Source organism: Ruegeria arenilitoris, assembly GCF_013035425.1.
Classification (GTDB): Bacteria; Pseudomonadota; Alphaproteobacteria; order Rhodobacterales; family Rhodobacteraceae; genus Ruegeria; species Ruegeria arenilitoris_A.
On sequence record NZ_WQHX01000002.1, the window covers coordinates 629,780 to 715,401 of the forward strand.

The 85,622-nt window shown below is 51.4% G+C and carries 77 protein-coding genes (1 of these 77 cut by a window edge); 26 read left to right on the forward strand and 51 right to left on the reverse strand.

Annotated features, from left to right (window positions below; genetic code table 11):
* The 14 genes from GOV45_RS08665 to GOV45_RS08730 form a co-directional block, all read right to left on the reverse strand.
* Positions 1–443, reverse strand: partial view of a helix-turn-helix transcriptional regulator gene (locus GOV45_RS08665; protein ID WP_170476436.1) — the 5' portion only. The gene continues 412 nt to the left of window position 1, outside the view; 443 of the gene's 855 nt are visible here — the first part of the coding sequence; the start codon lies at positions 441–443; its stop codon lies off the left edge, out of view.
* A gap of 228 nt (positions 444–671) precedes the next feature.
* A complete protein-coding gene (locus GOV45_RS08670; RefSeq protein WP_170476438.1) occupies positions 672–1,673 on the reverse strand; it encodes a type II secretion system F family protein in 1,002 nt (333 codons plus the stop codon).
* A 10-nt stretch (positions 1,674–1,683) separates the two neighbouring features.
* On the reverse strand, positions 1,684–2,655 hold the full coding sequence (locus GOV45_RS08675; protein WP_170476439.1) for a type II secretion system F family protein: 972 nt from the start codon (positions 2,653–2,655) through the stop codon (positions 1,684–1,686).
* A 3-nt stretch (positions 2,656–2,658) separates the two neighbouring features.
* On the reverse strand, positions 2,659–4,047 hold the full coding sequence (locus GOV45_RS08680; protein ID WP_170476440.1) for a CpaF family protein: 1,389 nt from the start codon (positions 4,045–4,047) through the stop codon (positions 2,659–2,661).
* A gap of 14 nt (positions 4,048–4,061) precedes the next feature.
* The gene (locus tag GOV45_RS08685; protein ID WP_170476442.1) at positions 4,062–5,270 is read right to left on the reverse strand and encodes an AAA family ATPase; all 1,209 of its coding nucleotides are present in this window, start codon (positions 5,268–5,270) and stop codon (positions 4,062–4,064) included.
* A 25-nt stretch (positions 5,271–5,295) separates the two neighbouring features.
* The gene (locus GOV45_RS08690) at positions 5,296–5,991 is read right to left on the reverse strand and encodes a TadE/TadG family type IV pilus assembly protein (protein ID WP_170476444.1); all 696 of its coding nucleotides are present in this window, start codon (positions 5,989–5,991) and stop codon (positions 5,296–5,298) included.
* Positions 5,988–6,494 (reverse strand): TadE/TadG family type IV pilus assembly protein, encoded by a 507-nt coding sequence (locus tag GOV45_RS08695; RefSeq protein ID WP_170476446.1) that lies wholly within the window; start codon positions 6,492–6,494, stop codon positions 5,988–5,990. Before GOV45_RS08695 ends, GOV45_RS08690 begins: the two co-directional genes overlap by 4 nt.
* A 5-nt stretch (positions 6,495–6,499) precedes the next feature.
* On the reverse strand, positions 6,500–8,068 hold the full coding sequence (locus GOV45_RS08700; RefSeq protein WP_170476448.1) for a pilus assembly protein TadG-related protein: 1,569 nt from the start codon (positions 8,066–8,068) through the stop codon (positions 6,500–6,502).
* A gap of 23 nt (positions 8,069–8,091) precedes the next feature.
* Positions 8,092–8,904 carry a Flp pilus assembly protein CpaB gene (cpaB, locus tag GOV45_RS08705; protein ID WP_170476450.1) on the reverse strand — a complete coding sequence of 271 codons (813 nt, stop codon included), beginning with the start codon at positions 8,902–8,904 and terminating at the stop codon, positions 8,092–8,094.
* Between the two features lie 143 nt (positions 8,905–9,047).
* Positions 9,048–9,218 carry a Flp family type IVb pilin gene (locus GOV45_RS08710; protein ID WP_170476451.1) on the reverse strand — a complete coding sequence of 57 codons (171 nt, stop codon included), beginning with the start codon at positions 9,216–9,218 and terminating at the stop codon, positions 9,048–9,050.
* Positions 9,219–9,732: 514 nt separating this feature from the next.
* Positions 9,733–10,989, reverse strand: coding sequence for a guanitoxin biosynthesis MBL fold metallo-hydrolase GntH (gntH, locus tag GOV45_RS08715; RefSeq protein ID WP_170476453.1), 1,257 nt, complete (start codon positions 10,987–10,989; stop codon positions 9,733–9,735).
* A gap of 438 nt (positions 10,990–11,427) precedes the next feature.
* A complete protein-coding gene (locus tag GOV45_RS08720) occupies positions 11,428–12,459 on the reverse strand; it encodes a response regulator (RefSeq protein WP_170476455.1) in 1,032 nt (343 codons plus the stop codon).
* Positions 12,452–12,784 (reverse strand): Hpt domain-containing protein, encoded by a 333-nt coding sequence (locus GOV45_RS08725; RefSeq protein WP_170476457.1) that lies wholly within the window; start codon positions 12,782–12,784, stop codon positions 12,452–12,454. Before GOV45_RS08725 ends, GOV45_RS08720 begins: the two co-directional genes overlap by 8 nt.
* Positions 12,781–18,198, reverse strand: a complete 5,418-nt coding sequence (locus GOV45_RS08730; protein ID WP_170476459.1) for a GAF domain-containing protein — start codon at positions 18,196–18,198, stop codon at positions 12,781–12,783. Before GOV45_RS08730 ends, GOV45_RS08725 begins: the two co-directional genes overlap by 4 nt.
* 435 nt (positions 18,199–18,633) lie before the next feature.
* Between GOV45_RS08730 and GOV45_RS08735 the strand changes: the two genes are divergently transcribed.
* A complete protein-coding gene (locus GOV45_RS08735) occupies positions 18,634–20,547 on the forward strand; it encodes a DUF3604 domain-containing protein (RefSeq protein ID WP_217362443.1) in 1,914 nt (637 codons plus the stop codon).
* A 196-nt stretch (positions 20,548–20,743) separates the two neighbouring features.
* On the opposite strand, the gene GOV45_RS08740 is transcribed toward GOV45_RS08735, so the two are convergent.
* Positions 20,744–21,865 (reverse strand): pyridoxal phosphate-dependent aminotransferase, encoded by a 1,122-nt coding sequence (locus GOV45_RS08740; RefSeq protein ID WP_170476461.1) that lies wholly within the window; start codon positions 21,863–21,865, stop codon positions 20,744–20,746.
* 42 nt (positions 21,866–21,907) lie between these two features.
* Here GOV45_RS08740 and GOV45_RS08745 point away from each other — a divergent pair, with 42 nt between their 5' ends.
* The gene (locus tag GOV45_RS08745) at positions 21,908–22,663 is read left to right on the forward strand and encodes an N-acyl homoserine lactonase family protein (protein WP_170476462.1); all 756 of its coding nucleotides are present in this window, start codon (positions 21,908–21,910) and stop codon (positions 22,661–22,663) included.
* Positions 22,664–22,700: 37 nt separating this feature from the next.
* On the opposite strand, the gene GOV45_RS08750 is transcribed toward GOV45_RS08745, so the two are convergent.
* The 4 genes from GOV45_RS08750 to GOV45_RS08765 all read right to left on the reverse strand — a co-directional run bounded on the left by GOV45_RS08750 (position 22,701) and on the right by GOV45_RS08765 (position 26,782).
* The gene (locus GOV45_RS08750) at positions 22,701–23,429 is read right to left on the reverse strand and encodes an SDR family NAD(P)-dependent oxidoreductase (protein ID WP_170476464.1); all 729 of its coding nucleotides are present in this window, start codon (positions 23,427–23,429) and stop codon (positions 22,701–22,703) included.
* A 263-nt stretch (positions 23,430–23,692) separates the two neighbouring features.
* Complete coding sequence (locus GOV45_RS08755) at positions 23,693–24,607, reverse strand: DMT family transporter (RefSeq protein ID WP_170476466.1); 915 nt, start codon at positions 24,605–24,607, stop codon at positions 23,693–23,695.
* A 105-nt stretch (positions 24,608–24,712) separates the two neighbouring features.
* Complete coding sequence (locus GOV45_RS08760) at positions 24,713–25,894, reverse strand: adenylate/guanylate cyclase domain-containing protein (RefSeq protein ID WP_170476467.1); 1,182 nt, start codon at positions 25,892–25,894, stop codon at positions 24,713–24,715.
* A gap of 198 nt (positions 25,895–26,092) precedes the next feature.
* Positions 26,093–26,782, reverse strand: coding sequence for a DUF6629 family protein (locus GOV45_RS08765; RefSeq protein WP_170476469.1), 690 nt, complete (start codon positions 26,780–26,782; stop codon positions 26,093–26,095).
* 384 nt (positions 26,783–27,166) lie between these two features.
* On the opposite strand from GOV45_RS08765, the gene GOV45_RS08770 reads away from it, so the two are divergent.
* The 7 genes from GOV45_RS08770 to GOV45_RS08800 all read left to right on the forward strand — a co-directional run bounded on the left by GOV45_RS08770 (position 27,167) and on the right by GOV45_RS08800 (position 32,056).
* The gene (locus tag GOV45_RS08770; RefSeq protein ID WP_170476471.1) at positions 27,167–27,391 is read left to right on the forward strand and encodes a hypothetical protein; all 225 of its coding nucleotides are present in this window, start codon (positions 27,167–27,169) and stop codon (positions 27,389–27,391) included.
* Between the two features lie 90 nt (positions 27,392–27,481).
* The gene (locus tag GOV45_RS08775; protein ID WP_367648666.1) at positions 27,482–28,090 is read left to right on the forward strand and encodes a Crp/Fnr family transcriptional regulator; all 609 of its coding nucleotides are present in this window, start codon (positions 27,482–27,484) and stop codon (positions 28,088–28,090) included.
* Between the two features lie 84 nt (positions 28,091–28,174).
* Positions 28,175–28,606, forward strand: a complete 432-nt coding sequence (locus GOV45_RS08780; protein WP_170476475.1) for a YeeE/YedE family protein — start codon at positions 28,175–28,177, stop codon at positions 28,604–28,606.
* Positions 28,607–28,610: 4 nt separating this feature from the next.
* Complete coding sequence (locus GOV45_RS08785) at positions 28,611–29,039, forward strand: DUF6691 family protein (RefSeq protein ID WP_170476476.1); 429 nt, start codon at positions 28,611–28,613, stop codon at positions 29,037–29,039.
* A gap of 35 nt (positions 29,040–29,074) precedes the next feature.
* Positions 29,075–29,956: an MBL fold metallo-hydrolase gene (locus GOV45_RS08790; protein ID WP_170476477.1), complete on the forward strand. Its 882-nt coding sequence runs from the start codon at positions 29,075–29,077 to the stop codon at positions 29,954–29,956.
* A gap of 21 nt (positions 29,957–29,977) precedes the next feature.
* Positions 29,978–30,316: a TIGR01244 family sulfur transferase gene (locus GOV45_RS08795; RefSeq protein ID WP_170476479.1), complete on the forward strand. Its 339-nt coding sequence runs from the start codon at positions 29,978–29,980 to the stop codon at positions 30,314–30,316.
* Between the two features lie 6 nt (positions 30,317–30,322).
* Positions 30,323–32,056: a SulP family inorganic anion transporter gene (locus tag GOV45_RS08800; RefSeq protein WP_437436515.1), complete on the forward strand. Its 1,734-nt coding sequence runs from the start codon at positions 30,323–30,325 to the stop codon at positions 32,054–32,056.
* A gap of 205 nt (positions 32,057–32,261) precedes the next feature.
* On the opposite strand, the gene GOV45_RS08805 is transcribed toward GOV45_RS08800, so the two are convergent.
* Both GOV45_RS08805 and GOV45_RS08810 read right to left on the reverse strand, forming a co-directional pair.
* Positions 32,262–32,720: a hypothetical protein gene (locus tag GOV45_RS08805; RefSeq protein WP_170476481.1), complete on the reverse strand. Its 459-nt coding sequence runs from the start codon at positions 32,718–32,720 to the stop codon at positions 32,262–32,264.
* Between the two features lie 9 nt (positions 32,721–32,729).
* Positions 32,730–33,017: a hypothetical protein gene (locus tag GOV45_RS08810; RefSeq protein WP_170476483.1), complete on the reverse strand. Its 288-nt coding sequence runs from the start codon at positions 33,015–33,017 to the stop codon at positions 32,730–32,732.
* 992 nt (positions 33,018–34,009) lie between these two features.
* On the opposite strand from GOV45_RS08810, the gene GOV45_RS08815 reads away from it, so the two are divergent.
* On the forward strand, positions 34,010–35,551 hold the full coding sequence (locus tag GOV45_RS08815) for a phospholipase D family protein (RefSeq protein WP_170476485.1): 1,542 nt from the start codon (positions 34,010–34,012) through the stop codon (positions 35,549–35,551).
* A gap of 275 nt (positions 35,552–35,826) precedes the next feature.
* Here GOV45_RS08815 and GOV45_RS08820 read toward each other — a convergent pair whose 3' ends face one another.
* Together GOV45_RS08820 and GOV45_RS08825 are read right to left on the reverse strand one after the other, a co-directional pair.
* A complete protein-coding gene (locus tag GOV45_RS08820) occupies positions 35,827–36,714 on the reverse strand; it encodes a c-type cytochrome (protein WP_170476487.1) in 888 nt (295 codons plus the stop codon).
* 10 nt (positions 36,715–36,724) lie between these two features.
* On the reverse strand, positions 36,725–37,192 hold the full coding sequence (locus GOV45_RS08825) for a c-type cytochrome (RefSeq protein ID WP_254442453.1): 468 nt from the start codon (positions 37,190–37,192) through the stop codon (positions 36,725–36,727).
* 86 nt (positions 37,193–37,278) lie between these two features.
* Here GOV45_RS08825 and GOV45_RS08830 point away from each other — a divergent pair, with 86 nt between their 5' ends.
* On the forward strand, positions 37,279–38,127 hold the full coding sequence (locus GOV45_RS08830) for a LysR family transcriptional regulator (RefSeq protein WP_170476489.1): 849 nt from the start codon (positions 37,279–37,281) through the stop codon (positions 38,125–38,127).
* Positions 38,128–38,178: 51 nt separating this feature from the next.
* Here GOV45_RS08830 and GOV45_RS08835 read toward each other — a convergent pair whose 3' ends face one another.
* From GOV45_RS08835 to GOV45_RS08855, 5 genes are all read right to left on the reverse strand, one after another.
* Positions 38,179–38,499 carry a hypothetical protein gene (locus GOV45_RS08835; protein WP_170476490.1) on the reverse strand — a complete coding sequence of 107 codons (321 nt, stop codon included), beginning with the start codon at positions 38,497–38,499 and terminating at the stop codon, positions 38,179–38,181.
* A gap of 198 nt (positions 38,500–38,697) precedes the next feature.
* Positions 38,698–40,572 (reverse strand): DUF3604 domain-containing protein, encoded by a 1,875-nt coding sequence (locus tag GOV45_RS08840; RefSeq protein WP_254447945.1) that lies wholly within the window; start codon positions 40,570–40,572, stop codon positions 38,698–38,700.
* 237 nt (positions 40,573–40,809) lie between these two features.
* Positions 40,810–41,934 carry a cytochrome-c peroxidase gene (locus tag GOV45_RS08845; protein WP_170476492.1) on the reverse strand — a complete coding sequence of 375 codons (1,125 nt, stop codon included), beginning with the start codon at positions 41,932–41,934 and terminating at the stop codon, positions 40,810–40,812.
* Complete coding sequence (locus GOV45_RS08850; RefSeq protein WP_170476493.1) at positions 41,931–42,308, reverse strand: FixH family protein; 378 nt, start codon at positions 42,306–42,308, stop codon at positions 41,931–41,933. Before GOV45_RS08850 ends, GOV45_RS08845 begins: the two co-directional genes overlap by 4 nt.
* Positions 42,305–43,111, reverse strand: coding sequence for an amidohydrolase (locus GOV45_RS08855; protein WP_170476495.1), 807 nt, complete (start codon positions 43,109–43,111; stop codon positions 42,305–42,307). Before GOV45_RS08855 ends, GOV45_RS08850 begins: the two co-directional genes overlap by 4 nt.
* A gap of 612 nt (positions 43,112–43,723) precedes the next feature.
* On the opposite strand from GOV45_RS08855, the gene GOV45_RS08860 reads away from it, so the two are divergent.
* Positions 43,724–44,374 carry a hypothetical protein gene (locus tag GOV45_RS08860; RefSeq protein WP_170476497.1) on the forward strand — a complete coding sequence of 217 codons (651 nt, stop codon included), beginning with the start codon at positions 43,724–43,726 and terminating at the stop codon, positions 44,372–44,374.
* Positions 44,375–45,096: 722 nt separating this feature from the next.
* Here the strand turns inward: GOV45_RS08860 and GOV45_RS08865 are convergent.
* Positions 45,097–46,038, reverse strand: a complete 942-nt coding sequence (locus tag GOV45_RS08865; RefSeq protein WP_170476498.1) for a phosphotransferase enzyme family protein — start codon at positions 46,036–46,038, stop codon at positions 45,097–45,099.
* The gene (locus GOV45_RS08870) at positions 46,035–47,321 is read right to left on the reverse strand and encodes an aspartate aminotransferase family protein (protein WP_170476630.1); all 1,287 of its coding nucleotides are present in this window, start codon (positions 47,319–47,321) and stop codon (positions 46,035–46,037) included. The genes GOV45_RS08865 and GOV45_RS08870 overlap by 4 nt, the downstream gene beginning before the upstream one ends.
* Before the next feature lie 249 nt (positions 47,322–47,570).
* Between GOV45_RS08870 and GOV45_RS08875 the strand changes: the two genes are divergently transcribed.
* A complete protein-coding gene (locus tag GOV45_RS08875) occupies positions 47,571–49,481 on the forward strand; it encodes a DUF3604 domain-containing protein (protein WP_254447946.1) in 1,911 nt (636 codons plus the stop codon).
* 128 nt (positions 49,482–49,609) lie between these two features.
* On the opposite strand, the gene GOV45_RS08880 is transcribed toward GOV45_RS08875, so the two are convergent.
* The gene (locus GOV45_RS08880) at positions 49,610–51,499 is read right to left on the reverse strand and encodes an SLC13 family permease (RefSeq protein WP_170476500.1); all 1,890 of its coding nucleotides are present in this window, start codon (positions 51,497–51,499) and stop codon (positions 49,610–49,612) included.
* Between the two features lie 547 nt (positions 51,500–52,046).
* On the opposite strand from GOV45_RS08880, the gene GOV45_RS08885 reads away from it, so the two are divergent.
* From GOV45_RS08885 to GOV45_RS08905, 5 genes are all read left to right on the forward strand, one after another.
* Positions 52,047–52,538, forward strand: a complete 492-nt coding sequence (locus tag GOV45_RS08885; protein WP_170476502.1) for a hypothetical protein — start codon at positions 52,047–52,049, stop codon at positions 52,536–52,538.
* 293 nt (positions 52,539–52,831) lie between these two features.
* The gene (locus GOV45_RS08890; RefSeq protein ID WP_170476504.1) at positions 52,832–53,299 is read left to right on the forward strand and encodes a lytic transglycosylase domain-containing protein; all 468 of its coding nucleotides are present in this window, start codon (positions 52,832–52,834) and stop codon (positions 53,297–53,299) included.
* A 369-nt stretch (positions 53,300–53,668) separates the two neighbouring features.
* The gene (locus GOV45_RS08895; protein WP_170476505.1) at positions 53,669–55,045 is read left to right on the forward strand and encodes an ammonium transporter; all 1,377 of its coding nucleotides are present in this window, start codon (positions 53,669–53,671) and stop codon (positions 55,043–55,045) included.
* 24 nt (positions 55,046–55,069) lie between these two features.
* Positions 55,070–55,237 carry a hypothetical protein gene (locus tag GOV45_RS08900; RefSeq protein WP_170476507.1) on the forward strand — a complete coding sequence of 56 codons (168 nt, stop codon included), beginning with the start codon at positions 55,070–55,072 and terminating at the stop codon, positions 55,235–55,237.
* 60 nt (positions 55,238–55,297) lie between these two features.
* Entirely contained in the window at positions 55,298–56,464 is a 1,167-nt protein-coding gene (locus tag GOV45_RS08905; protein WP_170476509.1) for a cytochrome P450, read from the forward strand.
* On the opposite strand, the gene GOV45_RS08910 is transcribed toward GOV45_RS08905, so the two are convergent.
* From GOV45_RS08910 to GOV45_RS08980, 15 genes are all read right to left on the reverse strand, one after another.
* Positions 56,461–57,774 carry an NAD(P)/FAD-dependent oxidoreductase gene (locus tag GOV45_RS08910; protein WP_170476511.1) on the reverse strand — a complete coding sequence of 438 codons (1,314 nt, stop codon included), beginning with the start codon at positions 57,772–57,774 and terminating at the stop codon, positions 56,461–56,463. The genes GOV45_RS08905 and GOV45_RS08910 overlap by 4 nt on opposite strands.
* Complete coding sequence (locus tag GOV45_RS08915) at positions 57,771–60,143, reverse strand: DUF1989 domain-containing protein (RefSeq protein WP_170476513.1); 2,373 nt, start codon at positions 60,141–60,143, stop codon at positions 57,771–57,773. Before GOV45_RS08915 ends, GOV45_RS08910 begins: the two co-directional genes overlap by 4 nt.
* 4 nt (positions 60,144–60,147) lie before the next feature.
* Positions 60,148–62,133 (reverse strand): ABC transporter permease, encoded by a 1,986-nt coding sequence (locus GOV45_RS08920; protein WP_170476515.1) that lies wholly within the window; start codon positions 62,131–62,133, stop codon positions 60,148–60,150.
* The gene (locus GOV45_RS08925) at positions 62,133–63,152 is read right to left on the reverse strand and encodes a quaternary amine ABC transporter ATP-binding protein (protein ID WP_170476517.1); all 1,020 of its coding nucleotides are present in this window, start codon (positions 63,150–63,152) and stop codon (positions 62,133–62,135) included. The genes GOV45_RS08920 and GOV45_RS08925 overlap by 1 nt, the downstream gene beginning before the upstream one ends.
* Positions 63,153–63,227: 75 nt before the next feature.
* A complete protein-coding gene (locus GOV45_RS08930; RefSeq protein WP_170476519.1) occupies positions 63,228–64,181 on the reverse strand; it encodes an ABC transporter substrate-binding protein in 954 nt (317 codons plus the stop codon).
* A 67-nt stretch (positions 64,182–64,248) separates the two neighbouring features.
* Positions 64,249–65,583, reverse strand: coding sequence for an NAD(P)-binding domain-containing protein (locus tag GOV45_RS08935; protein ID WP_170476521.1), 1,335 nt, complete (start codon positions 65,581–65,583; stop codon positions 64,249–64,251).
* Complete coding sequence (locus tag GOV45_RS08940) at positions 65,580–65,873, reverse strand: DUF1330 domain-containing protein (protein WP_170476523.1); 294 nt, start codon at positions 65,871–65,873, stop codon at positions 65,580–65,582. Before GOV45_RS08940 ends, GOV45_RS08935 begins: the two co-directional genes overlap by 4 nt.
* 1 nt (position 65,874) lies before the next feature.
* Positions 65,875–66,369 carry a hypothetical protein gene (locus tag GOV45_RS08945; RefSeq protein ID WP_254447947.1) on the reverse strand — a complete coding sequence of 165 codons (495 nt, stop codon included), beginning with the start codon at positions 66,367–66,369 and terminating at the stop codon, positions 65,875–65,877.
* A gap of 92 nt (positions 66,370–66,461) precedes the next feature.
* On the reverse strand, positions 66,462–67,310 hold the full coding sequence (locus GOV45_RS08950) for a carbon-nitrogen hydrolase family protein (protein ID WP_170476526.1): 849 nt from the start codon (positions 67,308–67,310) through the stop codon (positions 66,462–66,464).
* A gap of 3 nt (positions 67,311–67,313) precedes the next feature.
* Positions 67,314–67,727: a hypothetical protein gene (locus GOV45_RS08955; protein ID WP_170476528.1), complete on the reverse strand. Its 414-nt coding sequence runs from the start codon at positions 67,725–67,727 to the stop codon at positions 67,314–67,316.
* A 13-nt stretch (positions 67,728–67,740) separates the two neighbouring features.
* Entirely contained in the window at positions 67,741–69,105 is a 1,365-nt protein-coding gene (locus GOV45_RS08960) for an FMN-binding glutamate synthase family protein (RefSeq protein ID WP_170476530.1), read from the reverse strand.
* A gap of 53 nt (positions 69,106–69,158) precedes the next feature.
* On the reverse strand, positions 69,159–70,028 hold the full coding sequence (locus GOV45_RS08965) for a GXGXG motif-containing protein (protein ID WP_170476532.1): 870 nt from the start codon (positions 70,026–70,028) through the stop codon (positions 69,159–69,161).
* Positions 70,016–70,948 (reverse strand): glutamine amidotransferase, encoded by a 933-nt coding sequence (locus tag GOV45_RS08970; protein ID WP_170476534.1) that lies wholly within the window; start codon positions 70,946–70,948, stop codon positions 70,016–70,018. Before GOV45_RS08970 ends, GOV45_RS08965 begins: the two co-directional genes overlap by 13 nt.
* An 89-nt stretch (positions 70,949–71,037) precedes the next feature.
* Complete coding sequence (locus GOV45_RS08975) at positions 71,038–72,513, reverse strand: glutamine synthetase family protein (protein WP_170476536.1); 1,476 nt, start codon at positions 72,511–72,513, stop codon at positions 71,038–71,040.
* A 69-nt stretch (positions 72,514–72,582) separates the two neighbouring features.
* Positions 72,583–73,926, reverse strand: coding sequence for an NAD(P)/FAD-dependent oxidoreductase (locus GOV45_RS08980; protein ID WP_170476538.1), 1,344 nt, complete (start codon positions 73,924–73,926; stop codon positions 72,583–72,585).
* 138 nt (positions 73,927–74,064) lie between these two features.
* On the opposite strand from GOV45_RS08980, the gene GOV45_RS08985 reads away from it, so the two are divergent.
* Positions 74,065–74,739, forward strand: coding sequence for a FadR/GntR family transcriptional regulator (locus GOV45_RS08985; protein ID WP_170476540.1), 675 nt, complete (start codon positions 74,065–74,067; stop codon positions 74,737–74,739).
* Entirely contained in the window at positions 74,739–75,188 is a 450-nt protein-coding gene (locus GOV45_RS08990) for a hypothetical protein (protein WP_170476542.1), read from the forward strand. The genes GOV45_RS08985 and GOV45_RS08990 overlap by 1 nt, the downstream gene beginning before the upstream one ends.
* Here the strand turns inward: GOV45_RS08990 and GOV45_RS08995 are convergent, their stop codons facing one another.
* Positions 75,189–75,911: a type 1 glutamine amidotransferase gene (locus GOV45_RS08995; RefSeq protein ID WP_170476544.1), complete on the reverse strand. Its 723-nt coding sequence runs from the start codon at positions 75,909–75,911 to the stop codon at positions 75,189–75,191. It abuts the gene before it with no gap.
* A 221-nt stretch (positions 75,912–76,132) separates the two neighbouring features.
* On the opposite strand from GOV45_RS08995, the gene GOV45_RS09000 reads away from it, so the two are divergent.
* Together GOV45_RS09000 and GOV45_RS09005 are read left to right on the forward strand one after the other, a co-directional pair.
* On the forward strand, positions 76,133–76,855 hold the full coding sequence (locus GOV45_RS09000; RefSeq protein ID WP_170476547.1) for a DUF1194 domain-containing protein: 723 nt from the start codon (positions 76,133–76,135) through the stop codon (positions 76,853–76,855).
* 62 nt (positions 76,856–76,917) lie between these two features.
* Positions 76,918–77,292 carry a cupin domain-containing protein gene (locus tag GOV45_RS09005; protein ID WP_170476549.1) on the forward strand — a complete coding sequence of 125 codons (375 nt, stop codon included), beginning with the start codon at positions 76,918–76,920 and terminating at the stop codon, positions 77,290–77,292.
* Between the two features lie 194 nt (positions 77,293–77,486).
* On the opposite strand, the gene GOV45_RS23570 is transcribed toward GOV45_RS09005, so the two are convergent.
* Positions 77,487–77,762 (reverse strand): LysE family translocator, encoded by a 276-nt coding sequence (locus GOV45_RS23570; RefSeq protein WP_367648667.1) that lies wholly within the window; start codon positions 77,760–77,762, stop codon positions 77,487–77,489.
* Positions 77,763–78,443: 681 nt separating this feature from the next.
* On the opposite strand from GOV45_RS23570, the gene GOV45_RS09015 reads away from it, so the two are divergent.
* Positions 78,444–79,400 (forward strand): SMP-30/gluconolactonase/LRE family protein, encoded by a 957-nt coding sequence (locus tag GOV45_RS09015; RefSeq protein ID WP_170476553.1) that lies wholly within the window; start codon positions 78,444–78,446, stop codon positions 79,398–79,400.
* Between the two features lie 61 nt (positions 79,401–79,461).
* Positions 79,462–80,058 carry a TetR/AcrR family transcriptional regulator gene (locus tag GOV45_RS09020; protein WP_170476555.1) on the forward strand — a complete coding sequence of 199 codons (597 nt, stop codon included), beginning with the start codon at positions 79,462–79,464 and terminating at the stop codon, positions 80,056–80,058.
* A 131-nt stretch (positions 80,059–80,189) separates the two neighbouring features.
* Here GOV45_RS09020 and GOV45_RS09025 read toward each other — a convergent pair whose 3' ends face one another.
* From GOV45_RS09025 to GOV45_RS23265, 3 genes are read right to left on the reverse strand one after another with little or no spacing between them, the layout of a single operon-like run.
* A complete protein-coding gene (locus GOV45_RS09025) occupies positions 80,190–81,152 on the reverse strand; it encodes an ion transporter (RefSeq protein WP_170476557.1) in 963 nt (320 codons plus the stop codon).
* Entirely contained in the window at positions 81,145–81,654 is a 510-nt protein-coding gene (locus GOV45_RS23260; RefSeq protein ID WP_254447966.1) for a low temperature requirement protein A, read from the reverse strand. The genes GOV45_RS09025 and GOV45_RS23260 overlap by 8 nt, the downstream gene beginning before the upstream one ends.
* Positions 81,557–82,336 (reverse strand): low temperature requirement protein A, encoded by a 780-nt coding sequence (locus GOV45_RS23265; RefSeq protein WP_254447949.1) that lies wholly within the window; start codon positions 82,334–82,336, stop codon positions 81,557–81,559. The genes GOV45_RS23260 and GOV45_RS23265 overlap by 98 nt, the downstream gene beginning before the upstream one ends.
* Positions 82,337–82,435: 99 nt before the next feature.
* Between GOV45_RS23265 and GOV45_RS09035 the strand changes: the two genes are divergently transcribed.
* Together GOV45_RS09035 and GOV45_RS09040 are read left to right on the forward strand one after the other, a co-directional pair.
* The gene (locus tag GOV45_RS09035) at positions 82,436–82,606 is read left to right on the forward strand and encodes a hypothetical protein (protein WP_170476559.1); all 171 of its coding nucleotides are present in this window, start codon (positions 82,436–82,438) and stop codon (positions 82,604–82,606) included.
* Between the two features lie 386 nt (positions 82,607–82,992).
* On the forward strand, positions 82,993–85,622 hold a 2,630-nt coding region (locus GOV45_RS09040; RefSeq protein ID WP_170476561.1), incomplete at its 3' end, for a hypothetical protein.

An 85,622-nucleotide genomic window follows, 5' to 3' on the forward strand; every position in this document is an offset into this window, starting at 1 on the left:
AAAAAGTCCGATACTCCATTCTGCCTTTCGAGCAATATGGACACTGACTCTGACAATCGGCGGTTTTTATAAAGTTCGGACAGACGAGCGTGATCAGCAAAATCGTTCATTGATCCGAACCACGCCGATCCCGACTTGGCGCGTTTCATATTCACCCCGCAGACGGCTGGCGCTACGCAGAAATCAAAACTTCCCGAGGAGCTGGGCCGCTGATGTCTGACATCGGCGCTGAGCACCTTTGCAGAACCTTTTTCGCAGGACAGATCAACGCGACTAATTGAGATAACATCTGCCCCAATCGCCAGGGCTGTTTCACGCAGTGCGTTTAACAGTGGAACTTTCCCTTGCGAAGCCTGACACAGGACAGCGACAACCTTTAGCAATTCTGGTGTAGGAGCCACCGCAGCTGACGCAGAATTATGCGCCGAAAACATAACACTCATACCATTTACCATCGGTCAAACTTTGACCAACACCTTTCGACAGACGCCCCCACCCGTCGATATGTCTCGGTTTTTTTTGTGTGGCCGGACTCCACATATTCACAAAATTAACTTTGAACTAATCTCCGTACCTGCGCAAAAAGTGGAAGAAGAAGACCTTCTTTTGTTCACAAAATTGGCAACATAGGTGCACTGAAGGGCCTATTGTAGCGCGGTTGGGGTCGAATACTACGCCCCAAAGCCGCGGAAGTATCGAATCATAGAAGGCGCCGCCGTGATAATTATCAACGTGGGCAGCATCAGCGCCGCCAATACAGCCGACATTTTCACGGGCAGCTGGTTAGCCAATTCCTGCGCTCTGGTCTCACGCCAGTCTCTCATTTCCGAGGCATAAGTAGTCAAAGCCTCTGACATACTGGTTCCGTAACGCATGGATTGCTGCACAACGGTCGCAAATGACCGGATCTCGTCGATGCCAGTGCGTTTTGCCATGTCAGACAGCGCTTCTGCGCGTGGTCGCCCAGCCTGGATTTCGTGTTGTGTGTTCAAAAACTCAAAGGCGAGGTCCGGTGAGGCAACGGCCAACTCATTTCCTACACGTGTCATCGCAGCATCAAAACCAAGTCCGGCTTGCAGCGATATCTGCAGCAGATCGAGCGCATTTGGAAAAGCGTCACGAATCTTTTGTTGGCGTTCTTTTTGACGTCGGTTCAACCAGAAAGCCGGAAGAAAATAACCGACTGCCGTCAGCAACCCGATAAGCTGGATCGCATTCGCTTTGCTAATGGATTCAAATGTTCCTGCAATCGACCTTGGGAAAGGAATTCCCGGTGTTTTTGACGCGACTATCAGCAAGGCTACGATCATAGGAACGAAAATACCCAGCCAAACACGTGTCAGCGTGTAGATACGTAGTGTATTTGGACCAGTCAGGCCCGCCTGGAGCAGCTTTTCTTCGATCTTGCGCCGCTCGGACTGTCTGCTTGGAAGCGCCGCTTTGAAAAGGCCCTTGGGGGTGGCAACTGTTTCGCGCAACAGACCGCGATCATTGCGTGAATCGAACCTTTGGGCACGCAGGTTAGCAATGCGGACTGCTGCAGGGTGGCGTCGGCTCAGGGCCGAACTCACCGCAAAGAAAACCAGCAACACGCCCAGCCCAAAAATTGTAAGCAATATAGTTTCGGTAGGAAGTCCGAAACGCAGCGATATCATTTCCAAAATACGATCCATGGAACTGTCCTCAAATCCGAAAGTTAACGAGTCTGTAAAGGATGATGACGTTAGAGATCATCAAAACGACGACCAAAATGGCGAGTTTGATGAACGCCGGGTCGTCGCTGACGTCGGTGTAGTATCCCGGCGCATTGATTGACATCAGTCCCATGATCACCAACGGGATGATCGAAAGAAGAACTCCGGACAAACGTCCTTCGGCCGAGATTGCTTTGATCCGGGCGCGCAATGCGATCCGTCTTCTGATCACGTTGGCCAAGACGGAAACGATCCGTTCAAGATCACCACCGGTTCCATGCTGGATTGCCATACTGGCGGCCAGATATTGCGCGTCTTCGGAACCTACACGGTCTGCAAAATCTTGAACGGCATCGGTCAATTCGTCACCGAAACTGATCTGATCGAAGATGATCCCAAATTCTGACCCGATGGGATCTTGCATCTCATCCGCGACGGCCTTGATCGACGTATTAACCGGATGACCGATCCTAAGACCCCGCGCCATCAGTTCCAATGCATCGGGCAACTGACCCGTCAGCAACTTTTGGCGCTCTGCCTGACGCGATTTGACAATCAACGCGGGCACGACTGCACCCAAGAGGAACGCAATCGGAACAGCCTGCCAAGCAGGAAGGAAAAAGACGCCGGCAACGGCCGCCGCTGCTGTTCCCATTGCTGACAGCAGCAGAAAGTTCTGCGGGGATATATTCACTCCCGCTTGCAAAAGCGTTTCTGGCAGCTTTCCAAAAAACGGAACCCGTGCCCAAATGCCCGTCTGGTTATCTGGAAGCAAGATTGAAAGGCGCTCTTCATCTGAAACGCCCTGCTGAACCATGCGCAGACGGCGATTTCTGGCCTCAGCTCGGTTTTCTCCACGCTTGGCAAAGTGGGTCAACCCGGTTACCAGCATGAATATTCCGACGAAGACGCATGCCAGCGTCAGATAATTCAGCAATTCGGCGGTATATACGCTGTCCATGGCTTACCCTCTCGATACACGGAAAGTTTCTGGCGCAAGATCGACACCGGCGGATGTAAGGAAATCAAAGCACTTTGGACGAATTCCCGTAGGAACAAATTGTCCGATGACCTCTCCACTTTCCGAACGGCCCTTTTTCTGGAAAACGAAAATGTCTTGCATAGTGACAATCTCGCCTTCCATTCCCGTAATTTCCGAGATGCTGGTAACGCGACGTGATCCATCCGCCAGTCGCGACAGGTGCACGATAAAGTGCAAACCCGATGCGATTTGTGATCGAATGGCCGAAGCAGGGAATTCTATTCCGGTCATGGTAACCATTTGCTCCAAGCGACCCAAAGAATCTCGCGCTGAGTTTGCATGCACGGTCGTCATGGAACCATCGTGGCCAGTGTTCATTGCCTGGAGCATGTCAAAGGTTTCAGCGCCGCGAACCTCACCCACGATAATTCTGTCTGGACGCATACGCAGTGCGTTGCGCACTAAGTCACGCTGAATGACTTGGCCGTCGCCATTCGGCGATGGCGGGCGCGTCTCCAAACGCACGACATGGTCTTGCTGGAGTTGCAGTTCTGCCGCGTCTTCAATCGTGACGACACGTTCACCGTGGTCAATATATGAAGACAGCGCGTTCAGCATGGTCGTTTTCCCCGACCCTGTACCGCCCGCAATCAAAACGTTCAGTCGTGCATATACCAGGGATTGAAGGAAACGCGCCGCCGCTTCGTTCAGCGCTCCACTTTCCACAAGTTTTTCCATCGTCAGTTTCGACTTGGCAAACTTTCGAATGGATACGCTTGGACCGTCGATCGAACAAGGGCGGATGATAGCGTTGACACGGCTGCCATCTTCCAGACGAGCGTCCACCCAAGGCTGGCGTTCGTCGACGCGGCGGCCGATCTTGCTGACAATCTTGTCGATCACACGCAACAAATGTTTTTCGTCGCGGAAACGGACAGGTACTCTTTCAAGCAAACCAGAACGCTCGACGTACACGGTTTGATATCCATTTACGAGAATATCGTTGATCGTCGGATCAGCCAAAAGCGGTTCAAGGGGACCGAAGCCCAGAATTTCATCCAAAAGCTCATCAACGATTCGATTGAAATCGTCGGTGTTAAGCGGACGGCCGGTCTGAGAAAGGGCACTACTGACAACACCGGCAACTTCGCGGCGCAACACATCATTTTCAACTTTTTCAATGACCGAAAGGTTCAACCTTTCAAGCAATGCCTCGTGCAGAGTGCTTTTTAGTTCCAGCCATTCAGCCAATTCTTTTTCTTCAACGGCCATCTCTTCCAACATCTCCTGAGATTTTTGCTCAGCGTGTTGATTCAGATGAATAACTTCGGCCTCATCGGTGCGTCCGGCGCGTGTAAACTTTTCAAACATCTCATAGACTCCAATCAGGCAGCTTTGTTTCTCTGGTCGTTACTTCCGACCTCTGTTTCACTCATTATTTTGTGACCCATCGTGCGGATCGATTTGGACAGGGCGCAGCTTTTGGCTGTCTGCGACAGCAGTTCGCCCCGGTCCAATGATTGCTTTGCGTGGCGCTCGTCGTTCGGCAGCCAGAATTTCAGATCGCGGCCCAATGCTTTTTGGGCTTCGATGTGGTGACTGGACCGAAAGGTCGGCTTCCTTTCCCGGCTGAACACGATCTCGACCGGAGGCTCCAAGCGTTCCTTGGCAAAAAAGTCAATCAGACGGCAGGCTTGGCGAACCGAAGAAACCGAGCTGTCACTGACCATCAACATCCGATCAGAAGCGTTGACTACAGCACCAACCCAATCAACCAAAACACGCGGCAGATCGACGACGACATAATCAAATTCCATGCGCAAAGTCTCGATCAGTGCAGCGATTTGCTCACGGGTCAGAACGTCCAAAGGCATGAAGCTTTCGGGTGCGCTAAGCACTTCCAAACCGGATGAATGTTGCACCATCGATTGTTGAATAAATGTCCGATCCGGCGTCACACCTTGCTGAGCCATTGTCATAAGCCCGGAGGAGGGTTGCAGATCCAACGCCGTTGCAATTGTTCCGAATTGCAGATCCAGATCGACAACAGCAACTTTGTTTTTGGTCGTTTTTCTGAAAAAGCCTGAATGTCCCTGCAACTGATCCGCCAAGTTTATCGCGAGGGTCGAGGCACCAATACCTCCGCGCGCGGGGCAAACGCTGATGACATGCCCCAAACGATGCATCTGCGGATTATAGATCGCTGGTAGCAAGGACTTGTCCAACGTGAGGCGCTGAATCTGTTCGGTCAGCTCGTCTTGTGCTATCGGAAAGGGCAAGATTTCGTCTACGCCCAATTTGTTGAGCGCGCGGGCTTCTGACAGCGTAATGTCGCGATCGCTAAGGGCGAGAATTGTGCCGCCAGGGCCCGCGCTGCGACGCAGATCGCTGACGACGTCCACATCCAGCTCTTCTGGTAGGCTGAAAACCAACAGATCATTGTCACACAGCAACTGGCTTGCGTGTCCGTTGACCGACGACAACGTACCGGAAAGCGTCTCCAGCGAATGATCATCTAATCGGTCAACCGCGCGGGCGACAGAACTTTGTATCGCCTCGTTGTCTGAAATCAGGGCTAATGATTTGTGGGTCATTGTACAGCTCCTATGGCTAGAACATTCAACCGCTGGTTCCCGAGGCGAGGTCTTCGCCTGGAAGCGTTGCGCTGAAATCGGAAAAGATCTTGAAGCCCGTGGTGGCATTCGTCAGATCATCGGTTTGCGGCGTTGCCCCACCAATCGCCAAAGCAGCAAGCGCTCCTAGTGGGGATACAAAACGGAACGGAAGCTCTTCGATGGTCACGGTGACCATCGGCACATAGGGGCCGCCAAGAAAATTCATTTGCGGGTCGAATTCGTATGCAAACGTAATGTTGCTTTCATCAAAGGTTGCAGTTGGATCGTTGGGAACGGCAAACTGCAGCATGTTCCAAATACCGTCGACTGTGTCTTGCGCCGCGGCATTTGGCGGATTCGCGCCGGTACAAATTGTTGCAGCCGGTTCCACACAAACGCCGGATGCAAAGTCGCAATTCGTCCCAAAACGCGGACCAGTTATGTCTGTGTAACCACCCCTGCTGTTGGTTATTGGAACGCCTCCGCAGGCCGCGGGCAACACCGCGGCCATGCGGGCAGCGACCTGCGCTGTTTTTTCCGCGGCCACGTAATGAAATGCCAATCGGCCAAAATCTATCAGACCCAAGAAGATAAGAAGGAAAATCGGCATGACAAACGCCATTTCGACAATGGTCGAACCATCTTCTTTACGGAAAAATCGTGACAATTCACGGGTTATGCTGTGAATGCGGCGGTTCATGGTCCAAACACCCGGCTGCGGTCAGTTACAGTGGTCTGGATCTGAGTCATCCCCGCACCGCCTACAAGTTGGAACAACGGCGCAAAGGGCAGATCCGAAATTGTTAGTGATGCGGAAAGTACTGCCACCGGAGTTGGAGAAACCCGATATTCTCCAGCGGCTCCTACACATTCCAGGGACAGATCGTCTAACCCAATGGTGATATTTGTGGTTGAAAGAGACGTTAGCGTGGTCGCTACGGATGCCTGAAAGTCTCCGATCGAGGCACTTGGTGAAGCAGAGCACAAGTCCGCCGGAGCAATCCGCCCAACGTAACGTGCAGTGTCGCGAACACCAGTGATCGCGTTCTGATACGACCAGAACAACCGGCCACCTTCGGCTATCAGGGCGAAGGTCGCCAACATGATCGGAAGCAGGATCGCGAATTCTACTAAGGCAGCGCCTGCCTCATCTCTGCGAAAGCGGCGGATCACTCTTTGAATATGTTGAGACAAACCAGACATGACCCTCACTCGTAAAGCTGAACCAGATCGTGAACGATGCCCCCAACACCCAACCCGCCAATACCTTCAGAGACGTTTTGAATAACCTCTCCGTAGATTACGGCGTTGGCACCGGTGTTGCCGGATTCCGAAGGTCTGATCAGGAACATCTCGATGAAGCTTGTTACCGGAATGGTGCCCGATCCGCCGTTGAGTTCGGACTCGTATGTGATGCAATCGATACCAGCCACGGTTATGACACGACGACGTGGATCTTCACGCCCAACCGAAGGTGCCTGGCAAGAGGGCAAGCTGCTTTCGGCTTTACCGCCTGCTGCCAGGATGGCTTCCAGCGCAGCTTGGTTGGTCACCTCGGCGTTGTAGATGTCGTACCGAGTACCATTCATCGGGAACCAGGCAGGAATTCCTGTGGGAACCGGATTGCTGAAATCAGCCCCGTAATTGATGGTCAGGTAGTCTTCCAGACCATCATTGAACATTCCATTACCTATTCGGGACGTCGGACATGAACCGTCGGCAAAGCAATCGTCCAGAGGCAAACCCACCGTTGCAGTCGGGTCGATAACTCCATCGACTTCGTACGCGGGCGCCAATTCGCTGGTGCAATTGTTACCCTGCGCAGCGGTTATCCAACCATCAAGAACATGTGGCGAGGACGCAAAGTTGTCTACATCGTAGCGTGCATCATTCTGAAATTGACCAGCGCTGGATTCAAATCTGTCAAACCGTGTATTAAATCCCGCAATCATATTACCGATGCTGATACCTGGGCGGGTTTCTACCCCCCTTTGGCTAAAGCACATTGATACGGCACGAGACGCGGCTAGGGCGCAGGCGTCCTCTTGACCCGGAGGAGCAGGAGAGCACGCGCCGGCATCATCAATCGCAACAGCTTGATCTGATGAAAGAAAACCGAAGTTTCCAGGTCCCCATTGGTCATCTCCACCACCTTGGCTGACCATCTGCACAAGCTGACCTTCTGCAAGGTCAAGGCTTGGCGGCAGGCAAATGAACATGGGTGTGATGTCGCAGGCCAACAGTGTAAATCCTGCCACGGCGTCCGCGCTCACACTTGCAAAGGGACGCGCATCACCTAGCAGTGCCGCTGCGGCCGCAGCCAGGGGCGTTCCAACTTCGTGGACGTCAACGGTTACCCGGACGAAAGCCGCGATTGGTCCACTTGCCGCATCGGACGGATCAAGCAGTTGAGCCGGTTGGGCAGGCTCTACCGTATCGTTGGGTGGGTTCTCATAAAACTCCAGTTGGTAGTCTGTGTCACCAGAAAGAAGCTGATCTTTGTTGCGCACCCCAAAGGTTTGAGTGTCACTGATCATGTTGGCCGCGGCGTTTGTAGCCCGAGTGATTGAATCTGGGCGGCCGTCCAGTTCACCAGCCGCGGCAAGTGCCACGTTGTCGGCAAAACTTTGCAGTTCAGACTGCGTGGTCGTAACCCGCCCAATATCAAAGGCAATAGCGGCCATGCCGACCATCACTGAAAGTGCCACGGCGACAAATACCAAAATCGCACCGTCTTCGGACTTGCGGAACTGACTTATGATTTTTGGGCGGGACACGGTCGCTACTTTCCTTCTAGGGTTCAGTTGATAATTGCTTCGGTCACGTCGGTTCCGCGACGAACGCGGACGATCGTGCGGACAGGCTCTTCGTCCGACCCAGTTTCCTGAGGTTCATCCACCAAAAGATCGTTCAAGCGGGTCATGGTCAGCGCCTTGTCCTCGGTGTCATTGACTGACCGAAGCGTCAGGCTTAGCCGACCCGCACGTTGGGCCAACGCGAGGCGCTGAACCTGATCCGGAGTAACTGCAACTGTGACCGTCCGCGCCACTACGGGCTGGTCGGTTTGCTCATCGGATTCCTGGTCAACACCAATAACCCTGATATTTTGCAATATCGTAACGGCGTGCATGTCCCTTTTCTCGCCAGTCGTCATGACGATATCGACGCGATCACCCGGCGTGACAAATCCGCCAACTGCGGTTTCGGCATCCACTTCAATCGCCATTGCGCGGTGATCATCGCCAATTGTCTGGACGATGGTGACCTTCTCACCAAAGTCGGAAACTTTGTTGTTCAGGATCAATTCACCCTGGGCAATCGCTCTGCGCGCGCGTCGCGAGGGCATGCTGGCGGCGGCAATCAGGTCGTCATATTCCGTAAACACGCCGACTGGAACAGACCCACGAGGCCATTCGATCGTCGTCAGTGACCCCGGCTCAATCTCTTCGCCAAATGAAATGTCTCGTGAAGCAACAACTACGCTGACAGTCTCGCTCTCGACAGCAGCACTTGCAGTTCCGGTGTCGAACTGAATGTAATCGCGTGCGACGTAAACCGATCCGCCAGCTACAGCCAACCCCGTTAATGCAGTGAAAATGGCAGAAAATCTCATCTGGTTCTCCTTCGCTACTTCTTAGCTTTCAACGAATGAAATGCTTTGAACGGTTGCACTATGCCGATAGATCAAGAAGTCTTGTCTTGGTTGGAAAGTACGCGGCGCGAATTGCACCGCGTACTTTGAGTGCAAGCAGGTGATTACATCAGGCCTTCTGCCGCGGTGAACTGGCCGTTAACGTCGCCGCCCAAAGCTGTGAGGGTCGCAACTGCAATTGCCGTGACAATGGTCAGGGCAACACCGTACTCGACGATGGTCGCACCGCGCTCGTCACGTGCCAGGGTTTTCATCATTACATAAAGCTTCAACATTTTACTCTCCTAGTTAACTCACTAGATACACACTGATGCCGTACAAACTGACGGCGCTAACAACCCCCCCTTAAAGACGGAGCCTGCATTAAAACTACGCTTCATGGATCAGGGCGCGCATCATCCAAACTGTGGAAAAACACACGTATAAGGTGAAAGAATTGGCGCTTTGACTGTTGCTTTGCCCCAGATTCGCCTTTTTTGGCTATTGGTCCAGCCGACCCAGATCGCGATTCGTGCACTGTTTGAACCCGATGGAATTCGGCCTTCGAAGAAAATACCGAAGCCGCCCTGCCCGGCTAACTCTGGCCGGAACAGGCGTTTCTGCCGGTTGGAAAAGCCGATTGCCTTCGTCAATTTACATTCAATTTGTGAAAGCTGTTGACAGGGAAACCTTACACAGAACTTCGCCGATGCCTTTCAATGAACGACGTGCGAATTGTGGCAAAAGTGTGCTCTTGGATCTGTCTTTTCTGCGGGCGCCGCGGATTTTTGCGCGCCCGCAGAGCTGTTTTTACTCTTTGAACGGCAGACTAGTGTAAGCGCCAACCTCGTTGTTACCCGAACGCTCATTGAAGGCTTCGATCATGTCGTTAGTAGCCTCGGCAGCTCCTAAATCCATGCTTTCAAGATCGAACTCGGAGAATGGGAACTCTGCAGCAGAGTCTGGCGGCTGTTTGGCCATCTGCACCGGGGCCGGAAATGACTCTTCATTGGGCACTCCCTGACGGGTGCGAATGCTGTCCTTTGTTACGTTCCAAGTCATAAAATCTGCCGCCAAATCCAACGGGCCGTCGTAAGTTTCCCGTATTGCAGAATACACTGCCAATGCGATGTCATGGTCATTTTGGAAGTGATAGCAGACCGCCAGCCTCGGCTCAGTCTCGGACATGATCTTGCCAAAAGCCTGCGCCGCTGTGTGACCCTGTGAACCGACGAAAATCGCCTCTGACGGTTCAAAACCGTATTTTTCGATCATGAACTCAGGGGGGGTAAAGCATTCGTGGATGGCGAGATCAGCACCAGCTGCGTGCTCTCTCCACCATCGGGTCGGAAGAGTGTCAGAGGAAAACGCAAACTTGAGACCGTTCCATTCCAGCAGAAAACTGACTGCTTGCTCGCCATGGATAGCAGGGAGCGTTCTGACTTGAACACCGTTTTCGTCAAAAATGACATTGTTGACGGCTTTCCAATCAAATTCGTTCACCTCCAGTTGCAGTCCGCGCGGATCAACTGCCGCGCCACGGGTCGCTTCCTCCCAGGCCCACATCTTCATCATGTGATCGGCCCAGGATTTGGTACCCCATTCTGGCTTAATCCCTTCTGGTCCCCACAAGCGGACTGGAGTCAAACGGTTGTTCACTGGGCCTGTAAAATAGAACGCTGGAAAATCACCGGCGTGATCAAGATGCAAATGTCCCAGGAACACTTTGTCTAGCTGATCCAAAGGTATCCCTAGCGCCATGATCCGTTCATAAGAGCCCTCGCCCATATCGAATATAAATTTCTCACCATTTCCCAATTCAACAAGGAAACACGCTGCAGCTTGTTTCAAACGCGGCTGGGGCATCCCGGTTCCACAAGCAATTACCCGCATTTCGTCCGCCCCAAGGGCTTCTGTTCCTGGGTAATAAACTGTTTGATGGGGATATGGGTCGGTTCTCGACCACTCAGCAGGTTCTTTATCTTGCGCGATCGCAGCAGCTGCTGAACTTGCTAATATTACGGCGCCAAGCGCAATTGCCCGAGCAGTCTTGCCAACAAATATCATTGCTATTCTCCCCCACTGGGATTCCGATTAAACCCAAAGTTACTCAATGTCGTGTCACTCAAGGATCGCAGTTTTTGAATGCGTATTGCAAGTCTTTGTGTGCAGATCGGGAACAGCGCAGTTTGTATCGACAAAAGCTGGATAGGATAATATTTAGGCGTCGACAGAGATTGGACCAAGCTAACCAAATTCGATTTTATCGAATTGATTCAACTTTGCCTCTAAAACCCTTTTTTCTCGCTGGCCTAAATACTGAACACTAACTGCATTTTGATTGCCTTCGCGTTTTTGCCGATGAAGTGATCCGATGCCTTTGCGAAATTGCGCCGGGGTTTTATTTATTGGCAGTTTATGAAGCGGCTTCGGCCGAACAAATTAATCAAACTGCCGCCCAATAGAAAACCACCGCTGACTTCGATATCAACTTTTAGACTATATCTAATTCCGGATTGAGAACACTTCGGTCAGCTCCGAAAATCCTTTGAAAAGTGCTTCCTCTAATTGCTCGCAATCGGCAGAGGCTGAAAGGTTCTGTCGTGTTTCCGCATCAAATAGAATGGCCCGATCCACGATCTTGGTGTGTGCTTCTAGTCGGGCGGCAAGATTAACTGTTTTACCGATGCACGTATACGTGGCGCGCGTCTGCGTACCTGCATAACCTGCTACTACCTCGCCGGTAGCCACACCAAAGCCCACTTTCAGCCTCTTCTCGCCCAAGGCTGTTCGCTCTTCGTTTAGCATATCGATCATTCTACTCATTTCTTGCGCCGCAGAAATCGCGCTTTGCGCTGAGTTATCAACAGGTTGAGGCGCGCCAAATAAGGCCATCAAGCCATCACCAACCATCAAGTTCACTATACCACCATGACTCGTAACTGCCTCGAACATCAGGGTATAATAGGTGTTCAACAGTTCAATCGTCGCTTCGGGTGGCATGGGTTCAGACAACGCGGTGAAATCTCGAATATCACAGAACAGGACTGTCGCAGTTATCCGGCTACCGCCGATAGCAAAACCCGACGCTTGCAGATCCTGAGCGACCTCTTCGGTCGCAAATCGCCCTAGAAGCCGCTTTTGTTCGTCGTATAGCTGCTTTCTTTCGAGGCTGGAATTCAGGCGTGCCTGGAGCAGCACTTTGTTCACAGGTTTGGCGATATAATCTTCAGCCCCCAGTTCGATGCAACGAACGACGTTTTCGAGCCCCTCAACCGAAGATGTAACGATGACTGGCAAATCGCGAAGTGTCGGATCGCCTTTAAGTGCTTCAAGCACTTGAAACCCGTCCATTTCCGGCATCTCTATATCCAGTAGCAGGACATCATAATCATCCTCGGCAAGCATTTGCATTGCGACTTTGCCATTGTGTGCAACCGATGCTCGATGTCCCAACATCTCGACACTTCGAGTCATCAAAATTCGATTGACCTTGTTGTCATCGACAATCAGAAGATGCCCGGTTTTCTCAACCATTCAAAAGCCCTGTGAGCGCCGTCGCAGTTTGGTCAAATGTAGCCCTGAGGACATCCACCGCCGCACCGTCGATTTCGCCTGACAATTCGATATCACGAGCCCGTTCGGACAGAGTTATTGCACCAAAGGTTTGCGCGTTCGACTTGATGGAGTGAGCCGCACGGCGATAGGTGTCGGCGTCTTGGTTTTTGACCGAGCCTTTCAGCTCGGCAAACATGTTTTCTGCGTCATCTAAGAAAGTGGCCGCCAATTCTCTGGCGAAATCTTCACCCATCGCTGCGCAAAGCTCTTCAAAAACAGTAGGGTCAATGATGTCTTTGGTCATTTGCGTTTCCTTGGAGACCGAGCAGGAGTGCGGGAAAGTGCATCGATCAGGCGATCCACGCGGATTGGCTTTGCGATGTAGTCGTCCATTCCGGCAGCCAAACACATTTCGCGGTCTCCTTGCATTGCGTTTGCGGTCATCGCAATGATCCTAGGACGGTCATCGGGATGGGATGCGTTAATTTTTCGAGATGCTTCAAGCCCGTCCATTTCCGGCATTTGCACATCCATTAAAATGACGTCATAGGTTTGACGAGCGACACTTTCGATGGCCTCAATACCGTTGCTGGCCAGATCGGTACGATAGCCCATTTGTTCGAGCAGGCGTATCGCGAGCTTCTGGTTTACCAGATTATCTTCCGCCAAAAGAATGCGAAGTGGATGCCACTTCGCCATATCGGGATCAATTTTGGGTTTTTGGATCCTCCTGTCTTCCTTTGGGGCCTCTGACGGCGCAAAGAGAGTGACCAACGTATCGAATAGCTGAGATTGGCGTAATGGTTTAGTAATATAAGCCGAAAACAAACCTGCTTCGGCTTCGACATCGCGAATGCCGAGTGAACTGAATAGGATCATTGGGATATTTTCGTTCAGTTTGCGAATGGCACGGGCCAGCGCAAGCCCGTCCATCTGAGGCATGTGCATATCCAATATTGCGAGGTCGAATTGTGCGCCCTTCTCTAGCGCCCCTATGGCGTCTTCCGGATTTTTGTATGCGGTCGTTTCGGTTCCCCATTTCAAGGTCTGCAGGGAAAGCACCTTCAAGTTTGTCGCGTTGTCATCGACAACCAGAATTCGCTTGCCTACCAGTTCAGATTGCACACCGATCAAGTCACGAGATTTGGATTTTGGTAATTGGGCGGGTTTAGCCCGGATAGAGAAATGAAAGGTCGAACCTTTACCGACGCCTGCGCTCGTTGCCCACATGGTGCCGCCCATCAGTTCGGCAAGTCGTTTTGAGATAGCAAGTCCCAATCCTGTGCCACCATATTTTCGAGTTGTCGAGCTGTCAGCCTGGCTGAAGGATTGGAACAAACGACCCATCCCCTTCTTGCTCAAACCAATACCTGTGTCGCGAACCGCGAAGTTGATCAGAACGTGCTCGTCTTCCGTCGGCGTTGCGCTCACTTTCAAAAAGATCTCGCCCTTTTCCGTAAATTTCACTGCATTCGACAATAGGTTGAGCAGGATTTGCCGCAGCCGAGTGAGGTCGGCACTGATGCCGGGCGGAACGTCATCCTCCATCAGATATGCGATCTCAAGATGCTTTTCTGCCGCCTTGTTGCCGATCAAATCTTGTGCTGACTCAATACAATCTCGCAAGTCCAATGGATGATATTCGATATCCATCTGGCCTGCTTCGATTTTCGAAAAATCTAGAATCTCGTTGATTATTCCCAACAACGCATCGCCGCTGTCGCGAATGGTTCGGGCGTAGTCATTTTGCTCATCGTCCAACTTAGTGTCCATCAGCAGGCCGCTCATCCCAATTACCGCATTCATAGGCGTGCGAATTTCATGCGACATCGTGGCGAGAAATGCGCTCTTGGCTTCGTTGGCGGCCTCGGCCGCCTCGCGCGCCGCTTGGGCTTCGCGAAACAAACGAACATTCTCGATGGCAATTACGGACTGATCAGCAAAGGATTCCGCCATAGCAATATCGTCGTCCGAAAACGGCGTCTTTGTTTTTCTAATGAACACAAGTCCACCCAAACATTTGCCACTGCGCATCAGCGGCACACCGAGAAAAGCTTCGTAACCGTTTTCCTCCTGCAACTTTTTCGCCAAACGCGGCAGTTCATGCGACGACAAGTCGTGCATATGCATCGTTTTTCCGGACAAAAGCACAGACGAAAGGAAATTGTCTTCTGGGTCAAGCGGATGGCGCGTTTGTCCAAAATTGCGAATTAAACCTTCAGGAGAAGCCAAAGCTACTTGCCACCAATTGTTATCATCCGCCAGTGTTGCGACAGCCAAGTCACAAGAAACAAGCCTTGTCGCGGAATTAACGATGACTTCAAAAACAGGCGTTGTATCGGTCGGTGATTGGCTTATTACCCTGAGCACATCGGCGCTCGCGGTCTGTCGCGCAAGTGACGTTTGGTTATCTTTGAACATACGCGCGTTCTGGATGGCGATAACTGCTTGATCAGCGAAATTCTTTAGTATCTCAATTTCACGCCCAAGGAACGGAAGGTCGCTGCCATCTTCTGCAATTTTGCGTGCAAGAAACAGCGCTCCGACTGCCGTTCCCTTCCACACAATCGGAGCGATAAGGCAGGAGAAATTCCCGACCTTTTCTGCAACCTTCTGAATTACCAGAGATGTGTCGGGACCACGCATCGCATCCGGGCAATGCACGACTCTTCGTTCACTGATCGCAGTCGCTACAATCGTTTTCGCCACTGGCAGCGGCTCATATCCCCTTGCGCTTAACTCGCCAATTGGACCACGTACCGCGCCCAATAGAATCCGGTCTTCTTCGCCCAGTGTCAAAATTGACAGATCGTTGCACTTTATCAGCTTTTGGCAGCTGTCCAAGATCTTGTCAAAAACCGGTTTTGCGTCCTCCACAGAGTTAGAAATAACTTCCAGAACTTCGGACGTCGCTGTTTGTCGTTCCAGCGCTTCTTCGACCTCGGCAGTCCGATCCTGAACTTCTTGGAATAGCTGTGTGTTGTTAATCGCAATAACCGCCTGCGAAGCAAATGTCTCAAGCAAGCCTATTTGTTTTTCGGAAAAGGCGTCGGCCTTGCGGTGGGCCATAACAATAACACCTACCGTCACATTGTTGCTGATCAGAGGCACACCCAACGTCGTAAGGTAGTCGCCAATTTCTGCCGCTTTTTTCCAAGTATAGGTAGGATCGTTACGTGTATCGCGAATATACACGGTTTCACCATGCAAGGCCGTTCGTCCGATGCATGATCCCTCTTCCGGCTTAATCGGATTCTCCGCAAGAAAGGTCAGGAAATCGTCGCTGACGTTTTTGGACATGGCTACACGATACAGTCCATCTTCTGGGTTGATCATGGCGAAAAAGGCGTATTCAGGCTGGCAGATGCGCGAGGCAACATCCAAGATTGAATTAAGGACTGGCGGCAGGTCATTAGGTGATCGCGAAATGACGTCCAGCACCTCGGAGGTTGCGGTCTGGTATTCAAGCGCCTCTTCCACTTCGGCAGTACGACGCTGTACTTCATCGAACAGGCTTGCATTGTTCAAAGCGATTACAGCTTGCGCGGCGAAAGTTTCGAACAAGGCAATTTGTTTCTTCGAAAAAGCATTGGTTTCTGTGTGGGCGACTGTGATGACACCTACTGTGCGACCATTGTTGTTCATTGGAACGCCAACCGTCGAGGCATAGTTGCCGACCCGCGCTTTATGCGCCCAGCCATAGTCGGGGTCGTTTTCCAGATCAGGTATGTGGACCGTCTGACCTGACATCGCAACACGGCCCGTGGTGGTCGTCTCGTCCGCCGCAAAAGGAGTGCTTCGAACGATTTTGACCATTTCTGGCGACGCATGCCGAATGGCCCGTGCCTCATAAAGCCCGGTATTTTCGTTCAGCAATGCGATGTATCCACCTCTGTGCCGAATTATGCGCTCAACAACTTCTAGTATCGCATCCAGAACTGGCTGAACTTCGTTGGGCGAGCGAGAGATCACCTCCAGCACGTCTGAGGTCGCGGTCTGATACTCTAACGCCTCTTCCACTTCGGCGGTGCGCGCCTGCAACTCGCGGAATTGGCGCACATTTTCAATCGCGATAACGGCTTGGGCAGCAAAAGTTCGCACCAGATCGACGTCATCGTTGGAAAATGGTGCAACCTCGCGACGGTACAGAACGATAACCCCCAGCCCTTTTCTGTCTTTCATTAAGGGAACCGCCAGAACCGACCGAGCGCCTTCCACTTCAACCATTTGAACACGTTTGGGATCACGGTCGCGATAATACAACGGGTCATCTGCTATATCATCCTGCCGGATTATCTGCCCATCATGGATCGGCCGGATTGCCACCAGCTCTTTGCGGCTTAGGGGTTCGTCGAAACCCTTTAAGTTTTCATTGAACTCTGCGCGGGCGCCTACATTGGCCGGTATCGTGACCCGCCCCTTCGCATGATCTGCAACAGAAAGAAAAGCCAGTTGTGCATTGCACAATCGACAAGCATTTTCGAGGATCGTTTTAAAAACAGGTTGGTCATCGTCGCGCGTTTGACTGATGACTTCTAGAATGTCGCGCGAAGCCGTTTCCCGTTCAAGACGAGTTTGGATTTCCCGAAACTGGCGTACGTTTTCGATAGCGATTACAGCCTGCGCTGCGAAGGTCTCGACAAGAGAAATCTCATCTTCGGAAAAGGCCCGCACCTCTTTTCTGTAAATTCCGATGCAGCCAACGGGCGTCCCGTCCGGCTTTAAGAGTGGTACTGTCAGAAATGTGCGAACGCCTTCGTCATCGGCAAGCTGCCTTCGCCACTTGTCCCCTTGAAGATAAAGATCAGTCTCGCGTAGGTCGACCGAGTGTACAATACGCTTCTCGCGAACTGATTGAGCAATCTGAAGGTTGGAGCCCACAGACCAACGGTCGACGCCGACCTCATAGGTCGACAGCGTATCCCCGATATGGGCCGCATATTCCAGATGCGTACCCTCTGTGTTCATCAGGGAAAGAGTGGCAACATCTGTTTCGCAAAGCTGTGCCGTGTTTTCGAGAATGGTGTCGAACACAGGGCGCTCGTTATCGCGCGATGTGCTGATGACCGATAGCACCTCGCCTGTTGCACGTTCGCGAGCGCGTCGATCTTGAAGCGCCTGATATTGTCTGACGTTATCAATTGCGATCGCGGCTTGTGCGGCGAAGGTTTGTGCCGTCGCGATATCGCTGCCGGAAAACGGATTTACTTCGTCGCGATACAGCGCCAATGACCCTACTGCGGAGCCATCAAGTACAATTGGGACAAACAAAACGCTACGCAAACCGATCTCATCAGTCATTGATCGTACGATCGGGTTGCCACCATTGTAGAGTGGGCTGTCGGCAATGTTCGCCCATGTCACCAGTTCGCATCTCACTATGCACTGGGCAAGGTAAGACCCGTCTGCGTTCAAGTTCATTCGCTCAACATCGAATAATTTGATTGCATTAGGTGGAAGCCCGATCTGGGCGGCAAGCTGCATTGCGTCGCCTTTTACCGCCGCCAGAAAAAGCCCAACCATTGGTGCATCGCATATGTCCCGGCTGTGTTTCAGGATCGCGTCAAAAACCGGCCCTTCATCGTGGCGCGAAACTGACATCCGGCTCAGAATGTCTGACATAGCATCGAGCCGCACCTTCAGCTCAGATGCGACCTCTGAGGAAACATCAGGTTTGGCGACATCCGAGTCGGAGAAAGAATCTGTCGTCCGTTTCACATCAATTAATTTAGTATCAGGGCCTAAAGTTGAGTCTTATCCAACGTTAACCCTTTATCGAAAGTGAGAACACTAATTACTCGCCGCCAATATTACCGGATTCTTTGCGGAACGTGGTTTGGAACTTATCGCGTTGTTGAATGCTTGCATTTACATCGCTCCTATCGCCGCGCCTAAGCGTTCTTTCGTATCAAATCACAACACGTCGGTTCCTAACTCATGATGCCAAGAAAGGCATCGCAGAACATTCAGGACATCGTTGCGATATTGCGTATTTTTAGCTTTGGCTTGTTTACAAGTCAGACGGCGCTGCTCTCTCTTACTAATTCAACAAACAGCGTGGTTAATTGATTTTTTGCGTAAATTAGTGCATTGTGTTGCCTAACTTTTTTTATTTTTTCTGTCTGATGCGTTGTTTAAAATTGGGGGGCGAACATGAATAGCGTGAAAACTTTCCCGAATATGGTTAGTGCTTCAATTGTCTCGGTTTTGCTAGCGGCCAACACTGCGCTTGCTTTTGAAGGCGAAGTTCCGCCAGACAATGTGGTTCCAATGCAGAACTACTCGCCGTTCGTAGACAGATCTTATCCTGATCGTGTTTTGTTCGGTGATCTGCACTTTCACACTGAAATCTCATTTGACGCTGGACTAGTTGGAACTTCGCTGAATATTCATGACGCATTTCGCGTGGCACGAGGCGAACGAATTACATCGAACACCGGGCAACCTGTTCAGCTCATTCGACCACTCGACTTCCTCGCAATTACCGAACACGCGGAAATGTTAGGTTTGGCAACAGCCGTGCGTGCAGCGGATCCGCGACTGTTAGCAGACGAATGGGGTCGCCTGACCTACGAGCGGTTCAATTCCGGTCAGGAAGGTCGCATGGCAGCTTTTGCAGACATTATCGAAATTGCATCAGTTGAGGGGCGCGACCCGACGGCTGGGCTGGATCTGGATGGTGACCTTTGGCAGCAGATTGTAGAGACCGTTGACGATTACTATGAACCCGGCGTGTTCACCTCTCTTGCCGGATATGAATGGACGTCCACACCGCTTGGCAACAATCTGCATCGCGTCATAATCTTTGGGGATGGCGCGGAAAAAACAAGCCGGACCCGACCATACACATACTTTGAAAGCGAAGATCCTGAACCTTTGTGGGATTATCTGGCAGCCTACGAAGCCGGGACGGGCGGAAGCGCAATTTCCGTTCCGCACAATGGTAACATATCAAACGGGATAATGTTTGCGCCGACAAAATTTGACGGTTCTCCTATGGATGCAGAATACGCCGCCAAACGTATCCGCTGGGAGCCAATGCACGAAGTGACACAAATTAAGGGTGATGAAGAAACGCATCCAATTTTGTCGCCTGACGATGAATTTGCGGATTTTGAAACCTGGGACGTTGCGAATATTTCTGGAACTGTCGCAAAGACGCCTGAGATGCTGCGCTATGAATATGGCCGATCTGCTTTGAAGGTCGGATTAGAGGTTCAACGACAGGTTGGCGTCAACCCGTTCAAATTCGGATTTTACGGGACGACCGACACACACACCGCACTGCCGACCACGCGGGAAGACAATTATTTTGGCAAGTATCAACACACCGAACCCTCTGCGAACCGCCATAACTTTGATGTTATTCCTGCAGAAGATCCGGCACTTCGGATCATCACAGCACAGGAATCCGCTGCCGGCCTTACGGCAGTTTGGGCGCGTGAAAATACACGAGAGGAAGTTCACGGTGCGATCAAACGCAAAGAAGCTTACGCCACAACCGGGCCGAGAATGCTGGTCCGGGTTTTTGGTGGTTGGAACTTTGATGCGGATGACCTTAGTTCATCAGATTTTGTCTCAAATGGCTATCAAAATGGCGTGCCAATGGGTGGTGAACTTGCGAACGCACCGGACGGAGCTTCACCCGGTTTCCTTATCCGCTCCCTACGCGATCCTGACGGTGCAAACCTGGACCGCGTCCAAATCATCAAAGGTTGGATTGACGAGGCGGGCGAAACTCATGAGCGCGTTTATGACGTCGCCGTTTCAGATGATCGTGAGATCGGTGCCGACGGGCGGGCTCGTGAACCGGTTGGATCAACAGTAGACATCGACGCTGCGACTTATAGTAATTCTATTGGATCTGCCTCGCTCGATGCATATTGGCAAGATCCGGAATTCGATCCGGCTCATAATGCGTTTTACTATGTCCGAGTAATCGAAATCCCAAAACCCCGTTGGACGACGATCGACGCGGCATTTTACGACATTCCCTTGCCTGAATCTGTTCCAGCTGAAGTTCAGGACCGCGCTTACACTTCACCGATTTGGTACACCTCGAACTAACAGTCTCAGGGAATTCAACGCAGCTTAGCTTGTTAGCAAATGGCTGGATGCAACCATTTGCCGAGTGTTCATTAGTGCCGGCCTTTTGAGTAAACCTGGCACGCTCTCATGGTGATGAACTTTCTAAATTCCACTTCTTGGATCAGGGTTCGTAATCTCAGACGGGAACCATGCTGCAAGTTTTTGAAAACCCTGACTAACTGAGTTCCATCAACAACTTTGACATCCGATCCAACCCTTTGTCCAGATTTGTTGCGGTGCCGCCCCCTACTCCTAAACGAATATGGTTTGGCATTTCATAGGATGATCCGGGTAACAGAAAAGTTCGGTAGGGTTCAGCCAAAAGTCGTTTTGCGAATGTGTCGCCATCAATTCCAGTCAACCTTGCCAAACCGATCAGACCTGCCTCAGGTTTAACCCAGTTAAGCTGAGGTTGATGGGCAACAAATTGATCTAAGTGATTAAGCGTCTGGCTGCCAGCAGCCCGAGCCGACTGAATTTTTGCCTTGTATCGTTCAGGACGCAGCGCGATTTCCGCAATTGTCTCTCCCAAAATATTCATGATTTCACTTGAGTTTTCCCGCAGTACAATGGCGTCCCAAATAAGATCAGGGTCGCGGCAGATCATCCAACCTGTGCGTAAACCCTGCATTCCAAGAGCCTTCGAAACACTACCTGTGGTTATCCCCCGCTCATACATGCCGGCGATCGATGGTGCGCGTTCACCTTCCCATTCTAGGCCGGCATAAACCTCATCCACAAGCAGCCATGCACCGACCCGCTCCGCTATTTTGACCAAACGCTCTAATTCGTCACGCGGCATGAGTTTGCCGGTCGGGTTATTGGGGTTTGTGAGAAAAATCATACGTGTACGATCGGTGACCGCTGCCTCTACAGCGTCGAGTGGAAGAGACCATCCCAAAGCTTCATCTCGATTAATCACCTTTAATTTGGCCCCCACAGCGTCAGCCAGCACACCGGCTTGTGGCCAGCCAGGACGCTCGGTCACGACCTCGTCGCCTCGTTGCACCAATTGCATAAAGGCAAGGTAGTTCGCTTCGGCCGTCCCTGCTGTAATCAAAACGTCATCGGGCTGGCAAGCATCTGCCAAGTCAGTGTTTTCCAGCACCCGCTCGCGCAACCTAGGAAGGCCGCGAAAACTTTTCTGGTTCCAATCCAACGGCAATTCGGGGTCAAGCGCATCCAAAAACTCACCCAAGCGGGGCGGTTCAGAAAGCGAGAAGCCAATAAACGCTTCTGGCTCAGCTTCGGTAGTATCCAGCAGATATTGAAAAAGTGTATGTATCTTGACTTTCATGCCCCACCTTCAATGCTTGCTGTGTACCAAAGGAGAGCTTGCGTGAAAGCTGAAGGTTTTGTCAAAGGGCGACCCGCGGAACTGGCCGTTTTGGATTACGGGCTTTTTAAGGTCCATGCCAATGGTCGTGTTATAGGTATCTGTGGGTTCGCGATCCGAACGGATGCGGACGAGACTATACTTATCGATACCGGTTTCCCTGAAAAATACGCAATCGATACAGATGCGGCTTCGAAAGAAGACCGGTTGTACGAGTTCGGCGAAGTGCTTGAATGTGGGCCAGGCAATCTACCGAATGCACAATTGGCTAAACTTGGATTGAGTTCAGACGACATAACACTGCATGTTTGCACTCATACTCATATTGATCACGTAGGAGGCCTGGATGCGTTTCCCAACGTACCCATCCTGATATCGGCCAAAGAACGAACGCTGCCTCGGCCACTGTATTGGGGCGGTGTTCAGCCTTTGGAATGGCCAGACCGAAACTATCTTCAGGTTGAAGGTGATGTCGCGATTGGACCAGGACTGACGGTGCTTGAAGCCTCTGGTCATGCGCCGGGACAAATCGCGTTGATGGTCGAATTACCTTCCGGCCCGGTTTTATTAACAAGCGACGCGATTTCACGGCCCGCGGAGATCGATGAAAAATTCGTGGGCTCGTGGGACGAAACTGTTGCAATTGCAAGTGCTAATCGGCTGATGGCACTGGCTGCAGAACAGGGCGCTTTTGTGATTTATGGGCATTGCCCGGAGCAGTGGCCCAAATTACGAAAAGCCCCCGAAGTTTATACCTGAGTATAATCAAAACATGGGTGATGCAGCTGTTTGTTATCTAACGAACATCTCTTCCTTGGTTGAGTATGATAACATTACCGCTGCAAATATCGCCTGCAGGCGAGATAAGAAAGCTGACCCAATCTGCGACTTGTGCAGGTTGCATCGCTTGTCCGTGTGGCATCGCTTCAATTGCACTTTGCAGTACTTGTTCTGACAAGACTCCGAATAGCGGTGTTTCGGTCATGGCAGGCGCGATGGAGTTCACACAAATTTTTTCGCGGGCGTAGCGGCGCGCGAGGTCTTTGGTCAACGTATCCATCGCCGCTTTGGACGCCCGATAATGCGGTGGGTCAAAAACATCGAAATTATAGGCTCCGTTGGAAGAGATATTGACGATCTTTTTGACTCCTTCCCGTGCCAGCATCAACGGAACCGCCTCTTGGCAGCAATAAAATGCAGAGGAGAAGTTTATTGCCATTTGCTGGTCGAATTCGCTGCTTGGGATTTCTGGAAAATCCGACATAAAACACGTGCCTGCATTGTTGACGAGCACATCCAAACCACCATGCTTATCCTTGATGTCGGAAAACGCGGCTGCAATTTCGTCTGGTTGTGTCAGGTCAAGACAAACTGGTTCGAAATACGCGCCGATTTCTGTCTCCAACTTATTCAGTGTGCCGGCATTTATGTCGATACCGACCACATGCATGCCATCAATTATTAGTTTACTACAGATGGCCTGCCCCATCCCGCCAGCAGCTCCGGTTACAATCGCTGTTTTCATTGTAAATCCTTTTTTCCGCATCAAAATAATTGGTTTGAGTTTCTGATACGAAGCTAGAGTGTTCAAGGTTCATCCGCGAAAACTTCGGTCGGCACTTGTAGAGCTGAATCTTGGCAAATTTTCAAAATGTCAGACTGAAGGCACATCCAAAAACCAGATCTCCTGAACATAAAGATTGAGCTTGCCACTGTTGTTGAGCCAAACAATTTTCCTGGATTCATGTTCGTATTTTACCCTCATAATAGCTGACGCGCCAAAGCTGTTCAGGGGCTTGAGAGTGGAGGCGGTCTTCGCACTACCCCTGTAATCGCATTTCCTATGATGGCTGCCAAAAGGACAACACCGCCCAAAAGAGTATTTGTTGTCGCAGTCTCACCGAGAAATATCCAAACCCAAACCGGGGCCAGAACGACCTCGGCTAAGGACAGTAAGGTTAACTCTGCAGCAGGCAAGCTGCGGGACCCAATGGTATAAAGGATCAGGCCCGCGCCCACTTGGAATATGCCCATTCCCACGGAAATTCCGCCGTCACGTGGTGACAGAACCAGCGGCAAGTCAGTCGCAATACATATCACGAGTGTCAGCGCGATTGCGAAAAGTCCGGAAAGAAAAACAGCTGGCAGCATTTCGCCAGACTTTCCCCACCTCAAGGAAATCGTGAAAAACGCGAAACCAAACGCAGAGCCCAAAGCTGCAAGACTGCCTTTAATCACTCCGCCAGACGATTTGTCGGCGACCATGATGGCTACCCCTGCGATTGCGACAATGCAGGCAATCCAGGTCGCCTTCCTGACGGCTTCTCCAAGAATGATCCGTCCCAGAATAGCGGCTATAAAAGGCGCAGTTGCAAACAATAACATCGCGTTTGCCACTGATGTCGTTTGAATGGCGTATATTCCGCCGGAAAAAGCTAAAACAAGTGCCATTCCAGCTAAGACAACTGGCAATCCGACTTGGCGTATTTGAACAAACGGACTTTCACCTGATCTGATGCGAATGACGACATACAAAAACAAGCTCAGACTGATGGATCGGTACAGGAGAATTTGCCAGACCGTCGCGTCTTCGATCAAGCGTACGCCCAACCCCATGGTGGACCAAAGAACACCTGCCGAAAAAACAAGGAGCAAACCTCGTTCTCGCTTGTCTGGTAACGTTGATGCTTCACTCGACAACATTGGATAACCCGCCGCGCCCATTCCGCTCGAAGTCGAAGTTAAGACAAAACCAACAGGTATTATCGCTCAATCGCGACGTCCAAACCTTTTGCCGACAAAAGTAAATCAATCAGAAAAACCCGAAATGCTTAATACGCGGTGAACTTGTACCGGGGTGGCAATCCCCTTTAATTCCACATCACCGAGCTCTTCGGTTTGCGCTGTATCTTCAATATCCATCAACGCCCTTTGGTTTATGAGTATTTGCCCATCACTCGCAACATCACAGAGCCTGGACGCAGTGTTAACCACGCCACCTATCGCGGTGTAATCGGCCCGACCATGAAACCCAATTAGCCCGAGCGTTGCGTATCCGCTACTGACTCCAATACCCAGACCCATTTTATGGCCAAGTTTCTGCCAAGGTGCGCGGATATTTTCAAAGGCAGCTCTGATGGACATCCCCAGCCTCACTGCCTCTAGTACAGGTTGATCACATGGCACAGGGTCGTTGAAAAAAACCATTAAGCCATCCCCTGCACGATAACCAATCGTCCCTTTGTGCTGGGCAACCAGATTTCCCACTTCGTCGTGGAATCGCTGCAGAACCGCGATTACTTCTTCTGGTTCAATGGCTTCTGAAACAGCTGTGAAATTTCGAATGTCGCAAAAAAGACAGGCAATGTATCTCCTATGCGTCTTGAGAAGTTCGTCACTGTCATTTTCAACAACAAGTTCTGCTACCTGCGGGGCAAGAAACTGTTTCAATCGGCCAAGCCTGTCTATTTCGGTTTCCTGACGCCGCACCCTCTCGGTTAATCTTTCGTTCAGTGCTCTTATCTCTTGGGTTTGATTGCGAACCGTGTAGTTCAAAGCATCAAGGATGAAATTCTGGTTCAGTAGGGCTGCTATGACTAATAGAACATAGGCCAACGCTTCGACGCGTTCATCATAACCAAAGTAAAGCGTTACGATGAGTGTCAGGGCAGCAATCCCGCCAATTACAAGCGGGAGTTCTTTGGAATGCCGCTTTCTGTCTCTCCACAGGAAAGCAACCGCCAACAGTGCGAGAACCCACATCAGCACCGCTTGCGCATGAGGGTTAATTGAAAATGACTGAAAGCCAAAAATATATGTCGCCAATATCCCTGAATAGCATGTCGCCAATGAGGCCAGCGCAGCCACCACAGCTCCGAACCCAATCGGCATTGAAATTCTGAACTCCTCGGTCGCCACCCCGAACCCATCTGAAACAGCACGGGTTACGGAATCTGATGTGGAGTTTTTTGCGTTTTCTGGATCAGACATTGTTCCTGTCAGCTATCGATCCACATCAGAGTACGTTTGTTATTTGAATACGTCAAAAACAGGAGCGCCCGGCGTCCTTGCGGTGGCAAAGCTGCACTAAAAACCGAGTAATGCTTGTATACCAGAGATAAATAAGTTTGGCGGCAAGCCTGTTAATTTGGCGCCCAAACTTAGTTGATACAACTTGGTTCAAACTCTTCAACCTTCGGCACGACCAACCAGTTGATGCGTATCCGGATAACGGAAATGCAAAACGCAATAAATGTACACGGACAAAATCGCCGCAACAAAACACCAGATCGATGTGAAAGCATGAGAAGCAAAAAAGAACCCCACGACAACAGATACTACGATAAGAAAACCAAACCCTCGCAGACCTTTGTCGCTTGATCCTACCAGTGGTATGCAGATCACCAACGCATAAAACAGGCGCGCGATATTTTTAGTCGCCTCTTTCGGATACAGCTGCGAATTTTCGTATTGAATTGAGTGTTTTGCGATACCAATGTTGAGGCTTTCCGGTGAAAAAAGTACCGGCAAGTACAGGAACATACCCAAGCCGACCCCTATGCCACAGATCGCTTGAAAGATTTGCTGACGCCTTCGATCCACTTCGATCAATGAAGCTGACAGGGGTACCCAGGTCGGCCAAAACAAGTAGGCGAAAAACAAGAACACCAACGCCGCCGCTGCCGAAGGACTGGAATACGAGCTGTTAATAGACACCCACAGGAAACCTTCGGACATTTGCTGAACCCCGAAGAAAAACGGAAAGCTGGCCAACGGAAGAAATCGGACACCTTTTTGAAATGCCTCTCGAATAGTAAAGCCACTGAAAGCCACGAGCGCGGCACCGGCTATAAAGCTGGCTTGGGACGAAAAGCACATAAAGAACCTCCTCTTCCCTTTTTTACATAGCCGTTCCGATCGAAGCAAAATTTACGTTTAGTTCCAAGCAACATTTGACCTCGTTATAGGAAAAATTTCTTTGCTGAATTGTGATTGCCATCGGAAATGCGATCTCGTCGGACACATATCGCCAGATAAATATGATGCATTCGCAATTGGGCGCTGGTCGAAATGCCCAGATGCCAGAAGTTGTTCCCAGGATACAAACACTTTTATTTGGATCTATTTTTTTGTGACCAACTTCCCACCGAACCGAAAGGTTTATTGGTCAATTCCCTTATTTTTCCATTCGTTGGCCGTTGGTATAATACTTTGAGGCACCATTATCCGAAAATTATAATTGTTGCCCAAGGAGGATAGTCTATGCCGAGATGTAAGCTGCCAACTGCTCTTGCTATCTCGATTGCTGTAATGGCTTTCTCGTCTGCCTATGCAGATGAATTTGATCCTTCAGTTCTTTTTCCTCCTGCTTCTAATTTTCGGGACGGATGGTTGCGTACGGCAGATTTGGTTTTCTCTTCGGTTCAAAGACTGGCCGTTTACAACACTTACTCTTTGGGTGCTTTGTATAAGACTCATGCAAACTGACTGAAATCTAGTAGAAGTGGACGACTATTGGCGAATTCCGTTGGAGATTGGACAGAAAGCTTTCTTGGCACCCGAAACCTGCCCCGCCGGGTGCGTGACAAACTTCTACGCGAAGCGCGCGTGGTCACGTACAGGCAAGGACAACAGGTATTTGGTCCTGAGAATATCCCTGACAGTCTGATGTTTTTGCATACCGGTCGGATTCGGGTGTCGCAAAGTTCTGATGTCGGACGTGAGATCGTTCTTTATCGTGTCGAGGCTGGTGAGAGCTGCGTACTAACGACGGCCTGTATGTTGTCAGAAGAGGCTTACAACGCCGAGGGAATTGCCGAGACAGATGTTACGGCTATCACGTTACCCAAGAATTCGTTTGACCAACTTGCTGCCGAAGAAGATAGCTTTCGTCGCTTTGTTTTCTCGGCATATTCGCGTCGCTTGATTGATCTGCTGCGCGTTGTTGATGATGTCGCCTTTGGCAGGATGGACGTCAGATTGGCTGAACGCCTTCTTGTATTAGAGGGTGGGCAAGACGAAATCCAAACAACGCACCAGGCTCTTGCGAATGAGCTTGGAACCGCGCGAGAGGTTGTTTCCCGCATCCTTAACGACTTTCAAAAACGAGGAATGATCCAGCAAACAAGGGGGCGGATAACTCTGCAAGACAAAGCTGCACTAGAGCATTTGGCACAAAGCGAATGAATTCGTCAGTTAGGTGACATTGTCACTGAAATAGCGCCGCTCGACCGGTAATCAGGTTTCAACTTGAACGACCGGAGACTTTGTATGGAAACCGCATTTACACCCTTCGCTTCGTTTGGAGGTGGGCTCGCGATCGGCCTTGGCGCTGTTCTTCTTATGCTTGGACTGGGGCGTATCATGGGCGCCACGGGCATCTTGTCTGGCTTGGCATTCCCTGAAAGCCGCGAAGAATTCGCGTGGCGAATTGCCTTGACAATCGGCATGATCTTAGCCCCTGGGGTAATTTTTGTGGTGACCGGGGCCATGCCTTCGCTTTCGGTTCCAGTCAGCCCGGCAATGATCGTCATCGGCGGCGTTATCGTTGGCCTTGGCGGTAGCCTTGGGTCCGGCTGTACATCAGGTCACGGTGTTTGCGGATTGTCGCGCCTTTCGGTCCGTTCCCTGGTGGCTGTTCCGACATTCATGGCCACCGGAGCAATCACTGTTTTTCTCATCCGTCACGTCTTTGGAGGTTAATCCCATGAAGATGATATTCGCGCTTTTCACGGGTCTCGTGTTTGGCATTGGCATTGCTATCTCGGGTATGATGGACCCGGCCAAAGTACTGAATTTTTTTGATATCGCCGGAACTTGGGACCCAAGTCTTGTCTTTGTAATGGGAGGCGCCTTATTGGTGACGTTCATCGGCTACCGTTTGGTTTGGCGTCGTTGTGCCCCTATGTTCAGCGACGGCTTTCAGTTGCCTACTTCGAAAACAATTGATGCGCGTTTGATCGGCGGTTCAGCGCTGTTCGGCATCGGCTGGGGGGTCGCTGGCTTCTGTCCCGGCGCCGCGATTCCGGCGCTTGGTACCGGACGATGGGAAGTCGCCCTATTCCTTGTTGCCGTTATTGCCGGTTTCGGATTGCGTCGATTGCTGTTCGGTCAAGTCGCCAAGGCGACCGCCTAAGGCCCTTACTTGATAGTTTTTTAGGAGTAAGAACGATGAACTACCCCGTGAACATGCGGATCAAGCCACAAGTACAAGCCTTCTTTGATGAGGCTACAAACACCATCAGCTATATCGTTAAAGACCCGACCTCAAACTCGTGCGCCATCGTCGATAGCGTGATGGACATCGACTACGCGGCTGGGCGTATAACATACGATCACGCGGACGAGCTGATCCACCAGATCCAGACGCAGGGGCTGAAGTTGGAATGGGTCATCGAAACCCATGTCCATGCGGATCACCTGAGTGCAGCTCCATATATTCAGGAAAAGCTCGGCGGGAAAATCGGCATAGGCTCGAAAATTTCGATAGTGCAGGACACTTTCGGAAAGGTCTTTAACGAAGGAACCGAATTCCAGCGCGATGGAAGTCAATTCGACCAGCTGTTTGGGGACGGCGACACCTATATGATCGGTAATATGCCGGCCTTCGCCATGTACACACCAGGCCACACTCCAGCTTGCATGGTCCATGTCATGGGTGACGCCGCTTTTGTTGGGGATACGCTGTTTATGCCCGACGGAGGTTCGGCTCGTGCGGACTTTCCCGGAGGCAACGCGGCTACTCTGTACGACAGCATTCAAAAGGTTCTGGCACTACCTGATGCGACGCGGTTGTTCATGTGCCACGATTACGGCCCAGGCGGTCGTGACATCCAGTGGGAGACAACTGTTGCTGAAGAAAAGGCGAATAATATCCATGTCGGTGTCGGCAAAACAAAAGAAGATTTCGTCAAATTCCGCACAGAACGTGACGCCCAACTTGCGATGCCAAAACTGATCATTCCATCGCTGCAAGTGAATATGCGCGCCGGGGAAGTTCCAACCGATAACGATGGCAACCCCATGCTCAAAGTGCCTGTGAACCAGCTCTAAACTTTTGAAAGAGATCGATTTATGGACATCAAGAAACTCTCTGGTCAATTTGCGACCTGCGGTCAGGTTGTGCCCGGCGACATGGACGAGATCAAGAAGCTCGGATTTAAGTCCCTGGTTTGCGCCCGCCCGGATGGTGAAGCAGAGGGCCAGCCACCATTTGCCGAAATCGATAAGAGTGCACGCGCACAGGGTCTTTCGATGCAATATATTCCTGTAAGCCCGTCTGGCCCGACCGACTACAACCATGTTGCTTTTGCCGCCGCATTAGCAGAGTTGCCTGGGCCCGTCTTAGGGTATTGCCGCAGCGGACAGCGGGCGGCGAAGCTCTGGCAAGCTCATCAAAATGCGCTGGGATAGCAAAAGATGTTGATGCGGGCGGCGCAATTTTTGCCCATCCTTGGCTGGGCGCACAGCTATGGTCGGGAACAGCTTTCCAACGATCTGATGGCGGCGGTTATCGTCACGATAATGCTGATTCCGCAGTCATTGGCCTACGCGCTGTTGGCTGGGCTCCCACCAGAAGCCGGTCTTTACGCCTCGATCGCTCCTATCATCCTTTACGCGATATTCGGTACCAGTCGCGCCTTAGCCATTGGGCCAGTTGCCGTTGTCTCACTTCTGACAGCGTCGGCGGTTGGTCAAGTCGCCGAACAGGGTTCGGCAGGCTATGCCGTCGCGGCCTTGACCCTCGCGTTCCTCTCAGGCGGGTTCTTGTTACTCTTAGGTCTATTTCGCTTGGGCTTTCTGGCTAACTTTCTGAGTCACCCAGTTATTGCTGGCTTTATCACAGCATCCGGCATTTTGATCGCCGCCAGCCAACTGAAGCATATTTTTGGTGTGAATGCCCACGGCCATACACTGCTCGAGATCCTATTATCGCTTGCTTCCCATCTGCATGAGTTAAATTGGATCACGTTATTAATCGGCGTCAGTGCGGCGGCTTTCCTATTTTGGGCCCGTAAGGGGCTAAAGCCTGGATTGCTGCGCCTGGGTGCTTCAGGGCGTTTGGCCGACGTTCTAACCAAGGCGGGACCCGTTGCCGCTGTCGTCGCCACGACAGTCGCTGTCTGGGCTTTGAATCTAAGCAGTCAAGGTGTGAAAATCGTTGGTGAGGTCCCCCAAAGTTTGCCACCGCTTACTATGCCTGGTTTTGCGCCCGATTTGCTAGGAGCGCTCTTGGTTCCAGCAATTCTGATTTCAGTGATCGGCTTTGTCGAATCCGTATCGGTTGCCCAAACACTTGCAGCTAAGAAACGTCAACGTATCGACCCGGATCAGGAACTTATTGGGCTTGGAGCAGCCAACATCGGTGCGGCATTCACAGGTGGGTATCCAGTCACGGGTGGGTTCGCTCGCTCGGTCGTCAATTTTGATGCCGGCGCAGAAACTCCAGCCGCGGGAGCCTTTACCGCATTTGGTCTGGCAGTTGCTTCGCTGGTCTTGACGCCGCTGGTCTATTTCCTGCCCAACGCTACTCTGGCAGCAACGATCATCGTCGCTGTTTTGAGCCTTGTGGACTTTTCAATCCTGCGCAAAACGTGGGAGTACTCGCGCGCGGACTTTATCGCAGTTTCAGCCACCATTCTGCTTACACTGGGTCTTGGCGTTGAAATTGGCGTGGCCTCTGGTGTGGCAATTTCAGTGTTGTTGCACCTTTATAAAACCTCGACCCCACACGTTGCTGAGGTTGGTCGCGTCCCCGGAACAGAACACTTTCGCAACATTCTACGTCATGAGGTCGAGACTAACCCGACGGTGCTAAGTCTGCGGGTGGACGAGAGCCTCTATTTCGTAAATGCCCGTTTTCTTGAGGATCTTGTATACAGTCGCATTGCCGACGGCTCAGAACTGAAGCACATCGTTTTGATGTTCTCCGCCGTTAATGAGGTGGATTATTCCGCGCTGGAAAGTTTGGAAGCGATCAATCACCGACTTAAGGATCTTGAGATTGGCCTGCATTTATCTGAAGTTAAAGGGCCTGTAATGGACCGGTTGAAGAGGTCTCATTTCATCGACGATTTAAACGGCCAAGTGTTTCTGTCACAGCAGAATGCATGGAACGCGTTGTCAGGGGTAACAACGTCTAGGGATGCGTAGACGTAGAAAAAAGACCTCTCCTAAGCCCACCAAGCCAATTGCCGTGATCTTTGAACGAATGCAGGTTCAATCAAAGTGCAGGGATGGCAGAGTGAGGGCTTGAGGAACTGGCAACTGTTAACCCTGTGCATTTTACCTGTAAGGAGGCAGTGCAAGTATGGGGCGAACGGCACACTTAACCCAAGTTCTTCTCTTCCCTGTGCGGTCAGTTCTTTTTGTCTTTCAGCACGGCAGTCAGAATGGGCAACAGAAGCGTCGACAGTGACCCTAAGGGATTTGATCCTAAGTTCTTCAGCGCCATGACAATGTCGCGCGCTTCGTCAGCCATACCTTCAAGGTCCGCCTCGATATCTGCAATCGCCATGTCCCGCACTTCAACAGCCGGAGCGATTTCCTCTTCCACACTGGTGCGCTTGGCGGTCAACGCCAAAAAAAACGCCAACAACAAATTGGCTACGGCAAGCACGGCTGCAGATCCGGCAAACGGCAACCATGTTTTCAAGACGAAATACATGGAGATGTTCAACAGCACCAATCCGGCCATCGCGGCAATACCTGCTAAGGCAAGCATCACGGTTTGCTGTTGTACCACAGCCAAACGACGGCGGGTAATCAGGCGCTCGGTCCGATAAATCGTGGTAAGGTTCCTACTAATCCGGTTCATCATTTTTCCCTATCTTTGTGCCCTGCCAACAGCGTATCCCAATGCGAACGCTGCAAGAATAACGGTGATTGGGTAGTCCTTTTGCAAACGGCCGATTTCCTCGACCAACGCCTCTCCAACATTCTCGACTTTGCTCAGGTCTATTCCTCTTTCGGCCAGAAGCTTATGAATGTCATCCGCTGACCCGTCTTGTTTTTTTGCATTAGTCTCGGTAGCTTGTTCTGTCTTGGATTCCAGTTCTGCATTTCGTGCCCGGAGTCTCTTCAGTTCAGTTTCAAGTTCAGCCTTCGAAGTCATGACTTGGCGGTCCCTTGGTTTCAGGTTGGGAATTCGTGAACATTAACTCACATGTCCAAAAGGACAGAAGACATTTGTGATATTTCACAAAGAATAATTAGGGCTGTTTTTTGCCGCTGTAACACAATGGTTGCGAAAATGAACGTAGCCTAAATTTGGACACACACTTTGCACGCAAAACAGTGGTTCATAACGTTTAGGTTTCTGATTTTAAATCCTAAAATAACCGCGACCCAAGAAGAAGTGCTAATCAATCTTGACAAGAAAACCCATCGAAATTCCGTCGACGCTCGACGTCTAAGTCAGTAGAGGGGTTGTTATTGGTACGTCCCTCACCATAGCTGATGAATTATAGGTATCGACCGACAGCGATCCATGAACGAACGGCTGCAGGTAGCTTCCAATAAACCCGCCGGCAATGCCGCGCTATTTCCGGATTAGCATTCCCACTTCGAGACCTGGCTCTTCGAAATGTTCCAACCCCGCCTTAGCACAGGTACAAATTCGGCCCTCTCCGTCGTGCGCCCATATTACGCTTTAGGTAGAGTAGCCGACCAAAACATTGACAGGTTCAATCCTGCTCTATCCTCTCCCAACCGCGTGCAAAGCTGAGTAAGGAAAATGTCTAATACAAACGGAATATTGCGCCACGCATCGACAACTTTATTCCTTTTGTAAATTTGACCCATGCGCGGAAGCTAAAAACATTGTTCACCTTGTTAACAAGCCTTGCAAAGTTTCCATACAACGAGACAGTGGTTCAAAAATCGCCTGCCATTTAAGCGGAGAAGAGCATCGAGGGATTACAATCAAATGCAAGTTTGGACTCGTAACAGACGAACGATGCTTTCTTTTGAATAGCCGCTTTGCCCGAAACGGGACACAACGCAGCGCTAATTTTCTCGCCCAAGCGTAAGTTCTTGAAAAACTAATCGGCGATGGGTCAAATTCAGGAACAAAGCAAACTAACGTACCAAACCACGAGGCTAGGAATGCGGCTGATCAAGATTTTTTTGATTTTGGTGGCGGTGATCGCAGTTGCCATATTCGGGTTAAGGTTGGCATTCCCTCTTCCCAAAGAAAACTTTTCCGAACGAACACTGAAACAAGATCCCGATTGGACCGGTCCCTTGGGGGCGACTATTCAAAATGCGCTTGAACGGAACCCCGGGCTTGACGGGGTACGACCGTTAGGTAACGGGCGCGCAGCCTTTGCGGCAAGAGCAATCCTTGCGAGAGAGGCAGTCTCGTCAATCGATGCGCAATACTACATTTGGCAAGACGATGTAACAGGCCTGATGTTACTAGACGAGCTGAGATCAGCCGCAGAACGCGGTGTGCAGATTAGATTGCTGGTCGATGACAACGGCATATCTGGGTTGGATGATTTGCTTGCTGAGTTAGATGCACTGCCGACTGCCAATGTACGCATATTCAATCCGTTTACACTCAGGCGGCCCAAGCTCCTGTCTTACGCATTTGATTTCAGCCGCCTTAATAGGCGCATGCACAACAAGTCAATGACAGTAGACGGCGTTGCCACGATTGTCGGAGGTCGTAACATAGGGGATATTTACTTCGACTACGGAGCAGGAACTCATTACCTTGATGTAGATGCGATAGCAATTGGCCCGATTGTGGACGAAGTTTCACAATCCTTCGATTCCTACTGGAACAGTGCTTCATCTTATGATGCAGACCTTTTTTTGAGTGTTCCAAAAGGGCAAAACCTTCAAGCCAGAGCAGAATCTGCGCGCCAGACTGCCGCTGGGGCTGGTTATCAGAAAGCGATCACCGAGAACGAACTGGCTGATCGAATAGCGGCACACGACCTTAAATTCGAGTGGAGCGAAGTCACTCTTTTTGTCGATGATCCGGCAAAAGGCTTGGGCGAAGTCAAAAGCGAAAACTTAATCGTTGAGCAATTGATTGATTTCGCCAATGGTTCTCAAACCTCACTTGACCTGGTGTCAGCATATTTTATTCCCGGTGAAAGAGGCGCCAACGTTCTGGAAGAATTAGCCCGATCAGGTGTGAAAGTTCGAGTTTTGACCAACTCACTGGACGCTACAGACGTAATGCCAGTCCACGCCGCTTACATGCGGTATAGGGGCGATCTGCTGAAAAGCGGTGTGGAATTGTTGGAGCTTCGAGCTTTAAGGCAGGAACATCGTGACCGGAGCCTGCCAGAGATATTAGCGGGCTCAGCGTCGGGTTTGCACGCGAAAGTCTTTGGATCGGATGGCCAAAGGGTCTTTATTGGCTCGTATAATCTCGATCCCAGATCGGCACGTCTCAATACTGAAATGGGACTGTTGGTCGAAAGCCCTGCGATTGCAGCGTCGCTTGCTTCGCAATTGAACAAACCCGACTTTGCGTATCGCGTTGAACTCGACAACGATGGTCAGATGATCTGGATGCAAGAAGAAAAAGACGGGACAGTTATCGTTCACGCCACAGACCCAGAAACTAATGGCGTCCAGCGCGCGCTCACAGCTGTCGTTCGTTGGCTGCCAGTCGAATGGATGCTGTAACGGGTCGCCGATTCCAATATTTAACATCTCATTCGCCCACCTTATCGACATGTGAGCTCATTGATTATTGCAATCGTTGCCAAATCTGCTGCACCACTAAAGTTTCTGTATTGTACTTTACAAAAGAAAACCATTCGCAAAGCCAAGCGAAGTTAAACCGATCCCTTAATCTTTGTTTCTAAACATTAAATTGTCTCACTGTGCGTCCGCGACTGTTCAAAATAGCCCGCTGGCTTTACTCAATCAACCGACTGCCCTGAACCCAGATTAATCGCCTATTTGGGAACGGCCTTTAGGTAAGCGGCAATTGCCAATCGATCACTATCGGTGAGCCGCGATGTGTTCTCGATGACTTCCACCATTTCTCCACCGGCGCTATCGTAGTCCGGGGTGAAGCCCGATTTCAGATATTCTGCGATGTCGGCTTCGGACCAATCAAGCTGGTTAGTGGTCAAGCCGGGAATTCGACCTTTTCCATTGGGATTTGGCGCACCTGCCAGCCAAAGATCACGCTTCAAACCACCTAAACTGTTACGTGGTGTATGACATTCAGCGCAGTGGCCCAGCGCCTCAACCAAGTATCTACCTCGCTGTTCTTGATCGTTCAGATCTTCTTGAACTACCCAACCGGGTTTCAAATACAGAAATTTCCATCCTCCCAAGCTGCGCCGAATATTGAAGGGAAAGCCAATCTCGTGCGGGTCGCTCTCGGTGGCGACAGCTGGAAGTGTGTTCAAAAAAGCATGAAGCGAAACAATGTCTTCGGCGGTCATGTTGGTGTATGAGGTATACGGAAAGGCCGGATAATAATGTTCCATCTTAGGACCCGTGCCATGGATTAGCGCATTTGCCAAATCCAGCGCGGACCAGGAACCGATCCCAGCCTCAGGATCGCTGGAAATGTTAGGCGCTACAAATGTACCGAAATCCGTCTGAAACCGGCGACCGCCGGTTAGTACAAGCTTTTCATCCCCGCTGGCGTCTGGCGCCGAGTGGCAAGATGCGCATCCTGCCGCATAGAAAACCGACTCACCTCTCGTAAGGTCTGGCGAGATTCCGGCTAGTTGCGCCTCGTCTACTCTCTGTGGTCGGGTTAGCATCAAACCAGTCAACCCAACCACAGTAACAACGCCTGCAGCGAAAAGAAGAATTCGCCGCGCCATCAGCGCCTCATTATTCTTTTGGCGCTCTGTAAGCTTTGTGACATGCCGAGCAGGCTCCGCCTAGATCACCCATCGCTGCCTTTAACGCTTCGACATCTTGTCCTGCTGCGGTTTGCATGGCAACAGCGGCGTCGGCCATCGCCTGCCCCTTGGCACCAACATCCGCGAAGTTCTCCCAGATAGCAGGCAAAGCGCGCGAGGAAGGGTCTGACGCATTGTCGGAACCGGCAGGCCACATCGCGGATTGATCGATCTGGGTCAGAACGACCAAATTATTCGCGGCTCGGGTTGCCGCTTCGGCATCATATTCCACGTCTCCCTTGGCCATGCCGCCGAGCGCACCAAGGTTGAAGGCATAAAGTTGCATTATCGAAGTCCGAGCTTTGACAGCTGGGTTTTCACTTTCATGGGCAATGGCTGTTCCAATCACGGCTACTGACAAAAGACCTGCCGTGAAGATTGAGAACTTCTTCATCATGATGTGTCTCCCTGTTGAATACATAGAATTCTAGCTTGAACGAATTTTCTTGTAATTGTTTGTTATTCGGCGTCAGTTGTCAATTTATGAACAGCCAAAACTGGGATGATATTCGATACGCGCTTGCCGTGAACAAATACGGTTCTTTGAATGCTGCTGCGACGGCCTTGGGCGTCACGCATGCCACAGTTCTTCGCAGGGTTGCTGCATTCGAAGAGCGCAATGGTTGCGTGATATTTCAGAAGAACCCGTCAGGATATTCCGCGCTGCCTGAGGCTAGAACAATTCTGTCAGCGATGGAAAGTGTTGAAGATGCGGTACTTTCTGTAGAGCGTGCAATTGTAGGAGCAAACCAGTCACCAGTGGGCCAAGTACGTATTGCGTCCACTGACAGCCTCTGTCAACTCGTGCTGCCCAAGGTAATAAGCGATATTTCTGCGCTTTATCCCGGTCTGGAATTGACACTGTTGAGCGGAAATAGCCACCATGATTTGTCAAGATTGACTGCGGATATCGCAGTGCGTCCGTCGGTTCAACTTGGGGAAGGTCTGGTTGGAGAGCGCTCGGGAACATTGTCGTTTGGAGTTTATGATGACGGTTATCCAAATCGAAAATGGATGAAGCTTGATGGGGCGTTGAGCCGCTCGCTTCCAGCTAAATGGCTGGCGGAGCACGTCGATGCTGACGAAATAACCACCGGGGCAGACAGTTTTTTGGTTCTTCAGCAGATGGCTGCTAAGGGAGTGGGCAAAACGTTTCTGCCCGCATTCATTGGCGACGCGGACCCCCGACTTCAAAGAACAAAGAACGTAGAACCCAAAATCGAGGTGCCACTCTGGGTCGCGACATTAGAAGAAATCGCGCATACACCCAGATTTGCCGTCGTACAACGGGCTTTGGTGGAACGCATATCTTTGCTTCACCTTGAAACCTGACTTTAGGCGTTCTTCCGCAACTCGGAAAAGCAACGTAGATTGGACACTTTTCTAACCGCACTCGGTCAGACTGTTCGCTGCGATCCAGCCGAAGGTGCCGCTTTGCCAAATATTAGCTTGGGTTTTGTCGTGCCGAACCCATGTCCAGCCTTCGGCTTGAGCAGGCGCCAAACTCTGATCCGGAAATAGAACCAAATCGCCGACTGGTATCTTTCTTAGAACCTCAGATGTTGCAACAGGAAACGCGAAAAGATCAATAACTTCAACTGCAGCGGCATTTGAAGAAACAGTGCAGGCCACAGTTGCACCTGCGGCCAACGGCGTGGAACACAGAAAAACCAAGCCAATTAAACCCAGTGAACGCGAAACCATGCTGCCTCTCCACGCGCTTTTGGTAAGTGCCTGCCTAATTGCCAGTGACAACGTCAGGTTAGCGGGTGCCTGACCAATGTTAAAGCGGGATGACAGTGATTAGTTTTTCTTTGACTGTCCAAAGTGCTTGACCACATATCGCCCCGTAAGTTGTCGGGTGCCCGTACCATACGAAAAATTGGGATTGTATTTCCAGGCTCATTCGTAACCGACATGCCAAATGGGCGACGTATATGCACGTTCCTGAATGGACAGCGGCGCACCTTCCGGTATCGCAACACCAAAGACTTTTGCATCATAAGTTGTCCAGCGCGGTGTCGGTATTTGAAGAACCCGAACGTAGTAGAATGCTTTTTGTTTAGGATCATAATTCGGGTCTTCCCAAAAGCCCGCAAGGACGGCTTGGCCAATATCATTTGTCCATGTTGAAGCAACACTATCAACGGTGTTGCCGACTTTGCCGTCGCAAACTTGGTTGATCAATTCGCGCCCTCCGCAAGCCACGTCATATACCTGCTCTGACGTTGACCCATCTGCGTTCAACCAGCCTTTTATGATCTGAATACGATCAAGGTTTGCCCCGTCCGGATCGCGCAGCGCCCGAACAACAAACCGTGGTGCTCGACCTTCCGCGTCTGGAAACAAATCGGAACCCATTGGAACGCCGTTGTCGTAACCGTATGCGTCAAAATCAGCACGCGGTAGATCAGCCTCCAAGAAATCGTAACCAGCGAAAACTCGGACTCGGATGCGAGGGCCAGTAGTGGCAAATACCTCTTTGCGAGCTAGCGCGTCCCAAATGGCTTCTCGCGTGTTTTCCCTGGCCCAAACGGCCGCGAGTCCGGATGCGGATGTCTGCCACGCATACTGCGCGACCGAGTCGTCCCCCCCGATGCCGCCAACCACCTCTTCAAATCGAATGGGATCTGCGGTTGGTTCCACTGCCGCAACTTTGCCAAAGAAGTTATCCTCACCGACCGTCGAAAGCGAAGTGTGGGAATCTGTGGATCCTATCACGCCAAATTTGAACGGGTTAACCCCCATCTCCCCTTCATATGCCAGCCCTCTACGCAGCGCTGATCTGGCATACTCGCGCGGTAGCATCTCGGGTGTCTTAGGCTCTGGCCCTAGCTGACCCTTATCCCATGTTTCAAAATCAGCGAACGCGTCGTCCGGAGAAAGCATTGGATGGGTTTCCCCATCTCCTTTCATTTGCGTGATTTCATAAATGGGTTCCCAACGAGCACGTCGCTTAAAGTACTCAACATCGAATGCCTCTCCTGAAAGCCGAACCTCGTCGAACATTAAGCCATTAGACAAGTTTCCGTTATGGGGAATAGCCAGAAGCTTCTGACCTGTCGTAACTTCGGCTTGCTCCATCCATTGCCAAAGGTCTTCCGGGTCGAAACTGTCAAAATTCGAAAACGGTATGATCTTGTCAGCCCCTTCCTTACCCCCTCTAAAAATGACATTGCGATGCAAGTTGTTTCGACCGGGATTAGAAGTCCACTCAAAGCCAATTAATGCCGTGAAGAAACCCGGGCTGTTGTGAGCTTCGGCCGCTTCGGTAATATTGCTCCAGGCGCTTTGGTAGATTTCCGGGTAATCCGCCAAAGGGTCCACGCCGCCCGACTTTGCTTGGCTCCATATGGACCACGCGCCCGCCGGATCACCCGCTTCGACAGCAGCGTCAAGCTGTTGACCAAATTCTGTTGAAAGAAGGACTTCGTCCTTAGCCATCAGAAGTGGTGCAAGACCGAGATTCTCAGCGTGATCGGCAATAACGAGAAAATCCAAGGGACGTCGCAATCTTGCCTGTACACCCGTGCTTGAAGCGACAATTTGGCCCTTTGCAAAACGATATGCCTCATCAGGACCAAGAGTATTCCCAATCATACCGGCATCGGCAGAGTAAGTCGTGTGAAGATGTGTATCGCCAAAGAAGACCTGATTAGGAAAATCCTGCTGCGGGTACGGAGAATAATTTCGATCCCCCGGCTGTGTCGCTGGCGTATCTTCGGCGGCAGCCGCACTCAAAATCATAAAATACAAAAAAAATATCAAACGGAGCATGTGTCCCTCCAAGCTTGGAACAAACTATACACTGAACGTTCGATTTTCCGATGACATTTAAAACCGCCTGCTTTGTTGGCAAAGCTGCTTTTGTCTGCGACAGAAAAATGACGGCACTGAGCTTGATCCTCTGTCAATTTAGGCCCTGACAGTTGCCATGCAGCGATGGCTAGCTCTGACACCAAATCGCAAATTTCGAAAACACTCTGGGACCTGATCAGAAATAAAATTCCAAGGTTACGGAGAGCTAGACAGGGTCTCCAAAAACGCCACCAAATCAGAGACTTCCTGCTCAGACAAATTCAATTCGGATAGTATGGCTTCACCGTCGGCATGAAGTCTTTCCACATCAATCTCGTTGTAATGTCGTACAACAGCTTCTAGGTCGTTCAAGCTGCCGTCATGCATATAAGGAGCAGTTTCGGCCACATCCCGCAGGGATGGCGTACGGAAAGTACCAAAATCGGAATGGCTTCGGCGTATACTACGAACGGCCCATGCACCTTGCTTAGCAGGATCGTCGCTCCAATCCCCATCTAGCGTGTAAGCGCTGGAGAGTAAAAAGTTCAATCCACCAAACCGACCTTCGTCAACTTCGGTTTCACTAAGAAAATACGGCACGCCAGCGTCATGGAATTCGTTATTGGAAAACCTGAGACCGTTATGGCACAACGAACAATTTCCGCGTCCCAGAAACAGCTGAAGACCTCGCTGAGCAGCGTCAGGATAATTTGAAGCGGCGGCCATATCGCCGCGCTCTAGCGCATCCCGAAAATCGTCAAATTGGCTCCTCTCGGTAGTTAAAGTTTCCAAGTAGGATGACAGAGTTTTGGCAATATTTACTAATACTAAATCGGCTCCTTGGTTTTGGGTATCACCGAAAATGGCTTCAAAATCATTAATATAAGGACTCGCAACAATAGCGTCTTTTAGACTTTCCTTGCTGTGCGCCATCTCCCTTTTTTCGATGATCGGATGCAAACTGGCTGCCCAAAGACTATCACTCTTACCTGCCCAGCCATACCAACGTAGGCCTGCCAGGTTCTTCAGTGTTGGCGTGTTCCGATCTAATAAGACGCGTCCGACCGCACGGGGCTCGGAGGTGGTAAATGCCTGCTCTGGGTCGTGGCAACTTGCGCACGCGAATGCACCGTCGACAGAAAGAATGGGATCACTGAATAACGCCGCTCCCAGCGCAATCGCCCTTGGATTATTCGAGACTCTGTTGCTGGGGTCAGCTTGGAATGACGGTGGCCACGGCCCAAAAGATAGTGTTTGTTGAATTTCATTCCGCGACAAGAGCACTTCTGCGTGCGCCGTTCCCGGCATTGCCAACAATGCGGCTGTCACCCACCGCTTCATTTCAGCTCAATTTCGGAAGTGTAAGACAATGACTCTCCCCTAAATTCGACGTCGATCTGCAACTGCCATAATCCCGGCATATGAAACAGAATCTGGTCCACCCGAAACACACCGTCGCCCAGCGCGGTAACCTCGGGTACATAGTTCAATCCGTGTTGGTGAGCAGGCATAATTGCATCGACACGTATGTCACCCACTGTAATTTCATTGCAGATCGAAACCAGAACAGAAAACGGTTGGGCCAACAGAATTTCATCAACAACCAAATGCACTTCGGGCGCATTTTGAGTTTCTTCCACCATGCGTTGACCGTTAGATTCACAGGCCATGGCCGTGCCGGAAAAAATTAGAAACCAGAAAAACCAGCGGATCATTCTGATGCCAACAACCTTTCTGCGTTAGCAAACGCGATGTTGTCCGCAATCTGGTCAGGTAGCAAATTCAACCAGCCGCGTGAAAAATCGGCATGCGGCCCCACGTAATACCAACGCTCCGGCGCGAAAGTATCCGTGCCGACCATGAACCGATCAGGGTGCGCCTCGAATGCGGTTTTCCAATCAGGGTCAAGAACGCCGCGTGAAACCATATCTGATCGATATGCCAGATCGGCCCAAAGCCTGGGATACGCGTCCAAAGCCTCAACAACATTTGCCGGATCGTCAAAGCCAGAGTGGGCCCATAGCACCCGAGCCTCCGGCCAGGTTTCGAAGATCAAGTCGACCGCCTCACGATCTCCGTGGTGGTGAAGAATTAGGTTCCGCTCTTTTGCAAGTTCGATCATACGCTGGATAACCGATGTCTTGATATCATCCCCGTATGCATGAAACTCGCCTATTGCTTCGTATTCATTTTTCGCCAGATTTTCTTCCAGATAGTCAATGACAGTGTCATCGTGCATCCATGTGTTGATCTCACCACGACGACGATAAGGCCGAAGCGCCGGAACAACGATGTCAGGCGCCGCTGCCGCCAGCAGTTGAGTGCCGTTGTCGTCCGAACTGGAAACTAACGCCTTTCGTACGCCAGCATCCCTGAGGATTTTGGCCACCTGTTCGGGTGGCACCAGTTTCACGGCATCATGACTGTAGTGAATATGTGCATCGAAGATTGGCCGCTCGTCGGCCTCCGCACCATTGCTTAGCACAATTGCGGCTATTGGGAGGAGTATTTTTAGCACCTTATGGGTCCTCGAAATGGCAATATCAATTCGGAAACTGGAGCATCTTAACCCAGCGTCCATATTGGACCGAAGATTTTATTTAAGATAGCTGACATCGACGTACTAGATTTCAGTGTTCAAGATCAATTTGGCTGAATTATTCGCAAAGTAGATTTTGCCGCCCACCTTTTCAGCCATTGGTATGAGCGAAAAGCTAATTTTATCATATGGTTACAAATTCGCTCCATTGATAGAATGCTAGCTTTAATCGTTCGGTTTCACTCGACTTCAACCATGTGTGGATTCTAAAAAATAGCGCTTTGTCTGGGCCAACGGGCGGGAAACGTGCTCAGGACACCATCAGGAATTGAACAAAAATACCAGCGTCATAACCTGAATTATCTGGATCGCTCGCGTGACTGATCAACCCATCTCTACTCGCATTATGACCTTTGACTCCGAAATTACTCTTGGGTTTTGGATAGGCGCAGTTCCAAACACCAAATGTCGGATACTAAGTTGAGGCCACGGAAAAACTCGGTGGTTGGATCGTGGAACTTCTGGAACGATCTGAACAATCGGATAATAAGACAATTGTCTCTATGCGAGATAACGGAAATTTCACCAAGTATGCGCCGTCAGCAGGTGAACGGTATGAAGATTAACGTACATGCGTTTGAACAGGAGCACTTAGAGTCGGCATTCGATCTGGCGACCCGCGTATTTGTAGCATCTAGCACGTTACATCGGGCCTTGGGGATCGAGTTGAATGAGTATCAGGATTACCTCCGCCGCCCGTTCGAAAAAATGGTGGAAGAAGGCTTATCGGTTGCTGCAACAGACCTCAGATCTAACAAACTTGTCGGGTGTCTCATAGTAACAGATTTCACGAGTCTGCCGACCAAAAATCCTGCCCTAGCACAACGTTTTGCGCCAATGCTGGCTCTTACAGCGGAGTTATGCCGTCGGTATGAACTCAAACGAAAGGTTTCCGTTGGTGACGCGGCGCTGGTCGATATGGGAGCAGTATCGGCAGAGGCAATTGGGCAAGGCATCTACCAACAAATGCGCAACGCCGCTCACGAGGTTGCAAGGAATAAAGGCTATAAAATAGCATTGGGGGAGCTATCATCTGCAGCAACCCAACGCGTCGTTCTGAACAAACTCATGCATAGCAAAATGGCAGAAATTCAATTCGCGGATTTTCAGTTTTCCGGCGAGTATCCGTTTTCAGCCATCAAGGAGCCGCCAAGCATTATTTTGTCCGAAGGCGCCTTATGACGCGCCCCTAGCAACAAGCCGCTTCCTGTTCTATGAACCCGAAGCGGCCCTTTGTGCAAAAACTCTGCTGAAACTGCGATAGTCCTGAATTTTTGACTTTTCCCATGACGCCTTTTCTAATCACCTTCGACCTACCAATTGGACAACAGATCAGCCTCACACCTTGTACAATTGACTGTTTCGTTGCGGTAATAAACAAGAAAAGGCAGAAACTTGGCGAGCTTTTCATTTAGGCCTCTCAAATTCTAAGGGCATCCAACCTCGACGAAACAGTTGGGGGAATCCTTTAGGCGAATACCCGGTCAAATGCCAAAATCGGTCCCCAGATCGCAAGTATCAAAATCCCTGTGACCAACCATCTTTGGCGGCGGCGAGCTGCCTCAATCTGGATGCTTTTCGATACCCGCTCAATACCGCACAACGGGCAATGCCAAAACGTGTAAAGGTCACCGTCCTGGTCATCAATAAAATGGTCAAGTGGTAAAAACCAGTGGCCCAGCCGCCGGCAAATGCGTCTTTTTGATATGAGCATCTAACAAAATTATAGTAATTTAAATCAGTGCGAATACTAACACTGTATTGTATATAATTAAAGGTATCTTTGTTAGTTAAAAGAAAGCTATACGCTTGTTTTGGCTGCAGGATAAGCCTTGGAGCCGGTCACAGCGAACGAAAACAAGGCTTGTAAAACTCTGCAGCACATCCCAGGCCGAATGACTATTTTATTCAAGATGTTGAAGGTATTTTGTAACCAGACGTCTGAAGGTTTCGATGAAACGCGTATTTCTTTCCAGACCACCGGGTTCGTCCACTCTGGTAATGACCCACCCAACGTAGGTTGCAGCTCTGATCGACAGAAACAGATCCAATTCAGAAACATCCAGAGGGCGAATTGACCGATAGCCATCGAACAGGCGGCTTTGAAGCATTCGATAGTCGGCGTCAGAAATATGCTTGAACAGCGCTGTTGCAACGTCGAACAAACGATAGCCATAGCCACCATCATCGAAGTCGATCATTTTCAGAAAACCATTATCTACTAATATATTATCCGGCACGAGGTCTGCATGCACCAATCCATAGTCAAGCGATTTTCCGATCCGGTTGAGTTTAGCTGATGCGTGATTTCTGAATTTCACAAAGACGGCCCGGTCGGCATTTGTGAGAGAGGGGTTTTCCCAGAACCTGCCCCATAGCGGAGCGTCGCCGACTAACCCGTCACGATCCCAGTGGACCCGGATGAATCCTGATTGGGCATCCCACGCGTCGGTCACTTGATGAAGGCGTGCCATTTCGCGACCAAGTTCAAAAAAAAGCTGCCTTCGCTCCGTAACGCAGAGTTTTGGCAAAGCAGAGGTCATTGTTTCGCCTGTGAGCCAGGTCAAAACATCCACTTGAAACCCATCGATATGGCGCAGAACCTCACCTTTAGGAGTTGGAACCGGCGCGGGCACAGAGAGTCCCGCTTCGGCCATCGCCGCCATCCACTCCAGTTCCGATCGCAGCTCACCATCGGTGCGATAGCTTTTCCGGTGTACGCGAAGCGCCAGGCGAATGGTTCCCAAACGCACTTCGTATACCGTGTTTTCTCGCTCAGCGACCAAGCTGACGTCGGCGCGTTCCATACCCCATACACGTAAGGCGGTATCAACGACATGTTTCACGATGGCGCAAGGGTGCCCAGAACCTCGTCCAAATTGTCGAACAATAGGTCTGCGTTTTGACAAGAGAAAGGCATGGGGGGACGGATTTTTAGGGTGTTTTTGTACCGCCCCAGTTTTGAATGGATGATCCCGCGTTGGCGCATTTCGTTGATGACGCGGTCAGTGAAATCACTGGCTGGGTCTTTTGTTATTCTGTCACACACCATTTCTGCGCCGAAAATCAATCCAGATCCACGGACATCTCCGATATAGTCGTACTTTTCCTTCAACGCCGCCATTCGCGTGCGCGCATAATCACCGACCCGCTTGGCATTCGCGACAAGTTCCGCTTCTTCCAGTTCTTCCAGTACGGCAATGGCCGCCGCACAGGATACAGGGTTGCCCCCAAATGTATTAAAGTACCTGTACCCTTGGCGGAATGCAGCAACGATATCGGTGTCAGCTACCACTCCGCCCATAGGGTGCCCATTTGCCATTGGCTTTCCCAGTGTCATTATATCAGGGACGATGCCCATTTTTTCGTGCGCCCACATGTGCGTACCAGTGCGGCCAAATCCCGATTGCACCTCATCGCAGATCAAGAGACCCCCAGCTTTGCGGACTGCATCTGCCGCAGGTCGTAGCCAGCCGTCGGGATTGTCCGGAAATCCTTCATTCAGAAAAAAGGGGCAAACAATGAGTGTGGCAAAACCAATTCCATCTTTCTCAAGCACGTCGATTTGTTCGGTCACTGCCGTTGCAAAGTGCTGTCCATCTGTATCGGGGTAGCGATAACTGTCCGGCGCGTTGACGAAGCGAACGTATTTGTCCAGCCCGAAACCGACATCCGGTACGTTCGACCTGCTGAGCTGACTGACAAGTGACGTGTTGCCATGATAGGTCGCGTCCGTCGCGATGATCCCGCGTTTACCGGAAACGGCTTCCGCCATCCGCAAGGCGATGTCGTTTGCCTCTGATCCGGTGCAGGTCAGAATGGCTGTATTCAAAGACGGTGCCATCGTGTCGGTTAGTTTCTCAAGGTATTCGATTATCCCTTCATGCAAATACCGAGTATGCGTATTCAGCTTGCCGGCCTGACGGCAAATCGCTTCAACAACCCTTGGATTGCAATGTCCGACATGCGGCACGTTGTTGTAACAGTCCAAGTACTTTCGACCATCAGCGTCCCAAAGCCAAACGCCCTCACCTTTCACAAAGTGGACAGGGTTATCATAAAAAGTGGATACGTTGGGCCCAAGCAATCGTGCCCGGTCTTCCAAGAGTTGTTGCGTCGTGCGTGCCAAAGCGAAGTTGATCCATGTTGCTTGGAACAAACTTAACAAGGCAAACGTTGTTTGCACAGAAGCACGACGTTGCTTAAGGCTCAGAACTATTTTAGCAAGAGGTATTTATCGGTCGATTTGGTCGCGGTGCAGTCGTTTGATCCATAGGGACCAACGCAGATTCGACGGCTTTTCGGACAACCGAATTCCAACCGAAGACATTTTCTATCGTGAATATGTGATATAATGCCCCCAATTAGGGAGGAAAAGTTGTTTCGTTTAATATTTCCCGCCGCTCTTATTCTTGGGAGCCCAGCCTTTGCTCAGGACGCTATTAACCCATTCGGGCTTGCCGGACCTTCTGGGCGACCTTATTCGCCTTACGCCGAACGCGCGTTTCCGACCCAAGTCTATTTTGGCGACACGCATGTTCACACAGGATTGTCAGGGGATGCCGGCGGAGGGGGCACACGGCTCATGCCTCGCGACGCATATCGGTTTGCGCGGGGCGAGCAGGTGATGTCAAACACCGGCCAACCTGTCAAACTATCCCGACCTCTCGACTTCTTCATGATAACAGATCATTCGGATGCGATGGGTGCCATCACCGACATTATCGGTGGCGCGCCGAACATCCTTGCAGATGAGCAAGGCAGATACTTTCACGAAGAGTTCAATAAAGGTGGAGAAGCCGCATTAGCAGCGGCACTTGAGTTGACTGCGGCATTCGCGCAAGGGCAGGTTTCCCCTGCGCTGAACTATCAACCGGGAAATCCCGCTTATGCTCGCGTTTGGGACGACATTATCGATTCGGCCGAAGAGTATAATGAACCCGGCGTATTCAGCACGTTCATCGCCTATGAATGGACGTCCCTCGTCGCAGGCAACAATCTGCATCGAAACGTGATTTTCCGAGATGGCCCCCAACGCACACGGCAAATACTACCATACACCACGACGCCGCCCGTAGGCTCCCCGAACCCTCGTGACCTGTGGAATTGGTTGGAAAATTATGAGCAAACGACCGGCGGACGCGTACTGGTGATCCCTCACAATGGTAATCTGTCGAACGGTTGGATGTTTCCGCTTGTCGATGACTTTGCAGATGGCGCACCACTGGACCCCACCTATGCGGAGGCTCGAAACAGATGGGAAAGACTTTACGAACCAACGCAGATAAAAGGCGACGGTGAGGCGCACCCATTCCTGTCCCCTGATGATGAGTTTGCTGACTTTGAGACGTGGGATTACGGGAACCTGGATGCTTCGGTTCCGAAAAAGCCAGATATGTTGCCCGGTGAATATGCTCGATCTGGGTTGCTTCGAGGCCTGTCACTGGAACACAAATTGGGGACGAACCCTTTCAAATTTGGCTTCGGCGGAGCCAGCGACACGCACACTGGCTTGACCGCGCCCGACAACGACAATTTCTTTGGTAAGTTCACTGGGTACGAACCCAGTGAAGAACGTAGCCAACATGTAAGCAAGACATATTCTGATGGAGCAGTCGCGCTGCGGTCCTCGCAATACATTACCGGAGGCCTGACGGCAGTGTGGGCGGAGGAAAACTCCCGCGAGGCAATTTGGGATGCAATGCATCGGCGTGAAACCTATGCAACCACAGGACCCCGTATACGCGTCCGAATGTTCGGAGGTTATTCCTTCAAAGAAGACGACGCGTTGCGACGGGATTTGGCACTAGTAGGCTACACCAAAGGTGTGCCGATGGGTAGTGATCTAGGTACAGGAGAAGGCGCCCCTTCTTTTCTAGTTTATGCGCTTCGTGATCCGGTGGGTGCCAATCTGGATCGCATTCAGATCATCAAGGGTTGGCTGGACACCGAAGGCCAGCAACAGGAAAAGGTTTATGATATCAGCTGGTCGGGGGACCGTGAACCTAATGCCAATGGGAAGTTACCACCCGTGGGAAATACCGTGGACCTCTCAATTCCATCTTGGACAAACACAATTGGGGCCTCTGAGTTGGGGACCGTGTGGAAAGATCCTGACTTTGATCCTTTGGAAAGCGCGTTCTACTACGCTCGAGTGATTGAAATTCCTACCCCACGATGGACAGCTTATGATGCTGTAAAGTTCGGAATAGAAATGCCCGAAGACGTCCAATTGATAACACAGGAACGCGCCTATACTTCACCAATATGGTACGTGCCAGTACAATAGTCCTGACTGCAAAATCTGATTTGCGTTAGGTTCAGCGCACGGTCTTTGCAGCCAATGCATACGCCAGTTGAGCGGAAAAAGCTGCGTTGTAGCTTTTGCTGAACGTCGATGACCTTACCAAAAACGGATTAGAAAAAGAGCGCTAACCCGGTCATGGAGACAATCAAGAAAAGCAACGTCATGATGCCGCCAGAACGAAGGAAGTCAACCACCCGGTAACCTGCAGGTCCCATAATTAGAGCATTCACCTGGTGGGTCGGGATCAAAAATGAATTGGACGTTGAAATTGCCACCGTCAAGGCAAACACAGCTGGGTTTCCTCCCGCTGATACCGCAATAGAAACAGCTAGCGGAACCAATAAAACAGTTGCGCCTACGTTGGACATAACCAGCGTGAACGCTGTAGCCAAAACTGCTATTCCAGCTTGCAACGACCATATTGGCCAACCTTTCAGGAAAGCTAGTACGTGCGCAGCGATCCAATCCGCGGTGCCGGTGTTTTGGACCGCCTGACCAAGCGGGATCAGAGAGGCGAGCAGAAAAACCGTGCTCCAGCTGATCGATTCATAGGCTTCATCAATCGACAGTACTCGGCTCAGCACCATCCCAATAGCACCGATCAACAGACACAAAGACAGACGCAAATCGGAGAAGAGGATCAAACTCAACGCTATGATAAAAAAGGCGACTGCCCAGCCGACTTTGTGCGGCCGCAATTCCTCCTGCGGAAAGTCCGAGGTTACTACAACAAAATCTCTGTCGGACTTTAGTCGGGTCAGCCGATCCCACTGTACATGGACGACACAAGTGTCCCCTGCCTGCAAAGGCACCTGCCCGATATGTGTGGCCGCATGATCCTCAGTTTCCACATGGCTTAAAGTTTCCTCGCCACGTTGAATAGCCAACAATGACAGCCCATGTGTTTGACGCAGACGAAGATCAATCGGGGTCTCACCAATAACCGAAGAGCCAGGCGGAATAACGACCTCTGCCACCCCTGATTGAGTTGCGGCAAAATCATCTGCAAATACATCCAGTTGCGGCAAAATTTCCAGTCCGTACGGTTCGGCAAACTCCCTCTGAACAACTCGACGCAGGCCAAGCACCGCCAATCGCGCTGGCGCCTCTATCTTGGTGTCAGCCATTGGTGCGATGACCTTGTGGCCTCGATAGGATGTGCCGAGGATATACATATGATGGGCGACCATCAGATCCGCGAGGGTCTGTCCGATGATGATTGAGCCTTCCGGAACTCGAACTTCGAACATATCCGCCCGAAGACCATACGTATTTTCAATATAAGCCTGCATGGATCGAGCTGAGCTGGCATCCTCTCCCCGTTCGCGGTGCGCAGGCAGAACCCAACGTCCGACCAGCACAAAGTAAAGTACTCCGGTCAAAACCAGCATCACGCCGATAGGTGTAACGGAGAATAAACCGAATGTTTCCATCTGCTGATCCGCGGGCAAAGACGCATTTGCCGAGACAATAAGGTCGTTCAAAAGGATTAATGGTGAAGAACCCACCAGAGTGATGGTGCCGCCAAGTATTGCGCAAAACCCCATGGGCATCAACAATCGGCTCATCGGGATTTCTGTACGCGCTGAGATACGGCTAACAACCGGTAGAAAAAGCGCTGCCGCCCCGACGTTCTGCATAAACGAGCTAATAATGCCGACAGTTGTTGAGACAATTGGAATAATACGTGCTTCTGTGGTCCCTCCATTTTTTAGGATCACGGCAGCAACTTTTGACATCAGTCCAGTCTTGTCGAGCCCCGCACCAAGAATCATAACCGCAATAATGGACATCACCGCGTTAGAGGAGAAGCCTTGAAAAAGTTCGGTAACATTGGCCAGATTTCCCAATCCAGGCAGATAACTCAGCGCGCCCAACAGTACCATCACAAGAACGGCCGCCACATCAATCCGCACGACTTCGGTTACGAAAAGTAAGACCGTGAACGACAGCAAGCTCAGCACTGCGATCATTTCATAGGTCAGTGTAGGTAATTCCATAGCGTACTCCTGACCTTACCCTAACCTACTGGGAGTAAATGCGAAGGACCAACTGTGCGCGGAAGATAAGGCCAAAAGCATTCTGACCGGTTTGCCCCAACCAATTGCTTAGCAGTTTCTGCAGTTCAGGACAGGGTAAGCCGCGCATGCGAACGCAGGTTTACCGCCGTATTCGCAGGCGCGCTCTGTTTCCGCCGAATGGAGACCGCAAACCCGGCAGGCACGTTCGAACGCGGATCGGAGCAACGCAGAGATTTTCTTCCGTTTGAGATCTGAAGCAGAAACGGATGCGACGCCAGTTTCCACTTTAAGAACAATGTGTTTCCAAGTGCACGGTGGACACATTTTTGACACAATGTCAGTCTGAAAATATTGGCGACGAACTTAAAAATTTTAGAAAGTACGACCTTTTCTATTGGCTTTATGGGGGACGTTTCGTCGGGTCGCCCTACGAGCGACCGCCTAATAATGCTGAAGTGTTACCCTACTGGATCCACAGAAGCTTCATTTAGTCCAACGCGGGGCTTGCGATGCAGAGGAAACGCTGATGCAAAAAATACTGACCCACTGCTACCTTGAAAGGCGTCGGATTGCGTTTGCGAGCTTCATGGCCTCATTGGCGGGTTTTGTTCTTTACTCGCACTTGGTCGGTACCGTTTTCGGATTGCCCTTCCCCGTATTTGCCGGACTGTTGTATATGGTTGTCGTCGGCTTCGCAGCGGCGCTAACAACCTTTATTTTCCCAAAGCTTCGCAGACTTGTCGATGGCATCGCATTTGCCCGCGTAAGTCTTGCAATCTCGGTTGTAGCTACACAGAATTATCAACTGGTAAAGGCACCATTGGCCAGCGCGATCACAGTAGTTTTAGGCGCCATTTTCTTATTGGCCATAGGCAGACGCATTGGGCGTCTTGCCCAGAAAGAAAGCGCACCGCAACTGTTAGTGGCGTTCGTTGCGCCAATTGGAGCTTTGTTGCACTGGCTCGACAACTCTGATGGGTATGCTGAAGCGGTCAATCCGGAGACTACTGGCGCATAATCGGCTCCTGCTAAATCTTAGTTTCCGATATATTCAGGATTTGACTTCAATCTTTGGGTAATGCGCAACTTGGAAGCTTTGCTTCTTTACTCTGACGCTTTGAGCTTCCTGCCACGCTGACAGCAGCTGCATTATGCTGCCCCGTGAAATGATACCAAGTTTCTGGATGTACTCGTTTTACGGAAGAAAAATTGCGCAGCAGGCCGAAACCCGCGCATTGAGTCTCAAGGCTATTGAATATCAGCCGCTGATAGGCAGTGATTGCATCAAGTTTCAGTACGTTGAGAGGTCGGATGCGATACCTGATCCTAACCGTAGCATCGTCTTTGGCTGCTTGCAGCAGCGCGCCAAAGGAAACAGTGACTCGACTATATCCTAATGAAACGGTCGAGCTTCGCGTGATGATCAACGAAACGGCGGACGCCCACGGCGTGCCGCGGAGCCTTGTTCACCGCGTGATCCAGCGGGAAAGCGATTACCGCCCCTACGCACGCAACGGTCCCTACTACGGTTTGATGCAAATCCTTCCAGCTACGGCGCGCCAAATGGGGTTTCAAGGCGAAGCCTCGGACCTATTGGACGCACAGACCAACCTTACCTATGCGGTAAAATACCTGCGTGGGGCTTGGATGGTTTCTGACGGAAGCGAACCCGAAGCTGTGATGTGGTACGCGCGTGGATATTATTACGAGGCACGGAACCGCTGTATGCTTGTGGACACTGGGCTTAGGGATACCGAGGTGCGAAAATACTGCGGCTGAGGGAATACCGAAGTTTCGGAATCAAAATACTTTCGGCTTCCGATTCCTCTGCAATGACCAATCCATTGCTCTTTTGTGTTTGCAGTCAGATCAGAAAGGCACCCAGCGCTTTCTATCAAGTGATATTGGAATTAGTTCTAAGCATTTTTGACAAGATCGATATACCTCAAGCACAATAATTCGGATCCTCAATTGGCCTGCTGTTGAGGGTTCAGAAGTGAGCGGCAACTTCGAAAACAGATTGGGATATTTTTGGATCAAAATTTTATGTTCTGGTTTCGAATTGGTTTAGTGTAGCATTTTGTCGCAGACTGTTGAAATTCGTCTGTAACAAAAACTCCACCTCGGGAACCAAGCAGGGATGGGAACATGGAAGAGCAACTAGCGGAACTAGCGGCGAAAGTCGCGGAACTGGAAGCAGCGGCTTCTGTAACGAACACAATGTTTGCAGAAACCTACTACTACCTAACAATACCTTTGATGGTTATCATACACGCCGGATTTTTGGCATACGAGATGGGTGCATCCCGTCAAAAAAACGTGCTTGCGTCGGGCATTAAGAACATTCTCGCATTCGCGTTTATGATGCCCACATTTTATTTCTTTGGGTGGTGGGTCTACTGGGGGTTCCCAACCGGCATCACGTTCTCAGAGGGCGCCATGGGCATTTCCGGAGCCGAGTACGCTGCATTCGCGTGGCCATGGACCGAAAGTGCAGGACCCAATCTGGATGATCAGGCGACAGGTGTGTTCTGGGGTGCTTTCGCACTTTTTGCAGCAACCACAGCGTCGATCTTCTCAGGCGCGGTAATCGAGCGAATTCAAGTTGTTGGATTTGTTATCCTTGCCGTTGTTCTGGGCTCGTTCGCATGGGTTGTTGCAGCAGCTTGGGGCTGGCACGCAGACGGATGGCTAGTAACCCAATGGGGAGTACACGACTTTGGCGCAGCGGGACTGGTACACGCCGTGGCAGGTTTCTTTGCCCTTGGCGTTTTGATCAATCTTGGCCCGAGAATTGGTAAATACAACGAAGACGGTTCGGCAAATCACATCGCAGGACACAACATGCCTTTCACCGTAACCGGCCTGATGCTGATTATCGTTGGATTCTGGGGTTTTCTGATGGCCTGTGTCATTGTCCCGGGTGAAGGGTGGAGCTGGTACGCGGATAAAGCGACAACAATCTACGGTACCCCGATGACTCTGTCTTCGTTGGCTTTCAACATTCTGATGGGTATGTCGGGTGGTATAATTGGCGCGTGGGCAATCGCTCGTGACCCATTCTTTATGATGTCAGGTGCCCTTGCCGGCATCATCGCCACGGCTTCGGGACTTGACGTCTATGATCCCTCGCTCGCGTTCGTAATGGGCGCCGCAGGCGGAGCACTGCTGAAACCTTGCTACAATTTCTTAGACAAACGCGGCATAGACGACGCTGTCGGTGCCGTAACTGTTCACGGTACGATTGGTCTGTTCGGTCTGATCATGTTTGGCATCTGGGGTTCAGGTCTTCCAGCCATCCAGGGTGACGGCGTTGCCACTGTGTCGCTTGTAGGTCAGCTCGTTGGCGCGGTTGTATTTTTCCTGTTGGGATTTGTGCCTGGGTACGTTGTCAGTTGGATCCTCAATGCACTAGGAATGCTGCGCGTGGCGGAAGAAGCAGAACTCGCAGGGCTCGATCTAACCAAAGTACCATTGCAGGCGTATCCGGAAGGCATTGTTCCTTCCGCGCCTGCTGCAGAATAAACATCTGAATTAGGAGACTGAAAAATGGGATTTGATCTAGCAAACGTCGATGAGATGACTGGCCCGATCTTCACAGGGGCAGGATCATCAATGTCGACTGTCTGGTTTCTTCTCGCCGTTTTGGTGTGCATTTACACTCTTTGGAGTGGCTACAAGCACGAGCATGACGCCTACAAGAAACTGAAAAAGTAACTTCAAGTAACTATCTAAAGGGCCGCCCAATTGGTGCGGCCCTTTTCAGACAGGACAGCCATGGATCGACGTCTTCCATTTCTAGATCTAGCAAGTCCGACCTTTTCAACGCGTTCTCAGGAAGTGCACACAGCGCGCCAGACAGCTTGGTGTGCCCGGACGCCGTTTGGTTATGCAGTTCTAAGACACCGCCAAGGCGGTATGATTTTGCGTGACCGGAGATTTCGTCAAGGCAGCCACTCCTGGCCGAACATGGTGGGGCTAAAGGGCAGTTTCGCCGAGTTTTGGAAACGCAGCGTTATATCGCTGGAAGGCGAAGAACATTCAGCATTGAGGAAAATTGCGCAGAATGCATTGGCGCAGGAACATATCGTTGCGCTGGAGCCTGATTTTGTCGAAATCGCAGAAACCTTGTGTGACAACCTTCTTAGTCATGAGCCTTTTGACATAATTGACGGTTTCACCGAACCGTTCGCAGGACAGGCAATTACAACACTATTAGGCCTGCCATTGCACATCTCCGAGCGCCTTGCAGCAGACGCAACCTGCCTAGGTCTCGCTATGGGGCCAGAGGCAATCAATTATCAGGCAGAGGTAAACGCGTCCGTAGACAGATTGACGAAAATGGCAAATCGGTTGCTCGATGCACCGCCAAGCGGCAGTTTTGTTGCCCGCCTAATTTCGGAAGACTATGAAGATCGTCAGGCGCTAATTGATTTGACGGTAATTTCGATCTTTGGCGGCGTGGATACTACTCGCGCGCAACTCGCTTTTGCCGCACATCTTTTTTCGCAACATCCAGAACAGTGGACCTGGTTGCGGAACAATCCGCAAGCGGTTTCAAACGCCATCGACGAAGTGATCAGAATGCGCCCGACAACGACTTGGGCGACCCGCGAAGCATTGGAAGATGTCACCATCGGTGATGTCATTATTCGCGCAGGGGAAACTGTGCACATTTTGGTTCATGCTTCTGCTACAGACCCTGAAACAGGCCATGATGGCAATTTTGATATTCGCGTCCGCCGAAAACCGCATTTTGGTTTCGGAGGGGGCGCTCATCATTGTTTGGGACACCTTGTCGCGCGAACAGACATGACGGCCGCGTTGAACGTCTGGCTACGTCGGTGGGAGGCTATCGAACTTGCAGAGGAACCAGTCTTTTTGCCTGACAGCGGCAACACTAGCCCCCTGACTATGTCTGTGATGCCAGTCTGGGCCAACTAGTCGTTTGCGGTTTTGTCTTCACGTCGATCGACCCAATGACGATACCACAGATCGAGTGGGCGCAGAAAATGCGGTCGTCCGCCGGAGTGGAACCAGCGAGAAGAAAACCGCGTATGCGTAAAAGCTGTTTCTCCTTCCGGCGAGCCCACAGCCCTAAGCGCAGCTTTTCTGCCCAACCATGGAGCTAAAACTGTTCCACCCCCGGAATACCCCAATGCATAGTGGACACCGTTCCGATCCCCTACATGCGGTAACTGATCAAAGGTGAAACCTGTGTTTCCTGTCCAAACGTGTGACAACTGAACATCTCGCAGCCCCGGCCAGATTTCGACCATTTTTTTGCGTAGGCGACGCGCGGCTTTGGTAAGATCGATATCCACAAGGGCTGCGCGGCCTCCGAATAATATTCGAGATCCGTCGGGTGACACTCGGAAGTAGCTGTGGTGCGTTCGAGTTTCCACCATCATGTGACGGCTTGGCGCCAATTCCTTTATCAATTCAGGTGACAACGGTTCTGTGGCAATGATGAAACTTGGCACCGGAAACACACGTTGATTAAACCATTGAAACTGTTGTCCCGTGTAGCCATTCGTAGCCAAAACGATCTTGTCGGCGGTGATTTCTCCATGCGGCGTTGAGACCCTCCACTTTGTTCCTGCGTTTTGGACACTAACTGCCGGACAATTTGAAACTACGGTGATTTTACGGCTCAATACAGCACTCAACAAACCGTGCAGGTATTTCGCCGGGTGCAACGCGCCGTGTTTGGGAAACCGGATGGCTCCTTTATAAAGTGGTGTGGCAATATAATTCGATAATTCATCGCGGCTCAGGATTTCACACGGCCCGCCACCTTTTTCAGAAATCTGCGCAGCCATCCTTTTTTGCGCCGCGAAATGATCAGATGTGTAAGCAAGTTGAACTCGCCCACATTCTTCGTAGTCGCAGGCGATTTTTTCGTTCCTAAGAAGTTTCTTGATCCAGCTCAGTGCATCTGCGGCCTCGGAAAACAGCGCGTCAGCAACGGATGGCCCGTATCGACTGGCCAGTGTATCCCAACCAATCCGCGGGTGTGCACCCAACATGCCTCCGTTTCGGGTCGAGGCCCCCTGCCCCGGCTGTCCACTGTCTATGACCAAAACCCGAGCACCTGAAGCATTAGCAGCGATGGCCGCAGACAGCCCCGTATATCCGGCGCCAATTATCAGAATTTCCGTTTGATTTGGCGGCCTTTCTCCAAGGGTTGGCCATGCCACATGATCCCACCAGTATGGACGTCCAGGTACAGCATCCGCTGTGAAGACCTTCAATCGTAGTTACCCTTCACTCGATCTTTCCCGGGATCGAAATGTGGAAACTTCACAACGCGAGCTTTTAATCGCTTTTGCTGGCCATCAAGTTGGCCAATTTCGATTTCCGTTCCAACGCCTGCGTGCGTCGTTACAACCCGGCCAAGCGCGATCACTTTTCCAAGAACTGGCGATTTTACTGCCGAGGTGATTTCACCTACCTGCGCCTTCCCAACGCGAACGCAATCACCGGGCGAAGGCACGGTGCCTCCTTCGATTTCAAATCCAACAAGTTTTCGATGCGGATGCGCCTTACGCTCCTCCAATGCGGCTCGGCCAATAAAATCGTCCTCTTTTGTCTTTAATGGCACAGTAAAGCCAATACCGGCCTCGAACGGGTCTGTTGTGTCGTCAAATTCGCTGCCTGCGAAAATCAATCCGGCTTCGATCCGCATCATGTCCAACGCGGCAAGGCCCAAAGGCGCTATGCCATATTCCTGACCAGCATCCCAAACTGCGTCGAATACTTCGACCGCATCCTTTGGGTGGCAGAATATCTCGTACCCCAACTCGCCCGAATAACCGGTTCGCGAAATCACAACCGCCGTTCCCGCGTAATCGCCGATGCGGGCAATAGTCATTCGAAACCAGGGCAACTCCTCAACGGACGGTTGGGTTGGCGGCGTCCAAAAAATTTTCCTCAGGATATCCTTTGAATGGCGCCCTTGGACTGCAATGTTATGGAGCTGGTCTGTAGACGGCCGCACCCACGCATTTAAACCTCGCTTAACGGCTTGCTCTTTGAGCCATAGACCGCTTGTGTCATTGCCCCCTATCCAACGAAAATTGTTGTCCCCCAACCGATAAATTGTGCCATCGTCAATCATTCCACCATGCTCGTAGCACATGGCGGTATAGCTCACCTGTCCGACGCTGATTTTCTTGACATTACGCGTAACACAGGCCTGCATCAGCTCTTCGGCATCTGGGCCTGTTACTTCGTATTTCCGCAGCGGCGACAAATCCATTACCGCTGCCTTTTCGCGTACGGCCCAGTACTCCGCTATACTCCCAAGCTTGGGAAAGGTATTCGCTAACCAATAGCCATTATACTCGACGAAGTCTTCTGTGTGGCGCGCAAAGCAATCATGAAACGCGGTTTTCTTTGTCTCTTCCACATCCGCCTCCGCAGACTTTCTATAACCAACGGATCTCTTGAAATCCTCGGTTGCCTTATATGTGCGGACCTGGATATCCGTCGGGTTCCATCCATTTGCTGGATCGACATCACAAGGGCACGCCGTGCTTACACAAACCAAATCAGACAATGCGCGCAGCAACACATAGTCGCCGGGGCGCGACCATGGATCGTCCATCCCGATGGCGTTGGTGTCATCAAGCATTGTATTGAAAAAGAAGTTTATTGCCGGCCAGCCGCCGCGGGGTCGAACGTTGAACTTTGCCAAATCCGCATTCATGTTGTCCGAGCAGTTGATATGCCCCGGATAGCCGAGGTCTTCATAGTAGCGGGCGGTACACGCCAGACCGAAGGTGTCATGCCGGCCGCAGGTGTCTTGCACGATCTCAACAAGCGGTTCCTGATCAACTGACCAATACTTAGAAAAGATGCCCGGGTTCGGATATAGGCTTCCCATCAAGCTGCGGGTTGTCGTCGGATCGATCTCGCGCTCGAGGCCGTCGTCGAGTGCGCGCAGCGAGAACGCCTGAAAATCCGAGCACTCCCTTCCTTTTACATCAAGTATTTGAATATACTGACCCTTTTTGACCTCATAGGCCGTTGCGTTCCCCGGCTGAATATTGAGATCTTGCAGCGGGTCGGCGAGTGGTTCGGGTGGACCCAATACGCCTTTGGCCTGTTTTGGGTCGGCCCGCCGGATATATAGAACAAGCTCAGTAGGTGCGTTCTGTTTTTCTGGGCTCATCGGTTTGCCCGGAGCGGCGCAAATCAACAAACCATCGCATTCCGCTGTAAAGTTTGTCGTATCACCCGGCTTGGATCCTTCGGAAAAAACGCCGATAGCATCGCCAGTTTCAATCGAGAAACCCGATGCAGACAGTGCTTTCAATACTTTAGCGCCTGATCGTGAACTGTTTGCCAAGGTTTCGATTGTTGCGGTGGGCCGCCCTTTACCGATTGCCCCAAGCATTGTCGCATCCGAAGTTCGGTCGGGTGCGAAAAACACGAGTTCACCTTGCTGTAAGCCTTCTTTGTCGACAACACTGATCTCATCCCCGCGAAAAACCGGAATAGCTCGTGACCCACCTCCGGGCACCGGATGACGTTCGACACCGTGTGGCAAGATCGGCAGGCCAGGAGAAACGATCCCACGCCTTTCCCAGGGATGCTCGATAAACTCAGGTTTGTTCATATCATCATCCGAGCCCCAACATCTTTTTGCGTTTTTCGGCCCAGGCCATAACCGCAAGATCAAATGTCAGGGCCATGAATGCCACGTTTAGACCCAGTACAATGTTCTTGCCAAGCTCTGTCCCCGCAAGCGTCCTCTGCAATTCCTGGCCGAGATCCTGGGTGCCAATAAACGCCGCGATGATCACCATAAAGAAGGCGAACATAATTGCTTGGTTAAATCCTACAGCCATAGTCGGCAACGCCATCGGCAACTGTACTGACCACAACTTTTGTCTGCGCGTTGCCCCTGACATGTCGGCTGCCTCGGTGATTTCCGGGGGTACAGTGCGAAGTCCCTCGATCGTATAACGCGTCAATGGGACGGTTGTGAAAATCACAATTGCAAAAACGACGGCAACATCATTCACGCCAAACAACATAATGGCCGGAATGAGATAGATGAAGCTCGGAAATGTTTGCGCCGTATCGCAGGCCAGCAGAATACGGTTCGACCATTTCGCTGAACGAGCAGCGAAAATACCAAGCGGAATGCCCACAAGCATCGATATTATTACGGCGGAAATGACTGTATAGAGTGTGATAACTGATCGGTCCCACCAACCTGAAAAGGCGACTAATGTAAAGAAAACAAAGGCATAGATTGCGGGCCGTTTGCCGCCCAGCCAATACGCCAGTGCCGTGACCAGCAAGATAAATGCGGGTGTTGGAATCCACAGAAGTGAATTCCTGAACGGTATCAGAACTTTGACGTTAAGAAACCATCGCAACCATTCTGTCACCGCATTCACGGCATCAATCGCCAGAAAACTTTTAATGGCAACGTCAATCTCTTTGCCTTTTGAGAAAGACTGCCGTCGACCAATTTCCGCAAAGACATCAACGAATTGCGAAACAATACAAAAAAACGAAAAAACTGCTAGGCCGATCAAAAGATATGCGTGTTGCTTCCACCAAGGCGTGCCTTTCTCAAAGTGTATTGGTTGTTTAACCACCCACGCTTTTGACAGTCGGTCCAGCATAATTGCGAACAAAACTATAGTCACGCCTATCTCGAAAGAACGGCCTAGCTTGAAGCTGCCCATCATAGCTAGCAGCTTTGCGCCAAGCCCGGGCATCCCAATGAAGGCTGTAAGAACGACCATAGCAAGGCAAAGCATAATCACCTGGTTAACACCGACCAAAATTTCGGTCCGTGCAGCTGGCAAATAGACGCGTGTCAGCATTTGCCAACGGGTACACCCTGACATCTTACCCGCCTCGACAACTTCTGGGCTTACTTTCTTAAGACCAAGTGTCGTCATCAGTATCATGGGCGGCATGGCGTAAATGATCGTTGCTACCGCACCTGCCGTCGGCCCAACTTTGAAGAAAATTACAGCCGGCAGCAGATAAGTGAAAAATGGAAGCGTTTGCAGCACGCTCAGGATCGGTTTGATCACTGTGTCTACCCGGACGTATTTCCAGGCAGCTATACCCAAAAGAAGACCAATCAAAAACGCAATCGGTGCAGCGACAACCAGCACTGACATCGTTTGCATCGCGATGTCCCACTGTCCGATCAGGGCGGTCCAGACAAATGTGCCGCCTGCGAGAACGGCGAGCCTCCAACCGCCAAGGTAATAACCAAGCACTGCCGCTGCACCCGCGATCGCTGTCCAAGGGATTGGTCCCAGCATCGGCCAACGGCGCTTGCCATAAAGCAAGTTTGCGGTCGCATCCAAGAAAAACTCAAGTGGTCCCTCTGCGATAAACCTAGTGACATAGATAAGGCCCAAGTCATTCTGAACAAATGCGAATACCGCATCAAGGGCTTCGGCAGTTGGCGGGATCATCGTCTCTGGTATTCGTTGCAACCAAGGTGGGAGTACACCAAACGCATGCGCCACCATAAGAACGACCGCTGTTCCGACCAGAGTCAGCAAGACCGGATTCCTGCCAACACCGGCGTGGGCGCGCCCGCCGACGTCGGAGGCGTGGGTTACGGCCATCAGCCAGCCCCTAACAGCAGATCGAGAGCTTCGGATCTATGCATGACACCGATCACTTTTCCGGACTTATCAGCGACAGGAATTGCTTCGCGTGTTTCATTCACCAGTTGCCGGGCCAGATCCTGAATCGTCGCTTTTGCGTCCACGGCATTTCCTTCCAGCGTCATGCCGTTGACAGGTCTTGATAAGCCGCGCGCATGAACAACGCGGGCCTTGTCGATATCTTCCGTGAACTTCCTGACATACTCGGTCGCCGGGCTCATAACTATCGCATCCGGCGTATCGCATTGTTCGATAGCGCCATCTTTCATGATTGCAATGCGGTCCGCCAGCCGAAGCGCTTCGTCAAAGTCATGTGTGATAAAGACAATCGTCTTACCCAGCATCTCTTGCAGCCTCAGGAACTCATCCTGCATTTCACGGCGAATAAGCGGATCTAACGCCGAGAACGGCTCGTCCAGAAACCAGATGTCCGGCTCGATCGCGAGTGATCGCGCTATACCTACGCGTTGCTGCTGTCCTCCTGAAAGTTCCCGGGGGAAATAGTCTTCCCGTCCTTCAAGTCCGACTAAACGCACAACTTCCAGCGCCCGCTCGCGTCTTGTGTATTTGTCCTGTCCACGCATCTCCAATGGGAACGCGACATTTTCCAAAACTGTACGATGCGGCAGCAGACCGAACGACTGAAACACCATCCCCATCTTTGAACGGCGCAGTTCTATCAGATCTTTTTCTGCCAAAGACATGATATCCTGACCATCGACTTCGATGGTTCCGCTGGTAATGTCGTGTAACCTGGAAAAACACCTAACAAGCGTTGATTTTCCCGAACCAGAGAGGCCCATGATGACAAGCATCTCGCCTTGACTCACATCTACAGATACATCCTTTACCCCAGCGATATATCCATCAGCACGAATGTCATCGAAGCTGTGATTTTCCGGCATCGTACGCAGGTACTTTTCCGGATGCGCACCGAAAAGCTTCCAAACACTTCTGGCCGAAATTACCGGAGCCATGCCAATCCCCTGTCATCAGGTCACCCGCCCCGCATGGTCTCGCGGGACGGGCATGTTTGTCAAATCACGCAAGGATCAGCCTGAGCACTCATTAATCCAGGGATCGACGATTCCACGATTTGCAGACAGCCATTCAACCGCTGCATCCTCTGGCTCCAACTCGTCTGTGTCTACCAGTTTAGCCATTTCAGCGATCTGAGGATTAGTGAAAGAAATCTTCGTCAAAACGCAATAAGCTGTTGGCCACTTGTCTTTCATACCATCCCAGGCAGCCTTTTTCAGGTAGCCGGTCGCGGGGTTGCCGCAGTCGTAAAGAGCATCTGGGTTAGGTCCAACCGACGGATCGGTGTCACACCCATCCTCCCATGCAGGAAACTCGACAAACTCGCCCGGCCACACTGCTTCGGCAAAGTTAGGCGTCCAGTTGAATACAACGACCGGTTTCTTTTCAGCCTCTGCCGCACCGATTTCAGCCCAGAGAGCCGCCGCAGAACCCGCGTTTACAACAACAAAGTCCATGCCCAGCGCCTCGACGCGCTCTTGCCCGTGTTTCAGCCAGTCCACCGGACCGTCCAAATAACGACCTTTGTCGCCCGTCTCAGCTGTTGCAAATACAGCAGCGCAGTCGTTCAACGCTTTCCAGTCCGGCAGACCAGGACAAGCATCTTTGGTCCACATTGGATACCACCAATCTTCGCGGGTTACCGCGTCGTGGTCGCCAGCATCGTGCAGCCCGCCCTTGGATAAAGCCTCACGGAAGGAAGCACCGAATGCGCCTTCCCATACTTCCAGCTCCAACGCGACATCGCCCAGACGAACCGACTCGTATACGGCTTGGCTGTCAGTGGTTACGTATTCGACATTCAGATCCATTTCCTCAAACATCTGGCCGACCACGTTCGACATCACAATCTGGCTTGACCAGTTGTGGATCGGGATCACGATCGGATCATCGCTGTCAGCCGCATTTGCGGCGACACCCATAAATGCGACGGCGCTTGCAGAGGCTAATAAAGTCAGTTTTTTCATCTTCATTCTCCCAGTTGCTTTTGACGAAGCCTGCACGCCCTTACAGGCGAGAGTTCATTCGCCCATTTCAAGTCTTCAGGTAGTCCTCAAGACTGTCGTCCAGCGCATCCTTCCATACCGTGTGGTGCGGGGGCGCTTTTGTACCGGTCATCGGACTTGTGTAGCCATGATCCCGGAATTCCATTATCCCTTTCTTCTTGTGCTTCTTCCATTCGTAGAAGGCTTGATTAGCTGCTTCGATATCAAATGACGGATAGTCGGTTTCGTCGATCAGTTCACCGGTATAAGCGCCCTGATAGGCTATGCAGGCATAGTCATCTTCCAGAGCATCTTCGTCGGCCTGCCGCTTTTGCCAATCCGCCTCCATTACTTCGGCATCCGGTAATGCAATGCGGTCCAAAATCACATCGCGCACCCACCAGGCCTGCGCGTCAAACATATTGAATGTGTACCACTGATCTTGCATCCCCAGATAAAAGAGGTCCGGGTTCCCAGTGTATACAACACCCTTATAAAGGTCGTTTGCAGCCAACCGATTGGCTGTCTTCAACCGCAGGTCATCGGGCAGAAACGGGAAATGGTGTTTATATCCGGTGCACAATATGATCGCGTCAACTTCACGGGAAGTCCCATCAATAAAGTGGGCCGTTTTGCCTTCCACTTTCTCTAGTTTTGGAACCTCTTTCCAGTTGTCGGGCCAGTTGTATCCCATTGGCGCGGTCCGGTGGGCAACGGTTACCGAGTTGCACCCGTATTTCCAACACTGCGATCCGATGTCTTCTGCCGAATATGACGTGCCAAGGATCAATATATCCTTGTCTTTAAACTCCACCGCATCCCTGAAGTCATGCGCGTGCAAGATGCGGCCCTTGTAGGACTCGAAACCTGGATAATAGGGGACATTCGGAAAACTGAAGTGCCCAGAAGCTACAATCACATGATCAAAGACGCTGCGGTCTTCGGTATCGGTCTCTGCATCACGAACAGTAACCTCAAACCCATTGTCGACCGCGCGGACGTCCCGTACTACGGTATTGAATTTTATGTACTTCCGAACATCTGCTTTGTTAACTCGGCCTTCGATGTAATCGAAAAGAACAGCCCGCGGCGGATAGGATGCAATGGGTTTTCCAAAGTGTTCCTCAAAGGTGTAGTCAGCGAATTCCAGCCCTTCTTTCGGTCCATTTGACCACAGGTACCGGTACATTGAACCATGACAGGGGTTGCTGTGTTCATCCAGTCCGGTGCGCCAAGTATATCGCCAAAGCCCACCCCAATCTGCCTGCTTTTCATAACAAACAATCTCTGGAATTTCCGCGCCTTTTTCGGCCGCCGATTGAAAAGCACGCAATTGTGCAAGCCCTGACGGACCTGCTCCGATAATACAGATGCGTTTTGTCATTCTATCCCCTCGACAATTGTCTGAACACTGCTTGATGCGGACATCCGAAGAGCCTTTGCTTCCTCGTAGTCCTCTGAATGGTACCAGTCCTTTGCTGCTTGATAGCTGGGAAAACGGATTACGACGTGCCGATCGCCGGGCGGCGTGCCTTCGTAGCTTTCACTGCGACCGCCACGGACCAAAAATTCACCACCGAATTTTTTTATAATCGGCTGAACCATAGCGACGTAGGAAGGATACGTTTCCGCGTCAGTTACACATATTTGTGCGATTACGTACCCCGGCGCCATATCAGCTCACCTCCGTTTCCATAGAGCTGGCATTCCAATCCGGTTCAAACCCCAAAACTTCGGTGTCGGCGGGTAGGGCCGGATTGAACAAGCGGTTGTGCGCCATAGTCGCTTGATACAGCGGATTGTGGGGCGCCAGCCGCCAAACCTTGCACGACAGATCAAACATCTGCATATACGCCTCAAAACGCAGTCGTACATTTTCTGCTTCGCGTATAGATGCCGCCCCCGGTGATCCCGGCGGAAAAGTCGCTGTCAGGATGTCAGAAAACTCCGACGCTTTTTGATAGTATGTCGCGGAAAAGAACCTAATCGCCTGATCTCGGCGCTGCGCTGGGTCATTTGTTTTTTTGGCCATATGAAGCAGTTCTGGCGTGACCGAATACCCCGGAGATTTGTTCAGCAAAGTAATTATATGCCCAAGCGGTTGATCTTGGTGCGGCAAGAACAATGCCGGTTTAATCGCATCGTCCGGGCGTCCCTGATTATCCCTCATGGCCATTTGACGCACTCGGCACTGCCATTTCAAAAATGACAATCGCAAGGGCGACGGGGAATAACTTTCTCCCAAGACAGAACCCAGTGAACTCATGCGACGTCTTTCTCTTTTGAATCCGCTAATTGATAGGGCCGATCGTGGCGCAAACTGGGTACTCTCGCCGCAGTCGCCTGGACCAGATCAAGATCCAACTGCGCGTGTATTACACCCGGTATATCACCGCCATCGGCAAGGATTTCGCCCCAAGGGTTGATGACAAGGGAATGCCCATAGCTGGCACCGCCCCCTGGTACCGGACCGACGGCGCAAGGCGATACGACGAACGCGGTATTTTCGATGGCACGTGCGCGATTGAGAACGTGCCAATGCGCCTGTCCGGTCGTTTTGGTAAAGGCCGCAGGGCAACACAGGATTTCTGCTCCAGCATGAGCAAGATCTCTGAATAACCCGGGAAACCGAAGGTCATAACAAATCGTATGACCTACTTTGCACAAGGCAGTGTCGTAGATACGGGCTCGGCTGCCTGGAGCTACAGTATCGCTTTCGCGATAAACGGCGTCTTCGGAAAGGTCGACATCAAACAAGTGGATCTTGTCGTAAGACCCTAAGATATCACCTTTTGGGTCAACCATATAACCACGGTTGATAATCTTACCGTCGGATCCGTTGATTGCGACAGACCCGATGTTCACCCATACTTGCCTCTCTGCCGCAAAGCTGCGCAATTGAGACAGAACAAGGTGCACGTGTTCCGCCTGAGATGGTGGACACAACCGGACACCGTCAGAATTTAGTCCACCGCAATACTCTGGCAGGAATAACATTTGCGCGCCCGCCAAAACTGCCGCCTCAGCCATCGGCAGGACCTCGGCCAGGGCGCTCTCCATAGTCGGCATAGGCCGGGTTTGGAGGCAGGCGATATTGAGCGGACGCGGCATGGATTAGAACTTTTTGTATGCCTTTCTGAGCATGACCAAAGGGTGTCGGTCGGACATTTGGAACTTTAGCAGAAGCTCGCGCGCAATCATGTCACGGTCCTGTTGGTTGTCCGGCAGTTCGATGCTGTCCGGTATCCGAACCCATCCGTTAATGTTTCGGTCAAAGACGGCAGGTTTACCCTCTTCGTAGCCCATGTGAATGTCTTCGAGCCAATTCAGGTCATCCCAACCCATGAACTCCATATAGCTCTTCAGGAAAGGTGTGATCCGGCTGTAGTCCGGCACAAGATTCACGTCATATCGATAGCCAATGTGCTGACCTATTTCCTTCTCACGCTCAGATTCCAAGCCTTGTGCATCATTGATGAACTGGTCGACGTCTTTTATTTCAGACCCGCGGTACTGTGTTCCGGCCATAACTCAGGTCTCCTTACAGATGGTGGTAATCTTCAACGCCGACAGTGTGGCTTGTGCCAGCCAACGGAACTCCCGCCATTGCTGACGCTTCCATTGTCAGCGCGGCCAGATCTTCCGGCTCCAACGAATGCAGATGCGTCTTACCGCAGGCACGAGCAAACAACTGAGCCTCGATAGTCAGCGTATGGAGGAAGTTGTAGACGCGCTCTGCCGCTTCGTCGGGATCAAGACGCTGGCGCAAAATAGGGTCTTGGGTCGCCACGCCAACCGGGCAACGGCCCGTATGACAGTGGTAGCAATAGCCCGGCTCCGCCCCTATCTCTTCGGGATAGTTGGCCTCCGGGATGTCTTTGTTGCAGTTAAGCGCCATCATAGCAGAATGTCCGATGGCGATCGCGTCGGCACCAAGCGCAATTGCCTTTGCTACATCAGCGCCATTTCGAATACCACCGGCGTAAATCAATGTGATGTCGCCCCGCTTTCCTAGGTCGTCTATCGCCTTGCGTGCTTGGCGGATAGCCGCCATCCCGGGAACGCCAGTATCTTCTGTTGCAAGGTGCGGACCTGCGCCCGTGCCACCTTCCATGCCGTCGATATAAATCGAGTCCGGATCACATTTCACGGCCATGCGCACATCATCGTACACTCGGGCAGCTCCGAGTTTCAGTTGGATCGGGATTTGCCAATCTGTTGCTTCTCGGATCTCCTGAATTTTCAGCGCCAAATCGTCGGGACCCAGCCAATCGGGGTGGCGAGCTGGTGACCGCTGGTCAATACCAGCTGGCAAAGAGCGCATCTCGGCAACCTGGTCGGTCACCTTCTGGCCCATTAGGTGGCCCCCAAGACCGACTTTACAGCCCTGTCCGATGAAGAACTCGCAGCCATCTGCAAGTACCAAATGATGGGGATTAAACCCGTAGCGCGACTGAATACACTGGTAGAACCATTTTGAGGAATACCGACGTTCGTCGGGAATCATACCGCCTTCGCCAGAACAGGTTGCTGTGCCCGCCATTGTGGCGCCTCGCGCCAGCGCAGTTTTCGCCTCATAGGACAACGCACCAAAGCTCATTCCTGTTATGTAGACGGGGATATCCAATTCCAGCGGCCGCTTTGCGCGTGGACCTATTACTGTTTTGGTTTCACATTTCTCCCGGTAACCTTCGATAACAAAACGCGTCAAAGTCCCGGGCAGAAAAGTCAGATCATCCCAGTGAGGTATTTTTTTAAACAGCGAGAAACCCCGCATTCTATACCTGCCGAGTTCGGATTTGATGTGAATGTCATCCATGACCCGCGGCGGAAAAATAAAACTATCTCCGATACGGTTGACGTCACGGTCCAAAAGCTTCTTGGTTGGCGGGTTTCCATCTGCCATATGTTTTTCCTTTCAAAGGGTTATCGGGCATCCCTGAATCTTAGGGCCGTCCCTCAGAGGATGAGCTTTTTCTCATTCGGTTCGAGATTGTCGTAGTTCCAGAGCTGTTTGCCCGCGACAACTTTGGTGAAATGATCGACGCCGTTTTCTGGCATCAACCCGTATTGGGTCAGCTTTCTGGTCAACCACGCTTTATCCAAATCAGTCAGTTCAGCCTCAACCGCATCAACGCCCAAAGACTGAATATCTCCCCCGATATAGATCGTACCGTCGTACATCGAGTCACCAAGGTTCTTACCAGCATTACCGCAAACAACCATGCGGCCACGCTGCATCATGAAACCCGAAAGCGCACCGGTGTCGCCGCCCACGATTATCGTCCCGCCCTTCATGTCGATGCCAGTCCGTGATCCAACGGAACCGCGACAAACAAGGTCACCTCCGCGGATGGCCGCCCCGAATGTGGATCCCGCGTTTTTCTCAACGATTACTGTGCCGGACATCATGTTCTCGCCACAAGACCAACCTACACGCCCATTGATACGCACGTTCGGCCCGTCGATCAGACCAACGGCAAAGTACCCTGTTGAACCTTCAATAATCAGGTTGAGCTTGTTCAAAATGCCGACCCCAAGGCTATGCATGCCGCGAGGGTTTTTGACTACGATCGAGCCAAAGCCCTCCTCCATCAAAGAGCGAATATTCGCGTTGACCTCAGTCGCCGTCATCTCGTCGCAATCAAGTTCTGTACGCTTGTTGAAATCGACGTCCGGCGCCCAAGGATATGCGAAGCGTTCTGTCGCATCCGGATCAAATTCAATGTACATGGACCGCCCAGTAAGCTGATCCGTTGTCATGCCCAAAGCTTTGACCCGTTCTTCTTGGGTCATTCCCTTTAGGTCTGTATCGCTTACGCTTGCCATACGCGAACCTCCTCATCATAGGGATCGGTAGTGTCTATTTCATGAGGCAGGATCGCTCGGATCGCGACCTCTTCAGAAGCCATGGCGATCAGGTCATCGCTTTCGTAAAGAACCAACGGTTTGGCCGCCATGGTATCCTTGGCCATACCTAATTGATCCTTGGTGCAAACAAGGTAGGTAAAGACTCCATCGATCTCATCAATCGAACGCCTGAGGCTTTCTTCAAGAGTGACACCGTTTGCAAGATTGTGTGCCGTGTAGACTGCCAGCAATTCGCTGTCACAGTTCGACATGAAACGATGACCTTTCCGTTCCATCTCGCGACGCATTATCCAATAATTCGTAATTTGCCCATTATGGACAACCGAGACGTCGTTGTATGGGAAGGCCCAATAAGGATGCGCTGATTTGATATCTACGTCGGACTCCGTAGCCATCCTCGTGTGACCGATACCGTGCGTGCCCCGAAAGTCATCCAAGCCGTAAGCCTCGGCAACCACTGACGCATCGCCCAGGTCTTTGATCAACTCCAGACCATTTCCAAGCGAGAGTATCTCAACATCATCGATCTCTTCGATGTGCTCAGCCATCTCACCAGTATTTCCATCATGCGTCAAAACATAGCGCAAGGCATAAGGACGAACTCGTTCCTTTTGCTTCACGTTCGCACCATGCTCTTCAAGGATGGCATCAACCTTGGCCAACCGTTCTTCCAGAACGTCGTGAATGCCGCGTCCACGATCCATGTCCTCGGCTTCAGCTATCTTAACCCGCATGACATAGTCTTCCGCGTTCTCCCGATAGACCGCATAACCGGTTGAGTCTGGTCCCCGATGCTTCAGGGACTGAAGCATCGCTGTCATCTCACCGCCAACATTCGACGCTCCTTTGAGATGAATTAATCCAACAATTCCGCACATTTGATCTGCGCTCCTCCTGCGAATTCTTCAATCTGGCGTAATTCGATCAAAGAGCGGCCGCGTTCAGCGATCCGCCCGTAAGCCTCCGTTTAAGGCAGGCACTCCATGTACATTTCGTTGTCCCACTCGGTTACGGTGGACATGAAGCGCGCAAACTCATCGCGTTTGTACTCTTCATAAAGGCGGTACATCTCGCCCGGCATGCCGCGCTTGACCACCTCGTTACCTGCCAGATGATCCAGAGCCTCGCCCAGAGACATCGGAAGCTTTTTGACTTCCTTGCCTTCGGCCATCGCCTCGTAAATATTGCGCTCTTCAGGCTCACCCGGATCAAGGTTGTTATCCAGCCCGTCATCCATCGCCGCAAGCAATGTCGACCCCATAATGTATGGGTTTACCATCGAGTCGACCGACCGATACTCAAACCGTCCGGGTGCCGAAACGCGAAGCCCAGTCGTACGGTTCTGGAAACCCCAATCCGCAAATACTGGCGCCCAGAAACCTGTGTCCCACAATCGACGATAGGAATTTACTGTAGAACACCCAATAGCCGTAAGTGCCTGCAGATGAGTGACGACACCCCCGATGGCTTTCAAACCCTCTTTGCCGGGCATCTGAGGGTCATCAGTGTCGGGCATGAATGTGTTCTCACCACCCTTCACATACATGTAGTTTTCCTTCATTCCCGGCAAATCTTCGGGGTCATTGCCGACGGGAACAAACTCATCCTCACCGCCTCTCCATAGGCTCATGTTGTGGTGGCAGCCGCTGGCAGAAACGCCCATGAAGGGCTTTGTCATAAAGCAAGCAAAGATGCCATTTTCTCGGGCCACCTGCGCGCAGATTTGGCGGTAGGTCGTCAAACGGTCAGCATTGCGCAGCACGTCGTCAAACATCCAGTTTAATTCAAGCTGGCCTGGTGCATCCTCGTGATCGCCCTGGATCATATCCAGACCCATCTGGCGCGCGTAGCGGATCACCTGCATTGATACGGGCCGCAGGCTTTCGAACTGGTCGATGTGATAGCAATACGGTTTCGAAAACCCGTCGCGGGGCTTTCCGTCTTCGTCGAACTTTAGCCACATCATCTCGGGCTCAGTACCAATCCGAAGCTTGGTTCCATGTTTTTTAGTGAATTCCTCGTGCAGCCGACGCAGGTTTCCCCGGCAATCGGAGGTAAGATATCCACCCGGATTTTCTTTTTCCTCCCGATTCCGGAACAAAGTGCAATAGAACCGCCCAATGGTAGGAGCCCAAGGCAGTTGCATAAACGTTTCAGGTTCAGGGATACCTACAAGTTCTGCTGCTTCCGGGCCGTATCCAAGATAGTTACCAGCGCGATCTGTGAAGAGGTTTACGGTCGCACCGTAGACAAGCTGAAATCCTTTTTTGGCAACCGTTTCCCAATGATCGGCCGGGATGCCCTTACCCATGATTTTTCCGGTGACCGAAACGAATTGAAGGTAAAGGTATTCAATGCCCTTTGCATTGATCATTTCCCTTACTTGCTTGATTTTTTCATCGCGACCTGGCGCTTCTACAAATCTTTCAAGATCGGTGGTCACTTTCTATCTCCTTGCTAGCTTGAGGCGAGCACTCTTCCGGCGCTCTTCAATGCGAACTTGGTTTTGTCGCTAACTCCACGGGTACGGGCTGTTGGATACAGGGTGCAGTTCACCTTTGGCGAAACGGTCAAAGCGGAACGGCTCGAGAAGATCTTGACGTTCTCCAAGCACTTCGTCTGCGATCAGGTGACCGACACCCAGCATCTTCCATCCGTGATTGCTGTCGGCAATCACTGTCACGTTCTCACGAAAGTGGTCAAAAACAGGGAAACTATCAGCCGTGAAACAACCGATCCCACCCGACGCTTCTTTGTGGTACTTAGGCATCATACCTTCGTAGCGTGCCTGACAATGAGCCAGCGCACTGACCCACATATGCGCAAATTCGGGGCTTGAGACGAACTCAGGCGAAGATGGCCCGTAAGGGTCAATCTGTACTTCGTCGACAGGTGTCTCAACTTTGTAAGGGCTTGCACCACCTTGAATTCCACCAAAATGCCAGTCAGGCTTGTAGTAGATCCCCCACATCTCTTCGGTGATGATCGAACCATCGACGGTCGATTTTAGCGGAGCATCCGTATCGACGTGTATCACCGGCGCGAGGCTGCCGTCATCGGCTCGCCCAATGTCCGGATCGATGTTTAACACTCCTTCTTCAAGCTGCCAGAAACGCCACATGTCAACGTCTTCGTGCACATCGCCCTTCAGGTCTTTGACCGTGATCTTGCTTGGCAAATCAAGCATCGACCAAAAGTCGCGCACCCATGGACCCGCGCCAATGATGACATGCTCGCAGGAAATTTTTCCCTTGTTTGTTTCGACAAACCGGATCGCACCAGACCCATTCATGGCTTCGAAGCCCATTACCTCGACGCCGGTGATGATCCGGACGCCTAGCGCTTCGATCTTTTCGGCCAGTGCGTACATTGTCTTGGTTTGGTTTGAGAAGCCGCCACGTTTTTCGTGCAGTACAGATGTGATATTTTGGGCTTGCCAATCTCCGAAGTACCCACGCATGTACGACGTGCAGGCGTTTTCTCCTTCGATGAAGACGCTTTCGTATCCAATTGCCTGTTGCTGTGCGTAAATGGACCCCACATCGTCACGCATACTTTCAGAGGAAATCTGCATGTAGCCGACCGGATGATACGAAAGCCCCTTTGGGTCGCTTTCCCAAACATCCACCGAATGAGCCATAAGTTTACGCATCGCCGGTTGGAAGTAGTTGTTGCGAACTACCCCACAGGCAATTCCAGATGCTCCTGCCGCGATCCCGCTTTTGTCCAAAACGACAATACGGCCTTCAACATTCTCCCCTCGTTCTTGCAGCCTTTCCGCCAGTTTCCAGGCTGTGGAAACGCCGTGAATGCCTGCGCCGACGATCACGTAATCTGCGTGTTGAGGGAATGCCATAGGTGTCCTCGCCGTTTGGTGATGCGTAAAAGAAGAGCCACACTCCAAACCAAAATCAACAACTTTTAATCCAATATTTGCATTTTGGTCTGTTATCTGTAAATTTGGTTTACTTTTGGATTATTAAATGGATCAAAAATGGGAAGAAAAAGTTTCGCCGACGTGGCTACTGAACTGCGGCGATCTATTGACGAGGGGGAATTTCAGCGATTCGAGCGCTTACCGCCTTCGCGATTATTGGCGGAACAGCTGGGTGTCGCACGAAACACTCTGCGCGACGCGCTTTACCAACTCGAAAAAGAAGGACTTTTGGAGACGCGCGCGGGTAGTGGGACTTACGTTACTGCCGTGAAGCAGGATGTCGTTCCTTCGGCTGTTGAAGAAGCAACTCCCTTGGAATTGATTGACGCACGCTTTGCACTTGAACCACACATATGTCGCCTCAGCGTTCTTCATGGAAGACGCGAGGATTTTGAGGCACTAGAGGCATTTTGTAAGCAAATGGAAGCTGCCCAGAACGATTCCATTCTCTTTGCCGAGGCAGACACAGCATTTCACCGCAGGTTGGCCGCATCAACTCGAAACAACCTGTTGATATGGTTGATCAGTCAGATCAACACAATACGATCATTGGATGAATGGACCCGAATGCGACACTTGACGCTCGAAGAACAGATTATCCAACAGTATAATGCCCAACATCGCGAAATCCTGAACGCTCTTCGTTCACGTGAACCTGAGAGAGCCGCAGTTAAAATGAAAGAGCATCTTGAAACTGCTCGTATGTCGCTGATGCGGGCTGCGGAGGCTTAGTGCCTACACCCAAGACATCACTTAGAGTTTCTGTCGCTGCCATCGCTGCGGCGATGCTGGCACCTGCGAGTTCATTATTGGCCGGAGAATGTGACGTGGTGGACTTTCTTGACCAATTTACGACTTCGGGAACATTCCCCGCTGGCGCGGAATGCTCAGCTTTTACAACGTCACTAGCTACAACAGGAACATCTTGTTTCTGGAGCCACCCTTATCGGAGTACGCTGGCTCTGGACCACGCATCAGAGCTGTGGGCCACTTTGACGAAATGCAGAGTTGGCCGACAGATGGGACAAGACGATCAGGTGAACCACCCAGACAGTTACAACCTGAAGGAATGGGTTCACGAAGAGGATGTTTATGCAGTTTCGGTCAAGGACAAAGGAGGGCAAAACCGAACATTTGTCTTCTTACGGGTTGAACCCGGCCAACAACCATCGAAAAACTGATCACTTCGCCTGCGCGGACGTTTGCATCCAATTAATGTATAACCGCTCAGCCATATCGTTGAATTTAGAAAGATTTGCCGAAACATCTGCGCCTAGACGCTCTGTCGCATTGTCGCCCATTGCCGCGTCAAGTGCCAAGCGGTACTCTTTGATATCAGCCCAGTTGGCCACCGTGTCATCTTCCACTTCAATGTGAAATTGCGCTGAGTATGCACGTGTTCCCCATTTCATTGCCTGGACAGCACAATCTGGCGAAGTGGCAAGGCAACTTGCTCCTGAGGGCATCTGCTTAATTTCGGCAGAATGCCACTGAAGGCATGGGAAACGATCCGGCAGACCATCCAGTATCACGCCGGACGCTCCTTCTTCTGTTAACTGAACATCCAGAACACCTATCTCTGGCGTTTCAGACGGACCAACGCTTCCGCCCAAAGCTTCGGCCAACAATTGGTGCCCCAGACAAAGCCCAAGGAACGGCAGCCCCCTGACCTCCACCGCTTCGCGGATAAAGACCTTTTCGTCTTTCAGCCATGGATAGGTGTCTTCTTGCCACACGTCCATTGGGCCGCCCATGACCCATAGCCCATCATAACCGTCAAGCGATGGAAGTGATTGACCCTCGTCCAACTCAACCGTGTCGTAACTATGGCCGTCTTCCTTTAAAAATGATCGGAAAATCCCCGGATGCTCAACGCTCGCGTGTTGCAATATTAGAAGTTTCATAACCTTGCCCTTTGAATTTCCACTCGACCTTAGTGCAATCTCATACGATTTCGATAGGCAGTAACGACAAAGATCGGTCAAGTTCCTTCAAAGTCGAACCCGGCACTAGATGGTGGCTCGGCTTGCGCCGCAGTACACTTCGCACGCTTGGCTGGGTAAAATTAATGTTGCAAACCTTCGAAAATTACTAGCCAAGGAAAAGAATGTTGCGAAGATTTGGCATGAGTCGCCTCATTACTTTTCTGATTTATACAATTTTGCTCTGTCCGCTGCCTCTGCATGCCGAAAGGTGTAGATTGGCGCTGGTCCTTGCACTTGATGTTTCCGGTTCTGTGGACGAATCCGAATACGCAATGCAGTTGAATGGGCTTTCTTACGCGCTCAACGCCGCCGAAGTTCGCGCTGCTATTCTGAGTAATCCGGACAATCCTGTGTACCTGTCTGTTTTTGAGTGGAGTTCTCAAAATCATCAGTTTTTGATCCAACCCTGGATCGCGTTAGACAGCCATGACGCGATCGACGTAGCCGTTCGTCGTATTAGTGCCTACCGAAAAAAACGGGCTGGTTTAAAGACCGCTTTGAGTACGGCGATACTATTTGCCGGAGAGCTTCTGAAGCAGAAAGAACATTGTTGGCAAAAAACAATTGATGTTTCTGGTGACGGTAAAAACAACATAGGTCCCTCTCCTAGGCAGGTTTACGAGTTGGATACGTTCAGAGACGTAACTGTTAACGCGCTGGTCGTGGGAGAGCCCGCTGCATCCGATAGTGCAACAGCTGAAGAAGAATTTACGGACTTAGATCTGATGAATTATTTCGCGCGCGAAGTCATTCATGGCTCCGCCGCATTCACGTTGATTGCTTATGGATACGAGGACTACGCAAGAGCAATGCAGCAAAAACTCATGAAGGAGGTCACCTTTCCTGTCCTGGGTCTGCGCTAATCACTCGTCCGCGATCTCTAAGAAAAACTAACCCAATTTGCCGGCAAGTTAAGGAGAAATGAATGAAACCGATCCAAGCGACAGAAAGACTGGTCGCAAATATCTATGATAAAACCGCTTATATTCCTTACGATCCTGACGGGTCATCTGAAACAGGTACACACTTTATTCAGCTAAACCCGGATGCAGTCCGAGATGTGGGGTTTTACATTTACCGAATGGAGCCGGGTTCCAGCTCTACACCGCATCGACACGCCGGAGCAGAAGAGTTTCTGATCATTCAGGGTGAACTTATCGATAACGACGGCACAGTATACAAACAAGGTGACGTGGTTTGGCTTGCAAAAGGAACCGAGCACAGTTCTTACACTGAAACCGGTTGCCTGATAGCAGTTTACGCGGAATCCACCGAAGATCCCCTAAGCGCGTTTGAATGATTTTTTGCGGAAAGGCCCAAGACTGACAGAGATGGATTTTTCTTTGGCATCACGCAAAGAATAAGCAGCTCTCGCGTCACTCGTGAAAACAACTAAACAACTTGTCGTGGTCCGCGGTGTACTTCGTGAAACAGTTTCAACATACGTTTTGGAAATATGGGCTGTTTTTCCGCCATGACTCAATTCAAAGGGGATCAGGAACAAGAGCAGACCCACGCATTTGCGAGCATCACGGCTCCCAGTCCAAGAGCAGCAGCGACCGACCACATAAGCGAGCCTGTTTTAATATCCGAGGCAAGAGCCAAACCCGATCTGCGACCCGAAGCCATGGATGTTCCTGCAACGGCAAGGGTCGCGGGCCCAGGACTAACCGAGGAGATAAGTGCCGCTATGAGTATTAGTGGGAGGTTTATCTCAAGGGGTATTGATTTTCCACACTGATGTTTTGACGTAACATTCTGTAATCGCATCCTAAAGTCAATTTGGGTTCGTCGTCTTCTTTGCTGCACTCGACGCGAACAACCGCTTTACGGGCAATCCTGCTGCTCGTTGAAACGTTTTACTTGAGGCGAAAACATATTCTCCGCTTCTATCGAAGCATCTCCAATCGCAGGTGGCATTGTACTTGCGAACCTGCAGCCGACTGGCGTGTCACTGCTCCCGATACGCAGGCCGGAATGTGGCACACACAATGCTTTGCTCGAGTTTCAGGCGACTTCGGACAAAATGTAGAAGGTATTCGTCGCAACAACCAGTTGGAAATACAACACTTCTCAGAGTTCGCTGACAAAGCAATCTGGAGCCAACATGAGAAAAAACTCCAGCTTTCTACAACGGAAATGTTTTCAGCGCGAATAGCTTCAACATGCAGTCACCTGAGAGATTTTCTTTCCATTCGTCGTTATCCTTTCTGAACCAGAGACAACCTATTATCCCTCTAGATATCCAAAACAGAAAGTCAGTAACCTTTCCAAATAACAACAGAAACCTACAGACTTCATTTGTCCGCGCACTTGGCCGTTTCAGGGGCATTCAATAGGTCTAGCCAATCCGATGTATGCGAGTTGAGGAAGTAAAAAGGAAACGACTTTCGCGGATTCTGAAGACAATTTATCTTTTCTGAAAAAAATTCACTGAACGGAGTTTAATTTATGAACGATACATGCGACTGGCAACCTTCTCAACGGTATCCCGACCCATCTGTGATTTCGCTTGATCCGCGATTTGAAAAGTACAAGTTGCCTTTGGCGGGAGTTGAGAGATTGGCGGTAGGGTGTCGCTGGTGCGAGGGACCCGTGTGGTTCGGAGACGGGCGATATCTGCTGTGGAGTGACATTCCAAACAACCGGATTATGCGGTGGGATGAAGTCACAGGAAAAACATCGGCGTTTCGGCAGCCGTCAAATTTTTCCAATGGTCAAACCAGAGACCGGCAGGGCCGCCTGATCACCTGTGAACACGGCGGCCGCAGGGTGACGCGGACAGAATATGACGGCACTATTACTGTTCTGGCTGACAGTTTTGACGGAAAGCGGCTCAGCTCTCCCAACGACGTTATTGTCAAATCTGATAACAGCATTTGGTTCACCGATCCGACGTTTGGTATCTTGGGCAATTACGAAGGAATTCGCGCGGAACCAGAATTAGGCCAAAATGTTTACCGACTTGATGCCGACACTGGAGAATTGAGCGTCGTGGCCGACGACATTATGGGACCTAACGGACTGGCCTTTAGTCCCGATGAGACAGTGCTCTATATTGTGGAATCGCGAGGTGTACCGACACGCAAAATACTAGCTTATGACGTGAATGTTGACGGCGCCTCGATCCGAAACAAACGCGTGCTGATAGATGCCGGCCCTGGTACACCAGACGGGTTTCGCGTGGATGTTGATGGAAATCTCTGGTGTGGTTGGGGCATGGGTGATGCAGAACTTGACGGGGTGATGATCTTTGCCCCTGATGGGACCCTGATTGGCCGCATTGTTCTGCCCGAAAGATGTGCCAATCTTTGCTTTGGCGGTCGAGCAAATAGCCGTATTTTCATGGCAGCCAGCCATTCAATTTACGCACTTTATGTCAATATTCCAGGCGTCGTGGGAGGGTAAAGAAAAATAGGTAAGTCGAAGGTCGGGACCATTTTACAAACCCCGGCCGCGTAAGTGGCTTTTGTCAACGGCGGACATTCGACAAAACCACGGCAATGACCACTTAGAGGACAAGTCAGCCAATTTTGTCGAGCCAAATATTTGCGAATGTCACGTCAGAGACGGAGCTCGTCAAAAAGAACAGGCAGACCAACCCAAGGGCAGGCTAACTGACGATTGCCAAAAAAAGTTCGCCGCCAACGGCTATCATGGCGTCAGCCTCGCTGCGTTGGCGGGTGAAGCAAGTGTGTCAAAACAGGCGTTGCTGCATTTCTTCGGTACAAAGCAATATCTTTACTCCGAAGTTCATTCCGCTTTCGTTGATCGACAATTCGCTGAGATTGAAGCGGCAAAGCAGCCTGACCCGGTGATGCACCTTAAAGCTTATTTTAATCGGTTAAAGGGGTCCAACTTTTTGCGGCCCGAAGACGCACGCCTGACCGTTCGAGCGCTGTTGGATGTCCGCGAGAACTCGAAGGTTTGTCCCGTGAAGGCCTACTTGGACAGGTTAATAGAAATTTCCCGGGGTACACCGGTTGGTCAGCACACCAGCGAAACCGAAATGCGCTCTCAAGTCTTTCAACTGATCGGAGCGATACAGTATTTTCCATTTCCTTGAACGCTATCTGTGGGTTGTACGGAAAGGCCAACGCCAAAGAGCTGGCCGACTGTTTTTCCAACAAATCGACGACACCGTGGACAGCCTGTTAGGTGCGGACAAGCTGGCCGAAGCTGAAACCAAGTGATCGCTCAGGGTTTGGCCTTTTGCTCAGTTGGTTGACCGCAGGTCGGGCAGCGTTCAGCATCCGACAACGTTTCGGCATGCACACGTTCTCGGATATGGTCGGCAGAGCGGCGAGACAGCCCCAACTGCTTGCGGACGGATTCAATATCTGCCTCATCCTTCTCGCAAATATCGCCGTCTTCCAGAGCCTTTCGAAACTCGCGCTCCAGGCTAGCACGTCGGCGGTGCAACTGATCATTTAAGCCGCTGGCGATAATACCTGCGGGCAACGCGGCCATACCAATGCCGATTACCGTTATCGCAGCACCGAAAATCTTGCCTGCAACCGTTACCGGCGTCACGTCGCCGTAGCCAACGGTCGTCAAAGTCGCCATCGCCCACCACATCGCCGCCGGGATCGAACCAAAGGCTGCGGGCTGCGCGTCGTGCTCTGCCAGCCAAGCGCCGCTGGCGGCAAAGATCAGCATCACCATAAGAATGAAGAAGCCGGCAAAGAAGGCGCCAGCCTCTTCCTCAAACACGGCAAGCAGCATGCCTAGTGCGGGTGAGTAGCGCGTGAGTTTGAGCAGCCGCAACATACGGAAAGTTCGCAACAGACGCAGGTCGATCGGGAAGAGCAGGTAAAGCAGTGCCGGCAAAATTGCCAGTAAGTCGATGACAGCGATTGGAGAAACGGCCCAAGAAGCGCGCGTTTTGTAATTTGGATTTTCTGTCGCAACCCAAAGTCTTGCCGCGTATTCGACTATGAACACGAACAGGGAAAAGCCCTCTAACAGGTAAAGGGCGAAACCCCAACGTGCATATATAGAGTCGACGGTTTCAAGAAGGACAGCAGCTACGTTCAGTGTAATCAACGCTATAAGAGCTATTTCCAGCAACCAGGGGCCGATAGCGACCCGGTCTGGGCGCTCTAGCCACCAATAGACTTTCTTTCTCAGTTCGTCCGAGTCTGTCAAAACTTCACTCATGTCGAAACTTTGACCATGCGCGCATCAATGGAAATGCGATTTGCGAAAGCAAAGCCGTGCCCCAGATCAAATTGCCAACTAACGAGGGCACATGTGGGACGATGTAGAAACAAGTAATTGCCAGTATGATCCCGAACACCCTCACATCCCAGCGTCCAAAATCCGAAGCAAGACGATGTTCAATGACGTGCTGAAGCGCCCAAAGCATCGCGATATAACCAGCAAGGCCGAAACAGCCAATGGCGGCGTATTCGGTGGGGTATGGCTCCCAAAATCCGACCTTGACCTCTGCTGCGAGGGCCACCCCAACCATGACACCGCACAACATCAACATTAGGTGCGCAAGCCACCAAATGACCAAGGTCGAAACCTTTTTATCTTTTGGTTTGGCGTTGCCCACAAAGTCAAAGTAAATCCAGCACATGACGAACATCGAAACCCCACCGATAACGAAGTTGACCAGCACATCGGGTGATACTTTGTAGATGCCTTTTTCGGACAGGGTGACGACGAGTTTGAAGAACCCTTCGCCCAATACGATAAGTGTCCAGTAGGGCAAACCGTTCGGCCATATGCCCGAGGCGCGGGGTGAAGCGCTCAAAGCGCAAAACGGTAACGCCGGGGATCATATACATCGCCTGCGTCGCCACCATCGCGGCAGCAAAAAACCAGTAAGCAAGCGGTGTAGGCAAGAAGGCCGTGATCGCAAAGATAACCGCAAAAACCGAGAAGTTGCGGATTTGCGCCGCCGACATCGACTCTCCCGAGGAATTGACACGCCGGGCGCGATAGTACAGCGCTGCTATCATGGCGCGGTTTGCGGCAAAACCCAGTGCAAAGAAAACCCAGCCTTTGCCGTCGATAACCGGGATCGCTGCGGCCATGAACATCACCGTACAAATCATCACTGACATGATAAGGCGATGCCAGAAATCGGTGCTGACATAAATCGAATTGAAAATACTGAGCTCTCCCCACGCATACCACAGCGTTATGAAGACCCCGGCGAACACAAGAAACCCATTTAGATCAAGGTGATGCGATAGGTAGTTGCCGAGCAGGAAGATCGTCACGACATGGATCAGATCATAAAACAGCTCTGCCCAGTGAACATGGTCATGAGCGTGCTCAAGATCTTGATGGTGTTGCGGCTTTCGCCACATGGGATGGTCATGCAATGCCATTAATTGGGAACTCTTGAAAGTTGACAGATTGTAGTGGCCGAAACGCGGCCACTTCGATTGGGTTATTTCAAAACCAAGGTTGTATCGGAGACCGACGCCATGCAACCCCTGCAATGGCAGTCGGGCGAGGGCATGCCGGGCAAACCCGGCCATTCGTTTGGCGACCGCGCCTATTTGGTCCAAGGTTTTCGGGCGTCACGCGGCCTTGTTGTCTCGCAAAAGCCGCAGAATGCAGCACTTAGTTGTATTCGCTCTGCCCACCTTTATTAAAGTAACGACGTTCGAACTTTTTTCGGGCACACCCTAAATGCCTTGGTTGATCCGGAACTACTCTTCGTAGAGAACGCTTGCACCCGTTCTCCGCTTTGCAACTCGGCAAGCGCATCGGCGCGGACCAGCACTCGCCGACGGTCTTGGCTTAATACGTAGCCACAAAACCTTTTCAAAGGACAATTTGATTCGAATTGACGACGAGTGCATTCAACGCCGTCGCCTCACTTTTGCCGCAATTTCAGAAAAATTGGAGACAAACGGCCACTCAGGAAATCACTGTCAACTGCATCAGGACAAGTATCACATTTCGCTAATTTGGGCGCCGCTTAAGGGCCTAAGTTTCAGGTTACCCTAGGTCAAATGCCCAGCGAAGGACTAGTGAAATGCGAAACTTCCCAAAATTGCCTGATGTCTTCGGCGACGAAAATGACATTCTAGAAGCCCTGTTTGACGAACTTGTTGGGCGACCACTGACGCGAAGCAAACCGATAGCCGATCCCGCAGAATTTGTCGACGCAGTCAGTTATAAATTGAAGGGTATGCAGGGTTTGGACGGGACCAACGTGATCTCGTTTCCACAGGAATTGAACCCTAGTTACCAATGGGGTGTTACCGGCTTGATGACAGACGAAACGCCGCTGCCTGTCGCACTGGCTCTGGACGTGACCGAGACCGGCAGTTACGGCCAGGGCGTTGACGGTCAGACTGACGATGACGGTAGGGTCGGTTTTACCTTTCAAAACAACGGTACTGACCTGACGCTCAACCTTACAGCTTACGACATCGACCACGATAGGGAGATTGAATGGTTTTTGAACGGCGTCAGCCAAGGTTTCCTCTCGACCGGGATCGACAACGGTTTCTCGCAGCACAATCTTGCGCTGTCGCAGACGGACATGGTCGCAGGGACCAACACGATTACATTTGTACAGACCGGTGAGACTTTCTATCTTTGGGGCGTCAAGGACTTGCTTCTTGAAGCACCGGCCCCGGCACCCGAATTGGTCGTCGGTGTCACTGAGACTGGTAGCTATGGTCAAGGGATTGATGGCCAAACTGACGATGACGGTCGGGTCGAATTCTCCTTCCAGAACTCAGGAACCGATCTGACGTTAAACCTGACGGCCTTTGACATCGATCATGATGCGGAAATCGAATGGTTCCTTAACGGCGTCAGCCAAGGGTTCCTCTCGACCGGGATCGACAACGGTTACTCGCAGCACAATCTTGCGCTGTCCCAGACGGATATGGTCGCAGGGACGAACACGGTTACATTTGTGCAGACCGGTGAGACTTTCTACCTCTGGGGTGTCAAGGATCTTTTGCTGGAAGCCCCCGCCCCTGCTCCCGAGCTTGTTGTTGGCGATACTGAGACCGGTAGCTACGGTCAGGGCATCAACGGAGCCACAGACGCGGACGGGCAGGTACATTTCACCTTCCAAGATTCGGGAACCGATCTGACACTGAGCCTTACGGCTTTTGACATCGACAGCGACACCGAGGTTGAATGGTTCTTGAACGGTGTCAGTCAGGGTTTTCTGTCGACAGGGGTCGACAACGGTTTCTCGCAGCACAATCTGTCGATTTCTTCCACAGACCTCGTGTCGGGCGCAAACACGCTGACCTTCGTTCAGACTGGACTCCCGACTCACCTATGGGGGGTCACCAACCTTCTTCTTGAAAATGTGACGCCGCCACCGGAACTGGCCATCGGGGTGACCGAGACGGGCAGCTACGGTCAAGGGATCGATGGACAGACCGATGCGGACGGGCAAATAGATTTCACCTTCCAGGGCACCGGTGACGACCTTGTGCTCAACTTCACCGGCTATGACATCGACAGCAATACCGAGATCGAGTGGTTCCTGAACGGCGTCAGCCAGGGTTTCCTGACCACAGGTATCGACAATGGGTTCTCCGACCATTCGATTAACATTCCCGGTTCAGCTACGGCAGGCGGAACAAACACGATCACCTTTGTACAGACCGGGCTGACAACCCATATCTGGGGGGTTACAGACCTAACGCTCTATGTCGCGGGAACCGAGCCAGTACCGACCGGCACGGTCGAACTTGTTCTCGATGTGACCGAGACCGGCAGTTACGGTCAGGGTATCGACGGCCAGACTGACGATGACGGTCGGGTCGACTTCGCCTTCCAGAACACCGGTACTGACCTAACGCTCAACCTTACAGCTTTCGACATCGACAGCGGCACCGAGGTCGAATGGTTCCTGAACGGGGCCAGCCAGGGTTTCCTAACCACCGGGGTCGACAACGGTTTCTCGCAGCACGCGTTGGCTCTTGCCCAGACCGACTTGGTCGCGGGGACGAACACGATCACTTTCGTTCAGACCGGCGAGGTTTATTATCTCTGGGGCGTGAAGGACCTGCTTCTTGAAGCGCCGGTCCCGCCACCGGAACTGGCCGTCGGGGTGACCGAGATGGGTAGCTACGGCCAAGGGATCGATGGTCAGACCGATGCGGACGGGCAAATAGATTTCACCTTCCAGGGCACCGGTGACGACCTTGTGCTCAACTTCACCGGCTATGACATCGACAGCAATACCGAGATCGAGTGGTTGCTGAACGGCGTCAGCCAGGGTTTCCTGACCACAGGTATCGACAATGGGTTCTCCGACCATTCAATTAACATTCCCGGTTCAGCTACGGCAGGCGGAACGAACACGATCACCTTTGTACAGACCGGGCTGACAACCCATATCTGGGGGGTTACAGACCTAACGCTCTATGTCGCGGGAACCGAGCAAGTACCGGCCGGCACGGTCGAACTTGTTCTCGATGTGACCGAGACCGACAGTTACGGTCAGGGTATCGACGGCCAGACTGACGATGACGGTCGGGTCGACTTCGCCTTCCAGAACACCGGTACTGACCTAACGCTCAACCTTACAGCTTTCGACATCGACAGCGGCACCGAGGTCGAATGGTTCCTGAACGGGGCCAGCCAGGGTTTCCTAACCACCGGGGTCGACAACGGTTTCTCGCAGCA

What these genes read in the sequence shown, in the direction of transcription:
- GOV45_RS08670 (WP_170476438.1), bottom strand. Translation starts at nt 1,673, where the DNA reads ATGGATCGTATTTTGGAAATGATATCGCTGCGTTTCGGACTTCCTACC.
- GOV45_RS08675 (WP_170476439.1), bottom strand. Translation starts at nt 2,655, where the DNA reads ATGGACAGCGTATATACCGCCGAATTGCTGAATTATCTGACGCTGGCA.
- GOV45_RS08680 (WP_170476440.1), bottom strand. Translation starts at nt 4,047, where the DNA reads ATGTTTGAAAAGTTTACACGCGCCGGACGCACCGATGAGGCCGAAGTT.
- GOV45_RS08685 (WP_170476442.1), bottom strand. Translation starts at nt 5,270, where the DNA reads ATGACCCACAAATCATTAGCCCTGATTTCAGACAACGAGGCGATACAA.
- GOV45_RS08690 (WP_170476444.1), bottom strand. Translation starts at nt 5,991, where the DNA reads ATGAACCGCCGCATTCACAGCATAACCCGTGAATTGTCACGATTTTTC.
- GOV45_RS08695 (WP_170476446.1), bottom strand. Translation starts at nt 6,494, where the DNA reads ATGTCTGGTTTGTCTCAACATATTCAAAGAGTGATCCGCCGCTTTCGC.
- cpaB (WP_170476450.1), bottom strand. Translation starts at nt 8,904, where the DNA reads ATGAGATTTTCTGCCATTTTCACTGCATTAACGGGGTTGGCTGTAGCT.
- GOV45_RS08710 (WP_170476451.1), bottom strand. Translation starts at nt 9,218, where the DNA reads ATGTTGAAGCTTTATGTAATGATGAAAACCCTGGCACGTGACGAGCGC.
- gntH (WP_170476453.1), bottom strand. Translation starts at nt 10,989, where the DNA reads ATGATATTTGTTGGCAAGACTGCTCGGGCAATTGCGCTTGGCGCCGTA.
- GOV45_RS08720 (WP_170476455.1), bottom strand. Translation starts at nt 12,459, where the DNA reads ATGGTTGAGAAAACCGGGCATCTTCTGATTGTCGATGACAACAAGGTC.
- GOV45_RS08725 (WP_170476457.1), bottom strand. Translation starts at nt 12,784, where the DNA reads ATGACCAAAGACATCATTGACCCTACTGTTTTTGAAGAGCTTTGCGCA.
- GOV45_RS08735 (WP_217362443.1), top strand. Translation starts at nt 18,634, where the DNA reads ATGAATAGCGTGAAAACTTTCCCGAATATGGTTAGTGCTTCAATTGTC.
- GOV45_RS08740 (WP_170476461.1), bottom strand. Translation starts at nt 21,865, where the DNA reads ATGAAAGTCAAGATACATACACTTTTTCAATATCTGCTGGATACTACC.
- GOV45_RS08750 (WP_170476464.1), bottom strand. Translation starts at nt 23,429, where the DNA reads ATGAAAACAGCGATTGTAACCGGAGCTGCTGGCGGGATGGGGCAGGCC.
- GOV45_RS08755 (WP_170476466.1), bottom strand. Translation starts at nt 24,607, where the DNA reads ATGTTGTCGAGTGAAGCATCAACGTTACCAGACAAGCGAGAACGAGGT.
- GOV45_RS08760 (WP_170476467.1), bottom strand. Translation starts at nt 25,894, where the DNA reads ATGTCTGATCCAGAAAACGCAAAAAACTCCACATCAGATTCCGTAACC.
- GOV45_RS08765 (WP_170476469.1), bottom strand. Translation starts at nt 26,782, where the DNA reads ATGTGCTTTTCGTCCCAAGCCAGCTTTATAGCCGGTGCCGCGCTCGTG.
- GOV45_RS08770 (WP_170476471.1), top strand. Translation starts at nt 27,167, where the DNA reads ATGCCGAGATGTAAGCTGCCAACTGCTCTTGCTATCTCGATTGCTGTA.
- GOV45_RS08780 (WP_170476475.1), top strand. Translation starts at nt 28,175, where the DNA reads ATGGAAACCGCATTTACACCCTTCGCTTCGTTTGGAGGTGGGCTCGCG.
- GOV45_RS08785 (WP_170476476.1), top strand. Translation starts at nt 28,611, where the DNA reads ATGAAGATGATATTCGCGCTTTTCACGGGTCTCGTGTTTGGCATTGGC.
- GOV45_RS08790 (WP_170476477.1), top strand. Translation starts at nt 29,075, where the DNA reads ATGAACTACCCCGTGAACATGCGGATCAAGCCACAAGTACAAGCCTTC.
- GOV45_RS08795 (WP_170476479.1), top strand. Translation starts at nt 29,978, where the DNA reads ATGGACATCAAGAAACTCTCTGGTCAATTTGCGACCTGCGGTCAGGTT.
- GOV45_RS08800 (WP_437436515.1), top strand. Translation starts at nt 30,323, where the DNA reads ATGTTGATGCGGGCGGCGCAATTTTTGCCCATCCTTGGCTGGGCGCAC.
- GOV45_RS08805 (WP_170476481.1), bottom strand. Translation starts at nt 32,720, where the DNA reads ATGAACCGGATTAGTAGGAACCTTACCACGATTTATCGGACCGAGCGC.
- GOV45_RS08810 (WP_170476483.1), bottom strand. Translation starts at nt 33,017, where the DNA reads ATGACTTCGAAGGCTGAACTTGAAACTGAACTGAAGAGACTCCGGGCA.
- GOV45_RS08815 (WP_170476485.1), top strand. Translation starts at nt 34,010, where the DNA reads ATGCGGCTGATCAAGATTTTTTTGATTTTGGTGGCGGTGATCGCAGTT.
- GOV45_RS08820 (WP_170476487.1), bottom strand. Translation starts at nt 36,714, where the DNA reads ATGGCGCGGCGAATTCTTCTTTTCGCTGCAGGCGTTGTTACTGTGGTT.
- GOV45_RS08825 (WP_254442453.1), bottom strand. Translation starts at nt 37,192, where the DNA reads ATGATGAAGAAGTTCTCAATCTTCACGGCAGGTCTTTTGTCAGTAGCC.
- GOV45_RS08830 (WP_170476489.1), top strand. Translation starts at nt 37,279, where the DNA reads ATGAACAGCCAAAACTGGGATGATATTCGATACGCGCTTGCCGTGAAC.
- GOV45_RS08835 (WP_170476490.1), bottom strand. Translation starts at nt 38,499, where the DNA reads ATGGTTTCGCGTTCACTGGGTTTAATTGGCTTGGTTTTTCTGTGTTCC.
- GOV45_RS08840 (WP_254447945.1), bottom strand. Translation starts at nt 40,572, where the DNA reads ATGCTCCGTTTGATATTTTTTTTGTATTTTATGATTTTGAGTGCGGCT.
- GOV45_RS08845 (WP_170476492.1), bottom strand. Translation starts at nt 41,934, where the DNA reads ATGAAGCGGTGGGTGACAGCCGCATTGTTGGCAATGCCGGGAACGGCG.
- GOV45_RS08850 (WP_170476493.1), bottom strand. Translation starts at nt 42,308, where the DNA reads ATGATCCGCTGGTTTTTCTGGTTTCTAATTTTTTCCGGCACGGCCATG.
- GOV45_RS08860 (WP_170476497.1), top strand. Translation starts at nt 43,724, where the DNA reads ATGCGCCGTCAGCAGGTGAACGGTATGAAGATTAACGTACATGCGTTT.
- GOV45_RS08880 (WP_170476500.1), bottom strand. Translation starts at nt 51,499, where the DNA reads ATGGAATTACCTACACTGACCTATGAAATGATCGCAGTGCTGAGCTTG.
- GOV45_RS08885 (WP_170476502.1), top strand. Translation starts at nt 52,047, where the DNA reads ATGCAAAAAATACTGACCCACTGCTACCTTGAAAGGCGTCGGATTGCG.
- GOV45_RS08890 (WP_170476504.1), top strand. Translation starts at nt 52,832, where the DNA reads ATGCGATACCTGATCCTAACCGTAGCATCGTCTTTGGCTGCTTGCAGC.
- GOV45_RS08895 (WP_170476505.1), top strand. Translation starts at nt 53,669, where the DNA reads ATGGAAGAGCAACTAGCGGAACTAGCGGCGAAAGTCGCGGAACTGGAA.
- GOV45_RS08900 (WP_170476507.1), top strand. Translation starts at nt 55,070, where the DNA reads ATGGGATTTGATCTAGCAAACGTCGATGAGATGACTGGCCCGATCTTC.
- GOV45_RS08905 (WP_170476509.1), top strand. Translation starts at nt 55,298, where the DNA reads ATGGATCGACGTCTTCCATTTCTAGATCTAGCAAGTCCGACCTTTTCA.
- GOV45_RS08915 (WP_170476513.1), bottom strand. Translation starts at nt 60,143, where the DNA reads ATGAACAAACCTGAGTTTATCGAGCATCCCTGGGAAAGGCGTGGGATC.
- GOV45_RS08920 (WP_170476515.1), bottom strand. Translation starts at nt 62,133, where the DNA reads ATGGCCGTAACCCACGCCTCCGACGTCGGCGGGCGCGCCCACGCCGGT.
- GOV45_RS08925 (WP_170476517.1), bottom strand. Translation starts at nt 63,152, where the DNA reads ATGGCTCCGGTAATTTCGGCCAGAAGTGTTTGGAAGCTTTTCGGTGCG.
- GOV45_RS08930 (WP_170476519.1), bottom strand. Translation starts at nt 64,181, where the DNA reads ATGAAAAAACTGACTTTATTAGCCTCTGCAAGCGCCGTCGCATTTATG.
- GOV45_RS08935 (WP_170476521.1), bottom strand. Translation starts at nt 65,583, where the DNA reads ATGACAAAACGCATCTGTATTATCGGAGCAGGTCCGTCAGGGCTTGCA.
- GOV45_RS08940 (WP_170476523.1), bottom strand. Translation starts at nt 65,873, where the DNA reads ATGGCGCCGGGGTACGTAATCGCACAAATATGTGTAACTGACGCGGAA.
- GOV45_RS08945 (WP_254447947.1), bottom strand. Translation starts at nt 66,369, where the DNA reads ATGAGGGATAATCAGGGACGCCCGGACGATGCGATTAAACCGGCATTG.
- GOV45_RS08950 (WP_170476526.1), bottom strand. Translation starts at nt 67,310, where the DNA reads ATGCCGCGTCCGCTCAATATCGCCTGCCTCCAAACCCGGCCTATGCCG.
- GOV45_RS08955 (WP_170476528.1), bottom strand. Translation starts at nt 67,727, where the DNA reads ATGGCCGGAACACAGTACCGCGGGTCTGAAATAAAAGACGTCGACCAG.
- GOV45_RS08960 (WP_170476530.1), bottom strand. Translation starts at nt 69,105, where the DNA reads ATGGCAGATGGAAACCCGCCAACCAAGAAGCTTTTGGACCGTGACGTC.
- GOV45_RS08965 (WP_170476532.1), bottom strand. Translation starts at nt 70,028, where the DNA reads ATGGCAAGCGTAAGCGATACAGACCTAAAGGGAATGACCCAAGAAGAA.
- GOV45_RS08970 (WP_170476534.1), bottom strand. Translation starts at nt 70,948, where the DNA reads ATGTGCGGAATTGTTGGATTAATTCATCTCAAAGGAGCGTCGAATGTT.
- GOV45_RS08980 (WP_170476538.1), bottom strand. Translation starts at nt 73,926, where the DNA reads ATGGCATTCCCTCAACACGCAGATTACGTGATCGTCGGCGCAGGCATT.
- GOV45_RS08985 (WP_170476540.1), top strand. Translation starts at nt 74,065, where the DNA reads ATGGGAAGAAAAAGTTTCGCCGACGTGGCTACTGAACTGCGGCGATCT.
- GOV45_RS08995 (WP_170476544.1), bottom strand. Translation starts at nt 75,911, where the DNA reads ATGAAACTTCTAATATTGCAACACGCGAGCGTTGAGCATCCGGGGATT.
- GOV45_RS09000 (WP_170476547.1), top strand. Translation starts at nt 76,133, where the DNA reads ATGAGTCGCCTCATTACTTTTCTGATTTATACAATTTTGCTCTGTCCG.
- GOV45_RS09005 (WP_170476549.1), top strand. Translation starts at nt 76,918, where the DNA reads ATGAAACCGATCCAAGCGACAGAAAGACTGGTCGCAAATATCTATGAT.
- GOV45_RS23570 (WP_367648667.1), bottom strand. Translation starts at nt 77,762, where the DNA reads ATGCGATTACAGAATGTTACGTCAAAACATCAGTGTGGAAAATCAATA.
- GOV45_RS09015 (WP_170476553.1), top strand. Translation starts at nt 78,444, where the DNA reads ATGAACGATACATGCGACTGGCAACCTTCTCAACGGTATCCCGACCCA.
- GOV45_RS09025 (WP_170476557.1), bottom strand. Translation starts at nt 81,152, where the DNA reads ATGAGTGAAGTTTTGACAGACTCGGACGAACTGAGAAAGAAAGTCTAT.
- GOV45_RS23265 (WP_254447949.1), bottom strand. Translation starts at nt 82,336, where the DNA reads ATGGCATTGCATGACCATCCCATGTGGCGAAAGCCGCAACACCATCAA.
- GOV45_RS09035 (WP_170476559.1), top strand. Translation starts at nt 82,436, where the DNA reads ATGCAACCCCTGCAATGGCAGTCGGGCGAGGGCATGCCGGGCAAACCC.